The sequence below is a fragment of the Nonomuraea sp. NPDC003707 genome, from assembly GCF_053587055.1.
Window position 1 is genome coordinate 1 of the sequence record NZ_JBSFNK010000036.1, and the last position, 110477, is coordinate 110477.

The following is a 110477-nucleotide window of genomic DNA, read 5'->3' on the forward strand; positions in this document are numbered from 1 at the left end:
CACTTGCCGGCGGCCGCGCCGCGCACCGGCCCGGCGTAGTACTCGAAGCTGCCGGTGTCGGTGGCCCGGGCCTTGCCCGCGACCTCCAGATAGGCGGCGGTGGCGGTGGCCTTGCCGAGCGAGGCCTTCTTGATCGTGGCGACGCAGTTGTTGCCGTTGGCGGAGTTGAAGGTCAGGTAGACCGTGCCGCTGGAGCCGAGGGCCGCCGAATCGATCACCTTGTAGCCGGCGCCGCAGACGGACTCGGCGGTGTGCGGGTTGCCGGGGCTGCCGCCGCCGCACTTGTTCTTGGAGGTCACGCTGGCGTTCGGGTAGCCGAAGGTGGCGCCGTTGAAGACGGCCTTGCGGATGTTGCTCGGGTAGCTGGTGCCCTGGCGGACCTCGAAGTGGAGGTGCGGGCTGATGTTGTTGCCGGGCTTGCTGGTGTTGCCGACCGTGCCGATCTTCTGGCCCTGGGTGACCTGGGCGCCGGCGGAGACCGAACGGACGGTCAGGTGCGCGTAGTACGTGGTCCAGCCGCCACCGTGGTCGATCTTGACCAGGTTGCCGTAACCGTTGGTGGAGCCCTGGTGGGCCGAGATGACCACGGTGCCGGCCGCGGCGGCGACCACGGTGTCGCCACGGTCGGCGTCGGCGGTGCTGCCCCGGTTGAAGTCGATCTCGTACGACTTGTGCGCGCTGCTCCCGCTGGAGTTGCCCGTCCACGTCTGACCACAGGGGAACGGCAGCTGCATGGCCGGCGCCGCCAGCGTGGACACCGGCGGGACGTCCACCTGGTTGTCCGGGTTGCCCATCTCCCCCTCGTCCTCCTTCGACGAGGACGTCGGAGTCGGCGTCGGCGTCGGAGCGGCCCAGGCCGTCGCGATCGGGCCGGTCGTGAGGCTGAAGAGCAGGGCGAGCCCGGCCGTAAGCACCCCTCTGGTTCTCATGCGGATACCTTTCTGCGCGCACCGGAGGGCCGATGCCCCGGACGGTGCGCGAAATCTTGACTGTTGACTTTGCGTAGCGCCCTTGCCGGTGATCAAGATTGGGAGCCCTACGTACAAAGAACATCCAAAAGAGCTACAAAGGCCCTCCCACCTTGGACGCTTCGCTCAACGGGGGGCCCGCACGAGGTCCGGCTCAGGGAAACGCGCGGTCATGGTGGTTGAACGGTCCGTAATCAAGGCCTCGGGCCGTCACCTGTCCGGGGCGGCCACGAACGGCTCACGACGGAGTAACCCTCACTGCCACCAGCAGGACTGAACCTCGCCACTGCCGGAGTGGCGTCCCAGCGGAACCACGGCGAGTTCGGTCTCGTGGTCCAGCCGCTCGGTCGCGGCCGCGCGTTCGACGTCGTCGCCGGAGGAAGGGGAGCGGCGCGAGGGTCGCGTTGGTGTCCTGACGGCCCTGCGGATTCCGGGGGAGAGGGAATGAGTCTGGCTGCGGATTAAAAGCCGACAGTAATTATCCCGGGCCTGCCACAGGGTATTTAAAGCCGTGACCGAGCCGCTTCGTTGCGTAATATTCCGGCCCCTGGCCACGGACTCCGCACGAATCATCGACCTGAACATACGCCGCCGGGACCGGCTCGGTTAAGGGCGTTCCGGTCAACGTGGTGTCCCTATATCCAGCATTATTGGGTGGGGGCGGAGGTCCGGTCTCCTTCGACGTGTTCGACCAGGATGCGGGCCTGTAAGGCCTGGTCAGCGGCCACTTCAAGCCGCAGCGGGATGAGCCGTACGGCCTTTTGCGCGCTCATCTCGCCCGGCTTCGCACCGATTCCGGTTCGAGTTGAGTGACGACCGTGAGTGCTGTTACCTTCACACGGTGGACGACAGGCGTGCACGGGCGGAGATAATCGAGGACTTTGCGGCGACGCTGCGGGAGTTACGCAACGCGGTCGGCAACCCACCATTCCGTGAGATGTCCGGCCGGTCAGGGGCGATTTCTCACACGACGTTGCATGAAGCCACGAAGGGTAACCGGCTCCCGAGTTGGGAGACCACCGTCGAATTCGTCAAGGTGTGTAACGCGGACCCGGCCGCGTACCGCGAACTCTGGGAGAGAGCGAACCAGGCGGTCAGATCGACGAGCGCTGGGGATCCCGCGATCCGCGTGGACACCTCGGTGGACGGTCTGTCCGGTGGACTCGCAGTGTCCGCCACAGAGCTTCGTACGATGCAGGCGCCCCGGTTGGTCGGCGAGACCTCGGCATCCGTGCCTACGCCGCGGCCGCCGTCCGACGAGCTCGCGGGCAACATCCAGCCGCTGCTCCCCGCGCCGAGGAGCAGAGGACGATTACGGCTGACCAGCGCGGCCGCGTTCGCAGCAGCGGCTGTCATCGTGGGGGCGGCGGTCCTCGTCGTGGTCGTCGTCAATCGCGGCTCCGAGCCCGAGGGAAACAGCCCGAACCCGACCGGCAGCCCATCGATCGCCGCGCTGTCCCCAGCCGATTGCCCGGTGCGTTCGACCAACCCGCCTTGGTCCCCGCCGTTGTACAAGGGCGATGCGGCCGCGTTCATCGAGGACGTCACGCTGGCCGACTGCACGCGCGTCGGTCCCGGCAAGACCATGACCAAGGTATGGCGGCTCAAGAACGCCGGGACCGTGCCGTGGAAGGGATATTCGCTGCGGCGCCTCGACCCCACGCAGCAGGCTGACCATTGCCAGACCATCTCCGACGTGCCGATCAAGGACACGCAACCTGGCGAGACGGTCGACATCCGGACCGACATCACCACGCCCAAGAAGCCAGGCTTGTGCTACGTGCGATTCAAGATGGTGGACGCTTCGGGAGCGGTCGTGTTCCCCGGAAGCCGGCCGATCAACTTCCAGATCATCGTCGACGGACTCTGATTCCCCGACGTGCGTGGCACGCCGGGGAACCGGAGTCGGACGGTCTCAGGGGAGTCAGGAGCCGAGAACGATCCCTGTGTAGTAGTTCTGGAGGATCCTGGAGTAGCTCCAGCCCGCTCTGGCCTTATCGCGAGAGCCGTACTGCGACATCCAGTCGCCGTCGACCCAATTGCCGCACGCCGTCGTCGTGGAGCAGTACTGGGCCCGGAAGATCTTCCCGCTGCGGGTCAGCCGGGTGCCCCAGGTCGCGTCCACCGCGGCGCTCGTCACCGCCTTCGCGGAGCCGGGCTTGTACACCTGACTCGACGTGTGGTCGTAGACGTCGAAGCAGCGGCCGTCTGACGTCTTGCGGTTGGAGTGCAGCGCCCAGTACCAGCCGAAGTTCTTCACGGCCATCGCCCCGGCCTTGAGGGACTCGCTCGGCCAGCTCGTCACCCACTCGTTGGGCAGGACGTTCTTGACGTAGGTCTTGAACTCCACCCGCTCCACGCGATCGAGGGACTTCCGGTACACGAGGATCGTCGTGGGCAGCTTGGTGTCCGTGCCGTCGGTCTTGCACCCGGTCGGCGTCGGCGTTGTGGAGCTCAGGAACTGGTGCGAGGCGTTCTGGTTCTTGAGGGTGGCGTTCAGGTTGCCCTTGGCGCCTGCGGCGAAGTCCTGGTAGGTGCCGGTGTGGCCGCTGTTGAAGTAGACGCGGACGGTTTTGCTGCTGCGGTTCCAGACGGAGGCGGCGGCGTTCTTGATGCATTTGCCCTTGCCCTCGCCGGGGCCCTTGAAGTCGTAGCAGGTGGGCTGGGTGGTGGCGTAGTCGTCGATCGATCCGGTGAAGTCGGAGAGCGATCCCTGGTTGTTGCTGTTGAAGTAGTAGCAGAATTCGCCGGTGTCACAGACGCCGTCGCGGCTTGCGGCCGAGGCGGGCGATGCGGTGGCGAGGACCGTCCCGCCGAGCGCCATCACGGCGGTCGCCGCGGCCGCGAGCCGCGAGATCAGCCGGACAGTTCGTAAAGGCACAGTTGTCTTCCTCATCTTGTCGGTGGCCGCGGAGCGTTATCGGACGGTGTAGCCCTGGGAGTTCCAGAACGAGGTCGGGTTCGGGTTCTCCAGGTGCGGGTCGCCGACGCTCTTGGCCGCACGCGTCTGCTGTCCGAGACGCATCTCGACGTGGGTGTGCGCGGACGAACGGCTCGACACCCCGTGCCACGACTCGGTGGCGATGACCTGGCCACGGCTGACCTGCTGGCCCACGCGCAGGGAGGACGACGGAGCGGAGTGCAGGTAGATCACCGTCTTGTTCGCTGCGGCGTTGTAGACGGCGATCGTGGAAAGTCCGGCCCTGCCGGTGGAGCCGCGTACGACGTTGATGACCTTGCCGGCCACCAGGTTGTAAACATTCGAGCCGATGCCGCGGGCGATGTCGATGCCTTCGTGCCGGCCGGAGGTGGAGGTGTAACCGTCGAAGCCGCAGGTGATCGTGGCTGCGGCCTTGTACAGCGAGGTCGACATGTTGCTGCGCGACGGTGACGACGACGGGCTGAACTGGTGCGAGGCGTTCTGGTTCTTGAGGGTGGCGTTCAGGTTGCCCTTGGCGCCTGCGGCGAAGTCCTGGTAGGTGCCGGTGTGGCCGCTGTTGAAGTAGACGCGGACGGTTTTGCTGCTGCGGTTCCAGACGGAGGCGGCGGCGTTCTTGATGCATTTGCCCTTGCCCTCGCCGGGGCCCTTGAAGTCGTAGCAGGTGGGCTGGGTGGTGGCGTAGTCGTCGATCGATCCGGTGAAGTCGGAGAGCGATCCCTGGTTGTTGCTGTTGAAGTAGTAGCAGAATTCGCCGGTGTCACAGACGCCGTCGCGGCTTGCGGCCGAGGCGGGCGATGCGGTGGCGAGGACCGTCCCGCTGAGTGCCATCGCTGCGGTCGTCGCGGTGAGGATCCTGGCGAGCGTTCTCATGTGCTGTTCCTTTTCTATGTGCGGAGTCTGGGTTTCGGATTTGGAGGAGTCAGCGGCGCTGGTACTCCTCCCAGGTACGGATGGTCACCTTCGGGCCGTCGTCCGGGCCGCGGCCGGCGAGCCCGTTCAGGCCGAGGTAGTAGTCACCGATCTGGTGCTGGGCCTGGCCGGAGAGGCTGGTGTCGTTGATGGCGGTGGCGTGGATGTGCCACGGCCAGTCGTCCTGCTGGGGGTTACGCAGCCATGCGGCGAAGCCGACGAGGCGCAACGCGCGGACGGCCGCGGTGCGGGTGGCGGAATTCATCCCCTTGACCGAGATGTCGACGACGCCCCCGCCGTCGTGGGTGCCCGCGGATGTGGGGTCGCCGCCGGGGTTGTACGAGCCCTGATCCAGCTTGAGGTCGCGACCGAGCAGCCGCTTGGCCTCCGCCAGCATGTTTCGTGTGCGAGCGTTGATGACGAAACCGCCGGTGGACACCCGGGCGCCCGGGTCGATGACGCCGGTGACCTTGAAGCGGCCGGCACCGAGCTTGGTGAGCGACGTCTTGCCCGGCAGGCCGTTGGCGTCGAGACCACTGAGGCCGAGCGACTTCTGGTACTTCGCGTAGGCGGTGACCGTCGTGGAGCCGAAGTAGCCGTCCACCCACTTCGCGTCGAGAAAGCGTCCGTCACGCAGCGCCTCCTCGACGAGGAGCACGCTGGCCTTGGCGCCCGGAGTCAGCGTATTGTCGGGCCGCCGCGGGTCGATCTGGGCCGCCTTGACGGTGGCTTCCATGTTCACGCTCGGAAGGGCCTCAGCGTCAGCCGTCTGTGTCGCCGCCGACGCCTCGTACACTCCCGTCAGCGAAGTGAACAGGACGGCCGCCATGAGGGCGGCGGCGCGTGAGGGCAGCTTCATCGTTACTCCTGGTTCAGGGGCTGGGGCGAATCCGGTCTGGCGGGATCCAACGTTCCGGTTCGCTCGCGTGTCCGGAAGAAGATCGGTGTTGTCAGCCTGTTCGACGGGCATTTCCGTACGGGCGTACGCGCCGTTTGACAGGTGATCCGATGGCGAGAAAGGCCAGCTCAGGCCGGGTTGTAAGGCGGTACATGGGCTCACGTACGGCGAAGATTGTCTGAGGCGGCCACTTACGCGGGCGGCTCGGTTCCCGAACGCTCCGCGGGTCCCCGTTGCCGCCCGCCCAAAGCCTTCGGCCGCTCGGAGAAGTCCCCGACCTGCCCGCTACCGCCGGTATTTGTTGGGCATAGGGTGGGCGCCATGGGGCTGCAGTTCGTTCAGGTGAATTTCAAGGCTCGGGATGACTCGGCGCTCGGCCGGTTCTGGGCGGAGGCGCTCGGCTGGGGTGTTTCCAGCGAGGGACCCGGTGTGACCAACGTCGAGCCCATGGGTTTCGTCTGGCCGGACCCCACCGCCGTCTGCGTCGATGTCGTCACCGTCCCGGACCCCGAATCGGTGAAGTACCGCGTGCACATCGATCTCGCCACCACCTCTGCTGCCCATCAGGCGGAGTTGGTCGCGCGCCTGAAGGAGCTCGGTGCGACGCCCGCCGATGTGGGCCAGGGTGACGTCCCGTGGACGGTGCTGGCCGACCCGGAGGGCAACGTGTTCTGCGTGCTGGAGCCTCGGGAGATCTACCGGGACACCGGGCCGATCGCCACGGTGGTGGTCGACTGCGCGGACCCGCGGGCCATGGCCCGGTTCTGGGGCGAGGCGATGGACTGGACCGTGCACGAGGTGACCGACGATCACGCGCGGTTGCGCTCCGCCAAGGGTGTCGGGCCGTATCTTGAGTTCCTCCGCACAGCGCCCGGTGCGAAGACCGTGTGGAACCGCGTCCACCTCGACCTGCTGCCGTACCGCGGTGAGGATCAGGCGGCGGAGGTGGCCCGGCTGCAGACCCTCGGCGCGACGCTCGCCGACGTCGGCCAGGGCGACGTCCCGTGGATGGTCCTCGCCGACCCGGAGGGTAACGAGTTCTGCGTCCTCCGTCCGGCGGCAGCCTGACGCGAAGCCTGCGTGCCGGAGAGCGGCAAGTCGCTCGAACGTAATCGCGTCGGAGACCGGCCGGCTCTCAGGACGACACTCCGTAGCGGGTGGCGAGCGCGGTGGCGCGGTTACGCAGGGAGTCGCGCAACCACTGCGGGGACAGGGCTTCCGCGTTCGTGCTGAGCTGCCACAGCGCCCACTCGGCGTGTCTCGAATCTTGGAAGGCCACCTCCATCCGCAGCCAGCCGTCTGAGTCGGGTTCCTCGGCACGAACGGCCAGTGCGGTGCCCAGCAGGTCCTCCCGTCGCGCCGGGTTCACCCGTAGCAGCACGGTGACCTGGTCGCCGCCGGCCCGAAACCGCGTGCTGCGTTCCTGCCAGGCCCGGTCCAGATCGACCCGGTCCGGTCGCTGCGCGGGTTCGGCGAGTTCCTGGGCGGCCAGGACCCGGGACAGCCGGTAGGTGCGGTCCTCGCCAGACCTCGTGGCCAACAGGTAGCCCTGGTCGCGTACGGTGACCAGGCCGATCGGGTCCACCGTGCGCCACTTCGGGCTCTGGTCCACAGCCGCGTAGTGGATGCGCAGCTTGTGTCCGGCGAGCACCGCGCGCCGGACCTCGGCCACCACGGTGTCAGGCACCTCCTCGGCGACCAGCCGACGCGAGAGGAGGTCGGTCTCCGGATCGATGAGCAACCGCTCGGCCGCGCCGGCCGCGGTGTCCCGATAGCTTTCGGGCAGCGCGTCAACCACCTTGAGCATCGCCGAAGCGAGCGCCGAGCCGAGGCCGAACGCCTGCGCGCCGCGCCGCGATCCGGCGATCAGCAGGGCAAGGGCCTCGTCGTGGTTCAGCCCGGTGAGCTCGGTACGGAAACCGGGCAACAACGCGAAACCGCCGTGCCGGCCGCGTTCGGCGTAGACCGGGACACCGGCCGAGGACAGCGCCTCGATGTCGCGCAGCACGGTGCGGGTGGATACCTCCAGCTCGCGGGCCAGCGCGACCGCGGACAGCCGACCGTGCTGCCGCAGCAGCAGCACCAGCGAGACCAACCGGTCGGCACGCACACGGAAACATTACAAGCAATACACGACACAGGATGTCGTGATTTGTTGGGAGGCTCATCAGCGCGACCAGGAAGATGACGGCTACCGAGCCGATCTACGTGCATAAATCGAATGGAGCTGATGTGGCAATGGAGCGAACGGCGGTCAACCCGTGGGCGTGGTCGGTGGAGATGGGCTACAACCAGGGTGAGATCGTCTCCGGGCACACCCGGACCCTGTACTGCTCCGGGCAGACCGCGATGAGCGGCGAAGGCAGGCCCCAGCATGCCGAGGACATGGCGGCGCAGCTGGCGCTGAGCCTCGACAACCTGGAGGCCGTGCTCGGCGAGGCCGGCATGTCCCTCGCGAACCTCGTCCGGCTCAACGTCTACACCACCGACGTCGATCGGCTCTTCGAGCACTACGGCGTGCTGGCGTCGCGGTTGGGCGCCGCCGGGGTGGCGCCGTCCACCACGATGCTCGGGGTGACGCGGCTGGCGATCCCCGACCTGATGGTCGAGCTTGAGGGGACCGCCGTCGCGTGATGCGACCTCGCCGCCTCCGGCAGGGCCGCACTGCCGGAGGCGGCACGAGCTATTAGCAAGGTGGGTGATTTCCGGTGCTCAGAATGGTGACAATCGGCGTGTACGGCTTCGACGGCGCGTCCTTCCTGCACCGACTGCGGCACGCGGACGTCCGCCTGCTGCTCGATGTACGCCAGCGCCGCGGTGTCCGCGGACCCGAGTACGCCTGGGCGAACTCGCTCCGGCTGCAGGCGGCCCTCGCGCATGCCGGGATCACCTACGAGCACCACCTTGAGCTCGCCCCGACCACCGAGTTACGCCGGCTCCAGTACGCCGAGGACGACCGCCAAGGGGTCGGCAAGCGCTCGCGCCGCGAGCTCGCCGCCGAGTACACCCGCCGCTACATCACCGAGATCCTCGACCGCGCCGACCTCACGCCGATCGTGTCGGCGCTGCCGAGCAGCGGGACCGCGGCGCTGCTCTGTGTCGAGCGCGACGCCGAGGCCTGCCACCGCTCGTTGATCGCCCAGCGGCTGACCGAGCAGCACCGCGTCACGATCGAGCACCTGCGCCCGTTGTGACGCGTGCAGCGCGGGAGCGCCCGTACGATCATGACGCCGCGGAGTGGCTCACCTGCGCGGCGACGTCTCCGTCCGCGATCCACGCGCAGCCGCTGGCCGGGCTTCCGGCGAAGGCGATGACCGTGTCCAGCTGGTCACGGGTACGGGTCAACGCGGCGATCTGGGCATCGATACGATCACGCTCGGCGGCCAGCCGGGCACGCGATTCGGGGGTGCTGACCTTGGCATCGACGCAGGGCAGCAGCTCGGCGATGGTCCGGCTGGACAGGCCGGCGGAGTAGAGCATCTGGATCAGCTGAACGCGGTCGGCCGCCGCCTCATGATAGTGACGCTGTCCGGAGCCGCTCCGGCCCGCCTCCAGCAGCCCCTGCTCCTCGTAGTAACGCAAGGCCCGCACGCTGACGCCCGACCGCGCCGCCAACTCGCCGATACGCATCGTGACCTCCATCACAACACTTGCCTCTGACGTCAACGTCAGGTTTTAACCTATCCGATATGCAGATCAACGGAGCACATGTGCTGGTCACCGGCGCCAACCGGGGCCTGGGCCGGCAATTCGTCCTTTCCCTCCTCGACCGCGGCGCCGGCAAGGTGTACGCCACCGCCCGCCGTCCCGACCTCATCGACGTACCAGGAGTCATCCCGCTGCCCCTGGACATCACCGACCCGGCGTCGGTCGCCGCCGCGGCCGCCGCGGCATCCGACGTCAAGATCGTCATCAACAACGCGGGCATCTCCACCGGCGCGAACCTCGTCACCGGCGACCTCGACACGATCCGCCGCGAGATGGACACCCACTTCTACGGCACCCTCAACGTGATCCGCGCCTTCGCGCCCCAACTGGCCGACGGCGCGATCCTCAACGTCCTGTCGGCGATCTCGTGGCTCGCCTTCAACGGCGCGGGCGCCTACCACGCGGCCAAGGCCGCCGAGTGGGCGCTCACCAACAGCGTCCGCCTGGAGCTGGCCGACCAGCGCACTCTGGTGACGGGCCTGCACCTCGGCGCCGCGGACACCGACATGATGGCCTGGTACGACGGCGACAAGACCGCCCCCGAGACGATCGTCGCGGCAGCCCTCGACGGCATCGAGGCGCACCGGGCAGAGGTGCTCGCCGACGCCTGGAGCCACCAGGTGAAGGCGTGGCTGTCCGAGGACCCGAGCGTCATCTACCGGGAAGCCGCGGCCGCCCTCACGGCGTGACCTGTGGTGAGCTGATTCGCTCCAGCTCATGTCGGTAGGCGTCGAGGACGAGGCCGTGAAAATGGTGGACCGCGTGCTCGGACAACCCGGACTCCTGGGGGTTGTAGACGATCTTCCCCTGGGTGAAGGCAGGAGTGCGCATCCCGCGCTGGACGCTCTCCACCAAGGCGATGTCCTCCACCTGGAGAACCTCGTCGATGTAGCGGATGCTGTCCAGCTCGGCCTCGTTCGGCTCCGCGGTCTCCAGGTAGAAGTCCCAGATCTCGCGAGTGCGTTCCGGGCCGTCAGGGACGATCTGCAGCACCATGAAGTTTCCGCGGCCGGGATAGCGCAGCAGGCAGGTGTTGGGCCACAGCCACCAGACCGCGTGCTCGGTGACGGTCGCCCCCGACACGTCGTAGGCGGTGTTCTCCGCTTTCCCCGCCTGGGCCATATGACTGGAGTAGATCCCGTACGTGGTGACCTTGTAGGTGCTCATGTCGACCAGGGACACAAAGTCCTTGTGGGCCACGTGGCAGTGGTAGCACTCCAGGAAGTTGTCGACGACGTTCTTCCAGTTGGAGGCGATGTCGTAAGTGAGCCGGCGGGCGAGGGTCAGCTTGGCCACGTCCGGCGCCCGCGCTTCGATCTCCGCCCCCAGGCCTCCGGCCTGCTCCGGCAGCGGGGTCGCCCCGGGGTCGAGGTTGACGTAGACCATGCCGCCGAACTCGGCAACCTGGATCTGATCCAGGCACACCGCAGAGGGGTCGAAGCCCGGCATGGCACCAGTGTTGCGTGCTCGCCTCAGCCTGCCGGTCAGCTCGAAGTTCCAGGCGTGGTACGGGCACACGATGCTGCGCCGGACGCCGGAACCGGACAGTAGCTCGTGCGCCCGGTGCTTGCACACGTTGTAGAACGCCCGCAGCGTGCCGGCCTCGTCCCGGACGGCGACGATCGGCATGCCGGCCACCGTGCCCGTCACGTAGCCGCCTGCCTCCCGCAGCTTCTCCACATGGCACAGCCACTGCCACGTACGCGCGAAGATCGCCCGCTGGTCGACGTCGAACCACTTCACATCGGTGTAGGCGTCGGCATGCAAGGACATCGACAGCGCGGGATCCGGGTCGTATCCGGCCGAAATATGGTCGATTTCGGAGGCTGAGTCCGGGGTCACCGTACCTCCAATGCAGGCACCAAATGAGAGCCTAATGATCCTTCCGATGAGGATTCAAGGCTCCCAGCCCCGCAACGCCGACATCGTCGCGCGCCGGCCCTCGCACGCGTCGCAGACCACCCACACATCCGGCAGAAAGTGCATGTCAACCAGCTTGCGGCCATAACCGGTGCAGATCTCGCAGCGGCCACCACCCGCGGTGTTGAAGCTGAACCAGGAGGCATCGACCCCGCGCCCGCGCGCCGCACCGGTTTCGGCGAACAGCCTGCGGACGATGTCGAACGCCTTGCTGTAGGTAGCCGGGTTGGACCGCGGCGTCCGCCCGAGCGGTTCCTGATCGACGACGGCGACCCAGCCGAACCCCGCGAGGCCGGTCACCTCCCGCACCATGTCGGTCGCCGTCCCGTTCAGGGCGGCCTCCACGCTCGTCCCGAGCGCGCCGAGCAGGCTGCTCTTGCCGCTGCCGCTCACTCCGGTGAAGGCGACAAGCTGCCCTTTGGGGATGCTCACCGACACGTTGTTGGTACGAGCCCTCACCACCTCGATGGTCTCGACATCCCGTACGAATGCGGTCAACCTTCGTCCCCCTCGTGCGACGCCGCAGTGAGCTTGGCGATGTCGGGGGCGTAGGCGGTCATCCAGTGCGGGTGCAGCCGGTAGTAGACCACGTCGTTGTCCCAGTCGAAGGCGTCGTCGCCGTAGAAGTCCTTGAAGTACGCGAGCAGGTCCGGCCAGTCCGCGGCCGGCTCGCCGTTCTGGGAGTTGAGGATCTCCACCGTGCCGTGCGTGAACACGCCCAGGTCCTCCCCGCGCATGTGCGCGACGCTGACGGCGGGGCGGGCGGCCAGGTGGCGGGCCTTGGCGGCGCCGGGCGCCGTGCCGAAGTGCCACTTGCCGTGCAGGAAATGCCCGTCCGCGCCACTGATTCGCGGCTCGCCCTTGGCCGTCACGGTGGACAGGGCAAGGGTGCACATGCCGGTGAGGATCCCGGTGAGCTGCTCTGCGGTCAGTGTCCTCTCGGTGCTGATGATCGAACGGAGGTGCGAGGTGGAGCGGGAGAGGGAGGTGTCCAGGAGGGCCTGGAGCCTTTCGAGATCTTCTGGCGTTTCGCGCATCGAGGTCCTGTCTATCCGTGGGTCCGGTCCACATCTGCCGACCGGTGACACGATCCTCGACCAAAAACCCGACACCTTCTGTCGCATTTTCCGGCGTTCTGCGGACGCCATGTCATCCAGGTGCGCGGAGCAGCCGGACGGCGTCGGCGATGACCACGCCGTTCGCGTTGTTGCTCAGCTCGACCCTGCCCACCCCCTCGCTGATGCGGTACGTGCCGAGCGAGACCCAGGAACCGCCGCGCGGCTCCGTCGCTCCGCTCCTGCGCTGATCGACGCGTACGAGCGTTGTCCCACTGGCATGACGGACCGTGAAGGGAGCGTTGCTCGCGCGGTTCTCGTGCGCGGTGTACGAGACCTGTACCTCGTAGTCGCCGGTGAGCGGGACCACGGGCCGCCACCGGACGACGTGCCCGCCCGTACCGGCGGGGGCGTAGTGGTAGTTGCCGCCCCGGTAGCCGGGCACGCTCGAGCTGGCAGACCAGGTGCCGCTGATGATTTCGTAGCCGAGTTCGTCGTTGTCGACCACCGCCTCTTCCCGTACGTCGGGTTGGGAGAGCGCGTCGATCAGGCTCAGCGTGTCCAGCGAGACCAGCCTGCCGCCGCCGCGGCCCACCCCGGAAGCGGTGAACCGGATCTTGTGCGAGCCGGCCGTCAGATCGAGGCTGCCGAGTTGCGCGACGTCGTGGCCGTCAGCCCGGTCGGCGGTGGTGTCCACCAGCGCGGCCCGGGGTTTGACGCCGTCGACCGAGACGGTGACCAGGCCTCCGTCAGCGGTACGGAAGTAGCGCAGCAGCAGCTCATAGGTTCCCGGTGCCGGGACGTTCACGGTGTATTCGAAGTACGTGCCGGTCTGGGAAGTGGTGAACACCACCCGTTTCCCGCCGCGGGCCAAGGGGTCCTGGACGGCGGACATGGTGCCGCCGGACGTGGCGGCGCCGGTGGTGAGGTCGATGAGACGTTCGGAGTAGCCGGGGCCGTCGGACAGGCTGTCGCGGCCGCCGCTCAGCCATTCGAGCGAGAACCGGCTCATGACCACGCGGCGGGGGAAGCTCGGGTCGTCGCCGTCACGGCCGTAGAGGAGCAGGATCCTGCCGTCGGTGAGCCGGCCGAGTTCGGAGTAGTACGACCGGCCCTCGTTGATCACCCGGCTGTAGCGGAAGGAGTGCGCGTCGTCGTAGCTGATCGACACGGTCAGGTTGGTACGAACGGGGGAGTCGGGGCGGCTGAACAACACCCGGCTCACTTCGGACGTGCCCGGCCCGCCCGTGTAGCGCAGCAGGCTGGCGTCCACGGCGTTGAACGTACCGGTGGCCCCGTCGAGCTGCGGCGGCGACCAGCTGAGCCCACGATCGGCGCTGACCGACACGATCCGCTGCCGGTTGCCGCCCGCGGCGGCCCGGCCGTTGATCAGCACCGTGCCGTCGGACCTCTGGATCAGCCTGGCCTCGTTGATGGGATAGGCGGCGGAGACCGGCACCTCCCCGGTGGCGTGCCAGGTCCGGCCGTGGTCGTCGCTGTAGATCGACGCCACGCCGTAGCGGCGTTCGGCGACGGTGTTGCCGGTGACCTCGCGGCGGTGGGCGCAGTTGAGCAGCAGCCGGCCGTTGTCCAGCTGGATGCCGTGTCCGGGGCCGGGGCCGTGCAGCGTCCATTCGTAGGGGAACTGGCTGAACAGGCCTGACATATCGCGCGGCGCGCTCCAGGTGAGACCGCCGTCTGCGCTGGAGATCATGAAGAGGTCGCCCTTGTCGCCGGAGCAGCCGGTGTTCTCCGGCAGCCGGGTGGAGAGCATGTAGAACAGGAAGATGCCGCCGGTGAGCCGGTCGACCACGAAGGTCGGGTTCCCCCACGACTGGCCTCCGACCGAGGCGACCAGCGTTCGGGTCGGCTGCCAGGTGTCGCCGCCGTCGGGGCTACGGCGGACGAGCAGGTCTCGGGGGCCCGCGTCGCACACCTCGTGGCGGCCTTCCGTGATGACCAGGATGGTGTCGTCCGGCAGCACGGCCAGCCCGTGGACGTGGTAGCTCTCCAGCGGATCCACGGTGTTGTCCCACAGCGTCGTCTCGTCGAAGGCCGTGCTGTCGGACAGTGTCGCCTGCCGCCGGGACGTCGTCGCGTCCGCGGACAAGGCGGGACCGAGTGCGACGGTCAACGAGGCCGCGGCGACTCCGAGGCCGAAGGCTCTGCGCCCGATGAGGGGGTGATGGGGATCTGGCTGTGGCATGTGCTGCCTCCGGAGTGGGGGGTGGGGGCCGGCGATCCGTCACGAGCAGGTACGGGGGCGGGAGCCTGAGGTTCGCCGCGCGTCCGCGGAGATCATCTCACCGGAGGGACGAGATGACGATCACAACGGCGCTGCCGACGAGCATGGTGTCGGCTGTCGCTGATCAGGCGACGGGGGCCGCGTCCCAGACAGGACGCAGCACCACGGCGACCTGCGGGGCCTGCCGGACTCCGGCGTGGTAGACAGGCGTCCATGCCTCCCGGTTTCCGAGGTCGGGGCCGAACGCCGCCAACGCCTCGGCATCCGGGCCGATGCGCACGTCCCGAGGGTCGCTCGCCGGGAAACGGTCGGCCATCGGCTCGATGAAAACGCGGGTCACGGCGGTGGCGGCGAGGTCGGCGTTCACGCCGTTGCGCAGAGCGCCGTCCATGTAGCGGCGGCCGTTGACGGTGATCGGAGCGACCGTTCCGGGAAACGCGGAGCTCGACGCCGCGGCCTCGACCAGGGTCGCCTCGCCGTCGCGGTCCCATACCTTCGGTTCGCCGGTCTCGGCATCCACCGCGGTGATCAGCAAGGGGCGGTCGGGCCACTTCTCGGTCTCGACCAGGGAGGAAATCCCGGTCAGGTGTCCGTCTTCGGACGGGGCCTCGGCAGCGAGCGCGATGCGCCCGGCTCGACGGCGTTTGTCATCCGGTTCCAGGGTCGGGTCGACCAGCGTGGCGAACGCCTGTGACATCGCGGCCAGGTCCGGTGGCCCGGAACGTCCGGCGCCCGTGGACGGCAGCGTCTCCACATCGGCCAGGGCCCGGCCGGTGGTGAGCATGGCCGCGACGATCGCGCCGGCAGAGGTGCCCACGATGAGGTCGGCCTCGGCGAGGTCGATGCCCTCGCGGCGCAGCCCTGCGGCGAGGCCCGACAGCCACGCCGTGCCGACAAGTCCGCCGGCACCGAGGACCAGCGCTTTTCCGTACTGAAGAGAGGTCATGCCGTCATCGTGTCCCCTCAACCTTGCTTGAGGTCAACGCGCCAGGCGGCTCCGGTGGCGCCGACCCTGTACCGCGTTCAAACGGCCGGCAGACTCCCCTCGATCACCCTTCTGCGCGCTCAGGCGTGAGATCGCGGTCGGCCAGCAGGCTGACGGCGACGGTGTTGCCCAGATGGGCGTGGGCGCGGAGCACGGTGACGGCCTCCTCCTCCCGCCCCAGCATCGTCAGGAGACGGCTGAGCAACGGCAGGACGGCATACGCTTCGACGGATTGAACCGCTGGGACAGCGTGGTGCAGGAGCAGGGTGACCGCATCCTCCAACCGCCCCTGTCGGGCAAGCAGTCGGGCGAGGCTGTGGGCCGCGTGCGGGTCGCCTGCCGTGGCGCGGGCCCGCAGTTCTTCCACGCGCCCCTGTTCGGCCAGCAGTCGGGCCAGCCGGTCGCCGGCGGCCCAGTCGCCCTGGTCGGCGTGGGGGCGCAGCAGGGTGATGGCGTCCTCCACGCAGCTCTGCAGGGCGAGCCGGAAGGCGGCGTCGGGGTCGCCTGCTGTGGCGCGGGCCTGCAGTTCTTCTTCGCGGCCCTGTTCGGCGAGCAGTTTGGCCAGTTGGTTGCCGGCGGCCCGGTCGCCTTGGTCGGCACGGACGCGCAGCTCTTCGGTCCGGCCCTGCTGAGCCAGCAGCTCGGCCATCATGAGAGTCCAGTTGTCGTCCTGGTCGGGGTGGGCGTTGAGCAGGTCGATGGCCTCCTGAGCACCATCGTGGCGGGCGAGGAGCCGAGCCAGCTGCGGGGCGGCGCCTCGGTCCGTGTGGGGACGGAGTACGGTGATGGCCTCCTCGATCCGGCCCTGTCGTTCCAGCCGGTAGGCCAGTATCGCGACGGCATGCCCGTCGCCCGCGTCGGCACGGGTGCGCAGTTCCTCGACGCGGTCGTGCTCGGCCAGCAAGGCGGCCAGTTTCAGGCTGGCCGACGCGGCGGTGCCGGAGGTGTCGTGGTCGGCCCAGGCGCCGAGCATGGTGATGGCCTCATCAAGCCGGTCCTCTTCGACCAGCCGGTCGGCGATGCGTCCAAGCGCGCCCGCGTCACCTTGGCGGGCGCAGGCATACAGGTGCTGGGTGTACGGGGTGGCGGCGAGGTGGTGTTGAAGCAAGGCGTGGCGAAATTGCCAGGCAGTTCCAGATTGGCGCAATGTTTGGCGTTGGTGCTGGTCTTCGAGGAATGTCCACAGTCTCCAGGGGAGTCGGCCCTTGGCGGCAAGACGAAGATGGGTGATCTTGTAATCGATCCAGGTCCACAGGCCCGCACCGCAGGCTGCGACCCATCCGTAGACGGCGGCCGCGGTGACGGCGGGGATCCAGAGGGTTGATGCTGGGGCGAGCACTGCGACAGAGGCGGTGAACACCAATGCGCCAGTGATGCCGTGCTGGGCGGCGGCGATGGCGGTGGCGTGGTGATTGGCGTTCAGCGTGGCGCGTGGAGTGGTGCCCCGAGGCCGGGTCCTGGAGGGCAGGGTGGGCATGACCACCGCGAGTAGCCCGGTGACCAGGGCACCGGCCGCTCCGATCAGCGGATTGCCGAGAATGACCCCGGTCAGCAGCCCCGGCGCGACACCGAATCCGGCCCGCAGCGCCAGGACCCGGCGACGACGTTCGCGAGCCAGCGAGTAGGAGGTGGGGGTGTACGCCGGGTAGGCGTGGGGCCACAGCGGCCGCAGCAGGCCCGCCGCCGCGGCCAAGGCCGCGGCGGACACGGTGAGCGCTGCTGCGCCCCCCGACACGGGCCCGGCCGCGGCACTGACACCGGCACCCACGCCGACTGCGACAGCCAGCACCGTGCGGGTCCTGATCACCTCCGCCTTGAAGGTGAAGAGGTCGGGGGACAACTGCCACCACACCAGTTCCGTCCTGCCCACCAGCTGCAGGTGCAGGGCCAGGCAGCCGAGCCAGCGCTGGGCGGCGGCGGGACTGTAGCGGCGCACCGGCCGGCCTTCGGGCGGCGTCGGCCGGTCGGGGTCATGAACGCTGGTCACGAACGTGTCCAGAAGCGTCGCGGCGATGGCGTCCTGGCTGTCGAGGCGCGTCAAGGCGATGGGGTCGGTGTTCGAGGGCCTGTAGGCGGTACGGGCCAGTGAGACCATCAACGGCGTGGACAACACCCGCGCCAGCGGGCCCTCGCTGTCGTGGCGGAGGTGGGTGAAAACCGGTTCCCAGCGGTGCCGGAACGGTTCGGGGTGGGACAGGAACGCGATCGCCTGTTCCACATCGACCGGCATGATCTCCACGACCGCGGCCCGGGAGATGATCGAACGACTGGCGTCCACGGCTCGCTGGTATTCGCGGGCCCGGCAGGTCACCACCAGCGGCCGTCCTGTCGCGGCGAACTCATCCAGCCTCCGCAGCGCCCGCTCCTGCGACTCGGCCGGGAGCTCGTCCAGTCCATCCAGCACCAGCAGTATCCGGCCTTCGCTCATCAGCAGCTCCGCCACGCAGCGGCCCTCCGACAAATCGGCCGGCATCGGATAATCCTCAGCTATCCGCCGAGCCGCGAACCGGCGTACCGACTCGTCCTGCGGGTTCCAGGAAGTGATCGACAGGAGCACCGGCACCGGGTCGTCCCCCACTGACCGCTCGATCAGCCCGAGGGTGAGCAGCATCGCCAGGACGCTCTTGCCCGCGCCCGCCTCTCCGAGCACCACCAACTGCCGATGGGGCAGCTCGCAGAACTTCTCGACGACCTGCGTGACGTCGCCTTCCAACGGCCTGTCCTGCCACGTGGATTCCGGCTCGTCCAGCACCACCTGACGCGTCTCCGCGACCTGCCGGTCGGTCGAGGACCACCGCACCCGCAACGGCACCGGCTGCCGAACGCCCCGCAGCACCGTCTCGTGCTCCCACTGCTCCCGGACCATCCGCCGCAAACCCGCCGCAGCGCTGCGCATCGCCGCCTCCCGGCTCTGCGGCACAGCGCGCGACTGCACGATCTGCGACGCGGTGGCGACCACGACCAGCACGCCGGTCAACACCCACGTGGCCGGCGTCCACCACCAAGCCTTCACCTCAACGGTGCCGGTCGCCAGATTCCCCACCAGCCCGATCCCGACCGGCACCACCGCGAGCGCGACCGGCGACACCACCCAGCGGCCCCGACCTCCACTGCCCATGCTGCCAGCATCGCTACCAGGCGTCACCAAGGCAACACTCAGCGGAAAACCACGGTCCGAAGGGTCAGGAGATCTCCGCGATCAGATCCCCTTCATCCAGGACGTCGCCTTCGCTGACGGGCAGCGCGGTGACGACGCCGGACGTCTCGGCCTCGACAGGGATCTCCATCTTCATGGATTCGAGGATCACCAGCGTGTCGCCGGCGGCGACGCTGTCGCCCGTGGAGACGAGCACCTTCCAGACGTTGGCCGCCAGGTCGGACGTGATCTGCCGGCCCATCTCAGCTTCCTTTCCTTGGGGTGGCCCGCATCCGCGCGACCAGCGCGGTGCTGTACGAGCCGTCGGCGAACTCGGGCTCGTCGAGGAGCTCGGTGAAGAAGGGCAGGTTCTGCTTCGGACCCGCGATCGTGAAGGCGGCCAGCGCCTCCCGTGCCCTGGCGATCGCGTCCTCCCGAGTGCTCGCGTGCACGACCAGCTTGGCCATGAGGGAGTCGTACGCGGGGGTGACCCGATTGCCCTGCCGGTAGGCGGCGTCGACGCGGATGCCGTCGCCGGACGGCTCGTTCCAGGCGTTGATCGTCCCCGGGCCGGGCAGGAACCGCACCGGATCCTCGGCGTTCACGCGGAACTCGATGGCGTGCCCGCGCGGGCGCAGCGCGGTGAGGTCCGCCGACGGCGGCTCGCCCGCCGCGACGCGAAGCTGTTCCTCGACCAGGTCGAGGCCCCACACCGCCTCGGTGACCGGGTGCTCGACCTGCAGTCGCGTGTTCATCTCCAGGAAGACGAACCCCTGGGCGCCCGGTTCGCCGTACACCAGGCACTCGACGGTGCCCGCGTTGCGGTAACCGACGGCCTTGCCCACCTGCACGGCCGCGGTGAGCATCTGCTCGCGCAGGTCCGGGTCGAGGCAGGGGGACGGGCTCTCCTCGACGAGCTTCTGGTTGCGCCGTTGCACCGAGCAGTTGCGCTCGCCGAGGGCGATGACGTCACCGTCGGCGAGACCCAGGATCTGCACCTCGATGTGCCGTGCGCCGGCGTAGTAGCGCTCCAGCAGGATCGCCGGATCGCCGAACAACCGCTCGGCGAATCCGGACACGGCCGCGTACTGCCTGCGCAGGTCGTCCTCGTCGTGGGCGACGGCCATGCCCATGCCGCCGCCGCCCGCCGCGGCCTTGACCATCAGGGGGTAGCCGATGGCCGCCGCGGCGTCGAGCGCGGCGGCCTCGCCCGCCACCGGCTCCGGGGTGCCGGGCGCGACCGGGACCCCGGCGGCGGCGACCGCGTTCCGGGCGTTGATCTTGTCGCCCATCAGCTCGATGACGTCCGGCGCGGGACCGACCCAGACCAGCCCCGCCTCCTGGACGGCGCGGGCGAAGCCGGCGTTCTCCGACAGGAAGCCGTAGCCGGGATGAATGGCCTCGGCGCCGGTACGGCGGGCTGCCGCCAGCACCTTCTCGGCGTTGCGGTAGGACTCGGCGGGAGCCGCGGGGCCGAGCTCCACCGCCTCGTCGGCCTCGCGGACGAACGGCAGGTCGGCGTCGGCGTCGCTGTACACCGCGATGGTGCGCAGGCCGAGCCGCCGCGCCGTGCGGATGATCCTCCGGGCGATCTCGCCGCGGTTGGCGACCAGCAGAGACTCCATCACCGGCGGCCTCCCTCCGCTGAGCTGGCGAGCAGCACGGCCAGCGGGGCCAGCTCGATCCCGTGGCCGGTCAGCGCCCTGTGCACCGCCTCGGCGATCTCCGGGCCGTTCGGCGCGTCACCGTGCAGGCACAGGGACACCGCGTCCACGTCGAGTTCGGTGCCGTCGTCGGCGGCGACCTTGCGCTCCAGCACCATGCGGACCGCGCGGCCGGCGACCAGCTCGGGGTCCCACGCCTTCTTGACCGGCTCGATGACGAGCTTCCCCGTACGGTCGTAGTGCAGGTCGGGGAACGCCTCCACGACCAGCCGCACCCCTTCGGCGGCCACGGCGTCCGCCGTGGCGGAGGTGAGCAGCATCAGCGGCAGCGACGCGTCCACCTTGGCCACCGCCCGGGCGATCGCGGTCGCGACGGCGGCGTCCTCCGAGGCCATCACGTACAGCGCGCCGTGCGGTTTGACGTGCGCCAGCCGGCCGCCGGCGGCCCGCACGAACGCCTGCAGAGCGCCGAGCTGGTAGAGGCAGTAGTCCTCCAGGTCCTCGGCCGGGATCACCATGCGGCGGCGGCCGAAGCCCATCAGGTCGGGGAAGGCCAGGTGCGCGCCGATGGCCAGCCCCTGCCGCACCGCGGCGGCCACTGTGCGCCGGATCGTCGGCGGGTCACCCGCGTGGTAGCCGGTGGCGATGTTGACCGAGGTCAGGTACGGCATCATGCCGAGGTCGTCGCCGAGGCTCCAGCGACCGAAGCTCTCGCCCATGTCGCAGTTGAGGTCCACGCGCGGCATCACAGCTCCTCGTAGTGGTGGGGGTCGGTCGTGTAGTCGACGCGGGCGGCGAGCGCCAGCGCCTCGTCCAGCGACACCTCCCGGAAGCGGATCAGGTCGCGGCCGGGACGGAGCTGGCCGACCTTCCACAGCCCGGCCTGGACGACGGTGGCGATCACGGTGAAGCCGCCCGCGGTCGGGCCGTCGGGCCCGAGGATGACAGGCACGTCCCCGTTGGTGTTGATGCCGCCGATCGGGTAGCTCCCGTCCAGCACGTTGGACGGGTGCCCGCCCGCGACCCCGCCGGACGGCCTGGCCCACTGGAAGCGATGCGACTCCAGCCGGGTGCCGACGCGGTTGGAGTTGAGGTCGACCTTCCACTCCCGGCCGACCAGATCCTTCCAGTCCTGCTCGGTGAGGAAGTCGGGGTCCGCGTGCGGGCCGCGCATCACCTCCACCTCCCAGACGTTGGCCAGCGCGGGCCGCAGCGACGCCGGCACACGTAGCCGCGGTGGCGGCGCGGTCACCGCCCGCGCCCGCAGGACGTCGCCCTTCACCAGAGCCCGGCCCTCGACGCCGCCGATGCCGCCCATGGTGTACGTCGCCCGCGACCCCATCACCATCGGGACGTCGATGCCGCCCGCCACCGCCAGGTACAGCCGGAACCCCGGCCCCTTGACGATCGAGCAGGTGATCTCGTCCCCGGGCACCACCCGGACGGTCTCGCCCAGCGGCATGGGCGCGGAGTTCAGCCGGAGGCCCGAGCCCTCGGCTCCGGTGACGGCGACCCAGGTCTCAGCGAGTGCGCGCAACGCGAGCCGGCCCATCGGGATTTCCAGCGCGGGCGCCCCCGGTTCGTTGCCGACCAGCGCGTTGGCGATGCGGAAGGACACGTGGTCCATCGGCCCGGAGGGGAAGAAGCCCTTGGACTGCAGGCCGCGGCGGCCGGGGTAGTCCTGGATCAGGGTCTGCAGCCCCGGCATGACGATGTCGAAGACCGCGTGCGTGTCGGTCATCACGGCACCTCCGTCCTGGCTGCGGCGGCCTCGCGGGCGGACCGCAGCGTGTCGGCCTCGGCGCGCACCTCGGCGGCGCGGGCGAGGTAGTCGGTGACCGAGAACTGGTCGTTCTCGATCACGTACTCGTAGCGGTTCTCCAGGACGTCCCTGCGGGCCGCCAGGAGCTGGTCCTCGCTCACGGGCTCGAAGCGCACCCGGTCGCCCGGCCGAATCAGGATCGGATCGTCGCGGAACACCTCGTGCCTGGCCAGGACGTCGTAGACGGGTACGGTCCGGCCGAACAGCTGGTAGCCGCCCGGCGCCTCCACCGGGTAGATCGCCACGCAGGGGCCCCCGATGCCGACCGCCCCCTCCGCCGTCCAGGTGCGGGTCGGGTTGTACTTCGGCACGGTGATGGCGTTGCGCGGATCGAGCGGGAACATGAACGGCAGGCCGGGGAAGAAGCCGGTGTACGCGTTCCACCACTCCGTGCCGGTGACCGTCGCGTACAGGGCTTCCCTGCCGGGCAGGCCGTTGTACTCGACGATGTAGTCGATGTTGGAGTTGTCGCGGATGTTGGGCGCCTCCTGCCGGATGGTCGTCGCGTAGCGGCGGACCGCTTCGCGGCTCTCGGAGTCGTCGAACGCGATCGGCAGCGTGATCAACCGGCTGGGCAGGACGAGCGAGCGTACCGACCGCTGCGCCCGGTGCGCCTCGTCGACCGCGTCGATGAGCGCCTTACGATCGATGATCGCGGGCTCGTGGTGCAGCAGCAGCGAGCGGAAGCCCGGTGCGGCCTCCACCAGCCCCGGCACCGGATGCTCGGCGAGATGGGCCGTGACGGCGGTCACGAAGAAGTTCAGCTCCAGGTCGAGCGCCATCTCGCCGTACTCGACGAGGACGTGGCGGTCACCGGCGGCCCGGTAGACGATGGCCGGCCGGTCTCCTTCGGCCGGACGGCGGTTGATGATGGCGGTCATGGTTCCTCTCTCAGCGGCCGGCCGGCGCGGTGGCACCGGCCGGAGCGGTCGAGTCGGCGGCGCAGGCGGAGCAGACGGCGGCTCCCCCCGAGTTCGGGTCGCGGTCCATCTCCACGGCCACGTAGGACCGGTCGCAGGAGTGGCACCTGATGCGGGCCTCCCAGATGTCCTCGACCTCGTCTCGCGGGTCCTCCCCGGCAGGCCGTACGGCGCCGGGGGCGGTGACCAGGGCGGCGTAGTAGAGGCCCGCGGCGACGGCGACGGTGATCAGCGGCGCGAGCTGGGCGAGCACGGGGCTGGCCGACTGCTCGGTGAGCACGATCCCCACGGCGGAGGCCGCGAGCCAGGCCCCGGCGCCCGCGGTCACCGGCTTGAGCCGCCGTGGCCTGAACTCGGGCAGGCCGTCACGGTCCGCGCCCCGCACCGCGATGTGCACCATCGCGATCGCGACCCACGCGGTCACGAAGACGCCCTGCCAGGCGAGCGCGCGCAGCAGGTAGCTCAGCACGTCGGTCAGCATGAACAGGTAGGCGAGCACGCCTGCCACGACGGTCCAGACGGCCCGGGGCAGCCTCAGCCGGAGCACCCGCGTGGCGAACGCGTCCAGGTTGGTGGAGGCGAGGTAGTAGTTGGCGGTGTTGATCCGCGTCTGGGAGACGAAGATCACCAGTACGCCGGCGAAGCCCAGCGACCTGATGAACGCGGTGACCACACCCGTCTCGGTGCCCGCGATGTCCCAGGCGCGCAGCAGATAGATGCCGATCAGGCCGTTGACGGCGAAGGTGAAGGCGTAGAAGACCCAGCCGAAGGTGACCGTGCCGTGGAATCTCTGGTCCTCCGCCCGGCCGAAGCGGGCGTAGTCCACGGTGTACATCATCATGATGTAGACACCCATGTAGATCAGGTACGCGGTGAGCCAGCCGGGCAGCGGGCCGCTCGGCGCCGCCGACTGGAGCCAGTCCTGCGGGTAGCCCCGCTGGACCGTCGCCGCGATCACCACGGCGACCAGGCCGACCACGTACAGCGGCAGCAGCACGCCGTTGAGCTTGTCCAGCCAGGTCCGCACGCCGCCGATGACCAGCGGCAGCGCGTACACCACGACCACGAGGTACCAGATCTCGATGGCGCCGCCGAAGTACTGCTGGAAGGCCACGGCGACGATCGAGCCTTCGAACACCGCGTAGTACAGCGCGGTCGCGGCGAAGATGAGCGGTGCGAGGGCCGAGCCCAGCATGCCGAACAGCCGCCGCGACAGCAGCGCGACGGTCAGGCCGGTGCGGGCGGCGTACCTGGACAGGACCAGGTTCACGACGCCGAAGGTGGCCACCGTCAGCACCATGCCGACGATGGTCGCCGGGGTGCCGACGGCGTCCGCCGCGGCCACGGCGACGTAGAGCCAGAACATGGCCGAGAAGAGCGCCCACCAGGCCATGGCGAGCGACCACCGGCCAGATCGCCAGGACCTGGGCACGACATGGTTCGAGTAGTCCTCGGTGGCGGCCTCCTTGACGACCTTCGGGTCGTCGGTGAAGGAGACCTCCAGCGCCGGGGGGCGCGCGGAGGTGAGGGACATGCGGGTCTCCTGCGAGCGTTGGGGGTGACGTCGGCTCAGGTCAGGATGTGTCACGACGGCACGCCCGCCCCATCCGCGATTCGGGCAACCGCGCGAGCTGTTTGCGCCATTCGCGTAATCCGCTGTTCATTCACCTGTCTCGTACGGTGAACGCCATCCACAGTTCCGCGCGCAGCCCCGGGTCGGAGAAGCGCCTCCCCAGCAGCTTCTCGGCGCGTCCGAGCCGGTAGGTGAGCGTCCGGCGGTGGACACCGAGCGCAGTCGAGGCGGCCTCCGTGTTGCCGTTGTGCGTCAGGAAGGTGCGCACGGTGCCGAGCAGGTCGATCCTGCGGGCCTCCTCGCTCTCCAGCGGGGCCAGCATCGCGATCGCCCATCCGTCCGCCTCGGCCGGGCCGACGTGCGCCAGCAGCCCGACGTCGGCGACGTCCCTGGTGGTCAGCAACGTGTACGGCGCGGAGGCCGGCACCGTGTCGGCGAGCGCGGCCACCCGCGGCCAGACCCGAGCCAGGTCGGTCCACTCGACGGCCGCGCCGATCACGCCCCGGCCGCCGTTGACGGAGCTGAGCACCGACTGCAGCACCCCCACGTGCCCCTCCACGGCGGGCAGCACCACCACCATGCGGCCCCGCGGATCGGCCGCGACCAGCGCCGACACGATCTGCAGGCTGCGCTCGTTCTCCAGCGCCACCAGCAGGTCGCCGGGGTGCCCCGGGTCGGCGGTGACGACGGCGATGCGCACGAGCCCCTCGGGCAGCGGGATGCCCAGCGATTCGGCCGCCTGCTGGGCGGCGGCGTACCGGCCGGCCAGGACCAGGGCGAGCACCGTCGCCCGCTCTCTGCGTTCGCTGGCGAGCAGCTCCGCCGCCCGCGCGACCTCCAGCGAGAGCAGATCGACGGCGATGTCGACCACGCCGCGATCGTGCCCGGTCAGCGGAGCCGGCCTGCCGACCGCGAGCACGCCCGCGGGCCGGGCCGCCTCGCTCACCGGCAGCAGGGTGACCCGGGTGTCACCGAGGTCGAACATCGCCGAATGCCAGGAGCCGGTGCGCGAGACCTCCAGCCGTACGCGTTCGGCGTTGCGCCGGGCGTGGTCGGGAGCGCCCGCGAGCACGTGACCCTCGCGCGAGAGCAGCAGCACCCACGCGTCGAGGTGCGCCGCCAGGCTGGTGACGATCGATCGGTGCGCGGGAGCCGTCAGGGCCGCCTTCACCAGGGTCCGGTAGCGCTCCATCGCCGAGGTCTGCGCGGCCCGCTCGGCGGCGGCGATCCCGTCGGTCACGGCGCGCACCACGGAGCTGAACCGCGTCGGCTCCGACACCTCCACCACGCTCACCCCGAGCCGGTCGGCCGCCTCGACCAGCGTCGGCGGGACGATCGCGTGCCGCAGCCCCACCCCGAACCCCAACGCGGGCACTCCCACGCGCACCAGCCGCTCGACGTACTCGGGCCACTGGCTGCTGGTGCGCCCCAGGCTCAGCCCGGTCGTCAGCAGCAGGGTGCCCTCATCAAGGTATGGGGTGGGGTCGAGAAGCTCGCTGATGTGCGCCCAGCGCACGATGACGTCGCCGCGCCCGGCGCGCAGGGTCAGGCCGAGATCGCGCCTGGCGACCAGACTGGCGAGCGTCTCCGGCATCTGCCCAGGTTAACGGCTCGACGACCTGGCCAGACAGGGCGTCGGCCCCGCCCGGTGCTGTCACGGCAGCCGCGGCGCGCGATTCTCACTCAGGAGGCGGAACGAGGCTTTGATCATGACGCTGAAGACGATCAGCCAGACAGCGGCGGCCGGCCAGACCTCGCCGTCGCCCGGCGCGGTCATCCACCCCATTCCGGTGGAGCGTCCGAGTTCCCGGGTCGCGACGCCGTACATGCCGACCGGAAACACCATGCTCCACAGGCCCCACTCCCAACGCAGTGGTACGCGACACCGCACATGCCGCCACAGCCCCAGGGCGACCAGCAAGGGGATCAGCCAACTGCAGAACGCCCACAGCACGAGCGACACCCCGACGGTGAACTCGCGCGGCACCACGACGGCCCCCGACGGGAGGTTCAGCAGCTGTGCCCCGGTCAGGACGCTGATCGCGGCAGCGCCCATGAAGATCCAGTAATGCGGCCGGAGCTCCTCTGCCGTCAGCGGGCGCACCAGCAGCCGGGCCAGCACGTTCGATGCCGCCGCGATGGTCAGGACGGCGAAGCCGCCTTCCCCGACGAGATCATCCGCCGGCCACGTTCGCCGGCGCAGCAGGCTCCACCCGTACGCCAGGGACAACGTCACGAAACCGGCCCCCGCCACCACCAGCAGCGCCGCGGAAGCCACCCGCGTGCCGCCCCTGTCCAGCGCCTCGGACACGATCCCGGTGGCCATGACGAACGGCGAACGCCTCTGTACGGAAGCGCCGCACCAACAACCCCAAGACCGCCCGTCGCCGTCCACCGGTCGCTGAGTTCACCGTGTCACCTCGGTCCCCGCCGCCCGGACGGTCGGGGGTCGCCGGGAAGATATGCACGATACACAAAGCCTCACGCATCCGCTCGGCGCACGGGGCGCCATGCCATGGGATGGGTGTTTCATGCGTATGTGCTGACGTTTGCCACCTTTTGGTGGTCGCTCTTCCGTAAAGCGGCAAGGAACAAAGGGAGTATCGCGGTGTCTCTGATCAGGAGGGGTGATCAGAGTGAGCTGGTGGCATCGTTATTCGATCAGGTGCCGCCTGGCCGTGGTGGCCGGCGTCGTCACGGCACTGCTGTGCATTGCTATGGCGGTGTTCATCGTGGTGATGAGCCGGCATGCGGCTGTCGACTACCGGACCGATCAGCTCTTCACCGGCGCCGCGAACCTTGGCGCTCAAATGCGCCGGCACGTCCCCGATCTGACCGAGAGCGGCCCAGGACAGGCGATCCAGGTGTTCGACCCGGCCGGCACCATGGTCACGGCCACCCATGACATGGTGGGCAAGCCGCCGATGACGAACCTGCGCCCGGATCCCGACGCCTACGCCACCACCACATCCTGTGACACAAGGGTCTTCCCCGACCGTTGCATGATCGTGCTCGCCTACCCCTTCCACCGCGAGGACGGCGTCTGGCAGCTGGACATGGCCGTTCCCGACGTCCCCTGGTACGTCCGCTCGGAGCTGATCATCCCCCTCGCCACCGGCTGTCTGCTGCTGGTCGCGGCGGCTGCGGCCGGCAGCTACCGGATCGTGGGCAAGACACTGCAGCCCGTGGACGCCATCAGCGGCAACCTGGCCCAGATCACCGCATCTGGCGATCTGCGTCACCGGGTGCCCGTGCCGAAATACCGCGACGAGCTGCGGGTCCTGGCCGAGACCGCGAACCGGACGTTGGAACGCGCTCAGACGGCGGTGGAGCAGCAGCTCCGTTTCGCCTCCGATGCCTCTCACGACCTACGCAGCCCCTTGACCGCCATGCGTACCCGCATCGAGGAGGCACTGATCGACCCGCACCAGGCCGACTGGCGACGCACCGCCTACGCGCTCCTGGACAGCGTGGAACGCATGCAGGCCCTCATTTGCGACCTGCTCCAGGAAGCGCGGCTGGACGCCGGCGTCACCGGCCGCCACGAGCCGATCGATCTCACCGAACTGGTCGCCGGTGAGCTGGAGCGCCGCCTCGCCAAGACCGACCTGCGCCACCGCCTCACGCCCGGCGTCATGGTGGACGGCTCACGGATCGAGCTGTCCCGGCTGCTGAACAACCTGCTGGACAACGCCGAACGGCACGCCACCTCCGCCGTCACCGTCACCCTGACGCTGGATGCCGGCGTCGTGTCGCTGGAGGTGAGCGATGACGGTGAAGGGATCGCCCCCGAGCAGCGGGAGGTCATCTTCCAGCGCTTCATCCGCCTTGAAGCCTCCCGCGTCCGCGACCCCGGCGGCACCGGGCTCGGGCTGCCGATCGCCCGGCACATCGCCCAGGCCCACGGCGGGACCCTGACCGCCCAGGACAGTCCCCGCGGAGCCCGGTTCGTGCTGCGTCTGCCCGAGCGCGGCACGCCTCGGCCACCATCGGGGTGAGCAGATCGTGGTTCCCACATGGCTGAGTCGCGCTAGGACTCCCCCCTGGTTCGCGCGGTTGGATCGGTCAGGAGCGAGACCTGGCTCGTGTTCGCCAACCCGCCGCCGTGTGCGCGCTCATCGCGGCGCGCCGCCCTGCTCCGGCGGACGTGTTCGCTGCGGCGTGCCGCTTCGGCGCGAAGGGCCGACTGGCCGCGACGGGCCGCCGTGACGACCAGAACCGCCAGCAGCGCGGTGATGGCGGCTGCCACCGCGCCGTGAGCACGAACACCTGGATGGAGTGCAGGCCGATGAAGTGCGGGACGCGTAGGTCGCCGCCGGTGGTGCTCCAGTTCGTGATCGGCATGCCGTCGCCGTCCGGTGCCCCGACGCCGTGTCCGCCCACCAGCGGGACCGGGCGGCCGTAGGCGTCCTCGACCGTGCGAGGCCCGGCCGATGACGTCCACCCGGTGATGAAGGACGCCAGTGCCATGCCGGCGACGGCCAGGCCGAGCCCGGCACGCAGGGACCAGGTGAGCACCGCGTCGCCGACGCGCTGGAAGAGCAGCATGACGGCGACGATCACGCTCGTGCCGAACAACCCGAACACGCCGCCGGAGAAGATCTGCTGCCCGATCTGGTCGAACGGGTCGGTGCCGGCGTTGAAGTGGCTGTAGGTGCCGCGCGCGGCCTGCACCGCGATGAACCCGACGTCGATCACCCCGGCGATGGCGAAGATCGTCCCGAGGGTCCACATCGTGCGTCGTGCCCGGCTCAGTTGCCTTACGGCAGCATGCCCACCAGCGCGGCCAGCTCGGGGTCGCTCTCGTACCGTCGCCGGTGCAGGTCGGCGATCTTCTCTCCCATCTGCGGGTCGTCATCGTCGGTGATGTCGTACGACTCATACTTCTCGACCAGCGGCATGCCGATCCGGTCGGTGCGCGCGTGCGCCGAATGCGTCAGGTACTCCCAGTAGCCGTCGAGGTCCTCGATGACGAACACGCCACCCCAGTCGAAATCGCCTCCGAAGTCGCGGCCGACGACGAACGACTTCACCGCAGAAATGACCCGGCCCTGGTTGCGCATGCTCTCCAGTGCCTCCTCGACCTGCTCCTGCGTCACGCCCGCCTTGGCCTTCATACGGATGCTGTGGTAGATCATCGTGCTCCTTTTCGCAGGTGCCGAACGTAGAGGTCCAGCGGCCTGGCCTTGACGACGGCGCGCCCACCGCGCGTACGGTGCTGAGCACCCGACTATGAACTGGCCTGGTTTCTCGTCGCATCGGCACGGGTTGCCTATTCGACGGCAACGGCGCGTAGGCACACGCCCGTCGGCGAAGGTCCCCCCGGCCGACCGCAATTCAAGCTCGCTGTTCCGCAATCTCCCGCATCGACCTCATGGTCCACCTGCGCCTACGGTTGCCGCTTGATCGGCATCGCTTGTGGCGAGGCGAAGGCCCGCTGCCGCCGACTTCGCGCATTGCGCCCCTTCCTTCTCGTTCCCGCGCAGGTATTGGAGTTCGCGTGTCCACTGCGACCATGTCACGGGCCGTTCGCCGCCGCTGGTGGTGGACCCTGTGGAGTCTTCTCACCGTGCTGGCGATCGGCATCACGGCCTACTTCGTTCCGCCGTATTTGGTTGGAAGTACGAACATCCCGAATCTCGACATGAGCATCCCGGGGTACTACACGAGTCTCGTGATCCATGGGGTGCCTGCCGGCCTGGCACTTCTCATCGGGCCGTGGCAGTTCGTGCCGCGGTTGCGGGCCCGTTTCCCCCGGGCGCATCGGATAGCGGGGCGGGTGTACCTGATCTCGGTCTTGGCCGCCGCGCTGGCGGCGCTCTACTCCGCCGCGGTGACGCCGAGCGGCTTCACGCTGCAGGTCGCGTTCTTCGGGCTGGTCGTGGTGTGGTTGTACACGGCCGCCAAGGCGTACCGGGCGATCCGGCGCCGTGAGGTGCAGTTGCACCGGATCTGGATGGTCCGCAACTACGCGTTCACGTTCGCCGCCGTGACCCTGCGGCTCTACCAGCTGGCACTGCTGCCGCTGATGAACGTCATGCCGTCACTGGAATACAGCTCTGTCTACGAGTCGGCCGCGTGGCTGTCCCTGCTGGGCAATGTGCTGGTCGCGGAGTACTTCATCGTTCAGCGCACGCTGGCACCGCTGGCGCGGCGGCAGCCATCGGAACAACCGGCCGAGGAGGTTCTACTGCCGCAGTGAATCGACTTCGTCTGCGTACAGCAGCGCGACGTCGATGCCCATGCCGGTGAAGTGGCCGGCGAGTTCGAGGGACAGCACGCCGTGCAGCCGGGTCCAGAACGTCATGGCCTGGCGCAGGACGGCCGCCGGCGCCGTGGGATCAGGCGACCAGTGCCGGTGGCTGTCGAGGTGAGCGCCAAAAGGGGTTTCCGGCGACGGGATGTCCGCCTCGCGGTAGGCGGCGATCAGCACGGACATGATCTCCTGCGACATCGCGACGGTGTCGGCGGGCGCCTGGTACCCGGGCACGGGGGTGCCGTAGATCAGCAGGTACCGGTGGGGATCGCTCAGGGCCCACGCGCGTACGACCTGAGCCAGCGCGGCGATGTCGGCGCCGGAGTCGTACGCCTCGCGGACGGCGTCGGCGAGGCTGCGGTAGGCGTCCCTGATGAGCGCCGTGATCAGATCGTCGCGACTGGCGAAGTACCGGTAGAGGGCCGGACCGCTCATGCCCAGATGCTTGGCGATCGCCTTGAGGGACAACGCCGACACGCCCGTGGTGGCGATCTGCTGCCAGGCGTGTTGCTTGATCTCGGCTTGCACCTGCGCCCGGTAGCGCTCGCGCGGGCTCACCACATCGCTGTCCATGGGTCAGCCTCTCCGATCCCCGTGCGACTAACTGGAGTTAGAGGCTATCACCATCGCGATTGACGAAAACGGAGAGCTAGTTATATGGTGTAACAGAAGTGAGTCAGCGTAACGCGATGGTTGTGCGTGCGCCGCTGCTCGTCACCCGCACCGAAGAAGTGGTCTCGCTTATGCAGAGGGAATCGCGCTTCGACATGGGCGGCTACGCCGGCCTGGACCTGGACCGGTTCGTCCGCCGATCGTTGTGCAGCTGGGAACGGCCCGGATGGCGCTCGCTGCTCGTCCAGAAGTTCGAGCACCTCGAGGCCGCCGGTGAGATGGTCATGCCGGCCTCGGCCGACACGCACCTGTGGCTGATCACCGGCGGCGCCGGCAAGCTGCACATCGACACCGGCGAAGGCTGGCGGACCACACCCATCACGCCGGGCGAGATCGGCATGGCCACACCGGGCGTACCGACTCGCCTGCGGTACGAGACGACGGCGCCGATGCACTCCATCCACGTCCATCTCCCCGCTGAGGTGGTCGGCCGGACGGCTGCCGAGCTCGGTGGCCCGGCGCCCCCGGCGCGGGATCCGGCCTCGGGCAGCGGCGAACTGATCGGCGCGGTGCTCAAGTCGCTGGCCGCCGCCACCGCGGCGGGTGCGGACGAGCTCTATGCCGATGCGGCCGCGCGATTTCTGGTGGTGCACCTGGCGATCCGCGACGGCCGGCGAGGCTCGGCGGACCGTACGAGGCGTGAGGACGTTCGCGTGCGCAAGGCCATCGCGTACATGCGCGACCGGTTGAGCGAGCCGGTGCGTCTGGCGGAGCTGGCCGAGGAAGTGCGGTTGAGCCCCTATCACTTCCTGCGGGTGTTCAAGCAGGCGACGGGAGAGACCCCGGGCCGGTACCTCACCCGGCTGCGTATCACGCACGCGACGCACCTTCTGGAGAAGGGAATGACGGTGAGCCAGGTGGCTCGGCGTTGTGGTTTCAGCAGTCCCGGGCACCTGTCGTCGGCGTTCCTGCGGGAGACCGGTGTACGGCCCTCAGCGGTGCTGGCCAAGTAGCACGTGACAACAATCCAACCGAGGAGCTTTCGATGACCGGCACAGCCCTTGAGATCGTCATGCCCGGCAAGGTCGACCCGGACGGGTTGCAGATCCGCACCCGGCCGCTGCCGACACCGGCCGCCGGCAACATCCTGCTGCGGATGGAGGCGACCGGCATCTCGTTCGCCGAGCAGCAGATGCGCCGTGGCAGGTATTACGACCAGCCGAGCTTCCCCTTCGTGCCCGGCTACGACGTGGTCGGCACGGCGGTCGCGGCGGGCCCCGGCGTGGACGCCACGATGATCGGCAAGCGGTACGCCGCCGTGACCAAGATCGGCGGCTGGGCCAGCCACGTTCAGGTGGACGCCGCCGACCTGGTGCCCGTGCCGGACGGCCTGGACGCGGCCGAGGTGGAGACCGTCGTCGTCAACGGGATCACTGCCTGGCAGATGCTGCACCGGATGGCCAGGGTTCGCCGCGGCGGGACGATCGTGGTCCTCGGTGCCAACGGCGGCGTCGGCACGACGCTGGTGCAACTGGCCCGCCACGCCGGGATCACGGTGATCGGCACCGCGTCGGCACGTCACCATGAGACGGTGCGGAAGCTGGGTGCGACCCCGGTCGACTACCGCGACCCGGGCATGTACCACCGGATCCGGCAGCTCGCCCCGAACGGCGTGGACGCGGTGTTCGACCACGTCGGCGGCACCGGGCTGCGGCAGTCGTGGCAGTTGCTGCGCCGCGGCGGAACCCTGGTGTCGTACGGGACCGCGGCCACCAAGGACGGCGAGGGCAATGCCCGGCTTCCGGTCCTCAAGTCGTATTTCCGGCTGATGCTCTGGAACTACCTCCCCAACGGCCGCAACGCCTGCTTCTACGACTTCTGGGCCGGCCGCCGGCACGCGGACGCCTTCCGTACCCGCCTGCGCGACGACCTCACCGAGGTGCTGCGACTGCTGGCCGACGGCACTCTCGCCCCGCAGATCGCCGCGAGGCTCCCGCTCTCCGACGCCGCGGCGGCGATGACCCTCGCCGAGTCACGAACCGTGACCGGCAAGGTCGTCCTCGTGCCCGACGCCGGATAGCGGTTCCCTTCCGGGGAGCAGTCTCACCGGCCGTCGGGTCTGTCCTGGACGGCGAGGTCGGGGTGATCCTTGAGCTGCCTGCGTGAGTTGATGCCGAGCTTGCGGAAGATGTTGCGCAGGTGGGCGTCCACGGTGCGTTTGCTGATGTAGAGCTGGACGGCGACCTCGTTCGAGGTGGCGCCCGAGGCCACGAGGCGGGCGACGGCGACCTCCTGCATGGACAGCTTCCCGTACGTTCGCTCGGACCGGGCCGGGACCTTCTCGCCGGTGGCGCGCAGCTCGTCGGCGGCCCGCCGGGCGAATGCCTCCGCTCCGGCTCCGGACAGTAGCTCGTGGGCGGTGCGCAGGTGCTCGCGGCAGTCACGCCGTCGCCCTTCGCGCCGCAGCCATTCCCCGTACAGGAGGTGCGCCCGGGCCAGGTAGGGGAGCAGCGGGCCCTCAGCGAGCAGGTCGACGGCTTCCCGGTAGTGATCCTCGATGCCGGTCACCAGCCCTCGTGAGTAGGCCGCGACTCCCCGGCCAGTGATGGTTCCGCCGGCCTGTGTGCGCTCGGTGAGGGAGTCCAGTGCCTGCGCTGCGGTGAGGTGGTCGTCACAACGGACCGCGGCTTCGATCAGCTCCGGCAGGGCCGCTCCGGTGAGGAACAGGTCGCCGTGCTCGGTGGCCTTACGGGCCGCGGCCAGCGCGGCCGGGTAGTCGGCCAGCCCGTTGTGAAGCATGGCTGTTGTCCAGTGCAGGTTCGTGACCTGCCCGGGCCATCCGGTGGTCGGTGCCGCGGTGGCCGCCTCGCACAGCTCGAGAGCCTCGTCGCGGCGGCCGCGCAGCGCGGCGAGATGCAGCCGGTGATGGAGCAGCGGGGGAGCGCCGGTCGCGTCGGCGATCGCCGCCTCCTCCGCGGTGGTGGCGATCGCCTGCCCGATGTCGCCGATCAGGATGGCCTCGACCGCCTTCTGCGCGAGACCGAGCCTGAGCAGCAGCGGTGAGCCCGACGCCCGGCCCGCCTTCACCAGCCATGCGGCGATGGCGGCCTGGGTGTCCGGGTCCCACAGCTCGACGGCGATCATCGTGGCGAGTGCGGGACGGCGCGTCCAGAACCGCTCGCCTCTGTCGTAAAGGGCGTGGCGAAGCAGCGGAACCGCGGCCTCGTACCCGTCGGTGGCCAGCACGATCAAGGCGTCAAGGGCGTCCGGCGAGCTCGGCGCCGGCGCCGTGGACCGGGCCGCGGTGAGGACCCGATCGATGACGACACCGCCGCGGCCGACGGACAGGCTCATCTCGACGGCATCGAGGAAACAGTCACGTGCCCGGTCCGGATCCAGACCCGCCAGCCGTTGGGCGGCACGCACCATCAGCATCGGTCCGGAGCCGTCGCCGTGCCGGGTGAAGGCGATCCGGCCCTGCAGCAGGTCGACGTCAGCGTGCTGGAACTCGTCCAGCGGGGTGGTCTCGAGGATCGCGAGCAGGCTCGCCGCCTTGCCGGACGCCCCCGCGTCGAAGCTGGCCTGGGCGGCGTGCAGAGTTCGTACGATCCGGCGTTCTGGATCCAGCGACAGCGCCACCGAGCGCTCGAGGAAGGCCGCCGCGGCTGCCACGCCCCCGCGTCCCTGAGCACGCGCCGCGCACCGCTCCAGCTCGTCGGCGATGTCGTCGTCGGGGCCGGGGCCGGCCTGGGCGCGGTGCCAGGCCCGGCGGTCCGGCGCCGTGATCGGGTCGGTGACCGCCGCCAGCGCCTCGTGCGCCGCGCGGCGTTCGCCCGCGTCGGCGGCGCGGTAGACCGCCGAACGTGCCAACGGGTGGCAGAAGCGGATACGGGCACCGAACTCGACCAGTCCCGTCGCGTCCGCCTCCGCGCTGGCCGGTGTCACATCGAGGTTCAGCTGACCGGCGGCCGGCCAGAGCAGGTTAGGGTCGCCGGTCGGGTCGGCGCTCGCCACGATCAGCAGCAGCCTGGCCTCGGCGGACAGACCGGCCAGCCTGGCTCGGAAGCCGTACTCGATCCGGGTCGGCACCGAGGACCCGTCAGGCGGGACGAAGCCACCGGCGCGGGGCAGCTCCAGCAGTGCCAACGGGTTCCCGTGGGCCTCGGCGACGAGCCGGTCCCGGACCTGATCGTCGAGGGGGAACGGGCTCCGCGTCGTCAGCAGAACCTTGGCGTCCTCGTCGCTCAGACCGTGGACGGCCAGCTGCGGCAGCTCGCCGAATCCATGCGCCGCGTACGTCGGCCGCACCGCGAAGATCATCGCTGCGGGGTCGGCGGCGACCCGGCGGGCGAGGAAGACCATCGCCCTCGCCGAGGCGGTATCGACCCACTGCGCGTCATCGATCAAGCACAACAGGGGCCGCTCCCGGGCCGCCGCTGTCACCAGCCCCAGAGCCGCCAGACCGATCCGGAACGGGTCGGGCGTGCCCTCGGCCAGCCCGAAGGCCACCCGCAAAGCGTCGCGATGCCGGTCCGGTAGCTCGACGAGGTGCTTCAGCATCGGCACACACAGCTGGTGCAGCGCGGAGTACGGCAGTTCCTGTTCGAACTCCGACCCGGACGTCCGGACCACCCGGAACCCGGGCGCCGCATTTCGGGCGTATTCCAGCAGGGCACTCTTGCCGATGCCCGCCTCGCCCTCCAGCACCAGCGCGCCGCCCTGTCCCGTACGAGCAGCGCCGGTCAGTTCGTCGACGCGTTGCTGTAACTCGTGCCTGCCAACGAGCACGTCGGTTGTGAGCGCAGGAGTCCGCATAACGGGAACCGTAGGTGATCGCCGCTTACTGGGCATGGGCTTCCCTCAGGAGTGCGGCCAACGTCTCGCCGCGTGCCGTTCCGTTCGTGCGGCATCCCGCCGATGCCGGTGCATCGATGCCGTCGGCACCGCAGGCTGTGGCGTGTCAAAGGAGCCAGTTGTCCGGCTGCTGTAGCGGCACCGCGGCCGGCAAGGGGGTGGCTGCGTCGGGAGCCAGGGCGTCGAGGATGAGCGAGAGGTAGCGCCGCCAGCCGTCGCTGTGGGGGTCCATGGTCCACATCAGCCCCACGAGCATGACCATGATGCGGGGCATGTCGTCGGGCACGAGGTCGGCGCGGATGAGGCCGGCCTCCTGTGCCCGGCGGGCCAGCAGGGTGAGTGACTCGAAGGAGCGGGTCCCGGCTTCGCGGGTGATGGCGCCGGAGTCCCTCGCGGCGGCCACGGTGTTGTGTTCGCGGGCCGCGACGGACAGCGTCGCCTCGAGCACGGTGACCAGGCCACGCTTGGGGTCGTCGTCGCTCATGGCCTGCTCGATGGCGGGAGCGATGTCCTCGGTGAAGCTCTGGTCGAGAGCGTTCCGGGCGAGCACCGCCTTGTCCGGGAATCGGCGGTAAAGGGTGGCGATGCCTACCCCCGCGCGGCGGGCGATCTCTTCGAGGGGTGCGTCAGGCCCTTGTTCGGCCCAGACCTGCCGGGCGGCTCGCAGCAGCTTCTCGCTGTTGCGTATGGCGTCGGCACGCAGCGGCCGTGAGCTGTCGGTGGTCACCAGGCAAGGATAGCAACCGATAGTTGGCTATCGATTGTTGTTGACTTCCTTTGGCGCAATAAGTAATAGTTGGCTATCGATTACCGGCCGCTGTCTGCCGTTGCCTGCTGCGAGGAGCGCGCCGCCGGAGCTCAACCAAGGAGAGTCAGATGAAGGTGGCAGTCGAGGCCGACAAATGTGTGGCCGCCGGGCAGTGCGTGCTGATCGCGCCCGAGGTGTTCGACCAGCGTGACGAGGACGGCATCGTGGTGCTGCTGGACGAGACGCCCGCACCCGAGGTGCACGGCGCGGTCCGCGAGTCGGCCGCGGTCTGTCCCGCGGCCGCCATCCATCTGGCCGAGTCGTGAATCGGATAGTGATCGTCGGTGGGTCCGCGGGCGGGCTGGCCACCGCGGAGGCGCTACGCAGGGCCGGGTACGGGGAAGCGATCACGTTCATCGGCCAGGAGCCGCAGCTGCCGTACGACCGCCCGCCCCTGTCGAAACAGGTCTTGACCGGGGAGTGGGAGCCGGACCGGCTCGCCCTGCGCGGCACGGCGGAGCTGGACGCGCTGGGCCTGGAACTGCGCCTGGGCGTGCCCGCCATCGGGCTGGACCTGAGCGGCGGGAGTGTGGCGCTGGCCGATGGCGCCGTAGTGCCCTACGACGCTCTGGTCATCGCGACCGGCGTGCGTCCCCGGCAGTTGCCGGGCAGCGAGGTCGTGGCGGGTGTGCACACGCTGCGCACCCTGGACGACGCCGTGGCCCTGAAGGCGCGGCTGCTTCCGGGGCGGCGACTGGTGATCGTCGGCGCCGGGTTCGTGGGCGCCGAAGTCGCCGCCGTCGCCGGCGGGCTGGGTGTGAAGGTGACGCTGTTGGAGGCGGGCCCGCTTCCGCTGGCGCAGGCCCTCGGCGAGCAGGCCGGCCACGTGCTGGCCCAGACCCACCGCGACCATGGCGTCGAGCTGCGCACGCACGCCGCCGTCGCCGAGATCGTCAGCGCGGGCGGGGCGGTCACGGGGGTACGGCTGGCCGATGAGACGGTCCTGCCGGCGGACGACGTGCTGGTGGCCATCGGCTCGGTGCCGAACACCGCATGGCTGCACGGCAGCGGGCTGACCCTGGGTGACGGGCTGGTGTGTGACGAGTTCAGCGCCGCCGCCCCCGGCGTGTACGGGGTCGGGGACGTGGCCCGCTGGCACAACCCGCTGTTCGGCACGGCGATGCGCATCGAGCACCGCACCAATGCGGCCGAGCAGGGCCTGGCCGTCGCCCATAACCTGCTCCACCCGCAGGCGCGGCGGCCGTTCGCGCCGGTGCCGTACTTCTGGTCCGACCAGTACGGCATGAAAATCCAGGCCTACGGTCACCTGCGTGACCACGACGAAGCACTCGTCCTGGACGGCGACGTCTCCCAACGCCGTCTCCTGATCGTCTACCGCACCGGCGACCGGCTGGCCGGAGTGCTCGCCGCCGGCCTGTCACCCAGGATCCTGCGCGCCTGGCGCGCCCTCATCGCGGCCCGGACCCCATGGGCCACCGCCATCGCCGGCGCGACAGCCGCGTAGCTCGAACCGTGGCGTCGCCCACGCCGGCGCGACAGCCACGTGACTCGCACCGTGGCGTCGCCGACCCCGCACACGACACCCTTCTGGAGTTCTGCATGAGTATCACGACCGACACCCACGACAACTCCGGCCTGCCGGTCTTCCCCGGCATACGCTCCCAGCGCTGCCCCCTGGACCCGCCCGCCGAATACGCCGGCTGGCGCCAGGCCGACGGCCTGCAGCACGTCCGGATGTGGAACGGCCACACCGCCTGGGTGGTGACCCGGTACGAGGACGTCCGCGCGGTCTTGAGCGACCCGCGACTCAGCGCCGACGCCCAGCGCTACCCGTCCGTGCTCCCGCACACGCAGGTCCCGGCGTTCCCGCGGATGGACGATCCCGATCATGCCCGGCTGCGCCGCATGCTCACCGCCGACTTCACGGTCAAGCGCGTGGAGGCGATGCGTGCGCAGATCCACGAGATGGCCGAACGATTCCTCGACGAGATGATCGGCAAGGGGCAGCCGGCGGACCTGGTTCGCGAGTACGCGCTGCCTCTCCCGTCTTTGGTGATCTCGCTCCTGCTCGGAGTGCCGTACGACGACCACGAGTTCTTCCAGCGGCACAGCGCCACCATGAACCACGCCGACGCCTCGCCGCAGGACAAGGCGCAGGCCAGCGGGGCGCTGTTCGGCTACCTGCTCGGCCTGGTGGAGCAGAAGGAACGCGAGCCGGGAGACGACCTCATCAGCCGCCTGATCACCGAGCGGGTCGCCACGGGCGAGCTCAGCCGCGAAGAAGCCGCGATGAACGGCATGATCCTGCTGTTCGCCGGGCACGAGACCACGGCCAACATGATCGGCCTGGGCACGCTGGCGCTGCTGCAGCATCCGGATCAGGCCGCCCGGATCCGCGACACCGACGACCCCGCCGTGGTGGCGAACGCCGTCGAGGAACTGCTGCGTTATCTGTCCATCGCCCAGGACATGATCGTACGGGTGGCCACCGAGGACCTCACCATCGGCGGGCAACTCGTCCGGGCCGGCGAGGCGGTGACCGTCAACCTGCCCGCCGCCAACCGGGACACGGCGTTCCTCGACCAGCCCGACACCGTGGACCTCGGCCGCAACACCCGCGGGCATCTGGCCTTCGGCTACGGCATCCACCAGTGCCTGGGGCAGAACCTGGCGCGCGTGGAACTGCAGGTCGCGCTGCCCGCACTGCTGCGCAGGCTGCCGGGGCTGCGCCTGGCCGTGCCGTTGGAGGACGTGAAGTTCCGGCATGACATGTCCGCCTACGGCGTCCACGAACTGCCGGTCGCCTGGTGACAACCCCGCTACCGGCAGGAAGTCAGGACCGATGGATGCACTGAACGGCAAGGCCGTCGTCGTGACGGACGCGGGCACCGCCCTGGGACGAGCCATCGCCATCCGGGCTGCGGAAGCAGGAGGCGGATTGGGACGCCGTCGTCAACGGCCACCTTCGCGCGCTCTTCACCTGTAGCAGAGCGGCGACCGCGCTCATGTGCGAGAAGAGGGCCGGCCTGGTGCGGCACGGTCCGGACGGTACTTACTGACGCGACGCGCCTGCGCGTTCCAACAGCTCGGTGGTCGCCTCCCACAGGCGCCGCTCCCGGTCGCGGTCGTGGGCGACCGGCTGCACCTCGGTCAGCTTGGTCTTCACCACGAACGCGCCCTCGCGCAGGTGCGCCCACTTGTCGTCGAGGGCCATCGCAGCCAGCAGTGGCCCCGAGCGTTGCGGCGTCGACACGCCGGGTACCCGGCCCAAGGCGCGGCTCATCGCCTGAACCGCCTCGGGGGCGCCACGGCCCAGCGCGGTGCCGGGCATCCAGCCCGGTTCGAACACCGACACATTGATCCCGGCGCCGGCGCGACGCTGCAGCTCATGGGCGTAGTACAGAATCGCCAACTTGGCGTTGGAGTAGGCGACGCCGGACGCGGCCATACCCGGGGCCTGCTCACCGGTGGCCGGGCGGGCGAGCTCGACGGGATCGGCCCACTTGGCCTCGGCCACACCCAGCAGCTTGCGCCAGAAATTGGCGTGATAGGTGTTCGAGCCGAGCAGTACGACCCGCGCCGGGGCGGTGAACGAACCAAGCAGGTCGCCGATTAGCTGGGCGTGGGCGAGATAGTTGACGGCGAACGTCATCTCGTAGCCATCGGGCGAGGCCCGCCGGGTGTCGGCCGACATGGTGCCGGCGTTGGCGACCAGCGCGCGCAGCGGCCGTACGGCGCCGGCGGCGAGCAGGGCGCGCACGGTGGCAGCGGCGGCACGGACGTCGGACAGGCGCGACAGGTCGCAGCCGATCTCGTGGACGCCGGCGCCGCGACTGCGGGCCTCGTCGGCGACCGCCGTCAGGTCCCGCCCGGCGCGGCCGACCAGCAGCAGGTCGGGTCGCCGCCCGTCCGGGCGGTCGGCCATGGCCAGCACGGCGTGACGGCCCAGGTTGCGGGTCGGGCCGGTGATCAGAACGGTTCCGGGTTCGGTCATGGCCCCAGCCTGCTGGACCGGTCGGGCCGCAGCCATTCGTCCGGTTTTCGTAGGAATGCCAGGGCCAGGACAACCCATGCAGAGATGCGCAGAATGGAGAGCGTGGAAGCGTGGGAGTTCGGCCGGACGGTGCGCCGCTGGCGCGACCGGGTGGCACCCGAGGCCGTTGGTGTGCAGGTGGGCCGCCGACGCCGGGCCAGCGGGTTGCGCCGCGAGGAGCTGGCCGCGCTCGCCGGCATCTCGGCCGACTACCTGACTCGCCTCGAGCAGGGGCGCGCGACCGCGCCGTCGGCGCAGGTCGTGGAGTCGCTGGCCCGAGCGCTGCGCTTGTCCGACACCGAACGCGACCTGCTCTACCGGCTGGCCGGGCACGCTGCGCCCGGCCCGGACATCGTGCCGTCGCGGGTCACCCCGAGCGTGCAACGTCTGCTCGACCGGCTGTCGCACACCCCGGTCGTCGTGTACGACGCCAGCTGGACACTCGTGCTGGCCAACGAGCCCTACGACGCGCTCATGGGCGAGACGGCCATCTGGCGCGGCCTGGAACGCAACGCCGTCTGGCGCAACGTCGCCCGCCTGCCCTCGCGGGTCGTCCACACCCCGCAGGAGCAGGCCGAGCACGAAGCCCGGCTCGTGGCCGACCTGCGCCTAACGGCCTCGCGCTACCCCGCCGACCACGCCCTGCGACGCTTGATCACCGACCTGGCCTCCGGCAGCCCGCGCTTCGCCGAACTCTGGGACGCCGAGGCACCACCGCCCCTGACCGACGCGTCCAGACAAAAGACCATTAACCACCCGGCGGTCGGCCCGATCACCCTCGACTGCGACACGCTGTTCGTCGCCCTGGACGACCTGCGCATCACCGTCTACACCGCCGAGCCCGGCACCGAGGACGCCGACCGCCTGGCCCTCGCCATCGTCCTGGGCACTCAGTCGCTACAGCTCTGACCACGAATGTTTGGGGTGTTGGGTGAGACGCCATCGGGCGTGTCGGCTTGCTTGGTGCAGTGAAGTCACCGGGTGCTCGACCTGGAGGCGGGCGTTCGTCTCCATGAAGAACTCGAAGATGCCGACGTTGCGCAGCCCGATGGCGCGGGCTCCGGTGACGGCGGCCTCCCACGAGGCGTGCCGGACGTCATCGGGCAGGCCGGGGGCTGGCGACTCCTCGATGATCTTCCGCTGGTGCGCGGTCGAACGGGCGGCGCCGAACGCCACCCCCGGCCGGCGCCTTGAGCACGACCGGTTAGCCGATCTTCGCCGCCTGGGCCGCCGCGTCCGCGAGAGGCTCGGGCGAACCGGCCAGTACGGGCACAGGCTGCGGAAGCGGACGATTCAGCTCCGGCGTCGCCCTGCGAACCGGCAGCACCGCTGAGTGCTTTGCCGGAAAGTACCCGTGGTGTTGGTTTGCCCCAGACGTGACCCACCCTTGATTCTTTGATCCGAAGGTGGGAGTGGTAGGGCGCCCGGGGCTCGAACCCGGAACCTACGGATTAAAAGTCCGCAGCTCTGCCAATTGAGCTAACGCCCCTCGCAACAGCAAGGGTACAGAGATTACCGCCCAACCCGCGACGCCTACATCACCGGTAAGCGGCCAGACCCGTCAGCGCCTCCCCCAGCACCAGCGTGTGAATCTCTTGGGTGCCCTCGTACGTCAGCACAGACTCCAGGTTGTTCATGTGCCTGATCACAGGGTACTCCAGGGTGATTCCGTTCCCGCCCAGGATTGAGCGGGCCTGGCGGGCGATGTCCAGGGCGGCGCGTACGTTGGCCAGCTTGCCGAAGCTGATCTGCCGGGGCTCCAGTTGGCCGGCGTCCTTCAGCATGCCCAGATGGAGGGCGGTGAGCTGGGCCTGGGCGGTGCCGACGTACATCCAGGCGAGTTTCTCCTGCGTCAGCTGGAACGCCCCGATCGGTTTGTCGAACTGGACCCTGGTCTTCGCGTAGACCACCGCGGCCTCCAGGCAGGCGCGGGCGGCGCCCACGACGCCCCAGACGATGCCGAAGCGGGCCTCTGAGAGGCAGGAGAGGGGGCCGCGGAGGCCGGTGACGCCCGGGAGGGCGGCGGAGGCGGGCAGGCGTACGTCGTCGAAATAGAGGGACGAGGTGACCGAGGCCCTAAGGGACAGTTTCTTGTGGATCTCAGGGGCGGAGAAGCCGGGGGTGGAGGTCGGTACGACGAAGCCGCGGATGCCTTCGTCGGTCTGCGCCCAGACCACGGCGACGTCGGCGATGGAGCCGTTGGTGATCCACATCTTGGAGCCGTTGAGGATCCAGTCGGATCCGTCTTTCTTGGCATAAGTCCGCATATTGGCGGGGTCGGAGCCATAGTCCGGCTCCGTCAGGCCGAAGCAGCCGATGGCCGAACCGGCCGCCATCCGCGGCAGCCACTCCTCTTTCTGCTCGTCGGAGCCGTACCGCCAGATGGGGAACATGGCCAGCGAGCCCTGCACCGACACGAAGGAGCGCAGCCCCGAGTCCCCGGCCTCGAGCTCGCGGCACGCCACCCCGTACGACACCGCGTCCGTCCCGGCGCAGCCGTACCCCTGCAGATGCATCCCCAGCAGCCCGAGGGCGCCGAGCTCGGGCGCGAGCTCGCGCGCCGGGAAGACCGCCTCCTCGAACCAGTCGCCCACGTGCGGCAGGACGCGGTCGGAGACGAACGACTTGACCGTGTCGCGGATCAGCCGCTGGTCGGCGTCGAGCCGGTCGTCCAGGCGGAGCAGGTCGTCCATCGCGGGTCCCTTCATCACATAGGGGGCTACCAGGGTTCTACCAGGGGGAATCCTGATGTGCTAACACCGGGCCCACGGGCAGTCTTGAGACATGAGCGAATACAACGTCAAGAAGCTGCGTCGGACCCACAAGGGCAGGATCATCGCGGGCGTCTGCTCCGGCATCGGCGAGTTCGTCGGGATCGACGCCAACCTGGTGCGCATCGCGCTTGCGATCGCCACGCTGTTCGGCGGGCTGGGCGTCGGCGTGTACGCGATCGGCTGGCTCCTCATGCCCGACGAGGACAGCGACACCTCCATCGTGCAGGACCTCATCAGCAAGCAGCAGGACCGCAGCAGGACGGACTGGAGCGGCGAGCAGAAGCCCCAGTCGTGATCAGGCCGCGGCGGGCACGCGTTCGCGAGGCTCGGTCCAGAACAGGGCCAGCACGGCCGCGCAGATCAGGCCGGTGAATCCGGCCAGCGCGACCACCGGCTCAGGACCGAGTCTCTCCGCCGCGAACCCGCCCACCAAGATCCCGATCCCCTGTACGGACATCAGCCCCGACTGCACGAGGCCGAACGCCTGGCCGCGACGTTCGGCCGGCACCTGCTGGACGAAGGCGGCATTGGCCGCGAGCTGGTACGCCCCGCCGACCCCCGACAGCACCCATGCGGCGAGCACCACCTCCAGCGGCGGATACAGCGCTGTCACGATCAGGGGCGCGCAGCTCAGCATGGCCAGCCACCCCATGAGCCGCAGCCGCCGCGGCGGCGGCACGAACCTGCTGAAAAGGAACGCCCCCAGCACCGTCCCGGTCGGCATCGCCGCCATCAGCAGCCCGGTGATCACCGGAACCGGCAGTGTCCACGTGGCGAACAGGGTCCCCGTGGACAGCTTGGCCGCGTACGGCACGGCGATGCCCTCAGGCAGGATGTAGAAGCCGCACAACCACGCGAACAGGACGAGCGTCCGCAGCTTCCGCGACCCGAACACGAGCCGAGCTCCCGCCGCGGTCATCGTCCACATGGACGGTTTCGAGCCGTCGTGGGTAGCGGAGGGCCGGCGCCGTACCCCTGACACGAGGATCAGCGCGGAGCCGAGGAACGTCGCCGCGTCCAGAGCGAGCGCCCGGTAGGGGCCCATGGTCGCGATCACCGCTCCGCCCGCCGCGAAACCGAGCATCTGTACGGCCTGATTCGTCATGTTCTGAATCGCCGAGCCGATGACGTACCGGTCGCCTTCGAGCACCTCGGGCAGCAGCGCCGCCCGCGCGGCCGAGAACGGCGCGCTGAGCAGCACCACCAGGAACACCAGCGCGCACAGCGCCCAGAACGGCATGCCCGGCACCGCCATCGCGGCCACCAGCGCGGCCCGGATCAGGTCGCAGGTCAGCATCACGGCCCTGCGCGCGAACCGGTCCGCCAGCCCGGCCAGCAACGGCCCGCCCACGATGGACGGGAGGTACGTCAGCGCGTAGACGGCCGCCGTGGCCAGCGGTGACTGCGTGCGGTCATAGACGAGTACGGCGAGTGCCACCTGGGCGAGCTGGTCGCCAAGGAGGGAAAGGCCCTGTCCGTACCAGAGTGCTCTGAACTCCCTGAGTGCGATGACTTCCCGATATGTGGCGTGCCCTTCAGCACGGCGATGCCGTCCCGGCGGACGACCTGCCCGCATGGCCCCCATTGGACTCCGCTGTGCCTGACTTACAGTGTTCGCTACGTCACCTAAGGTGCCCGATCATTATGGCAAGCCGCAACCCAAAGAAGTCAACCAAAAGCAAAGGGTTACCAGCCCAGCTCGTGAAGTCTAGCGTCGTCGATGCCGAAGTGATGGCCGACCTCGTGGATGACCGTGATGCGCACCTCGGCGACGACGTCTTCCTCCGTATCGCAAATCTGGCATATCGGATTGCGGTAGATCTCGATGCGGTCGGGCAGGACCCCTGAGTACCAGTCGCCGCGTTCCGTGAGGGGGACACCGGTGTACAGGCCGAGCAGGTGGGGCTCCGGCGGGTCATCGACGACCGTGACGACGACATTGCTCATGGCGCGCGTGAGGTCCGGGGGGATCGTGTCCAATGCCTCGGCCACGAGTTCCTCGAACTTCTCCCGCGTAACCTCGATCACACTTGCCATTCTGCCCCGTCCTTCGGGTAGGCAAGAAAGCGTATGAAGTTCGTTCGCAGGTCAAAGGCAGTCATTCAGTCCAGGGTGGCGAGGGGCGCGGCGGTGCTCCTCGTGGCCGCGGTGGGTGCTTGGCTGGGCATCTTCCTCAGCGGCACCGTACGAGCTCAGATCGGGCCCGTGGAGACCGGCATGTCGCTCCGGCCGGCCTGGAGCGGCGAGACGATCGTGGACGCCAGCCCGCTCGGCACGCTCACGTTCCGCACGCACGACGCGCCGCTGCGGTTGCGCATCACGCTCGAGAACATCGACCAGGAACGCGCCAAAGCCCTCATAGAGGACCCGCGCCTGGCCGACCGCCTGCCGGGGCTCATCGAGGACGACCTCCTCGACGGCGTACGCGCGCTGGTGATCCGCTCGCTGCTCTGTGCGGGCGCCGGAGCGCTGATCGCGGTCCTGATGGTCTTCAGGCGCCCCAGAGTGGCCCTGCTGGGCCTTCTGGCCGCCTCCGTGGCGCTGGCGGGCACGGGGGTCCTCGCGGCCCTGACGTTCCGCCCCAGCTCTCTCGTCGAGCCCCGCTACTCGGGCCTCGTCGCCGCCGCGCCGTCGCTCGTGGGCAGCGCCGAGTCGATCGTCTCCCGTTTCGAGTCGTACCGGTCGCAACTCACCAAACTCGTCACGAACGTCTCCAAGCTGTACGACACGGTCTCCACCCTGCCGCTGTACGACGCCAACCCCAAGACCATCCGGGTCCTGCACGTCTCCGACATCCACATCAACCCCATCGCCTGGAACGTCATCCGCTCCCTCAAGGACCAGTTCAGCGTGGACATGGTCATCGACACGGGCGACATTTCCGACCATGGCACCAAGGCCGAGAACAAGTTCGTGGACGAGATCGGCCGCCTCGGGGTCCCGTACGTGTACGTACGCGGCAACCACGACTCGATGACCACCCAGAAAGCGGTCGAGAAGCAGAAGAACTCCATCGTCCTGGACGACACCACCGAGACCGTGGCAGGCCTGAAGATCTACGGCCTGGGCGACCCCCGCTTCACCCCGGACAAATCCGTGGCCGCCGACTCGGACCCGACCGTGCTCGGCGACTACGCCCGCTCCCACCTCGCCAAGGTGAACAAGCCGGACGTGATCGCCGTACACGACCCGGACGTCGGCAAGGGCTTCTCCGGCGCGACCCCCATGATCCTCGCCGGCCACACCCACGCCCGCAAGACGTCCATGCTCCCCTCGGGCACCCGCCTCCTCGTCCAGGGATCGACCGGCGGCGCCGGCCTGCGCGCCCTCGAACACGCCCAGCCCACGCCGGTCCAGGCCTCTGTCCTGTACTTCGACAGGGAGACGAAGCGCATGCAGGCATGGGACGACATCACGCTGGGCGGGCTGGGGGAGCAGTCGGTGTACATCCAGCGTCACGTGGAGCCCGACCCACAACGTATGATTTCCCCGGAGCCAACGAACGCCCCGTCGCCAACGGGACCGATCTCTGGCACACAATCGCCGTCCGCCGGTAAGCCACTTTGGCATCAGGGGCAATCGTCCCCTATGCTTCAGAGGTCTCCGACGGAAGGCGACAGGGAATCCTGAGCCCCCATCGTCTAGCGGCCTAGGACACCGCCCTTTCAAGGCGGCGGCACGGGTTCGAATCCCGTTGGGGGCACTGCGAGCGGTTAGCGCACCGGAAAACGGCTGGTCGAAGACCACCGAAAAGCTGGTAAGCTAAACGAGCGCAAACGGAAAGAACAGCAAGAAACGCAAGGTCCTGTAGAGCAGTTTGGAGTGCTCGCCACCCTGTCAAGGTGGAGGTCGCGGGTTCAAGTCCCGTCAGGACCGCTCTGGGTCAGGTAGCTCAGTTGGTACGAGCGTCCGCCTGAAAAGCGGAAGGTCGGCAGTTCGACCCTGCCCCTGACCACCATTATTTACCAGCACGAATGCCCCGCCCATGATCACATGGACGGGGCTTATTTATGTCTGCGTGTCAAACTGTGTGACTACGGTTCCGGAGCGAGCGGGAAGATCTCGTCCATCACCGTCGCGCCTTCCTGCATGACGGGCCGGATCTGCTTGCGGTAGACCATCTCGGTCACGAGGGTGTTCGTGTGGCCGACCAGCCGTGAGATGTGCTCGATCGGGACGTCATGAGCTGAGAGCAGCGAGACGAAGCTGTGTCGCAGTTCCCGGGGCGTCCATTCCGCCGGGGGTCGTCGCGTTTGCCCTCGGGCGGAGGGCCTTGGTCTCGGGTGAGCAGGGCCTGCTCGGCGTGGGGCCAGCAGCCCGTCCGGGTCACCCAGTCGCGTTCGATGTCGTCTTCGGGACAGTCGAAGTCGCCGACGTACATCAGCACCGCGAGGCGCGGTGCTCCCTCGTGGAGACGAATTGCCCCACCCGTGATAGGCCCTTCTGGCCTGCGGCAACACATCTACTTTGCGGCTCATCGCACTGACCCGAGTGGAGGGCCTTGATCACGCGTTCGAGCTACTGGACGATGACAAATACGTGATCGCCTGGCATGGCCGGGCTGCAACTGGGGGACTGTGTATGGGTGATTGGCAGCGCTATGTGGACGACAATCTGATCGGCTCCGGTAAGGTCAACCGGGCGGCAATCGTCGGGCTGGACGGCGGAATCTTGGCTGCGTCCGAGGGATATACGCTCAGTGCCGCCGAGCAGAGTCAGCTCAGCAAGGAGTGCAGGGCCGTGTTCAGCGGCGGAGAGGACCAGGTCGGCGGTCTCGTGCTGGCCGGCAACAAGTTCCTCACCTCCGGGGGCGACGAGCGCTCCCTATTCCTCAAGACCACTCACTCCATCAACTACGATCCCAGACACGCCGGTGCGATCGTGGTGCAGACGAAACAGTGCATCATCGTCGCGGAGTATGACGCCCCACTCCAAATGGCGGAATCGATTCCCGTCGTCGAGTCTCTTGCCGACGAACTGATCAACGCCGGGTACTGATCACCAGAGTGGGCCCCTGTGGCTAGATCTGCCGCCTGCTCCGTTCAGGCGGGGTGGGGGGAGGTGGCCCCCTTTGGCTCTCCACTGGGGCCCGTGTCATGAGCCCAGCGACCTCCTCGGCGCTGCGTTGTGGGTGAGCTTGATCGGTTTGTTGCCCATCCTTGTTGGTCGTCCCAGGGAAAGTGGGAGAGGATATGCGGTTTCTGGAGCGGGAACGCGCCACTGTGGCGAAGCTGCTGCCGGGGCTGGACGAGAGCCTGCGGGCGGTATCCCTCATGGAGCTGGAGGGCCCGGATAGTCCCGGCATCCAGCTGTTCCGTGACAGCGGCGGCCCCGGGCTGCTGGTGCCGATCGCCCAGCGGGGGCAGGGAGCCACCGCCTTGGACGCTCTGCGGGTGCAGCGTGCGCTGGGCAGCAGGACACCGTCGCTGGCCGTGGCCACCATCTTGCACCACTTCTCGATGGCCACCCTGGTCGGTCTGGCCACCCCCGACGATGGCCAGGGGTCGATGCTTGTCGAGGGGGTGGCTGCGACCAACCAGCTCGTGGCGTTCGGCTTCGCCGAGGAGCGCCCCGGCGCCGGAATCCTGTCCCCCTTGACGACCGCCACGGTGTCGCCCGACGGGGACGGGTGGCGGATCAGCGGGAGGACGCGCCCGTGCAGTCTGGCCCGGTCGATGGACGTGCTCGCCGTCAGTGCCATGGTCCCCAGCTGGGACGGCGGCGAGGAGGTACCGGCGGTGGCGCTGGTGTCCGCAGAAAGCGAGGGTGTGAGCGTCGGCGGGGCGGGGGCGGACAGCGAGCAGGTCACTCTCGACGACGTCCTGGTGCCGCCGGAGCTGCTGGTGCAGGCCTCGGCCCCCGACGGGCGGCCGGAGGTCATGCTGACCGCGGGCTTCGCCTGGTTCCAGCTGCTGATGACGGGCAGCTACCTCGGGGCCGCCAGCGCACTGGTCGAGCGGGTGCTGCTCAACAACCGGGTGCCCGAGTCCGAGCGGGTCCAGCTGCTGGTGGAGGCCGAGGGCGCGATGTCGGCCGCGGAGGGCGTCGCCCGCCGGATCGACGACGGAGACCCGGACGAGTCGACGCTCGCCGACTCGCTGTACGTCCGGTACTGCGTGCAGGACACCCTCTCCCGGGTGGTTCCGCGCGCGGTCGAACTGCTCGGCGACCTCGACTCCATGGCCTCCGATGAGGTCGGCCACCTCGCCACCTACGCCAACGGGTTGGAGCTGCATCCGCCGACACGGGACCGGATGACCGGTCCGCTGGCGGCGTACCTGGCCGACGGACCTCTCACCATCTCCTGATCCCAGGCGTCCTCGTCCCAGACCACGACCCCACGAACTGACCGGTTGCGGAGCCTGGGCCGGTCAGTTCGTGGGGTCGTGGATGATGCGATGGATGGTGGAGCGGCCGATGCTGTAGTCGGTGGCGAGGTCTGTGAGGGAGACCTCGCCCTCGGCGTAGTGGCGGCGGATGGAGCACCGGGCGGGTTCGGGCAGTTTGGGTTGCTTGCCTTTGAGCTTGCCGACGCGGGGGAGAAGGCTCGGTTGCAGGCGGTGCGTCGGGCGCGGCGGGAGCGCGAACCGCAGTGCGGCGCGGCAGGCCCCGCCGCAGGACCGCTCGAATACGGCTGAAAGGGGCCGCGTTCACCGGAAACTGCAAGTCAGGCAACGGGGCCGGACGCCGAAGTTTCTATTCTGGATGACCGTGCCCGGCATGGGGTCGGACTGCCTTCCACGGCTGGCCTACGGCGCCGACCTGGGAGTACGTTATTCCGGGAACGGGACAGCGTCAAAGTTCTGTCCGGTCAACCATCCGAACATTAGCGTCTTATCCGCAGGTCACGGCATGGGGCGACGTCCGGTAGGCGGGCAGGAGGGGTCCGCCGACGTTTGCCAGTTGCCTCGCGTACTACCCTTTGAGGAGCTGGAGATACGCCACGCGCGTCAAATAGCCCTTGCCGTCGTTGTCAGCCTGCTCGAACTGTGTCACAGCCTCTCCCTCGGACATGCCCGCCATTGTTTGCCAAAGCATCCATTCGTTCGGCGACAGTCGGCCGTCGCCGTCGTTGTCAAACTGCTCGAACTACTCAAACAGCTTCTCGGCGCGCTCTTCTGTCAGCGTCACGATTGTCACCCGTCCTTTTCTTCTGAGGGGTCGCTGTAGTACTCAAAATAAAATATCGCGCGGCTACTGCAGCCGGCACCCCTCTGACGACCTCGCCGGACTCGCACGATCGCCGCCCGTGACCGCGCTGATGCGAGCGCTCGCTTGCGTCTACGCGTGGCCAGAATCGCGCGCGAGCGCTTCCAATCGCGCGCCGGGGATGGGGGCGCAAAGCTCCTCGGAGCGTTTAGAAGTGCTCTCAGATGCCCGTTTCTCAACGTGAAGGGGTCGTGGAACCGGCCGGTTCCGAGCGCCTATGCCAAGCGCACGCCCACGAGTAGGGGTGCCAGTAAGAATCAAGGCGCACGGCCCAAAGCGACAGTGCGTGACCGGGAGCTCCGGGACGGCTTGACATAAAGCACTTAGCGGGCAACGCGACGTGGGAAACGCGCCCCGCAGCGTTGTCACGGCCGCGACCGCCGGACCCATCCCCCGACTGTCCTGACCGAAACTCGTGTCTGCGCAGGCCCCCAGGTCATCTGCTGTGACCTGGGGGCCTGCAAGACTGCTGTCAGGCCACCCGGTCGTGATCACAACTGGTGAGCACGGCCGGGTGGCGTCGGGGAGTCACAGGCCTCCTCCGCGGGCCTGTGCACGACGTGAATGCTTACATCGGATTCACTCGGTCGGGAAAGGCGGATCATGCCGTTCGCTCATGCCGGTTGACACCCGTCCGACCATCAAGTAAGACTCCCATTATGCAAATAACTCAAGTTTGGGAAGAACAGTGGACGACAGGCTGGACAACGCTCACTCCGTCTGAGCCGTACGGCGAGTATTATCTCCTGTCGTACAAGAACGGGTCGGGAAACGCGGACCTCAGCAAGTTCCACAAGGACGGCTCATACAGCGGGGTATGGCAGCAGGGGTGGAGCACGGGGTGGACGACACTCACTCCGTTCGAGCTATACGGCGAGCCGTACCTCCTGTCGTACAAGAACGGGTCGGGAAACGCGGATCTCAGTAAATTCCACAAGGACGGCTCATACGGCGGGGTATGGCAGCAGGGGTGGACGACGGGGTGGACGACAATCGTCCCCTTCAAGGCGTACGGCGAGTATTACCTCCTGTCGTACAAGAACGGGTCGGGCGAAGCGAGTCTTGACAAGTTCGGCGGGGGCGGCTCATACAGCGGGGTATGGCAGCAGGGGTGGAGCACGGGGTGGACGACACTCACTCCGTTCGAGCTATACGGCGAGCCGTACCTCCTGTCGTACAAGAACGGGTCGGGAAACGCGGACCTCAGTAAATTCCACAAGGACGGCTCATACGGCGGGGTATGGCAGCAGGGGTGGACGACGGGGTGGACGACAATCGTCCCCTTCAAGGCGTACGGCGAGTATTACCTCCTGTCGTACAAGAACGGGTCGGGCGAAGCGAGTCTTGACAAGTTCGACCAGGACGGCTCGTACAGCAATGTGTGGCAGCAGAACTGGGCGACGGGGTGGACGACGCTCGCTCCGTTCGAGCTGTACGGTAAGTGTTATCTGCTGTCTTACCAGGCGGAGACGGGAACTGCGGAGCTGAGCAGGTTTGATTTCGCCGCTGAGGCGGCGTCCGGTCGGCCGGTGCCGTCTATGACGGCGAAGGGGATTTACGAAACGCTGAAATAGAGGCGAGGGTGTCGCGGTGACACGGCAAGATGGTCACCATGAGTAAGCATTCACGGCCTGTGCGTTTCGGGTTCTGTTGATCGCGCTGTGTGATCGTTCAGAAGTGTGCAACGGTACGACCGGCTCCGGAACGTCAGGCGGTGAATGCTCACCCTCCTTTGGTGGAGTGACTGAGTGACAACCGCGGCGGACGATCAGGGACGTTGACGGACGCTTGCGGATGGTCGGGGCCTGGTCAGCGGCGTCATGAGCCCGGCGGGAACGGGTGCTCGGCTTGCCTGAAAGCGGAAGGTCAGCAGTTCGACCCTGCCCCTGACCACCAGCAGTGAACAGCCAAGATGCCCCGAAGCGAGAAACGCTCCGGGGCGTTTTCGTGTTTGCGGCGGCGACGTCGCCACCTCCGCTGGCAGGCTGATATTCGTGTGGTTACTTCCCTGGCCTGTGGCGAAAGATCCTGATCACGGTACGGTGTTGCCCAGGGTGCTTCGGGTCGTTCACGCGTCGCCGGGATCAAGATCTGCGAGTGCCACAGGACGCGCATCACCACACGAGACGAGCCCTACGAGGAGAGCCATCCGGGATCGAGCCGCGCCTCAATGGCTACCGTGTTGACGCTTGGTCTTCTGCCACGTCCAGCCAACGCCGATACCAATGAGCGAACCCGAGTGGTTTTCCGGCGTCGTCGTAGAGCGGTTCGTATCCAGCGTCGCCAGCGATGTTGTCAGCCCACATCTGGCCCCGCGCAGGGCCCGTGATCACCAGGGCCTCCCGGTACGCGCAGCCGAGATGGCATAGGTACAACAGCCCGATCGAATGCCGGGAGTCGAAGACAACCGTTTCGTGCTGCTGCCAGTACGCATCCTCAGCCGCGTCGAATTCCTCGGTGGAATCGAAGTCTGCTTCGTCAGGCGGTCCAGGCAGACCGTCGGCCGGGTTGAACGCTTCGATATGAGGAAACGGCTGGTCCAGCGTGTTCAGGTCGGTGAGCTCGGCGCCGTCGCCCTCCCACTGCCACCGTCCGTTCACACGACGCACGGGAAAAAGACCATAGGCAGGACCTGCCCCGCCGCACCCCGCCTGGAGCAGGAAGGACCGGTACTCGCCAGGTAGCTCTATGCGGAGCTGGGCCTCTACCTCGGCCAGCTCTTCGGCTTCCAGCGGCGGCTCAAGCTTCCAGCCGTGGCCCGTGGAACCGAACACCGTACCGGAGGAGGGTGCGGCGGCCAGCCGCGAAAGCCGTTCTCGTAGGTCTAACCAGTCGGCATGCGTCACGTCCGGCACGATACAAGCACGAGCGGGCGACGTCCCCGCGGGTCATGGAGGAGTGCTGTACAACTACCGCCTTACCCGACCTCATGCAGTCTCTTCACAATCACCACTTGAGCAGGACGGTCGCGGGTTTACTGAGCGTCTGCTCTTCCCTACGGATCAGATGGTCGCGTGGTGGCTGAGACCGTGACGATCGCCCACTTGGGCTGTGTGACTACCGTGTCCGTGGTCACGCATCTCTCACCTGTGGTGGTCGGTGTCCTGAAGCGACGACGAGGCAGACCAGGGGCTGAGGCCGCCGAAAGGACGTACGTGGGCGCCGTGGGTACCCGGTCGGTAGTCATGGGGGGGGTGGCAAGGACTCTGGGCGGGGCAACATGGCCGCCGTCGTCAGGTACTGCGCCGGCGGACGGCCACAGCATGCACATCAATCGGTGGCGCAAGGGCGAGCCCAAGACGTTCTTCTGGATCGACTACCGGGACCTGATCGTGGTTACCCACCGGCGTCTGTGATCAGACGCACGGGACGGCGACGGCCCCAAGTACTGGGACTGCGGAGCTGACCTACCGCCCGAAGCCGATAACCATCAAAGCTGAAATGGCTGAGGCGCCACTCTCCACAGGTGGCGCCTCAGCTCGTTTCCAAGGTTCCTTGCTCAGGCCATGACGGCACCCCCACGCCATCGCCGGGCTTCGCCGTTACAGGCACCCCGTCATCGCGAGGATCGCCCCGCGTCCGCAGAATCGAGGGCCATCGTGGCGAGGTGGCGGCCGATGCCGTAGGTGTCGGTGTCCTGCACGTTGCTGAGCACGACTACCTCGATGTCGTCATCGGGCAGGTACATGTTCATCGCCGCGTAGCCCTGGAGAAGTCCGTGGTGGTATCGGAGCCGGTGCCCGTGGAGCCGGTCGACGGCCCAGCCGAAGGCGTACGCGGTCGACGGCAGGGTGAGACAGCCGTTCGGGGGACACGGGAACTGTGGCGTGAACGCCTGCTTGACGGTGGCGGGCGGCGCGACCAGATCCGCGCCGAACGACCGGTCCCAGCGGGCGATGTCGTCCACGGTGGAGTAGATGCCGGTCGCGGAGAACGCCTGGGAGCCGTTGGTGGGCGGGGCCGGTGATCCGACCGTGAAGTAGCCCTTCGCGTACCCGGCGGGCGGATTGCCCCGGCTGTAGCCGGTGTGCCGGAGGTGGAGCGGGCCGGTGATCTCTTCATGCAGGACGGTGCCGTACGGCTGGTGCGTCACCGCCTGGATGATCGCCCCGGCCAGGACGTAGCCGCCGTTGCTGTACTTCCAGTTGGTCCCGGGCTTGAAGTCCAGCGGCCTGTGTACGAACCGCTGGATGAGTTCCCGGGTCGTGGTCGGTTGTGAGAGCTCGGCATAGAAGCCCGGCAGATCCTGGATGTTGACGATGCCGGACGTGTGCGTGAGGATCTGGCGGATCGTGACGGGCCGCCACGCCTGCGGGCAGGTCTCGATGTATGCCGGGATGAGATGCGGGCAGATCGGGTCGTCCAGGCCGAGCAACCCGCGGTCGCGCAGCTTCAGCATGAGCATCGAGGTGAACTGCTTGGTGACCGAGGCGATCCGGTAGACGGTGTCCGGCCGGTTGGGGATGTGCCTCTCCTCGTCGGCCGCGCCGGCAGCGGTACGCAGCAGCACCTGCCCATGCCGTACCACCAGCACCGAGCCGGTGAACTGCTCCTTCCGGGCCAGGTCCCGGACGTACTCCCGCATCGCCGCGGCGGTCCGATCGCCCCGCGGCGCCGGCACGGTGGCCAGCGGATCCGGATTCTGGTTCTGAGGTGCTCGGCTCGTGACAGCGGATGCGGCGATGGCAGGAGCGCCCGCGGGCATGACCCCACCAGTCAGCGCGGCACCGACCGCAAGAACCCAGGCGATATTAGGAAATTTGGGCATATTATCCCCCCGGAACGTATCAAAGTCCCGAAATATGGGCGTTTCTCCGAAGCGGGTGATTGTCGGTAGAGAGCGCCAGGTGGACTATTTTCGGGGGGTTGGTTTCCGTGCGCTGGAGCCGCAAACGGCGGTCGAAGTCTTTTTCCTTATGCATGTCCCTTCGCTCAGGCGGCGATGGTGCTGTGGCGTTCGAGCGGTGCCACGTCCCGCCATATGTCGTGATGACAGCCGATACGTTTTCGAATGCAGGATGGCTGTTCGAGGCTTTTTGGTCCTACTGGCAGCAATCGTCATATATGTGTGGGTAAGGTCGAAGCCCATGGATTCCGTCAGCCGAAGTTCCTCTTGATCGGCGGGGGCGGTCAGGTGCTCGGGGGCTGCGTTGATGCCGAGGGCGTCTTCGTGAGTCGAGCCGACGGAGAGCGGCAAGCCTGTGACGGTTGAGATCCTGGGGGCGTTCCTGCTCAGCGATTACGCGCCTACCTCGCTTTCGTCCTGATCACCTTCTGGACTGTGGCGGCACTGTCCTAAGTTGGCTCGCGTGGACGGTGGGGGGCGGATCTATCGGTATGTGGGACCGGCCGACGTGAAGGCTGCGGTCCGGCCTGGTAGCGAAGGCTGTTCCATCCGTTCGGGGGCTGACTTCGACAGGTGGGTCGCGGAGAGGTCGGCGGCGGAACTGGCCGAGCCGTTCACCTTCGTGGTCGACACGGACGGCACATTGCGGCTGGCGCCACGCCGCAGCGAGCATGTCGCGTGTGCCGCCGGCAGCCCGGTACTGAGCGCCGGAGAGATCGGGTTCAGCCGTGAGGACGGACGCTGGGTGGTCGGCGAGGTCAGTAACCAGTCGACCGGGTACTGCCCGGACACGAGCTCATGGCCGGCGGTCGCTCAGGCTCTGGATCGGGCCGGTCTGAGATGTCCGTCCGGTTTCACGAACGAGGTGGTGTTCCGGCGCTGCCTCGCCTGTCGGGAGCGCAACATCGTGCGAGAGGACGACTTCGTCTGCGTCTTCTGCGGGAGCGACCTGCCTGCGCTGTGGAACGTGGACCCGTTCGACAGTGCCCGGGAATAATCGACCGTTAGGCGCTTCGCCAGGCCTCGGTGATGCAGGACTCCTCGAAGTGCCACCAGCCGTCTGCTCGGCCTCGCGTCAGCAGCGCCTTGATCTGTCCAAGGTCTGCGTCAGCGGGCACAGTGAAGGCGACCAAGGGGAGCTCCGAGCTGAAGGATTCCCCGCTCAGGCCCAACGGGGCCAGCTGCTCGTGCACAGCCTGTGCGCTGCGTCCCAGCGGTCCATCGGGTACCGGCAGGACTCGGATCGTGCAGTTGCCCGACGCTTCCACCCGCTCGCAGGCCCAGTGAAGCCCTTCGTCGTCGGTGACGAAGCGCACTACGTCGCCCTCGGCGACCCCGTCCTGCAGGAAGGGGGCGTTGTCCACACGGGCGGTGTCCCCGCTCAGACGCGTGGCCCAGAGCCCTTCGGCGTCGTAGGGAAGCCAGCCTTGCCGGGGCACGAACTGGAACCACACCTTGATCAGGTCTGGTGCGGTGGGGAGACGTTCGGAAGGGGCGGTAGAGATCATGTCCACTCGTCCTTTAGGGCCAGGCTCGTCGCGAATCCCGGTCCGCAATGAAGTGTTCGAATGTGCTGGGGAAGGTCGGCAGATGTCTCATGCTTGCTGGTCGGGCTGGACGATGAGCGTGTAGTCGACGCCTGTGCGGAAGCTGCCGGAGGAGCCGCGGATAGTCAGGTTGTGACGGCCGGGCTTCAGCGATGGGAGGCGCACCCAGACGCCACATGCGTAGAAGGTGGCGGTTCCCTCCTCGCCGCTCATGGGATTGCCATCTACACGTGTCACGGTGACGTTGTCGTCTTCCATCCGTTCTGGCGTGACCGCCTTGCCGTCAAGAGTCGCCTTGCCTGTCGCCGTGGCCATGAACCTTTTGCATTGCTGCTCGGTGCAAATCTGATTCACCAGCGGGAAGACCACTGGCCGTCCCGCGGGAACTCTGCACGTCCGATTGACGGTGCCGCCGAAGGTCCCAGCGAGAAACCACACGTCATCGGGCTGGTTTCGGTCGCAAAACTCCCCGGTTGTGTCCGTCACAGGGTTCGTGCTCTCCTCTTCGGAAGCCGCCCATGTCCACCAACGTCCCTGGATGTTCTCCGACGCCGCGACCTTCGGTTTCGAGGACTCGATGCCGTCCGTGCCGCTGCCCTGGGCCACCCCGCAGCCGGCGACGAGACCGAGGACCAGCAGAAGCGGAATGGCGGATCTGAGTGACATGCGAAGATCATAGACTCGGCCGGCAAAGAGCGATCACCTCATGCTGTGACGATTTTGTCTTAAATGGCCTGCACTGCAAAGCGGGCGGATGTCCAAGGGGGAGCTGTTCTGGATTCGTGGCTGTTCCGTCGAGCTGGCTGAGGTGGCGATCAAATGGCAAGAGTCGGTGAAAGTCCTTTCGACTGGTCGAGGGGTCCGAATGGGCGCTGGGGAAGGCCATGATGGTCCGTCTATGTGCTTAGCGCCCGGCGTGGTCCGCGAGTTCTCTCCAGGTCGTGCCCTGGCCCCGGAGGATGTGGCCGGCCGGGAGGTTGTCGACGGTGGTGGTCCGGCGCTTGCCGGTACGGGTGAGGTGGTCGTCGGCTTGAGGTTCGAGTGGATCGAGGTCTTCGGGAAACCGACGCGTACGCGGTGAGCAGAAGGTGCCAAGTGGCCGAGGATGAGGGAGGCGCATCAACCGTTCGGTGGATTTTCGGGTCAGCAGCATTCACCGGGGAGCATGGCCGGCAGATCGATTCGGTCCGGGGGCGGGAAAACGATGCTTGAGCCATGGCAGTCATCGAAGTCACAGACCTCCGCAAGAAGTACGCGGACCTGACGGTTCTGGATGGGGTGTCGTTCTCCGTGGAGGAGGGCGAGATCTTCGGCATCCTCGGTCCGAACGGCACCGGGAAGACCACCACCGTGGAGTGTGTGGAGGGGCTGAGGCGGGCCGACAGCGGGTCGATCAAGGTGCTCGGGCTCGACCCGGTAAAGGACGGGCCCGGGGTGCGTGAGCAGATCGGGGTGCAGCTCCAGGACACGCAGCTCCCCGAGAACATCAAGGTGTGGGAGGCGCTCGACCTGTACGCCTCCTTCTACGCCGAACCGCGCGACTGGCGGGAGTTGCTGGAGGAGTGGGGGCTGGCGGACAAGCGCAACGGCCGGTTCGGGAAGTTGTCGGGTGGGCAGAAGCAGCGGTTGTTCATCGCGCTGGCGCTGGTGGGCAATCCGCGGGTGGCGTTCCTCGACGAGCTGACCACGGGGCTCGACCCGCAGGCTCGCCGTACCACCTGGGAGCTGATCAAGCGGGTCCGGGCGAGTGGCGTGACGGTGGTGCTGGTCAGCCACTTCATGGACGAGGTGGAGGAGCTCTGCGACCGTGTGGCCGTCTTCGACCGCGGGCGGGTGGTCGCGCTCGACACCCCGGCCGGGCTGGTCGACGGGATCGACGCCGAGCACCAGATGCGGTTCACGCTGATGGCGGGGGACATGGTCGAGCTGGGTGGGCTGCCCGGGGTGACCGGCGTGAACAGGACGGGGGATCGGGTGGTCGTCACGGGCAGGGGCGACTTCGCCACGGCGGTCACCGCGCAGCTCGCCCGTCACCACGTCCTGGTCAGCGATCTGCGCATCGACAAGCGCACCCTTGACGATGCGTTCGTCGCGCTGACCGGCCGTTCGTTCGACGGGCCCTGACGTCCGTCTCCCGAATGTCCGCCCCCTCACCACGCCTATGTCCAAAGTCCGCCGACGTCGGGGCCGCTGAAGGTCCTGGCTTATGGACGCGTGACCCGCCGACGACCGAACGTCTCATCCACTGACGGAGGAAGATCATGACCAAGCTCGCCATAGTCGAACTGAAGCTGCTGACCCGCGAACCAGGAGCGATGTTCTCGCTGCTCATCCCGCTGTTCATCATGGTCGTCTTCGGAAGCTCGATCGACCCGGGCGACACCGTGCTCCTGCCGATGGCGCTGGCGATCGCCGTGGGGCTCGTGGGCCTGTACATGCTGCCCACCACCATGGCCACCTACCGCGAGCGCGGCATCCTGCGCAGGCTCTCCATCACACCGGTACGCCCGGTGAACATGCTGGTGGTCCAGTTGCTCCTGCAACTCGTCCTCGCGCTGACCGCATGCGCCCTGCTGGTGACGGTCGCCGGCACCGTGCTGAAAGCCCACCTGCCCACCCAGGTGCTGCCCGGCGTGCTGGTCTTCCTGCTCGGTACGGCGGCCATGTTCGCCATCGGCCTGCTCATCGCGGCCCTGGCCAAGAACGGCCGAAGCGCCAACGGGATCGGGGTCCTGCTGTACTTCCCGATGGCCTACCTCGCCGGACTCATGCAGCCCGCGGAGCAGATGCCCGCTTTCGTGGCCCGCATCGGGGAGTTCACCCCTCTGGGCGCGTTCCGGCAGAGCCTGCGGGACGTCTGGGAAGGCGGCGCTCCCAGCCCGCTGCTGCTCGCCGTGATGGCCGCGTACGCTGTGGTCATCAGCATGGCCGCGGCCAAGTTCTTCCGCTGGGAGTAGTGAGGTATGACCGGGCGGCTCGACCGATGGGAGCGGCTGCTGGAGCGCCAGATGGCGGCCGCTCCGTACGTCCTGCTCGGGACCTCCACAGTGCTCTCCCTGCTGACCGGCGAGACGGGCGGCAGGCCGTGGGTCATGCTCGCCCTGGCCGCGCTCGCGGCCGTCTGGATCTGGCTGGTGCCCCGGGGCGTGGCGTACGTGGCCGGGCTGGTGGTGCTGATCGGAGCGCTCTGTACGCAGGGGGTGTGGTTCGCGAGCTTCTTTGGTTTCGCCGGATATCTCCACTCGTGGCAGTACCTGAAGGGGAAATGGCGGTTCGCCGGGGTGACCGCCACGGCGGCGATCAGCGTCGCGACCTACAACGGCGGCCTGCCCGACCCCACCCCGACCGGGATCCTCGCCTTCCTGTTCTTCACCACCGCCATCGTGGCCCTGGTCGGCCTGTTCAGCTTCGTCGGCGAGATCACCGCCGAGCGGAGCGCCGAGCGCAAGCGGATGGTGGCGCAGCTCGAAGCGACCATGAAGGAGAACGCCGGACTGCACGCTCAGCTGCTGGTCCAAGCCCGCGAGGCAGGCGTTTTCGACGAACGGCAGCGCATGGCGGCGGAGATCCACGACACGCTCGCCCAGGGCCTCACCGGCATCATCACCCAACTCCAGGCGGCGCACCGGACCGAGGAGTGGCGGCGACACGTGGACAACGCGATCCGGCTGGCGCGGGAGAGCCTGGCCGAGGCCCGGCGCTCCGTGCACGCGGTGGGGCCGGGGCAGCTGGAGGCGGCGCCGCTGCCCGACGCGCTGGCGGAGGTCGTCGCTCAGTGGGGGGAGCTCAATGGGGTACGTGCGGATCTGACCATCACTGGTACGGTCCGTCCCATGCATCCGGAGGTCGAGGAGACGCTGCTCCGCACCGCGCAGGAGGCCCTCGCCAACGCGGCCAAGCACGCGGGCGCGTCCCGGGTCGGGCTGACCCTGTCGTACATGGAGGATGTGGTCACCCTGGACGTGCGTGACGACGGCGCCGGGTTCGACCCCGAGCGGGTCAGCGACGGCGGCGGCTTCGGCCTGATCTCGATGCGGAAGCGGGTCACCCGGGTGGCGGGCACGCTGGAGATCGAGTCCGAGCCCGGCTTCGGCACCGCGATCTCCGCGAGCGTCCCGGCGGTGGCGCGTGCCTGAGATCTCCGATTCCCGCGTGGGTGAGGCCCCGATCCGGCTGCTGATCGCCGACGATCATCCCATCGTCCGTGACGGCATCCGCGGCATGTTCGCCGGCGACCCCGACTTCGAGGTGCTCGGCGAGGCCGGGGACGGCGCGCAGGCCGTCGAGCTCGCGCGGGCGCTGGACCCCGACGTGATCCTCATGGACCTCCGCATGCCCAGGATGGACGGCGTCTCGGCCATCAAGGAGCTCGCCAGGCTGGGCATCGCGGCCCGCGTCCTCGTACTCACCACCTACGACACCGACCGGGACGTCCTGCCCGCCATCGAGGCCGGAGCCACCGGCTACCTCCTCAAGGACACCGGCCGCGACGAGCTCGTCCGCGCGGTCCGTACGGCGGCGCGGGGCGAGGCCGTACTCTCCCCGTCGGTCGCCACCCGGCTCCTCGGCCAGGTCCGCGCGCCCGCTGACCCGCTGAGCGCCCGGGAGCTGGAGGTCCTCCAGCTCATCGCCGACGGCGCCACCAACCGCGAGGTCGCCACGCGCCTGTTCATCAGCGAGGCCACGGTGAAGAGCCACGTGCTGCACATCTACACGAAGCTCGGCGTCAACGACCGCGCGGCCGCCGTGGCCGTCGCCTTCCGCCGCGGCCTGCTCACCCTCGAGAGCGGCTGACCAAAGTCCACTCACGAGAGAGCGCTCTCTTGACAATGGGCGTGATGTTGCCGGATTGTTTCCGTAAAGCGACAGCCGTGGATCGGATGAGGTAATCAGTATGGTCCGCACCCCCCATTTCAGAGTGTTATTCACCGTCGGCGCCGTTCTCGTCGCGCTGCTCGCCCCGCTGGTGGGCACCGCCGGCGCCGCCCCCGCCCCCGGGCCGCTGGTCTGGTCCGACGAGTTCAACGGAGCCGCGGGCAGTGCCGTCGACCAGTCGAAGTGGCGCTTCGACATCGGCGGCAGCGGCTGGGGCAACAACGAGCAGCAGTACTACACCGACAGCACCCGCAACGCCGCCATGGACGGCGCCGGCAGCCTCGTGATCACCGCCCGCCGCGAGAACCCGGCCAACTACCAGTGCCACTACGGCACCTGCCAGTACACCTCCGCCCGCCTGCTCACCGCCGCCACCTTCACCAGGGCGTACGGGCGGTTCGAGGCGCGCATGAAACTGCCCCGCGGCCAGGGCATCTGGCCGGCCTTCTGGATGCTCGGCGACAACATCGGGCCGGTCGGCTGGCCCGGCAGCGGCGAGATCGACATCATGGAGAACATCGGCCGCGAGCCCAGCACCGTCCACGGCACCATCCACGGCCCCGGTTACTCCGGCTCCGGAGGCATCGGCGCCCCGTACTCGATCGGCGGCATCTTCGCCGACGCGTTCCACACCTTCGCCGTCGACTGGTCCCCGAACCTGATCATCTGGTACGTCGACGGCGTCGAGTACCAGCGCCGGACGCCGGCTGACCTCGGCGGCAACCGATGGGTCTTCGACCACCCGTTCTTCATGATCATGAACGTGGCGGTCGGCGGCTACTGGCCCGGCTACCCCGACGGCACAACGACCTTCCCGCAGACCATGTCCGTCGACTACGTCCGCGTCTACGCCCCGCCCACCAGCGGCTCCGGCGGCCGGATCACCGGTATCGGCGGCAAGTGCGTCGACGTGGCCGGCGCCGCCACCGCCAACGGCACCGCCGTCCAGCTGTACGACTGCAACAACACGGCCGCCCAGAGCTGGACGTGGAACGCCGACGGCTCGGTACGCGCGCTCGGCAAGTGCATGGACATCACCGACGGCGCCACGGCCAACGGCGCGAAGGTGCAGCTGTACGACTGCAACGGCACCGGCGCCCAGCGCTGGACCTACGACTCCGGCACCGGCCGGATCGTCAACCCCCAGTCCGGCAGGTGCCTCGACGCGACCGGCGCCAGCTCGGCCAACGGCACTCGGCTGCAGATCTGGGACTGCGCGGGCAGCGCCAACCAGAAGTGGACCCGCTCCTAGGGTAAAGGGCTTCTCCCGTCCAGGGAGGAGCCCTTTATAAATGCCGGAATTGATGAGAACGCGCTCTCTCAACAGGCGCGCTAGGCGAAGATGCCGGTCACTCCCTAGTCTGGTCCTCCCCGGGAGGACGGAGGGAGCCGGTGGAGCTCCGGGAGATCGAGATCTTTCTGACGCTGGCCGAGGAGCTGCATTTCGGCCGGGCCGCCGAGCGGATGTACCTGTCCCAGTCACGCGTGAGCCAGACCATCCGCGCCATGGAGACGCGCGTGGGCGGCCGGCTGTTCGAGCGCTCCTCCCGCCGCGTGCGGCTGACCCCGCTGGGCGAGCGGCTGCGCGACCGGCTGCGGCCGGGGTTCGAGCAGATCCACCTGGCCCTGGCCGAGGCCCGGGAGATCGCGTCGGGGATCACCGGCGTGCTGCGGGTCAGCCTGCTCAACTTCGCCGCGGGCGGCCCGGTGTTCTCGGAGATCGTACGGGCGTTCACCACGGCCCATCCGGGCTGCGAGGTCGTGGTGTACGAGGCGTTCCCCGGCGAGGCGCTGGGCCGGCTGCGCCGCGCCGAGCTGGACGTCGTCGCCCACTGGCTGCCGATCCGCCGCCCGGACCTGGTCGTCGGCCCCGTCCTCATGCGTGACGATCGCGCGCTGGTGGTGCGGGCCGGGCATCCGCTGGCCGAACGCGGCTACGCCACCGCCGAGGACCTCGGCGACCACCACGTGATCGACGCCGAGGGAATGGTCCCGGCCGAGACGCTGGAGGCGCTCTACCCGCCGCTGACCCCGGCGGGGCGCCCGATCGGCCGCCGCCATCGGGAGGGCCGGATGATCGAGGTGCTGTCGCTGGTGGCCCGCGGTGAGATCGTCCATCCGACGGTGGCCTCGCTGTCCGACTACTACACCCATCCCGGGGTGTCGGTGATCCCGCTGCGCGGGCTGCCGCCGTCGGAGAGCGCGCTGGTGTGGGCGGCCGAGCGGGAGACGGCGGCGGTCCGCGCGTTTGCCGAGGTGGCCGGGCGGCTCAGCGGGGCCTCCAGCGCCTGGCCGGCCACGGGCTCGCCGAGCTGAAACACCAGCCAGATCCGCGTACGGTCACGCAGCACCGCCGGCTCGGCCAGCGGGTCGCCGTCCACCACGACCAGGTCGGCGAGCTTGCCGGGTTCGACGGTGCCCAGGTGCTCGTCCAGCCCGAGGGCCCGGGCCGCCGTGGCGGTCGCCGCGACCAGCGTCTCGGCGGGGCTCATGCCGTGCCGGACCATGCGTACGACCTCGACGGCGGCGTCGGAGAACGGCTGCCAGTCGTGGCCGAGCGCGATCGGCACGCCGGCCGCGCGGGCCGCGGCGAGCGTACGGCCGGCCTCGACGAGGTTGTGCTCGGCGAGCTCCACCAACGGCGGCGTCCACGCCGCATGAGAGCCCCCCTCAGAGAGACCCTCGGAGAGGCCCGCGACGCCGTAGTAGCACGACAGCGTCGGCACGAGGATCTGCCCGGCCGCGGCCATCATGTCCAGCAGGTCAGGCCGCCGGTGGAGGTACATGCCGTGCTCGACGGTGTCCACGCCGTGCCTGATCGACAACTCCGTGCCGGGCAGGCCCTCCGCGTGCGCCGCCACCCGGTACCCGAGCCGGTGCGCCTCGTCCACCAGCGCGGCCATCTCCTCCTCGGTCACCTGCGCGGGCCGAGGGTCCTCCAGCTCGACCGAGCGCGCCCCGGTGGACATGATCTTGATGAAGTCGGCGCCCCGCCGCACCTGCTCGCGCACGGCCTTGCGCACCTCGTCCGGCCCGTCCGCCTCCCGGTACATCCCGTCGAAGAACCGGCCGCCGGGAGCGGTGGCCGACACGATCCGGCCGCAGGTCAGCAGCCGCGGCCCGCGGAAGGCCCCGTACCGCATCGCCTGCCTCGCCGTGACGACCGCGTCGTCATACGAGCCGACGTCGCGCAGCGTCGTGAACCCCATCCGCAACGTCTCCCGCAACCGCGCGGCCAGGAAGTGCGCGGTCACGTCCGGCCACAGCGGCTCGGCCCCCTCGGCGGGCGCGGGCGGCGTCGCGAACACGTGCGCGTGGGCGTCGATCAAGCCGGGCAGGACGGTACGGCCCGCCACGTCGACGATGTCCGCCCCGTCGGGCACACCGTCGCCGGCCTGCCCGACCAGCCTGACCACGCCGTCCTCGACGAGGATCCCGGCGGCCGGCCGGACGGGGCCGCCGGTCCCGTCGAACAGCCGGGCGTTGGTCAACCAGAGACGGCCGGGGCGGCAAGGGGGATCTGAGAGTCTCATGCCCTTCATCGTTCGCCGATGCCCGCGCCGGAACAACGACGGACCGCTCACCCCATCGATGAGCCAGACTCATCGCTGGCATGCGGAGATAGCCTTTGTCCGCCTCCTGCGCGGCTGCCCACAATGACCGGCATGAACAGAATCAACTACTGGGCCGTAGGGGCCGCGGCGGTGGCGACGCTCGTCGCGAGCTCCGTCTACTACATGGTTTTCGGCGGGGTGTGGGCGTCGCTGCGCGGCGTGGCCACCGCCGCGCCGCAGCCCTGGGAGCTCGCGGGGCAGCTCGGGAGGAACCTCATCGAGGTGCTGGTCATGGCCGTGCTGTTGAGCCGGTTCCAGATCCGCACGCGGCGCGAGGCCGTGGGGTTCGGGCTCCTGGTGTGGCTCGGGTTCCAGGCCATGATGATCGCCGGTTCCGTCCTGCACGAGTCGTACCCGGTGGGGCTGTACGTCCTGCATGTCGGCGATGCCCTCATGACCACCCTCCTGGTGGTGTTCATCCTCTCCACCTGGCGCCCCGCGACCTCCTGAGATCCGGGGCCGCAGAAGCGGCCCCGGATCGCGCTGTCACCGGGTCGTGCAGACGGACCCGTTGAGGGTGAAGACGGCGGGCAGGACGTTCGGGCCGGAGTAGTTGCCGACGAAGCCGACCGTGGCGGTGGCCCCCGTGGCGAGCGCGCCGTTGCCCGCCTCGTTGACGACCTTCACGTCCGGCCCGGTCTGCGTCCAGACGCCGCCCCAGCCGCTGCCCAGGCTCTGCCACGACCTGGGCCAGCCGAAGTTCAGGGTCCAGCCGCTGACCGGGGCGCCGTTGTTGGTGATGTCGATGGCGCCGACGTAGCCGCTGGCCCAGTCGGTCGTGACGGTCAGCCGTACCGAGCAGGAGCTGGTGGCGGGAGTGCCGGTCGTGAACGTCAGCGGCGGGGAGGCCCACGACAGGCCGCCGCCGCTGTCACGGGCGATCACGTTGATCGTGTAGCGGGTGCCCGGCTTGAGGTTGTTCACGGTGAACGAGGTGCCGGAGGTCTCGCCGAGCTGCTCGCTGACGGCTCCGTGCTGGCGGTGGAGCTCGTACTTGGCGATGGGGCGCGAGCCGGGGGCGGCGCCGGGCCAGGAGATCGTGGCGGTCGTGTCCGTCACCTGCGTGGCCGCCGGCTGGCCGGGGGCGCCGGGGAGGCCGGTCTGCGGGGAGGCGGGGTGCAGGACGAGGGTGGTCAGGGAGAGCGGCGGCAGCGTCTGGCCGGCCGCGGTCCCGCCGGTCGAGGTGGTGATGGCGGTGGCGCCGTTGGTGTGGGTCAGTACGGTCGGCGCGCCGGCCGCCGGGGTGTAGCCGGAGTAGTCGATCGCGACGGGGTACGACGTGTCGTTCGAGGTGTTGATCAGCATGACCGCCAGATCCCCGTTGGGCCGGCGGGCGGCGTGCGCGACGACCTTGGCCTGGTCGGTCGCGGCGCGGACGAACTGGTCGCCCGGCCGGGCGAACTTGCTCACCATCTGGAGCGCGTAATAGGGGGCGAAGGGCGTGTTGAGCGCCGGCTCGCAGACGCTGTTGTCGGAGGTGCACGTGCCGCTCGACAGCAGGCCGAAGTCGCCGTAGTCGGTGTGCCCCTCGACCTGGGTGACGGTGCCGATCCCGTTGTGGACGTTCCACCAGTCGACCGTGAACACCCCGTTCGCCAGCAGCGTCGCGTACGCGTCGGCGGCGGCCAGCGCGCCGGGCTGGGTGTTGGTGCCGTTGCTGCTGGACCCGGTGTTGAACTCGGTCATCGCGATGCCGATCCGCTCCGAGCCGGGCCCCACGTACTTGGCGAGCTGCTGGCGGGTGAGCTGGATCATGTCGGTCACGTGGCCGGCCCTGTCGAGGGCGCCGGGGTACCAGTGCAGGATCACGAAGTCGATCTTCGATCCGGCGTTCGCGAGGACGACCTTGTTCCAGGTGCCGCTGTCGCCGTCGGCGGTGATGGCGTCGGGCCAGTTGGCGGCCGTGGTCAGCACCGCGCCGATCTTGATGGTCGGGTCGACCGCCTTCATCGCGTCCGCGTAGGCCACGACGTTGCGGGCGTACTCGGCCGGGCTCTTGTCGGCGTGGTCGTCGGCCTCCCAGGCGGAGCCGTAGTGGCCGTTGCCGTAGTTCTCGTTGCCGATCTCCCAGTACTTGATGCCGTAGCCCTTGGTGACGTTGGCCTGGCGGACCCAGGCCGCGGCCTCCTCGGCGGTGCCGGTGCCGTAGTTGGCGGTCACCATGGCCTGCGCCCCGGTACGGCGGACGCCGCGCATGAACGTGTCGAAGTCGGTGTTGGGCGCCACGTAGCCGCCGGGGGCGGTGTGGGTGGCCCAGTGGTAGATGTCGGAGTACGACCCGCCGGGATAGCGCAGCATCTTCACGCCGGCGTCCTTGAGCCGGTCGGCGGTCTCGTCGGTCCCGAGATTGGTGTCCCAGATCGCATGGTTGGAGCCGATGCCGGTTCCGGGGACGGTGGCGAGAGCGGCACGCGCGTTGACGGTCACCGCCACCGGGGTGACGTCGTCGGCGTAGGCCGCGGGGGCGTTGAGGGCGGTCAGCGTCAGCAGGAGGGCGGACGCGGCTCGTAACAGCGGTGTGGGCATCGGCGTTCCTCGCCATGGATAGCGGAATTCACTCGACGCCTCCTCCTGACCAGGAGGCATCATGATCATGAGGTGCGCCTCCTCGCCCGTCAAACACCGTTGAAACTTTCATGGGGGCCGATCGTGGATCTCTTGCTCGTACGGCTGCGGGAGGCCGGGTTCGACGCCGTGTCCGCGGAGGCGGCCGGCGGGGGAGTGGTGGCGCTGGCCGGCCTGGCGACCCTGCGCGACGGCTCGCGCGTGTTCGCGAAGACCCTGCGCACCCCCGTGCCCGGCCTGTTCGAGGTGGAGGCCGAGGGGCTGCGGGCACTGCGCGAGCTGGGCGGCGTCACCACGCCCGAGGTGCTGGCGGCCACCCCCGGCCTGCTCGTGCTCGAACCCCTGCCACCGCGCCGCGACGGCGACGAGCGCTTCTGGGAGGACCTGGCCCGCACCCTCGCCACCCTCCACACCACCACCGCGGCCGACAGGTTCGGCTGGCACCGGGACGGCTGGCTGGGGCGGCTGCGCCAGGACAACACCTGGGACGCCGACGGCCACGCGTTCTTCGCCGAGCGCAGGATCCTGCGCTGGCTGCCGGAGCCGCTGGTGGCGGCGGCGTTCGGCCGGCAGGAGCGGCGGGCGCTGGAACGCCTGTGCGCCGCCCTGCCCGACCTGCTCCCGCCACGGCCGCCGGTGCTGACGCACGGCGACCTGTGGCGCGAGAACATCCTGTCCGGCCGCGCGGGCGGCCCGGCGCTGATCGACCCGGCCGTCTCCTACAGCTGGGCCGAGGCCGACCTCAGCATGCTCTGGTGCTCGCCCCGCCCGCCCGCCTCGGACCGCTTCTTCGAGGTGTACGCGGACGCGGCGCACCTGGCCGACGGCTGGCGGGACCGCATGCGGGTGTTCCACCTGCGCGAGCTGCTGAGCAGCCTCGCCCACGACGACAACCCGAGGGAGTCCGCCGAGGCCGTACGGGAGATCATCAGGCCCTTCGCCTAGTTGTACTTGTACAGCCTGGTGGCGACCCGCCGGTTGTGGTCGAAGAGCGAGGCGCGGTACATGCTGACGGCGAGGTCCCCGTGCTCGGCCTTGCCGCAGGTGTTCACCCCGGCCAGCTGGTGGATCTCGAACCGAGCGGTCGGGTCCCCGGCGATGAAGTACTCGGCGCGGGCCTGGTACTGGTCGGCGCTCGTGTCACAGGCGAAGACGACCGTGTTCCGCTCGTTGAAGCACAGGGTGGAGGCGCCCTTCGTGGAGGTGCACACCTTGGACCGGGACCGCGCGGCGGCCGTCGTGACCCGCGTCTCCCGCTTGATCGGATATTTCGTGATATTGCGGACGGTCTTCCACCGCCCGAACCGCACCCGGTGGTTGCCCTCGTAAACCGCCGCCCGGAACGTCACGATCTTCCCGATCTCTCGGTTACCCCGGACCTCGCCCTTACGCCCCAGGTTGTGGATGACGTACTTGGTGCCCAGGTAACCGTTGAGGTAATACTCCACGGTGGCGTGGAGCTCGTCGTTCGCCGTGTCCTCGATCGTGATGCCCGGACGGTCGCTCCCGTCCGGCCCCACGCAGGCCTCCGCGCCCTTGATCCGGACGCACTCGGGCTCCGCCGCGACGGCGGCGGCGGGCGTGGACACGGGCCTGGACACGGCCACCGCCGGAACGGGCGGCCGGGGCTCCGCCTGGGGCGCGGGCTCCGTCTTCGCCGCCGCCCCGTCAGCACTGAACACGGTGGCCGCCACCGCGACCGCCGCTATGAATGTACGACCTAACGCCACTCGAACCTCACCAGCCTCACGAGTCACACGCGCTTTGTCTGGGTGTGACGCGAAAGGTGGGGGAAAGGTTCCGATGCGGGAACGTTCAGCCGCCGTTCACGGACGATCGGTCTTGGACGTCAGCGTGGCCAGCGAGAGCAGCAGCGCGCTCTGGGCGAGCATGCCGGGGGCGAGCGGCGGCGCCTGGCCGACCGACTTGGTGAGCGCGTACCACCATTGGGTGAGCGGGGAGAGGGTGTCCCACGTGGGATCGGCCGCGCCCGCGCCGTGGTTGACGGACACGTGCATGAAGACGCCGTACGCGGACGCGAGCAGCACGACCAGCGCGACCACCCGTACGACGGTGACCGCCCGGGGAGTGTCGCGCAGGGCGAGCAGCACGAGCGCGAACCCCAGCAGCGCCAGTGCCACCCACGGGATCAGCTGCACCGGGCTCTGCCAGTGGCGTTCGAAGGCGAGCTCGAGGGCGGCGCCCATGATGCCGATCGCGACCAGCCCCAGAAGGCCGAGACGCACCACCGCGCGGCCCGTCGAGCGGGCAGCGGGCTTCACCGAGGTCGAGGTCGAGGCCATGCGGGACCACCGTCCGATACGAGCGAGGGGGGAATCTCCGGTCCCCTCAACGCTCTCCGGGATCCCTCAGAGCTTCCTGTGCGGATTCTGAAGATCTCGTGAGAATGACCGCCTCGAACATCCGCGCCAGCTCCGCCGCGTCCTCCTCGGCGTGATGCGTGTGCGGCAGCCCTTCGAGGCCCAGCCGCCGCTTCATGGTCCTCTTGCCCGTCTCCGACCACTGGCAGCCGGTCTGCCCCATCCAGTAGCTGCGCAGGTCGATACCCGAGCCGGTCACCCCGAACGGGCTCCTGCCGGTGAACCGTACGAAATACCAGTGCACGAACATCCCGTCCCACACCGCGGGCGCGGCCAGGAACACGGGGCGGCCGACCTTCCGCAGACCGTCGACCCAGCGGGCGGCCGCCGCCATGGCCACCTCGGGCGCGGGGGCCTCGCGCAGCAGCCGGTCGCGGTCAAGACCCGAGACGGCCAGCGCCTCGGGCACGAAGTCGTCGGAGATCGGCCGCAGCTCCGTGTAGAAGGTCAGGCCGGGCCGCCCGGCCACGGCCATCCCCAGGGAGATCATGCTGTACGGGCCCGGGATCGGCCCGTCGGCCTCCACGTCCACGGCGACATAAAGCTCAGGAAGTCGTGACACGGGGGAAAGCGTAGCTGCACGACATCTGCACCACATCCGCACACGGGGCTGGTGGATCCGGCGGGGCCGCACGCGGTGTGCTCGAGGAGCAGCCTAGTGGGGGAGGCGTCGCGTATGGACGAACCGATCGTGGATCCCGCCGCCTCCCGGCGGGAACGGCGGCGGATCCGCGGTGTCCGGACACTGTTGCTCGGCCGCCGGGAGCCCGCGCCGCCGCCGTGGATGAGGCGCCTACTCGCCGTCGCCGCGGGGGTCACGGGGCTGAGCGGCGCGCTGTTCGGCGCCGCGGCCCTCAGGACCGACCACGAGTCGGCGGGGATGGCGGGGCTGATGGTCTTCCTCGTCACCACGCTCTATGTCGGCCTCTCCATGCCGGAGCCGGAGCGGAGGGGCGGCGAGCGTCACGTCCACCCCGCCGAGCTGGACTCCGAGGCTCTCACCCTGCTGGCCCGGGCCAGGCAGGCGATCCTGGAGGTGACCGACTCCCGGGTGAACCGCCTGGGGCTCCTCGACACCGTCGCCAACGACGTCGTGCTCCCCGAGCGGCTGTGGCACGTCGCCCGCCTCCTGCGTACGCAGACGGAGCTGCGGGCCGAGCAGGCCGAGGCGCGGGTGGAGCTGATGACGCCCGAGCTGGCCGCCGTGCTCGAACCCCAGCAGGAGGCCCTGCGCCGCTCCGTGGCGGCGGTCACCGAGCGGGTGTGGGAGCTGGAGGTGTACGCCGGCCGCGTCAAGGCGGCCGACTCGGCCCTGCGCGCCCAGGAGCTGCAGCGCAGCAACGACAGATATCGGGACCTGCTGGCGCAGACCGGCGACGCCGAGGGCCTGCGCGACCTGACCGAGCAGGCGGACACGCTGGCCAGGAGCCTGCGCGAGGCGGTCGAGGCGGGCCAGACGCTGGCCTCAGAAATCACGCCACTCGTCGAACCATGAGCCGGCCTCGCCCGAGGGCACGCCCGCCTGCGCCGCCAGCGCCATGAAGGCGTCGCCCGCCTCCTCCCGCCGCAACGTGTCGATCATCCCGTGCCGTCCGTCGAGGTCGTTGAGCCTCTCCACGAACTCCCGCAGCGTCTGCCTGGCGTCGGCCACTCCGCCCGGATCGTCGGCGCTCAGCCGCCCGATGGCCTCGGAGGCCGTCGTGTAGGCCCGGCACGCCGCCGCTCCCGCCCGCCGGTCGTCGTCCACCCAGTTGCGCAGCGGATTGTCGATGTTGGCGGCCAGCCACTTGTCCGACTTGGCGCCGCGCAACCGGACCTGCACCTCCGATCCCCGGTAGCGCTGCTTGATCGGCCCGCTCTGGCTGCTCCTGAGCGAGGCGACGCTGACGTGCCGCAGGGCGCCGCCGGGCGGGGGCAGCATCGACGCGTCGACCCCGTACGCGTCGATCAGCTCCAGCGTGTGCAGCTTGGGGAACGCGGTCGCGCCGACGAGCCCGCCGTACGAGCGGAGCCACTGGATCCGCAGCGACTCCAGCTCGGCGAGCCCGTCCAGCGCCGCGAGCCGCAGGTCGCCCGCCACCTCCATCGCCACCTCGCGCACGCCGCTCAGCCCGGCGGGGACGCCGGAGCGGGTCGTCACGCGGATCCACCGCCCGCCGGCGGCCGCAGTGACGAGCTCGGGCGGCGCCGCGTCCAGGCGCAGGCGGGTCAGGGTGGGCGGCAGGACGAGCCGGCGCGGCGAGGCTCCGGCGAACGTCAGATCGTTGAGATGCGTCCCGCCCAGATCGACCTCGCCGCGCGGATCGGCCCAGTGCAGGCTGGTGATGATCGGCCGGGACGAGAGGGCGGCGGCGAGGCCCCGATCGGGCCCGGCCCAGGTCAGCGAGGTCACCCGGGGCAGCGCGTCCAGCCCGGCCCAGCGCACCTCGCCGTGGAGCTCCCGCAGGTCGAGCCCCGACACCATGGCGGGCCTGCGGATCCGCCGGCCGCCGAAGTCGGCCTCGATCTGCCCGGGAGCCGCGCTCTTGTAGGCGGCCTTGATCTCGTCGGGCACCCGCAGGTCCCAGTGCCGCTGCAGGACGACCTGCACGCCCAGGGCGGGCCATCCGCCGTACGCGCTGGTCGAGCGCGGCAGGCCGGCGCTCACCGGCAGCGACCCGAGCCGGACGAAACCGGCGGGCAGCGGAGCGGCCGCGTCGACGGACAGGATCTGGGGGACGCCCTCCCAGCTGTGGTGGTCGATGATCAGCGGGCGGGCCCCGCGCAGGTCGTCGAGCGCGGGCGCCGCGTCGGAGTGCCAGTCGAACACGCACACCGTCAGCTCGCCGTCCGCCGCCGTCACCTGGCACGCGCCGAAACCGCCGAGCGGCAGGGGCACGGCCACGACGTCACCGATCTCCAGCATGCCCGGCAGGCTAGCAACCGCGGGCGACAACCCCGTGGAAAAGATTCCGCCCGCGCGGGATCATTGCCGCATGGACGTACTCGCGGCCGTCGCGGTGATCCTCGCGCTCGTGCTCAACGGCCTCATGGCAGGGGTCTACTTCGCGTTCTCGACGTCGGTGATGCCGGGCCTCGACGCCGTCGACAAGGAGCAGGCGGCAGCCGTCATGCGGAGCATCAACCAGAAGATCCTCAATCCGGCGTTCCTGTCCACGTTCACGCTGGCGCCAATCCTCGCGCTGGTCGCCGGGATCCTGCTGTTCGTGGCCGGACCCGGCAGCCTGCCGGGCATCCTGGCCGTCGCGGGCGCCGTCGTCGCCTTCGCCGGCTCGATCATGGTGACGGGAGCGGTCAACGTCCCGCTGAACAACGCGATCGACGCGGGCGAGGTCGACTGGGCCGACTACCTGCCCCGCTGGACCCGCTTCAACACCGTGCGCGGCTGGGCCTGCGCGCTCACCGTCGTCCTCCTGGGCGCCGCGCTCTACGTCTGGGAGTGATCCGGCTTGTGCCGCTGGTAGTAGCGGGCGACGCGGATCCGGTTGCCGCAGAGCGTCGGTGAGCACCAGCGGCGGCGGGGGTGGGCCGGGAGGAAGAGCATCCGGCAGTCGGGTGCCTCGCAGGAGCGGACCTTGCCCACGTCGGGGTCCGTCAGCAGCTCCACGGCCGCCTCGGCGAGCTGCGTGAGCAGGCGGCTCACGTCCGTGCCGTCCCGCCGCGCGACGCTCGTGAAGACGACTCCCCGGGCCTCCAGCCGAGGGTACGGCGGGGAGAGCCGCAGGGCCTCGTTGATCGCCGCGATCGAGTCGGGCGGCGCGGGGACGGCCTGGCGGGCGGCGTCCAGGGCCGCTTCCACATGACCGCGCAGCCGGCGGACGGCGGCCAGGTCGGCGGCCGGGAAGGGCCCGCCGGGCAGGGTGAGGCGGTCCGACTGCCTGGCCAGCCAGTCGCCGAAGTCGGCGGACCGGTCCAGGGCGTCGTGGTCGCGGGACCGTGTGTTGACCAGGTCGAGGGCCAGGGGCTCACCCGTCAGCAACTCCATGCCGCTAATGCTACATCCACGAGTTGACCCATTAGCGCCCGTCGGTCTATAACTAATGCGTCTTCGCAAGAAAGAGGCATGTGAGATGCGGATTCCACACATCAGGCACGGGTTCGTGGACGTCGAGGGGGTCGAGGTCTTCTACCGGGAGGCGGGGCCGGAAGGCGGGGTCCCGCTGCTGTTGCTGCACGGGTTCCCGTCCGCGTCGCACCAGTACCGGCGGCTCATGGACGCCCTGGGCGGCCGCTATCGGGTGATCGCACCCGACTATCCCGGATTCGGGCACACGCGGGTCCCCGACGGTTTCGCGTACTCCTTCGACCGGCTGGCCGACGTCGTCGAAGGGTTCGTGCGGGTGATCGGGCTCGGGCCGTTCGTGCTGTACGCGTTCGACTTCGGCGGGCCCGTCGGGTTCCGGGTGGCCGAGCGGCATCCCGAGTGGATCGCCGGGCTCATCGTGCAGAACGCCAACGCGTACGACGAAGGGCTGTCCGAGGTGGCACGCCAGGCCGTCAAGGCGCCGTCCGGGGAGCTGTTCACGCTGCCGTTCACCCGCGGCCAGTACGAGGACGGCACGGCGGACCCGGCGCTCGTGGCGCCCGACGGGTGGACGCTCGACCAGCACTTCCTGGACCTGCCGGGACGCAAGGAAGCGCAGCTGGCCCTCGCCCGCGACTACGCCGGGAACCTCGCGCGCTACCCGGCCTGGCAGGCATGGCTACGCCTGCACCGCCCGCCCACGCTGGTGCTCTGGGGGCGGGGAGACGCGATCTTCCTGGAGCCGGGCGCCCACGCGTACCGGCGGGACGTGCCCGAGGCGGAGGTGCACGTCTTCGACACCGGGCACTTCGCGCTGGAGGAGAAGCTCCCGGAGATCGCACCGGTCATCGCGGACTTCCTGGAAAAGACGACCACGTGACGAAAGCCCCACGGTTACCCGTGGGGCCCGACGGGCGTGAACGAGAATCCGGCGCGGGCGCCGGTCCTCGTCACGTCAACCAGGAACGGCTATCGACGGCCGGGAGGACGGTCGTCTTCGTCGTCTCCGGCGCCATAGTCATCGGCGTAATCGGCATAGCGATCCGCCAGCTCATCGTTGAGGTCGTCGGCGTCGTCATTGCTGCTGGAGTCTCCGACCCCGAGTTCATCGCGAAGACGATCAAGATCCGTGCCACCGCTGTTGTACTTCAGCTGGCGAGCAACCTTGACCTGCTTGGCCTTTGCTCGGCCGCGCCCCATTGGCTCGACCCCCTCGTGTGGGGTCGTCCCCGACCCCCTCGTCGCTAACGCACCACACACTGACGCCGCGTCTCTTTGGGCGTCAGCCTATCGTTCGCCTATTACCGTACCTGTTTTGTGCCCAGCTCGGTACGTCGTATGGACGTGGGCCGTCAGCGGCCCAGCCAAATGCCCCTAATACGCCCGACTTCCGACATTCTGCGCTCGGCTAGCCTATCCGCTGCGACAGCGGGCGGAACGCCCTCATCGGCAGCGATTTGGAAGATCTTCAGGGTCGTGTCGTAGATCTGGGTGGCCTTCGATCTGGCTCGTTCCATGTCGAAGCCCTCGATCTCGTCCGCGACCTGGATCACGCCTCCCGAATTGACGACATAGTCGGGCGCGTAGAGGATGCCGCGCTCGGCGAGTTGCTTCTCGACCCCGGGGTGGGCGAGTTGGTTGTTGGCCCCGCCGCAGACGATCTTCGCCCGGAGCCTGGCGACCGTCGCGTCGTCGAGGGCGCCGCCCAGCGCGCACGGCGCGAACACGTCGATGTCGGATCCGCTCAGCTCGGCCGCGTCGGCCACCACGTCGACCTCCGGATGGCGCAGGCGCACCCGCTCGACGGCCTTGGGGGCGACGTCGCAGATCACGACCTCGGCGCCGTCCTCGCGCAGGAGCTCGACCAGGCGGTGGCCCACCTTGCCGACCCCTTCGACGCCGACGCGCCTGCCGTGCAGCGACGGAGTGCCGTACACGCGCTCGGCCGAGGCCCGCATGCCCTGGAACACGCCGTACGCGGTCAGGATGGACGAATCCCCCGCCCCGCCGTAGGCCGGCGAGCGGCCGGTCACGAAGCGTGACTCGCGGGCGATGAGGTCCATGTCCTCGCTGTAGGTGCCCACGTCGCAGGCCGTGATGTAGCGCCCGCCGAGCGACTGCACGAACCTCCCGTACGCGCGCAGCAGCGCCTCGTTCTTGTCGTGGGCCGGGTCGCCGATGATGACGGCCTTGCCGCCGCCCAGGTCGAGCCCGGCCAGCGCGTTCTTGTAGGACATGCCCTTGGCGAGGTTGAGCACGTCGGCCAGGGCCGCGCTCTCACTCTCGTACGGATAGAAACGGGTGCCTCCCAGCCCCGGGCCCAGGGCCGTGTTGTGGATGGCGATGATGGCACGCAGGCCGCTCTGCTCGTCGGCGCAGAACACGACCTGCTCGTGGACGTCCTTTTGGGACGAACCGAAGACGTCGGTCACGGTAGTGACTCCCTGTCCGGTCCGCCGCACCTTTGCGACGGAGATCACCTCACAGCGTAGTAAGCCACAACGGTGCACGCAGGTTCGCTTCATGACACGATGCCTCCGTGCTGCCCTATGCCGCCTACCTCCGCGTCTATGAGCCACTGACCGCGTTCGCCGAACCCGAGCGCAAGGTGTGGGCCGACTACGCCGACTCACGGGACCGCCCGCGCCGCGCGAACGCGCTCAATGCGGAGCACGACGAGTCGGTCATGCGCCTTCTCGGTATGCCCCCTCAACCCGTTCCCGCCCAGGAGAGCCCCAACGCCTATCTGCGGCGTGTTGAGGACCGTCTCTATGTCTGTCCCTGGCAAAGCCGTTTGCGCTCGTGGCTGGCGTTCTCAAGGCTGCGTGGCACCACTCCTGTGAAGCTGATGGACCATCTGGTGCCCAAGGCGATCGCGGACCAGGTGGCGGACGACTTCGACCGGTACAAGCGGCAGGCCGGTTCGTCCGCGTTGCGTACGCACATTCGCACCACGGCGTGGCATGTGCCGCCATCGTGGTTCGTGCCGTTTGATGGGAACGAGCGCTGGCTGGTGCTCGGCTCCGCCAACCCGGGACAGGACGTGACGACCGCTACCGGACGCAACCTCATCTACGTCACCTCCATGGCGCAGGCCAGGAGGCGGGCGGCCAGGGCGCTCAACGTGCTGCGCAGGCACCTGGGCGACGTGGCGGCCAACTTCGACGTGGAGGACGTCGCCAGGTGGCTGGAGGAGTTCCACCCGCACTCGCTGGTGGAGCTCGACTACGGCGGCCTCGTCCACCTCATGGACGACGACGCGTTGCAGGCGGACCAGTCGGTGGCCGAGCTGGCGGGCGCCCTGACGGGCCTGGACACGGGTCAAGAAGAACTTGCCTACGCCATGTACCAGAGGGTGATCCTCCGGTGGAAGTCAATGCAACAGCTGGAATCTGCCAACTGAGGCTCAATACGACCGTCTGACCTGCATGAGTAGGTCACGTCTCCCGGCTGCTCTCTTCTGCGAACTGAGTAGTTTGCCGTTTTCACTGCGATACCACGAACCGTGTCGCTAGAATCACCGAGCGTGACATCGCCGCGGGGGCGGGCAGTTGGGTCAAAGAAGGGCTCGCCAATCGCTCTGCGTGGCGGTATGGTCACATCGGGTGATGCCGCATATGGCTCAGAAAAGCCGCACGCTCTGTGCCATAGGGGGACATCCGTGACACGCGCAAAGGCAGTCACAGGATCGCTAAGCCGGTCCACACGGAGGAGAGGCCGCACAAATGTCAGCTCGTACACCCGAGGCCGAGCCACTGCTCACGCCCGCTGAGGTCGCGACCATGTTCAGGGTCGACCCCAAGACCGTTACGCGGTGGGCCAAGGCGGGTAAGTTGACGTCGATTCGAACCCTCGGCGGTCATCGGCGTTACCGGGAGACCGAGGTCCGGGCACTGCTCGCGGGGATTCCGCAGCAGCGCTCGGAGTAAGTGAGGGTCGTCACGGATCCTCAGGGGGGTTGAGGGTGAGCCAGGCCGACGGCCTGGTCCACCGTCGTGGCGACACAACGTCGCATGGGAGAGTTGGCGCCGCCCGCCCGGCGCCATCCTTCTCTCCGCAACGGATCTGAGCGACCGAGCCGCCTCACGCAGTGAGGCAGATTACGCGAGTCGTTCCAACAGCGTGGCCACGGCGCCGTCGTAGGCGGCGGCCACGCCGAGCAGCGCGACCATGTGATCGACGAGCATCTTTTCCAGCGTCGGTCGCTCTATGTCACGGTGCTCGAGCCAGTCGAGGCCGGCCGTCTCCACGGAGGCGATCCACGAGCGCAGGGTCGTGCGCAGCACCGGGCTGGCCTCATCGACCCGCATCTGCTTCAGGATGAGGCGGAAGAGACGCTGGCGTACGCCGTCGACGATCTCGCCGATCTCGCCCGCCCGGTTGGCGGGCCCCCCGCGCAGCAACGCGGCGAACCCGGCCGCGTGCTCCTCGACGAAGTCGAAGTAGCGCCTGAGCCCGGAGGCCAGCTCTTCCAGCGGCCGGCCGCCCTCATGGGGGCGAAGCCGGGACTCCAGCTGCTCCGCCGCGCTCCTCAGCGCGGCCACGTAGAGCTCCTGCTTGCCACCGAAGTAGTGGTAGACCAGGGCCCGCGAAGCGCCCGCCGCCGAGGCCACGTCGTCGATCGAGACGTCTTCCGCGTCACGGGTGCTGAACAGCTCGAGCGCGGCCGCCATCAGCTCCTCGCGACGCCGGTCGACACTGAGCCTGCGCCGCGCCGGCCGTGCCGTCTCGGCTGACTTCCCGGGTGTCACACCTGCACAGTAGCCGACGCCGTGCCGGCCGTTCCCCGGGTCAACCCGCGACGATTCCCTGAGTCAAACAGTGAGAAGGCCGTACCCTGCCGCGAACTCGATCGTTTGGTCAGACAGGTGCCCATATCCGCATCGCGGGGGAGACACATGTCAGGACCGCCCGTCAACACTTCAACCATTACCGAGCTCAGAGAGGTAGACACACTGCCTCGGCCCAGACCGACCATCCGCAACGTCGCCGAACGAGCCGGCGTCTCGAAATCGCTGGTCTCTCTCGTGCTGCGCGGATCCCCGCACGTGAGCGAGCACCGGCGCCAGGCCGTGCTGCAGGCCGCCCGCGAACTCGGCTACCGGCCGAACGCGGTCGCGCGAAGCCTGGTGGAAGGCCGTACGCATCTGGTGGGCGCGCTCGTCGCCGACCTGCACAATCCGTTCTACGCGGAGTTCCTCGACGGTCTGCAGGAGAGCCTGCACGGCGACGGCCTGCGCATGCTCATAGGGAACAGCCAGTGGGACCCGGCGTTCGAGGACGAGGCCGTCGAGGCCTTCCTCGAGCTCAGGGTGGACGGGCTGGTCCTCCTGGGCATCGCGCCGACCAGCGAGACGCTGATCGAGGCCACCGCCTACACCCCGACCGTCGTCGTAGGGGAACGTGACATCGAGCTCGACGGAGTCGACATCGTGGTCGACGACGACCAGCTCGGCGCTCGCCTGGCCATCGATCACCTGGTCGAACTCGGCCACAAGCGCATCGCGCACATCGAGGGCCGGCGCTCGTCGCGCTGCGAGGGCTACCTCGTGGCCATGCGCAGGCACTCGCTGGCGCCGTACATCATGGTCGAGGCCGCGGACTCGACCGAGGAGGGTGGCAGGGAGGCGGCAACGGCGCTGCTCACCCGCGACCCCAGGCCCACGGCGATCTTCGCCGCCAATGACGTGGTCGCGCTCGGCGTGCTCTCGGCCGCCAGCGACCTGGGCCTGCGAGTCCCGCAAGACCTCTCGGTGATCGGCTACGACAACACGCACCTGTCGGCCTCCCACCACATCTCGCTCACCTCGGTCGACCAGCCCCGCCGCACCATGGGAAGGTCGGCGGCGGCGCTGCTGAGCGACCGGATCGGGGACCCCGCGAAGGTCTCGCGCCTGCGCGAGATCCGCCCCGAGCTGATCGTGCGACGCAGCACGGGTCCCGCCTAAGACGAACAAGAAATCTGCAAAGCCGACTGCCGCTGTGGCGAGGATCGCGCGCACGACGGTAGAGCGGCAGTCTGCTGGAGCAGGTTTCTTGTTCGCAAAGGCCCAAGGCTGGGTCAAGCCGCGCGGAGACGTGGCCGCGCGGCTGTTTACTCGTCAGGGTCATGCTATTTGTGGCCGGATTCGATCCGGCCACGATCTGATCCGGGGGAACAGTCATGCGTGATCCGGAACTAGTGTCTTGCGCCCAGCGCGCGGCGGCCGAGCTCGAGCGCGCCTGGGGCCACTGGCGGGCGGGGAGGGGGCGGGGCGTCGACGGCGCCGCCGAGTCGGTCGCCAGTTACGTCGCCCACTCCCTCGACCACCCGTGGGGCCGGCCCCGCGTCGTCCTCGGGCTCGACGCCGAGGACGCGCGGGAGCTGGCCGCCCTGCTGGAGCGCCAGGAGATCGGCGAGCGTGTGTGGTGAGGGGCTAGGGCCCCGGCCAGGATGTAGCATTCCCCGCCACTCGCCGTAGTTGGCATAAGAAGGGCTTGAGCTCCGGGCTTGCCGTAAGTTGGATGCCATGCGTGCTCTGCCAGCCTCAGCTCTCGTCGTTTGCGGCCTGATCGCCTCCGCGTGTGGCGGCACCGGCACCGGTGGCGCCGCGGCAGGTCAGGCCGCTCCCGCGACCAGCGCGGAGCAGACCGCCGCCGAGCAGACTCCCTCCGAGCAGACTCCCTCCGAGCAGACTCCCGCCAAGCAGTCCCCGCCCGACGCCAAGCCCCTGGAGGGCAAGGTCGTCGTGATCGACCCGGGCCACAACGGCGGCAACTACCGCGACCCCGCGGCCGTCAACCGCAAGGTCAACGTGCTGACCAAGTGGAAGCCCTGCGACACGACGGGCACCCAGACCAACAGCGGCTACACCGAGGCCGCCTTCTCCTTCGACGTCTCCAAGCGGCTCGTCAAGATCCTCGAATCCCGTGGGGCCACGGTCAAGCTGACCAGGACGAGCAACGACGGTGTGGGCCCGTGCATCACCCAGCGGGCCGCCATCGGCAACAAGGCCCGCGCCGACGCGGCGATCTCCATCCACGGCGACGGCGCGGCCCCCGCCAACCACGGCTTCCACGTCATCATGCCGAAGAAGATCAACGGCCCCGTGGACAAGGTCGTGGGCGCCTCCAGCAGGCTCGGCATCGACGTGCGCAACGCGTTCGCCAAGGGCACGGGCCTGCCGTACTCCACCTACATCGGCCGCAACGCGCTCGACTACCGCAACGACCTCGGCGGCCTCAACCTGTCGACCGTGCCGAAGATCTTCATCGAGTGCGGCAACATGCGCAACGCCGCCGAGGCGGCCAGGTTCCAGGATCCCGGCTTCCGGCAGAAGATCGCGCTGGCGCTGGCGAACGGATTGCAGCACTATCTCGAAACATGATTCCTCGCCCAGAGCTGCTCAGCGATCTTTCCGGTTCCTTCGAGCTGACCTCGGGCGCGACCGTGTCCGGCGACCTGGTGGACGCCGTACGCCTCGCGCTTCCGCGGCTCGACCTGCGGCCCGGCGACGCCGGTGAGATCGACGTCCGGCGGGATCCGGCGCTCGGCGAGGAGGCGTACCGGCTGACGGCGGGTTCGCGGGGCGTGGAGATCGTGGCCGGCGGACGGGCCGGGGCCTTCTACGCGGCGCAGTCGCTGCACCAGTTGCTGCCCGCCGCCTCCTACCGGTTCTCCACCGGGGCCTCGTGGCTCGTTCCAGGGGTGCGGATCGAGGACGCGCCGCGCTTCGCCTGGCGCGGGCTGCACCTGGACGTGGCGCGGCACTTCTTCCCCAAGCGGGAGATCTTCCGCCTGCTCGACCTGATGGCGACGCACAAGCTCAACCGCCTCCACCTGCACCTGGTGGACGACCAGGGGTGGCGGGTGGAGAGCAGGGCGTACCCGCTGCTGCACGAGGTCTCCTCGCACCGGCCGCGTACGGCGTCCAACTACTGGCGGGAGCCGGACACGTACGACGACCTGCCGCACGGGGGCTACTACACGCTCGACGACCTGGCCGAGATCGGCGCCTACGCCCGCGCCCGGTGCGTCACGGTCGTCCCCGAGATCGACGTGCCCGGGCACGCGTCGGCGATCCTGGCGGCGTACCCGTCGCTCGGGGCCACCGGGGAGCGGTACGACGTGCTCGACCGGTGGGGCATCTCCTCGGCGATCCTGTCGCCGCTGCCGCCGACCGTCGAGTTCCTGACCACGATCTTCGACGAGCTGATCGGGGCGCTGGGCGAGACTCCCTACGTGCACATCGGCGGTGACGAGGTCGTGCTGGACCATTGGGGCGAGTCCGCCGAGATCACCGCGTACCGCGACTCGCTCGGGCTGGCCACCTCCAACGACCTGCAGGCGTGGTTCCTGCGGCGGCTCGCGGACGCGCTGGCCGAGCGGGGTGCGCGGGCCGTGGTGTGGGACGAGGCGTTCGTCAGCGGCGGGCTGCGGGAGGACACCGTGGTCATGCCGTGGCGGGGCATGGGGGTGGGCCGCCGGGCCGCCGCGGCCGGGCACGACGTGGTGGCGACCCCGGTGTTCCCGCTGTACTTCGACTACGCGGAGGCTTCTTCGGCGGACGAGCCCATGGCCATCGGCGACGCCACCACAGTCTCGGACGTGGCCGCCTTCGACCCCGCGCCGGCCTCGTGGACGGAGGAGGAGCGCGCCCGGGTCCTGGGGGCCCAGGCGCAGCTCTGGACCGAGCGCGTGCCCGACGCCCGCACGGTCGACTACCGCCTGTGGCCGCGGGCGTGCGCGCTGGCGGAGATCGCGTGGGCCGGTCCCGCCGACGGCTTCGAGGGACGGCTGGAGGAGCACCTGGGGCGGCTGGACGCGCTCGGGGTGGAGTATCGCCCGCCGGCGGGGCCGCACCCGTGGCAGCGGCGGCGCCCGCACCGGCCGGGCGTGTTGCGCGTCCAGGAGGCGATGGCCCACATCGAAGGCATGACGCACGACGCGGAGTCGACCCGCCCCAGCGTGTGACCTACAGGGCCGGGCGGTCGTTGAGGATGCGCTGGAAGAGGCGGCAGGTCTGCCACCTGCCGTCGATCTCGAGGTAGCGCTCGGCGGTGCCGTACGGCTCGAACCCGGTCTTGACCAGCACGTTCTGCGAGGCCGCGTTGTCGAGCAGGACGCTGGCCGCGATCCGGTGCAGCCGCAGCTCCTCGTCGGCCATCCGGCACACCTCCCGCACGGCGCCGGTGGCCAGGCCGCGCCCGACGTAGCCGCCGTCCACCCAGTAGCCGAGGTCGGCGCTCAGCCAGGGGCCGCGGACGATGCCGCTGAGCGTCGCGCGGCCCACGATCTCCTCGCCGTCCGCGAGCACCCAGGCCATCGCCCGGCCCTGCGCCTGATCTTCGAGCAGGCCCTTGAGCCGCTTGGCCTGTCCGTCCGCGGTGAAGAACTCGTCGGGCCTGCGGGGCTCCCACCGCTTGAGGTGGTCGCGGTTGCGGTCGTAGGCGCGTACCAGGGCCTCGACGTCCTGTTCGGCGGCCGGGCGCAGGGTGATGCCGTCCGCTAGTGGTACCTCTTCGATCATTCGCCCCACGATAAGGGATTCAGGCGGTACGGCCGATGGCGTCCGTGATGGATTTGAGGCCGTGGCGGCGTACCCGCCTGGAGAGCTGACGGTGGATGCGCGAGGCCCAGAACGGGCCGCCGTAGATCCAGCCCGTGTAGCCCTGGACCAGGGTGGCCCCGGCGAGCAGGCGCTCCCAGACGTCGTCCACGTCCTCCACCCCGCCGACCGACACCAGCGCGAGCCGGTCGCCGACCCTGGCGCGCAGGCGCCTGAGAACCTCCAGCGAGCGGCCCTTGAGCGGGCGGCCCGACAGCCCGCCGGTCTCGCCGTCGTGCCTGATCGTGGTGTTGGTGGCGATGATGCCGTCCAGGCCGAGCTCCAGCGCCAGATCGGCCACCGCGTCCACGTCCTCGTCCGCGAGGTCGGGCGCGATCTTCACCAGCAGCGGAGTGGGACGGGGCGTGCCGTCCGCCACCTCCTTGACCGCCGTGAGCAACGGCCGCAGCAGCGAGACCGCCTGGAGGTTGCGCAGCCCCGGGGTGTTGGGCGAGCTGACGTTGACCACCAGGTAGTCGGCCAGCGGCGCGAGCTCCTTGGCACTGGCCACGTAGTCGGCCACGGCCTCCGACTCGGGCACCACCTTGGTCTTGCCGATGTTCACCCCGACCACGACGGGGACGCCGCGGGCGCGGCGCAGCCTGCGGGCGGCGGCAGCCGCCCCGGCGTTGTTGAAGCCCATCCGGTTGATCACCGCGCGCTCTCCCACCAGCCTGAACAGGCGCGGGCGCGGGTTGCCCGGCTGGGCGTGCGCGGTGATCGTGCCGACCTCGACGTGGCCGAAGCCGAGCGCGGCGATGCCCTCGGCGCACGCGGCGTCCTTGTCGAACCCGGCGGCCAGGCCCAGCGGACCCGGGAAGTGCACGCCGAACGCGGTCACCCGCAGGGCCGGGTCGCGGGGCGCGAGCGTGCGGAAGAGCAGCCGCTTGACCACGGGCAGCTTTGCGAGGAGCGCGAGGGCGCTCACGGTCTGATGGTGCACGGCCTCGGCGTCGAAACGCCGCAAGACCTGCGTGAACACGAGGCGATACATCACGGGTCAGGCTACCAATCCGGCCTCGTGGGCGATGATTGCGGCCTGCACGCGGTTGCGCACGCCGAGTCTGGTGAGGATGGCGCTCACGTACGCCTTCACCGTGCCCTCGACGATGTGCAGCTCGCGGGCGATCTCGGCGTTGGACATGCCCGCGCCGACCAGGGCGAGCACTTCGCGCTCCCGGTCGGTGAGCGGGCCGACGCGGTCGCGGGCCTGCGCCCCCTTGGTCAGCTTTCCGCCCGCGAAGTGTGCGATCACCCGCTGGGCGACCCTGGGCGACAGGTACGCGGCCCCGTCGGCCACCGCGTGGATCCCGGCGATCAGCTCGCGCGGATCGCCCGACTTGAGCAGGAACCCGCTCGCCCCGATGTCGAGCGCCTTGGCGATGTAGTCGTCCTCCCCGAATGTGGTCAGCATCACCACGGCCGTGCCCGGCGCGACCCGGCGCATCTCGCTCGCCGCCCCCAGGCCGTCGAGCCTGGGCATGCGGATGTCGAGCAGCGCCACGTCGGGGCGGTGGCTGATGGCCAGGTCGACGGCCTGCCTGCCGTCCCCGGCCTCGGCCACCACCTCCAGCGACGGGTCGGAGGCGAGGATGGCCTTGACCCCGGCCCGGATCATGGCCTCGTCGTCGGCCAGGAGTACACGGATCACGCCCTCTATATTGCCGACATGGCACAGGTGAAGGTGTACGGGCGCAGGGACGTGTGGGCCGGACGGCAGCGGGAGATCTCGGATCTGGTGCAGTCGTGCCTGGTGAGCGCGTGGGGCGTGCCGCCGGAGAAGCGGTTCCACCGGTTCCTGCTGCTGGAGGAGGACGACTTCGTCTGCCCTGGGCGCAGTGACAATTACCTCATCATCGAGGTGATCTGCTTCACCGGGCGCAGCGACGACGCCAAGCGGGCGCTGATCAGGGAGATCTACGACAAATCCGGCTACGAGCCCGAGGACGTGGAGATCACGATCATCGAGATGCCTAAGGTGAACTGGGGGATCCGCGGGGTGCCCGCCGACGAGCTCACCCTCTCGTACAAGGTCGAGGTCTAGCTGACGGTATGGTCCGACTCATGAGCACTCACTATGACGTCGTCGTTCTCGGCGCGGGTCCCGGAGGGTATACGGCCGCCGTCCGCGCCGCCCAGCTCGGACTGCGCGCTGCGGTCGTCGAGGAGAAGTACTGGGGTGGCGTCTGCCTGAACGTGGGCTGCATCCCGTCCAAGGCGCTGCTGCGCAACGCCGAACTGGCCCACATCTTCAACAACGAGGCCAAGACGTTCGGCATCAGCGGCTCGGTCACCTTCGACTACGGGGCGGCCTTCCAGCGCAGCCGCAAGGTGGCCGACGGTCGGGTCAAGGGCGTTCACTACCTGATGAAGAAGAACGCCATCACGGAGTACGACGGCCGCGGCACGTTCCTGGACGCGAACACGATCCAGGTGAACGGCGAGACGATCACGTTCTCCCACTGCATCATCGCGGCGGGCGCGACCACCCGGCTGATCCCGGGCACGCGGCTTTCCGAGCGTGTGGTGACGTACGAGGAGCAGATCCTCACCGAGGAGTTGCCGGAGAGCATCATCATCGCGGGCGCCGGCGCCATCGGGGTGGAGTTCGCGTACGTGCTGCACAACTACGGCGTCAAGGTGACGATCGTGGAGTTCCTCGACCGGGTGGTGCCGCTGGAGGACGAGGAGGTGTCGGCCGAGCTGGCCAAGCGCTACAAGCGGCTCGGCATCGAGGTGCTGACCTCGACCCGCGTGGACGCCATCGAGGACACCGGCGCCTCCGTCAAGGTCACCGTCACCCGCGGCGGCGAGACCCGGGTGCTCGAGGCCGACAAGGTGCTGCAGGCCATCGGGTTCCAGCCGCGCGTCGAGGGCTACGGCCTGGAGAAGACGGGCGTGGCGCTGACCGACCGGGGCGCCATCGCGGTCGACGGGCGCTGCCGTACGAACGTGCCGCACATCTTCGCCATCGGCGACGTCACCGCCAAGCTGATGCTGGCGCACGCCGCGGAGTCCATGGGCATCATCGCCGCCGAGACGATCGCGGACGCGGAGACCATGGAGCTCGACTACGTGATGATCCCGCGGGCCACGTACTGCCAGCCGCAGGTGGCCAGCTTCGGCTACACCGAGGCGCAGGCGCGCGACCTGGGCTACGACGTGAAGGTGGCGAAGTTCCCCTTCACGGCCAACGGCAAGGCGCACGGCCTGGGCGACTCGGCCGGCTTCGTCAAGATCATCAGCGACAACACGCACGGCGAGCTGCTCGGCGCCCACCTGATCGGGCCCGAGGTCACCGAACTGCTGCCGGAGCTGACCCTGGCCCAGCAGTGGGACCTGACCGTGCACGAGGTCGCCCGCAACGTCCACGCGCACCCGACGCTCGGCGAAGCGGTCAAGGAAGCCATCCACGGCCTCGCCGGCCACATGATCAACATGTGATCGGGTCCCAGGGGGCAAGCACGGTCCTCACCCAGGAGGCGCTACGCGCCATGCGATGGTTCGGGCCCTGCCTCCCAAGGGGGCGAGCCCCCTTTCGATCCCCCAAAGGCGCGGTCCTCGCTGACGCTCGGGCGTGCTGATGGGGGATCAGGGCTTCGCCCCGATCCCCGGCAGGCCACCTCGTGCTCCCCCGGCTGTGGGCCGCGTCCTCCACGGGTGGTCGTCCGCTGTGAGCAGCGCCCCAGGAGACTAGCTGGCGAGGAAGTCGAAGTGGAACGCCGCCACGAGCAGGATCAGGCTCGCGGTTCTTACGAACTGGATGAACACGGTGTGCTCGGTTATCTTGACGAGCCCGGCGACCGCCGCAACCGGGCGTCCTTTTCCCTTGATGAAGCTTTCGAGTATGTAGGCGCCGATTCCCCATCCTATCGGCAGTAGTATGAGGGCCCCCAACGCAATGGGGCCGGGTAGCGTCGAAGCGACAAACCAGAGAAAGGCGAAGGGCAGGGCAAGGCACAGGATGCCGACCGCTGCCATGACCGTGGTTTCGACCGGCTTCTTCAGCGGGGACAGCCATTCCCGTAAGCGCGCGGGCCCGACAATGTCGATGAGGATGGCCAAACCTGCCAGGAGCGCCGCGACCTTGGCCAGACGTGCCCATTTGTAGATCTCCAGCCCCCATAGGATGCGGGACTTGATGTCCACGCCCGCTGACCAGAGTGACCATGCCTCTAGGTAACTGATTTCCTGCAATGCCATGGCGGGATGGTACGCCACCGGCGTGTCGACGGTGACAGGTGGCGTCGTTCCGGGATCAAACTGTTTTGCCGCCGAGCAGGCCGAAAATCACGCCCAGGCCCGCCCACGCCGCTCTTTGCAGCCATTCCGTCGTCGACATCTGCGACGGAGTGGGATTGGCGATGAAGAAACCCGAATAAATAGCGCCGCCCACGAAGAGGACCGTGAAGCCGAGCACCACGAAGAACACGAGTCTGAAATTCCGGTCCACGGTCGTCGCGCCGCCGCCCGGGCTCATTCCGGCCCTCCCGCGTACCGGCGGGAGCGCGTCGCCGGGCTCGGCGCGGGTGGGCCGCTCCGGTCCGCATCGACCTTGATGATCAGCCCATCAATGGGAATGACCTCTTCCTCCGTGGCCGGGCGTGCCCCCTGCGGGGACTCGAGCGTGGTCCCGGCTTTCACGATCAGGGTCAGCTCGCCGAGCGGGCGCCTGAATATGGCGCGGAGGGCCGCACGCATGCCGGAGTTGCCGACCATCGTCAGGACCATGGCCGCGAGTCCCGCCGTGGCGAATCCCCAATAGAATCCGTTCATGGCCCCCTCTGGGATCGCAGTGCCCGCTATCGGCGCGATTCCCTTTTCCCGGGCGCGGATCCCGCTTCCGGGTGAATTTTGACTCAGCCTTTCCGGGGCAGGCGCGCCGCTTCGGGGTCTGACTGGGGCTCGGGTTGGTGGTTCGGCTGGGGGACCGCTTCGGGGTCTGGTTGGTGGTTCGGCTGGGGTGCCGCTTTGAGGTCCGGCTGGGGGGTCGGTTCGGGATCCGGCCGGGGTGGGGTTTCGGTGCGGAGCGGGATCTCGCGGATGAGCCAGGCGATCGCGAAGGAGATCGCCGCGAGGGCCGCGGCGCCGATGAGGAGGGCGTGCAGGCCGCTGGTGACGGCCTCGCGAACGGCGTCGGCCACGGGGGAGGGCAGGCGGGGCAGCGAGCCAGGTGTCAGCTCGCCGCTCCGCTCCAGTTGTCCGGCCTGGCCAGGGCCGAGGTGGGCGGTCAGGTGGGTGCGCATCCGGGCCGCGTACAGGGTGCCGAGCACGGCGATGCCCAGCGATCCGCCGACGGTGCGCAGCAGGGTGACGGTGCCGCTGGCGGCGCCCATGTCGCGCGGGTCGGCGCCGTTGATCGTGATGAGCGTGGTGCTCTGCATCACCAGGCCGATCCCCGTCCCGATGACGAGGGTGAGCGCCGAGGCGGCCGGTGCGGGGGTGGAGGCGTCGAGCAGGAGCAGGGCCAGGGACCCGGCGGTCATGAGCGCGCCGCCGAGGATCGGATAGCGGCGGTAGCGGCCGTCGCGGCTGATGAGCCGGCCGGTGACCAGTTGCGCGGCGAGCATGCCGAACATCAGCGGCAGCAGCAGCATGCCGGCCGCCGCGGGCGAGGCGCCCTGGACGAACTGCATGTACTGGGGCAGGTAGTTGGTCACGCTGACCATGGCGGCGCCGACGAGGAAGCTGAGGACCTGGGCCAGGGTGAAGCCGCGGTCGGCGAACAGCCGGGGCGGGATGACCGGTTCGGCGGCCCGGCGCTCGACGGCGACGAATCCGGCCAGGGCGAGCACGGAGAGCGTGCCCAGGGCGAGGACCTGGGGTGAGGTCCAGGCGTACGCGGTGCCCGCCCAGCCGGCCAGCAGGGTCAGGGCCACGATGGCGGTGGTGAGCAGGGCCGCGCCGCCGTAGTCGATGCGGGGCTTGACGCGTTCGGTGGGCGGGAGGTGGATCCGGGTGGAGATGATCAGCAGCGCCACGGCGCCGACGGGCAGGTTGACGTAGAAGGTCCAGCGCCAGCTCAGGTAGTCGGTGAGCAGGCCGCCGAGGAGCGGCCCGCCGACGTACGCGATCGGCATGATGACACCGATCATCGACTGCAGCCGGCCGCTCTCGCGGGGCGGTACGAGAACTCCGATGATGGCCAGCGCCCCGACCATGAGCCCGCCCGCGCCGAGCCCCTGCACGGCGCGGAAGGCGATGAGCTGGCCCATGTCCTGCGACAGTCCGGCCAGTCCCGACCCGGCCAGGAAGAGCGCGATCGCGCTGATGAAGGTCGCCTTGCGGCCGAACAGGTCGCCGACCTTGCCCCAGATCGGGGTGGTGGCCGCGGCGGCGAGCATGTAGGCGGTCACGACCCAGGGCAGGCGGTCCAGGCCGCCGAGGTCGCCCGCGATCGTGGGCAGCGCGGTGCCCACGATCAGGCCGTCCAGCATGGCCAGGAACATGCCGAGCAGCAGGCCGAACACGCCGACGTAAAGGGATCGGGTCATGGCGCGTCACGCCGCGTACGGCCGGACGGCCTTGGCCTCGCGCAGGGCCTGCGCCCACCAGGCGAGCCGGTCCAGCATCACCTTGGCGGCGGGCTCGACGGCCGGGTCGACCGTCCTGCCCTCGCCGTCGAACTGCTCCCAGACGCGCTGGAAGCCGACCCCGTCGCGGATGGTGACCGCGTGCAGCTCGGCCAGGACCAGGCGCAGCTGTTCGACCGCGCGCAAACCGGCGGAGAAGGCGCCGTAGGAGACGAAGGCGACCGGCTTGGCGTGCCACTCGGGGCCGTGCCAGTCGATGGCGTTCTTCAGCGCGGCCGGGAAGCTGTGGTTGTACTCCGGCGTGACGATCACGAAGGCGTCGGCCGCCGCCATCCGCGGTGAAACCGCGCCCAGCAGGTCTCTGGCCTCCTGGGAGGCCGGGGGCTCGCCGAGGACCGGGAAGACGGTCGGCAGCGGCGTCTCGACCAGGTCGATGAGGTCGGCTTCCATGTCGCCGCGCTGGTCGAGCAGGCCGACGATCCAGTTGCTCACGACCGTGCCGAGGCGGCCGTCGCGGGTGCTGCCGAGGATGACCGCGACCTTGAGCGGGCTGTCGTTCATGGGGGCTCCGTTTGTGTACGTCGTATCTAGCGAGATACAACGTACACACGAGAATGTACGTTGTCCACTTCGGATACGCTGTATCGGACACGGAAGGGGAGCCACATGGCTGTCGAGAAAGACAAACCGCGCGAACCGCTCTGGGCGCGCCTGGAACGTCCGGCCCCCGCCCCGCGGCAGACCCTCTCGCCGCAGCGCATCGCCACGGCCGCGGTGGGGATCGCCGACGCCGAGGGCCTGGACGCGGTCACCATGCGCCGCCTGGCCACCGAGCTGGGCGTCGCGCCCATGGCGCCCTACCGGTACGTGTCAGGCAAGGACGAGCTGCTGGAGCTGATGGTCGACCACGCCTACGAGGAGCTGCGGCTGCCCGAGGGACTCGGCTGGCGGGAGACGATGCGCGCCCTGGGGCACGGCACGCGCGAGATGACGCTGCGGCACCCGTGGCTGGCTCAGCTGTCCCCGCAGGCCATGCTCGCGCTCACCCCGCGCCGCATGGCCGTCACCGAGCGCTCCCTGTCGGCCCTGGCCGGATCGGGCCTCGACCCCGACACGACGATGAGCGTGTTCCGCGCCGTGGACGCCTACGCCAACGGCGCCATGGCGTACGAGATCGCCGTGCAGAGCTTCATGGACCAGCAGGGCTGGGCCGACGGGGGCGAGCTGCGAAGTGAGCTCGCCCCGCAGATGACCTGGCACATCCAGACCGGGCGTTACCCCACCTTCGAGGGCTATCTGATGACGGCCACCCGCAAGGACGACGTGCTCTGGCGGTTCGAGACCGGCCTCGAGTACGTCCTCGACGGCATCGCCGCCAAGCTGGGGATCTGAGGAACGGCTACCGGTAGCGGGCGCGGCCCTCGCCCGGCACCACTTCACCGAGCACCCAGGCGTCCAGCCCGCGTGCCCCCAGCACCCTGACGGCCTCGTCCGCTGAGTCGGCGGCTACGATGGCCGCCATCCCGACCCCGAGGTTGAACGTGCGGTCCATGTCCTTCTGGGCGATCTGCCCGTGCCCGGCGAGCACCCCGAAAACGGCGGGCGGCGTCCAGGAGGCCCGGTCCAGCACGGCGTCGAGATGGCCCGGCAGCGACCGCGACAGGTTGCCCTCGATGCCACCGCCGGTGATGTGCGCGTAGGCGTGCACGTCGACGGTCCGGGCCAGCTCCAGGCAGTCGAGGGAGTAGATCCGGGTCGGCTCCAGCAGCTCCTCGCCCAGCGGGCGCCCCAGCTCGGGCAGGACGGCGTCGAGCGACAGGGAGGCCTCGCGGAGCACGTGGCGTACCAGGGAGTAGCCGTTGGAGTGGATCCCGGAGGACGCCAGCCCCAGCACCACGTCACCCGCCACGACCCGGGAGGACCCCAGCATGGCGGAGGCCTCGACGACGCCCGTCCCGGCACCCGCCAGGTCGTACTCGTCCGGCCCCATGGCCCCGGGGTGCTCGGCCGTCTCGCCGCCCACCAGCGCGGCTCCGGCCAGGCGGCAGCCCTCGGCCACGCCGCCGACGATCTCGGCGACGCGCTCGGGCACCACCTTCCCGCAGGCGATGTAGTCGGTCATGAACAGCGGCTCGGCCCCGCACACCACCAGGTCGTCGAGGACCATGCCGACCAGGTCGATGCCGATGGTGTCGTGCTTGCCGTACCGCTGGGCGATCATGACCTTGGTGCCCACGCCGTCGGTGGAGGTGGCGAGCAGCGGCCGCTCGTAACGCAGAAGGGCCGAGGCGTCGAACAGCCCGGCGAACCCGCTGGCGTCGTCGACCACCTCGGGCCGCCGCGAGCGCGCCACCTTGCTCTTCATCAGGTCGACGGCACGCTCGCCCGCCGCGATGTCGACGCCCGCGGCCTCATAACTGCTCACGCTTTGCTCTCCAACACGAACTTGCCCACGTTGTCCTGGTCGATGGGGATCGGGTAGGAGCCGTCGAAGCAGGCCCTGCACAGGCGGTCGGCGGGGATGGTGGTGGCCTTGGTCAGGCCCTCCAGGGAGATGTAGCCGAGCGAGTCGGCCCCGAGCGAGGCGCGGATCTCCTCGACCGACAGCGATCCCGCGATCAGCTCGGCCCTGGTGGCGAAGTCGATGCCGTAGAAGCACGGCCAGGCCACGGGCGGCGAGGAGATGCGTACGTGCACCTCCTTGGCCCCGGCCTCGCGCAGCATCTTGACGATGGCCCGCTGGGTGTTGCCGCGCACGATCGAGTCGTCCACGACCACCAGTCGCTTGCCCGCGACCACCTCGCGCAGCGGGTTGAGCTTCAGTCGGATGCCGAGCTGGCGGATGGTCTGCGAGGGCTGGATGAACGTGCGGCCCACGTAGGAGTTCTTGACCAGGCCCTGCCCGTAGGGGATCCCGCTCTCCTCGGCGTAGCCGACGGCCGCCGGGGTGCCGGACTCGGGCGTGGGGATGACCAGGTCGGCCTCCACGGGGTGCTCGCGGGCCAGCACGCGGCCCACCTCGACCCTGGTGACCTGGACGCCGCGCCCGGCGATGGTGGTGTCGGGGCGGGCGAGATAGACGTACTCGAAGAGGCAGCCCTTGGGCTCGGCCAGCGCGAAGCGGCGTGACCTGACGCCGCGCTCGTCGATGGTCAGCAGCTCGCCCGGCTCGATCTCGCGGACGAACGTGGCGCCCACGATGTCGAGCGCGGCCGTCTCGGAGGCCACCACCCAGCCGCGCTCCAGCCGACCCAGGACCAGCGGGCGGATGCCCTGCGGGTCGCGGGCCGCGTAGAGCGTCTTCTCGTCCATGAACACCAGCGAGTAGGCGCCCTTGACCTGCGGGAGCAGCTCCGCCGCCGAGTCCTCGATGGAACGGGTGCGGTCCTGCGCGAGCAGCGTGGTCAGGACCTCGGTGTCGGTCGTCGCGCGGGTGGAGCCCGGAGCCAGGCGCTGGGCCAGCTCCGGGGTGTTGATCAGGTTGCCGTTGTGGGCGAGCGCGAGGCCGCCGACGTCGGTGGAGCTCAGCGTGGGCTGCGCGTTCTCCCACACGCTCGATCCGGTGGTGGAGTAGCGGCAGTGGCCGATGGCCAGGTGGCCGCGCAGGGTGCTGAGCACCGACTCGTCGAAGACCTGGGCGACCAGGCCCATGTCCTTGTAGACGAGAATGCGGCTGCCCTCGCTGACCGCGATGCCCGCGGACTCCTGCCCGCGGTGCTGCAACGCGTACAGCCCGTAGTAGGTGAGTTTGGAAACTTCCTCGCCTGGAGCCCAGACGCCGAAGACGCCACAGGCGTCTTTAGGCGCGCGGTCATCGAGGTCCAGGTCATGGCCGAGCCGGCCGTCGCCCTTCAGCACATGCCTCAGTTTAGGTCGGCCGCTTCGGTGCTCGCACACTCGGGGGCGATATCAGGCGACGTGGCTGGATCTGCCCGCATTTGAACCGTCCCGGATGATCTCTCCGGTGAGGTTCCGGTTCGCCGCGGATCCGAGGAAGAGGATCAGCGCGGCCAGGTCGTCCGCGGTGGACAGCCTGCGGGTGGGCGTGCGGGCCGCGATGGCGTCCAGCGCCTCCTGCGACACCGGGCGCTCCCGCTCGGTCAGCGTGAGCCCGGCGACGGCCACGTTCACCAGGATGCCGTCCTTGCCGGCGTCCCAGGCCAGCGCGCGGGCCATGCCGTGCAGGGCCATCTTGGCGGTGCCGTACGCGCCCGGCCCCGGCAGCCCCTCCTCGCCCGCGCCCGACGAGACGAACACGATCCGCCCGAACTCCCTGTGCCGCATCCCCGGCAGCACGGCCTGCACGAGCAGGGCGTTGGCCACCACGTTGGCGTGCATGACCGCCGACCACTCGGCCGCGGGCACGCCCTCGAAAGGCACGCTGTTGGGCATGATGGTGCCCCAGCGGACGGCGTTGGCCACCAGGGCGTCCACCTCGCCCGCCTGGGCGACCGCGGGCGCGATGGTCGCGTGGTCCTCAAGGTCCAGGTGTACGGCCGCGGCCTGGCCGCCCTCCTCCTCGATCCGCTTGACGACCCCGGCCGCCCGGTCCGCGCCCGTGTTGTAGGTGATCGTGACGCGCGCCCCGGCCTTGGCGTACGCGAGCGCGGTGGCGGCGCCGATGCCCGACGAGCCACCCGTGATCAGTACGTGCATGGAGACGATCCCTTCTATTTAGCCGACTAATTAGCCAGCTAACTGGAGAGGCCGCCCTGGTCGCAAGGGGATTTCGCTGGGAGCGAAACGACTAATGGGTGATGGCGCGTACGAGCCGGGCCAGCAGGGTGCGCTCCTCGGCGTCGAAGCCGCGCAGGAGCTCCTCGTCCAGCCGGTTCCAGATGTCCTCCACCGGCTGCTGCAGCGCCTTGCCCGCGTCCGTGAGGTAGACGCGGGTCACCCGCGCCCGGCCGGGGTCGGGCGCGCGGCGGACGAGCCCGGCGCGCTCCAGGCGCTGGAGGGTCTTCGTGACGGTGGGCGGCTCGACGCCGAGCCTGGTGATGAGCTCGCCCTGGCAGAGGCCGTCCTGCCGCCACAGTTGGTTGAGCAGCAACTCCTGCCCGGCGTGCAGCCCGAGCGGGCCCAGCTCGGCGGCCAACTGGTTGCGGTGCGCCTTCATGACCTTGATCAGCGCGTACGTCAGGGTCTCCTCCAGCATGCACCCATCTTGCCCGCCGCCTGCGATTTTGGCGCATGGTGACCCAAGCATCGGAAGCCTTTTACCGTGTCGCGTGGTTTAGCCGACCCTCTCCGCGAAAGGGTGAAGTGTCCGGCAAATGAGCCGTCGGGGAGACGCATGACCACACCTGAGGACCCGAACGAGCCCCGCCCGGGCCAGGGCCCGCGCGAAGGCCGTCCGGAAGAGGAAGAGCCCGGCCGGCACGCGCCTGAGTGGTGGCGCGACGGCGAGCCGGAGGAGGAGCGGCGGGAGCCCGCTCAGGAGGGCGAGGAGCCGATCGCTCCCGTGCCGCCTGTGGTGCCCCCGCCCGACGTGCCGCCCACGCACGAGCCCAGGCCGGGCGGTGAGCCGACCCATCCCGACCTGCCCACCTCACCCGAGACCCCGCCGCCCACGGGAGGCGACGCCGAGGCGACCCAGGTCCTGCCGCCGACCGAGGGCGACGCCGAGGCGACCCAGGCGTACCAGATCCCCGGGGCCACCCCGACCTACCCGGGCTGGGGGGCCGCCCAGGGGGAGCCGCCGGCCAGGCCGGCGCCGTCCCGCTACGAACAGGACGACCAGCGGCCCTACCCGCCCCCGCCGCCGGACCAGGGGCCGCCCGGCGGCGGCACCCCGGGCGGGTACGCCGCCCCGCCACCGGGACAGGAGCCGACCGTCCCCGGCACGACGCCGTCCAGCCCGTACGGCGGCCCGCCCGGCTACGGTCCGCCGCCCTACGGCGTCACCTACCAGCAGGCCCAGCCCGGCAGCGGCCTGGCCACAGCGTCGCTGGTGCTGGGCGTGGCCAGCCCCTTTCTGGTCTTCGTCTGCTTCACGGGCCTGATCACCGCCATCCTGTCGATCGTCTTCGGCTGCGTGGCGCTCGCCAAGCGCGCCGGCAAGGGCCGCGCGATCGCCGGCATCGTGATCAGCGGGCTCTCGCTGGTGCTCTTCGCGATCGTGGCGATCTGGTTCTGGCACGTGGTGCAGGAGTGCGCGCACCTGCCCAGCCCGCTCGTGGACAAGTGCGTCCAGGACAAGTTTCCCTGGATGAGCGGCACCCGCGGCTAGGAAGGCTGGAGCGGCAGGTGCTCTGACAGGTCCGCCCGCGACCCGCTGGCGGACACCAGGTTCTTCGCCATCGCCTCCGCCCAGGTGAGACGGCCCAGGGCCAGGTCCATCCAGGTGCGGCCGTCCATCTCGACCACGTTCGGCGGCGTGCCCCGGGTGTGGCGGGGGCCCTCGACGGCCTGGACGGCGGCGTACGGCGGCACGCGTACCTCCACGGTCCTGCCGGGCGCGGCGGTCGCCAGCCGGTCGAGCAGGTAGCGCACCGCCTGCCTGGCCGCGGCGCGCTCGGGCTCGAGCCCCCGGTCGTAGGCGGCCAGCACGGCGGCCACGAGCGCGTCGGGCAACGACGACGCGGGACCGTCGTAGGCGGGCTCGTCGAGGGCGACGAGCTGGGCGTCGAGCGCCGCTCTCAGCTTCTCTTGATCCAGTTTGCGTGGTGGCACCTCACCATTGTCTCCCTGGCAGCGTTCATCGAGACGGAGGTCATCGTTCACCTCCGGTTTTGACAGCGGCCGTAACCTCCCCGCCGTACAACCGCGCACAAATATGGAGGATCTGTGGCGAACCGGAACGCGGGTGGGCGGCTGCTGCCGCTGATTTCCACCCCGCACAAGGGCGGTCGCTCCGCGATGACGTGTCAGTTCCGCTGCGGGAACGCGTGCGCGCATGACGTGGCGAACACCAGTGGCAACGCTTATTTCGGCGATGTGGTCAAGGAGGCGCTGTCGCGCCGCGGCGTGCTGCGCGCCGGCGCGCTCGGCGCCCTCGTGGCGGGCGCGGGAATCACGGGGGCCGTGCCGGCCATGGCCGACGACCCCGAGGCGCAGGCCGCCGAGCTCGCCCGGGGCGGGAATTCCGGCGACCTCCGGTTCACCCCGGTCGCGCCGAACAAGGACGACAAACTGACCATCCCCGATGGCTACCGCTCGTCCGTGGTCGTGCGCTGGGGCGACCCCGTGCTGCCCGACGCCCCCGCTTTCGACTTCGACAACCAGAGCGCCGACGCGCAGGCCAAGCAGTTCGGCTACAACTGCGACTACGTCACGCTCCTGCCGATGGGCCGTGACCGCGCCCTGCTGTGGGTGAACCACGAGTACACCAACGAGGCCCTGATGTTCCGCGGTTACACCGGCGGCGCCGCCGCGACCGAGGAGCAGATCAAGATCGCGCTGGCCGCGCACGGCGGCTCGGTCGTGGAGATCGAGCGGGCCGGCGCGGGCGAGTGGAAGCTGGTCACCAAGGGCCGCCGCCGCTACAACCGCCGCATCACCGCTCAGACCAAGATGAAGTTCTCCGGCCCCGCGGCCGGCAGCGACCTGCTCAAGACGGCCGCCGACCCCGCGGGCCGCACCCCCGTCGGCATGCTGAACAACTGCTCGGGCGGCACCACCCCCTGGGGCACCGTGCTGACCGCCGAGGAGAACTTCGACCAGTACTTCGTCAACGGCGACAAGGTGCCCGAGGCGCAGAAGCCGTACATCACCCGCTACACCATCACCACCGGCACTCCGTCGGGCAACCGCCGGTTCGACCGGGTGGAGGAGCGCTTCGACCTGGCCAAGCACCCGCAGGAGGCCAACCGGTTCGGCTGGATCGTGGAGATCGACCCGTTCGACCCCGACTCCACGCCGATCAAGCGGACCGCGCTTGGGCGCTTCAAGCACGAGGCCGCCAACACCACGCTGGCCCGCGACGGCCGTCTGGTCGTGTACATGGGCGACGACTCGCGCTCCGAGTACATCTACAAGTTCGTCTCCAAGAACCGCTACATCCCCGGCTTCGACCGGCACAACCGGACGCTGCTGGACGAGGGCACCCTGTACGTGGCCAAGTTCACCGGCGACAGCCCCGCCTCCGAGATCGACGGGAGCGGCAAGCTGCCCTCCGACGGCGAGTTCGACGGCTCGGGCGAGTGGATCCCGCTGGTCTCGGGCGACAAGTCGTACGTGGACGGCATGACCGCCGTCGAGGTCCTGGTCTACACCCGCCTGGCCGCCGACAAGGTGGGCGCGACCAAGATGGACCGCCCGGAGGACATGGAGCGCAACCCGGTCACCGGCGCCGTGTACGTGGCGCTCACCAACAACACCAACCGCACCGCGGCCCAGGTGGACGAGGCCAACCCGCGCCCCTCGAACAAGCACGGCCACGTCCTGGAGATCGTGGAGCGGCGCGACGACGCGGGCGAGAAGACGTTCGCGTGGTTGCTCCCGCTGGTCTGCGGCGACCCGAACGACCCCAACACCTACTTCGCCGGCTACGACAAGACCAAGGTCTCGCCGATCTCGTGCCCGGACAACGTGGCGTTCGACCGTGACGGCAACCTGTGGATCTCCACGGACGGCAACCAGCTCGGCAGCAACGACGGCATGTTCGTGATGCCCGTGCGCGGCAAGGAGCGGGGCCACCTGCGCCAGTTCCTCACCGTCCCGTTCGGCGCGGAGACCTGCGGCCCGCTGGTGACCGCCGACCAGCGCAGCGTCTTCGTCGCGGTGCAGCACCCCGGCGAGACCGACGGCGCGAACCCCGACAACCCCAGCAGCCACTGGCCCGACGGCGACCAGCCGCGTCCGTCGGTCGCGGTGGTCTGGCACGGCCAGGGCAAGAAGATCGGCGCTTGACCTCAAGTTAACTTGAGGCAATACCGTTCCATGCCATGAGCATGGAGATGACCGCCTGGCACCAGCTGTATTCGATGAACAACCAGAAGGAGCGTCGCCCTGTCTCCAGGGCGACGCTCCGGCGTATCGGCGGGTTCGCGCGCCCGCACCGGCGGAAACTGACGCTGTTCCTGGTGCTCAGCGTGGTGATGGCGGGCTTGGCGGTGGGGTCCCCGCTGCTCGCGGGCCGGGTGGTGGACGCCATCTTCAACAGTGAGCCGCTCGACGTGGTCGTGGTGGTGGCGCTCGCGATCGCGGGCCTGGCCCTCGCGGAGGCGGGGCTCGGGCTGCTCAACCGGTGGTTGTCGGCGGGCCTGGGCGAGGACCTGATCCTCGACCTGCGTACGGCCGTCTTCGACCACGTGCAGAAGATGCCCGTCGCGTTCTTCATGAGGACGCGCACCGGCGCGCTGGTCAGCCGCCTGAACAACGACGTGATCGGGGCGCAGCGGGCGTTCACCGACACCCTGTCCGGCGTGGCGGGCAACGTCGTGACGCTCGTGCTGACGCTCATCGCCATGATCGGCATCTCCTGGCAGATCACGCTGCTCGCGCTCCTGCTGCTCCCGATCTTCGTGCTGCCCGCCCGCCGGATGGGCACCCGGATCGCCAGGCTGCGGCGCGAGGCGGCCGACCACAACGCGGCCATGGGCACGCAGATGACCGAGCGCTTCTCGGCGCCCGGCGCGACGCTGGTCAAGCTGTTCGGCCGGCCCGCGCACGAATCGGCCGAGTTCGCCCACCGGGCCAGGCGGGTGCGCGACATCGGCGTGCGCTCCGCCATGACCCAGTCGGCCTTCGTCACCGCGCTGACGCTGGTCTCGGCCCTGGCCCTGGCGCTCGTGTACGGCCTCGGCGGCTTCTACGCCCTGCGCGACCAGCTCGCGCCCGGCGCGCTCGTGTCGATGGCCATGCTGCTCACCCGCCTGTACGCGCCCCTGACCGCGCTCGCCAGCGCCCGCGTGGACGTCATGAGCGCGGTCGTCAGCTTCGAGCGCGTCTTCGAGGTGCTCGACCTCGAACCGCTCATCAAGGAGAAGCCCGACGCCCGCGAGGTCCCGGAGGGCCCGGTCTCCGTCGAGTTCGACGACGTCCGCTTCGCCTACCCCTCGGCCGACAAGGTCTCGCTCGCCTCGCTGGAGGAGGTCGCCACGCTCGACTCGCGCGGCGGCGTCGAGGTGCTGCACGGCGTCTCGTTCCGGGCCGAGCCCGGCCAGATGGTGGCGCTGGTCGGCTCGTCCGGCGCGGGCAAGTCCACGATCGCCCAGCTCCTGCCCAGGCTGTACGACGTCGACTCCGGCGCCGTACGGCTCGGCGGCGTGGACGTGCGCGACCTGACCGCCGACTCGCTGCGCGACACGCTCGGCATGGTCACCCAGGACGGCCACCTCTTCCACGAAACGATCAGGGCGAACCTGCTGCTGGCCAGGCCCGAGGCGAGCGAGGACGACATCTGGGACGCCCTCACCAGGGCCAGGCTGGCCACCCTGATCGAGTCGCTGCCCGACGGGCTCGACACGGTCGTGGGGGAGCGTGGCTACCGCCTGTCGGGCGGCGAGCGCCAGCGGCTGACGATCGCCCGGCTGCTGCTGGCCAGGCCCCGGGTGGTCATCCTGGACGAGGCCACGGCGGCGCTCGACTCCACCTCCGAGGCGGCCGTGCAGGCGGCGCTCGGGGAGGCGCTCGAAGGCAGGACCGCCGTGGTGATCGCCCACCGGCTCTCCACGATCCGCGCCGCCGACCTCATCCTCGTGATCGAGGACGGGCTCGTGGTCGAGCGGGGCACGCACGCCGACCTGCTCGCCGCCGAGGGCCGCTACGAGGAGCTCTACCGCACTCAGTTCGACGAGCCGACGGTCGCCATGGCCTGAGGCTCGTCGCGCCGGGTCTCGCGGCGGTCCCGCAGCGAATAGAGGGCGACCGGGATCGCTGCCAGCACCACGACGGCCGCGATGACCAGCGTGAACTGGTACGCGTCCAGGAAGGCGAGCAGCGGCGCCCGGTCGCTGCCGCTCTGCCTGGCGCTCAGGATCGCCCCCAGCACGGTGATGCCGAGCAGCCCGAACACCTCGCGTGACACGTTCAGGACGCCCGAGGCCACGCCCGACCTGCCCTGGGGCATGCCGCCGAGGATCGCGGCCGTCAGGGGCACGAGCATGCCGCCGCCCAGCCCGTACAGCAGGAACCAGGGGGCCACGTCGGCGTAGTCGGCGTCGGCGCCCACGCCGGAGAGCAGGTAGATCGCCGTGCCCATGAGCGCCATCCCCAGCGCCACCGTGCGGCCGATGCCGATGCGCGCGCTGATCCGCTGCGACAGGATCGCGATCACGGCCATGACCAGGGCCATCGGCACGAACGACGCGCCAGCCTGGGTGGGGGAGAAGCCGAGCACGTTCTGCAGCCACAGGGCGCTGAAGAAGTAGATCCCGAACACGCCGAACGACCAGATGCCGCTGGTGAGCAGCCCGCCGCTGAACACCCTGGACCTGAAGAGCGAGATCGCGATCATCGGCTCGGAGGCCCGCGCCTCGACCAGCACGAACGCCACGGCCGCCGCCGCGAACACTCCGAACGCGGCCAGGATCTCCGGCGAGGTCCACCCCACGCTCTCACCCTCGATGAGCGCATATGTCAGGGCGAACAGGGCGAGGGCGGAGGTGGCCAGCCCGGGCAGGTCGATCCGGTGCCGCACGCGGGTGAACGCGGGCCTGACCGCCCACATCCCCAGGCCGAACGTCACCACGCCGATCGGCACGTTGATCAGGTAGATCCAGCCCCAGTGCAGGTTCTGGCTGATGAAGCCGCCCGTGATCGGCCCGAGCGCCATGGAGAGCGCCCCCGCGGCGCTCCAGATGCCCACGGCCCTGCCGCGCTCGCCGGGGTCGGGGAAGATCTGGCTGATCAGCGTGAGCGCGGTGGGCGTGAGCAGCGCCGCCCCCACCCCCTGCACGGCCCGTGCGGCGATCAGCGCCGCGCCGGACGTGGCCAGCCCGGCCGCCAGCGAGGCCAGCGTGAAGACGGCCAGCCCGCCGAGGAACACCCTGCGGGCCCCGAACACGTCCGCCAGCCGGCCGCCGACCAGCATCAGCCCGGCGAAGACCAGGATGTACGAGCTCACGATCCATTCGAGACCCGAGATCGTCAGCCCGAGCTCCCGCTGGATCGTCGGCAACGCGACATTGCCGACGTTGTTGTCCAAGTAAGTCATGAATGTGCCCAAGGTCACCGCGACCAACGCCCACCACCGCACGGACATCTCCTCCTATACGCCGTACTTGTACGTCGTATAGTTGAACTTGTACGGCGTATAGTTGTCAACCGTGATGGGAAAACTGACCGCCCAGGCGATCGCGGAGCGGGCGCTGGAGATCGGTGACGCCGAAGGGCTCGACACCGTGACGATCCGGCGCCTGGCCACGGACCTGGGCGTGACCCCGATGGCCCTCTACTGGCACTACAAGAACAAGGACCAGCTGCTCGTCGGCATGGCCGACCACCTGATCGGCGGCTTCGCGCCGAAGCAGGCCGACGAACGCCCGTGGCAGGAGCAGTTCCGCGACCTGATCGAGGGGCTGATCAGGACGCTGCGCGCGCACCCCTGCGCCAAGAGCGTGATCGAGCAGATCGACCCTGTCGAGGTGCCGAACTTCCTGGCCGTCTGGGACCAGGCGCTCGGCCTGGCCCGCAATGCCGGGTTCGGCGTCGACGAGAGCTGCCTGATCAGCAAATATCTGCTGCAGAGCGCCATCGCCATCGCCGACGCCCCCGTGCACGTCAAGACCGTCAGCCCGGACGCGGTCAGGACCAAGCTGGCCGGCCTGCGGTCGCTGCCCGAGGAGACGTACCCGCACCTGGTCGAGATGGCCTCACCGCTGGTCAAGGGGACGGAGAAGGGGCTGTACGACACGTTCGGCGTCGATCTCGTGCTCAGCGGCATAGAGGCGCTCGCGCCCAAAGGTTAGAGTCTCGATCATGCCTTTTGAGCTGATCTGCGAGATCGAACCTCCCACCAAGCCCGATCTGAAGCACGTCAGGCACCAGATCGGCACCATGAGCAAGATCGCCCACTCGTTCCTCATCCCCGACAACCACATCGGGCGCGCGACGGTGTCGAGCGTGGCGGTGGCGCACGAGGTCCAGGCCATGGGCGGGCGCGGGATCGCCTGCCTCAACTCGCGCGACCGCAACCTGCTGGGCTTCCGCCGCGACCTGCTCACGGCGGCGGCCTACGGGGTGGACCAGTTCCTGTTCGTCTACGGCGACAAGCCCACGAGCGGCAACCGGACCAGCGACCTCACCGTGCGCTCGATGATCGAGGAGGCCCGGGAGTTCTCGCCCGGCATGCGGCTGGGCGCGGCGGCCTCGATGCGCTCGCTGCCCGCGTGGAAGCGCGCGGCCGACTTCCTGTTCCTGCAGGTCGGCTTCTCGCTGGAGGCGCAGCTGCGCTGGCGCGAGACCCACCCGGTGGACGTGCCGGTCTACGCGGGCGTCATGGTCCTGGCCAGCGAGCGCCACGCCAGGATGCTGGCCGCCGCCATCCCCGACATCGACCTGCCGGAGGACCTGATCGCGAAGGTGGCCGCGGACCGCATGGCCGGCGTGGAGGCGGCCTGCGAGCAGGTGCTCGCCCTGCGCGACTCGGGCGCCTTCGACGGCGTCCACCTCATCCCGGTCTCCCGCTACCGCGACGTGGAGTCCAGGCTCGCCACCGCCCTCTGAGGACGCGCCAGGGCCGCGAGCAGCGCACCCGTGAGGGCCACGGCGAACAGCGCGGCGTACGCGCGCTGGAAGCCGTCCATGAGCTGTCCCACCGCCACCGGCGACAGCCTGGACAGCGTGCCCGCGTACACCTGGGCCCGCAGCCCGGGCCCCACGGAGGCGGTCAGGACGCTGAGCGACAGGCCGACGCTGATCACGATGCCGACGTTCATGATCATGACGCGGAACCCGTTGACCACGCCCAGGCTGCCGGTCGGCAGCGCCCGCATGACCTGGGTGGTGTTGCCGGTCAGGAACGTTCCGCTGCCGCAGCCGGCCACGAACAGGCCGATCCCGATCACCCAGTACGGCGTGGCGGGATCGGCGGTCAGCATCAGCGTCCCGAGCCCGAGAGCGCTGAGCACCGCCCCGCCGATGGACAGCGCGTACGGCGACACCCGCCGCCCCAGCAGGCCCACGATCGGCGAGGCCAGCCCGATCCCGACGGGCACCGGCAGCACGCTCAGCCCCGCCGTGAACGCGTCCACCCCCCTGGCCGCCTGGAAGTACAGCGCCACCACCAGGATCAGCGCCGAGCGGGCCAGGGCGTTGCAGAACGAGGCCAGATTCGCGTAGGCCAGCAGCCGCCCGCCGAAGAGCCGCAGGTCCAGCACCGGGTTCGAGGAGCGCCGCTCGGCCAGCGCGATCAGCGGCAGCAGCACCAGGAAGACCGCCGCGCCCGTCAGCACCACGGGGCTGGTCAGCCCGGCCGAGCCGGTCTCCGACAGCGCCAGCAGCACCGCCGTCAGCGCCGCGAACACCAGCACGTTGCCCAGCGCGTCCACGGGCTCCTTCGGCCGCCTGGGCATCCTGCGCAGGATCACCGCCCCCACGGTCAGCGCGGCCAGCCCGGCGGGCACGTTCACCCAGAAGATCCACTGCCAGCCCGCGGTCTCCGCGATCAGCCCGCCCAGCGTGGGCCCGGCCAGCTGCGCCACCGACAGCGTGCCGATGTAGACGCCCATGCCCTGGCTCAGCCGGTCCGGCGGGAACGCGTCCGTGATGATCACCGTGCCGTTCGCCAGGATCATCGCTGCCCCGATCGCCTGCAGCACGCGCATCGCGATCAGGAACCACACGCTCGGCGACAGCCCGGCCAGCAGCGAGGCCACCGTGAAGATCGCGAACCCCGTCAGGTAGACCTCCCGCCTGCCCAGCAGGTCCGCCACCCGGCCGAAGAAGACCAGGCTCGCGGTGTTCACCAGCAGGAACGCCAGGAGGATCCACCCCGACTCCAGGGCGTTGGCGTGGAAGTGCCGCACGACCGTCGGGAGCGCGACGTTGAGCGTGCTGCCGGCGATGCCGATGAGGACCAGCCCCAGGCTGGTGACCGCACAGACCTGCCAGGCGTAGCGTAAGCGGCTGGCGTCGTGAGGAATGACCGCGACCATGCCCTCCACTATGACGTACGGCGTACGTACCGGATCTGGCGGGCGGGATCTAGCGGGCCCTCCTGCGCAGGCCGTCGAGGTCGTGGATGACCACGCGCCGCCGCCCGGTCTCGATGAGCCCCCGGTCGCGCAGCGTGCGCAGCGCCTTGCTGACCGCCTCGCGGGAGGCGCCCGTCCAGCCGGCCAGCTCGTCCTGCGACAGGGGCAGCGCCACGCGTACCCCGCTGTTGGTCTTCTCGCCGTAGCGGTCGGCGAGCTCCAGCAGGCGCGTCGCGACCCGGCCCGTGGTGTCGAACGCGCCGTACTCGATGCGCTTCCTGTCCGCGTCCCGCAGCCTGCCGGTGACGAGCTGCATGAGCAGCACGGCGATGCGCCCGTGGGACTCCAGGAACGACGAGAAGTCCCGCACCACGATGCCCGCGATCGGCTCCAGCGCGGTCACCGTGGCCGAGCGGGGCGATCCGTCGATGGCCGACATCTCCCCGAGCAGCGCGCCGGGGCCGCGCACGGCCAGCACCACCTCGGTGCCGGCGCTCGTGTGCGACGAGCACTTGACCCGGCCCTCCGTCAGCACGAGGACCCAGTCGGACGTGTCACCCTCGTTGATCACGGTCGTGCCGCGATCCCAGCGTCGCGGGCGACCGGCCGCGCGCAGGGCCGCGACCTCCTCCTCGGTGAGCATGGACAGAAACTCGCCGGACTCTGGCTCCATGCGCCCGATTATGGCGGTACGGGAGTCACCCTTCTATTGCAAATCAGTCAGAACATACGCATTGACGAGCTCTTCCTTGCCCTTGAGGTTGAGCGGGCCCAGAGGGTTCACCGACGCGCCACGTCCCAGTTGCCGGAGCGTCGTCTCGCCGATGACGACCGTGCCCGGCTCGGCGATGCCCTCGAGTCTGGCGGCCACGTTCACGCAGTCGCCCATCGCGTTGAAGCCGCGCAGCTCCGGGCTGCCGATGTTGCCGACCAGCGCGGGACCGGTGTTGACGCCCACCCTGAACGTCGGCCACGGGACGTCGTCCACCCGCTTCCACGCCATCTCCTCGGCCACCTCGGCGGCGGCCCGCTGCATCTCCAGCGCGGCCTTGCAGGCGGCCCGCGCGTGGCCCGCCTGGGCTGCGGGCGCGTTGAACAGGGCCAGCAGCGCGTCGCCGACGAACTGCACGATCGTGCCGCCGTTGTTGAGGATGCAGGGGACGGCGGCCGTGTGGTAGCGGTTGAGCATCTCGACGATCTCGCCCGGCGTGACCTTCTCGGAGAACGTCGTGAAGCCCTTGAGGTCGGCGAAGAGCGCGGTCAGCTCCTTCAGCTCGCCGCCCAGCGCGGCCTGCGCCGGGTCGGCCAGCAGGGCGTTGGCCACGTCGGGCGACATGTACTGCCGGAAGAGCGTGTCGAGCTCCTGGTAGAGGCGGGCGTTCTCCAGCGAGATCGACAGCTGCCCGGCCAGCGTGGCGGCCAGCGCCTCGTCCTGCTGGGTGCGCCCGATGGGCACCTCCAGCACGCCCGCCAGGTGGCCCTTGACCGTCAGGGGGAAGGCCAGCAGGTTGTCGCGCCTGATGGGCTCGTTGTCGGCGAACTCGTACTCGCGCGAGCCGATCTCCGTCCTGCCCTCCGCGACCAGGCCGATCTTCACGTCGCCGTACGCCTGCCGCACCCGGTCCAGGGCCGTGGCCAGGAGCTGGTCCTCGGGCAGGCCCACCCGGGTCTGGGCGCTCACGGCCACCATGGCGGACAGCCGCCCGGACAGCTCGCGCTCGTTGGCCAGCGCCTCGCCCGCCCGGTCGAGCACCGCGACCTGGCTCTCGTTCAGCCGGAACTTGCCCGACAGCCGGGCCGCGGCCAGCGGCTCGCCCCGCCGTACGTGCTCGACCAGCTCCTCAAGGGCCTTGTCGTAGTCCTGCTGGATGCGCCGCACGGTCGCCGCCAGCGTCACCGAGTCGAACAGGCCCGCGCTCGACCCCTCCCGCCTGAACTGCAGGTAGGCGCTGTAGGCCACGAAGACGAAGGCCAGCGTGAGCAGCAGGTGCCACTCCCACCAGGACAGATGCCAGTTGAGCTGCGACATCCCGGCGATCATGGCCTCGGCCAGCAGCGCGTACGCCGTGATCAGGCTGATCAGCATGGCCGACGGGCGCTTGCGGTGCAGCAGGAACATCATCACGCTCGCCGCGCCGTACAGCAGGACGCCGGGAATCGACGCCCAGGCCAGCCAGTCGACCGGGGAGGCCGGCGGCGGCTCGCTGAGCCGCGTCAGCCCCGGGACCAGCGACGTGACGCCCCAGATGAGCATGAAGCCGAACAGCACCGCGCGGATGAAGTGCTGGGCGTCCAGGACCTTCCTGGCCGCCGCGTCGCCCAGCGGCAGCGCCGAGGCGAACGCGAACGCCGCCGCGACGGAGAGCCCCACCTGCTGGCCCACGTCGAAGCCCAGCGAGCCGATCGGCAGGATGATGTCCGGTGTGGCCAGGCCGTGCATGAAGAAGAAGCCGGCACTGCTCAGGAAGACCATGGACACGAGGAACAGCCGGGCATCCTGGCGGCGCCGCGACGCCTCGCTGATCATCACTCCGAGAACCACGTTGATCCCGGCCACCGTGATGATCATCCAGAAGTGGCTGAGGTTGTGGTGCCACATGACGTTGAACTGGGGCTGGGCCAGCAGCACCCAGAGCCCCAGCAGCGGCAGGACCAGGTGGATCCCCCAGACCGCGCCGCGTACGGGCTGGGTGGCCGGAGGCAGGTAGGGGGTTGACACAGACCCGATTATCCCCCGGAGATCGACGCGGCCAATGCGTCGTTTTACTCACCGCTGTCTCCAAATCCTGTCAATCTGGTCAGTAACCCTCCGTTTCGTAATGGATACGTTATGTAGTTCTTGCCATCTCTTGGAACGATTGAAACGTGAATCTCATGGACAACATGAGCATCACTTGTTCCGGAAGGACAGCCGTGGCTAACAAGATTCGCGGTGGGCGCACGCTCACCCTCGCCGCCGTGGGGGCGCTGGCCGCCTCGCTCCTCACTGTCGGTGGCGTCGCCACCGCATCGTCGGCCGCCGGCGAGGTGCACGCCTGCGTGCACAAGAAGACGCGGTACGCCCGCATCGTCAACCCCGCCACGAAGTGCCGGAAGACGGAGGAGCGGATCCTGATCGGCGGCGCCTCCCAGACGACCATCCAGCAGGGCCAGCAGGGGGCGCAGGGCGCGAAGGGCGAGACCGGCCCGGCCGGCCCCCAGGGGCCGAAGGGCGCGGACGGCAAGAACGGCCTGCCCGGCAAGGACGGCAAGGACGGCCTCCCTGGCAAGGACGGCCAGGACGGTCTGCCCGGCAAGAACGGCCAGGACGGTCTGCCTGGCAAGGACGGCAAGAACGGTCGGGACGGTCTGCCTGGCAAGGACGGCAAGAACGGTCTGCCTGGCAGGAATGGCCACGACGGCGAGGATGGCAAGGACGGCCTCCCCGGCAAGCCGGGCGAGAAGGGCCCCCAGGGTCCGGCGGGTCCGCAGGGCCCGCAGGGTCCGAAGGGTGACTCCGGCGACGGCGCGAGCTACACCACCTACACCAGGACCGCGTCCCTGAACTCGACCGGCTCCGCGACGGCCAGCTGCGAGAAGGGCGGCATGGCGACCGGCGGCGGCTTCTCGTTCAGCGCCCTCAAGAACGCCATCGTCATGAGCAGTGCGCCCAGCAGCAGCGGCAGCGGATGGACGGTGAGCGTGGCCAAGGACGACAACGGCTACAACACCTACTCCTCCGCCACCGACACCGCGGACCAGAAGACCACGACCAGCAGCGGCAACCACGGCACCAACGTCAGCGGCACCGTCTACGTCGTCTGCCTGGGCCAGAAGAAGGCCTGACACGCGAAGAAGGGCCGGTACGGGCACCCCGTACCGGCCCTCCGGAAGACCGTCAGCCGAACAGCGCGGGCAGCGCCGCCGAGTGCGTCTCCCGCAGCTCCTCGACCGGCACCTCGAACACGCCCTCGACCACCAGCGAAGCGCCTCCGGTCGTGCCGAGCCCGTAGCAGGGCACCTCGTGCCGCCCGCACAGCGACGCGAACTCCTCGTAGGCCTCCGGCCGCACCGCGACCAGCGCCCGCGCGGCGGACTCGCTGAACAGGTCGGTGAAGGCGTCCCCGCTCAGCGCCACCGAGGCCCCGACGCCCCGCGCCAGGCACGACTCCGCCAGCGCGACGGCCAGCCCGCCGTC

At 69.4% G+C, this 110477-nt stretch carries 107 protein-coding genes, 4 tRNA genes and 2 pseudogenes (1 of these 113 running past the window's edge); 48 read left to right on the forward strand and 65 right to left on the reverse strand.

The genetic code is table 11. From position 1 onward, the window contains the following. Window positions 1-929, reverse strand: a 929-nt coding sequence (locus ACWDRB_RS53280) for a M23 family metallopeptidase (RefSeq protein WP_449908126.1), incomplete at its 3' end; no start/stop codon positions are given. A gap of 686 nt (window positions 930-1615) precedes the next feature. Then, complete coding sequence (locus tag ACWDRB_RS53285) at window positions 1616-1741, reverse strand: hypothetical protein (protein ID WP_449908128.1); 126 nt, start codon at window positions 1739-1741, stop codon at window positions 1616-1618. A gap of 68 nt (window positions 1742-1809) precedes the next feature. Between ACWDRB_RS53285 and ACWDRB_RS53290 the strand changes: the two genes are divergently transcribed. Then, the gene (locus tag ACWDRB_RS53290; RefSeq protein ID WP_449908130.1) at window positions 1810-2838 is read left to right on the forward strand and encodes an NBR1-Ig-like domain-containing protein; all 1029 of its coding nucleotides are present in this window, start codon (window positions 1810-1812) and stop codon (window positions 2836-2838) included. 54 nt (window positions 2839-2892) lie between these two features. Here the strand turns inward: ACWDRB_RS53290 and ACWDRB_RS53295 are convergent, their stop codons facing one another. The 3 genes from ACWDRB_RS53295 to ACWDRB_RS53305 are packed head-to-tail and all read right to left on the reverse strand — an operon-like array spanning window position 2893 to window position 5677. Continuing rightward, on the reverse strand, window positions 2893-3849 hold the full coding sequence (locus ACWDRB_RS53295) for a SpoIID/LytB domain-containing protein (protein WP_449908132.1): 957 nt from the start codon (window positions 3847-3849) through the stop codon (window positions 2893-2895). A gap of 36 nt (window positions 3850-3885) precedes the next feature. Then, window positions 3886-4779 carry a peptidase inhibitor family I36 protein gene (locus tag ACWDRB_RS53300; RefSeq protein WP_449908134.1) on the reverse strand — a complete coding sequence of 298 codons (894 nt, stop codon included), beginning with the start codon at window positions 4777-4779 and terminating at the stop codon, window positions 3886-3888. 49 nt (window positions 4780-4828) lie between these two features. Continuing rightward, on the reverse strand, window positions 4829-5677 hold the full coding sequence (locus tag ACWDRB_RS53305) for a peptidoglycan-binding domain-containing protein (protein ID WP_449908136.1): 849 nt from the start codon (window positions 5675-5677) through the stop codon (window positions 4829-4831). Window positions 5678-6037: 360 nt separating this feature from the next. On the opposite strand from ACWDRB_RS53305, the gene ACWDRB_RS53310 reads away from it, so the two are divergent. Next, on the forward strand, window positions 6038-6784 hold the full coding sequence (locus tag ACWDRB_RS53310) for a VOC family protein (protein ID WP_449908137.1): 747 nt from the start codon (window positions 6038-6040) through the stop codon (window positions 6782-6784). 67 nt (window positions 6785-6851) lie between these two features. Here the strand turns inward: ACWDRB_RS53310 and ACWDRB_RS53315 are convergent, their stop codons facing one another. Continuing rightward, a complete protein-coding gene (locus tag ACWDRB_RS53315) occupies window positions 6852-7826 on the reverse strand; it encodes a helix-turn-helix transcriptional regulator (protein ID WP_449908139.1) in 975 nt (324 codons plus the stop codon). Between the two features lie 128 nt (window positions 7827-7954). Here ACWDRB_RS53315 and ACWDRB_RS53320 point away from each other — a divergent pair, with 128 nt between their 5' ends. Both ACWDRB_RS53320 and ACWDRB_RS53325 read left to right on the forward strand, forming a co-directional pair. Then, window positions 7955-8350, forward strand: coding sequence for a RidA family protein (locus ACWDRB_RS53320; protein WP_449908315.1), 396 nt, complete (start codon window positions 7955-7957; stop codon window positions 8348-8350). An 83-nt stretch (window positions 8351-8433) separates the two neighbouring features. Then, window positions 8434-8910 carry a DUF488 family protein, N3 subclade gene (locus ACWDRB_RS53325; protein WP_449908141.1) on the forward strand — a complete coding sequence of 159 codons (477 nt, stop codon included), beginning with the start codon at window positions 8434-8436 and terminating at the stop codon, window positions 8908-8910. A gap of 28 nt (window positions 8911-8938) precedes the next feature. Here ACWDRB_RS53325 and ACWDRB_RS53330 read toward each other — a convergent pair whose 3' ends face one another. Continuing rightward, entirely contained in the window at window positions 8939-9346 is a 408-nt protein-coding gene (locus ACWDRB_RS53330; RefSeq protein WP_449908143.1) for a MerR family transcriptional regulator, read from the reverse strand. Between the two features lie 59 nt (window positions 9347-9405). On the opposite strand from ACWDRB_RS53330, the gene ACWDRB_RS53335 reads away from it, so the two are divergent. Beyond that, complete coding sequence (locus ACWDRB_RS53335) at window positions 9406-10113, forward strand: SDR family oxidoreductase (protein WP_355207403.1); 708 nt, start codon at window positions 9406-9408, stop codon at window positions 10111-10113. On the opposite strand, the gene ACWDRB_RS53340 is transcribed toward ACWDRB_RS53335, so the two are convergent. The 14 genes from ACWDRB_RS53340 to ACWDRB_RS53405 form a co-directional block, all read right to left on the reverse strand. Continuing rightward, window positions 10103-11266 (reverse strand): aromatic ring-hydroxylating oxygenase subunit alpha, encoded by a 1164-nt coding sequence (locus ACWDRB_RS53340; RefSeq protein ID WP_449908145.1) that lies wholly within the window; start codon window positions 11264-11266, stop codon window positions 10103-10105. The two genes, ACWDRB_RS53335 and ACWDRB_RS53340, sit on opposite strands and share 11 nt — an antisense overlap. A gap of 54 nt (window positions 11267-11320) precedes the next feature. Further along, entirely contained in the window at window positions 11321-11776 is a 456-nt protein-coding gene (locus ACWDRB_RS53345; RefSeq protein ID WP_449908147.1) for a hypothetical protein, read from the reverse strand. A gap of 62 nt (window positions 11777-11838) precedes the next feature. Beyond that, complete coding sequence (locus ACWDRB_RS53350) at window positions 11839-12381, reverse strand: pyridoxamine 5'-phosphate oxidase family protein (protein WP_449908149.1); 543 nt, start codon at window positions 12379-12381, stop codon at window positions 11839-11841. A gap of 112 nt (window positions 12382-12493) precedes the next feature. Continuing rightward, on the reverse strand, window positions 12494-14605 hold the full coding sequence (locus tag ACWDRB_RS53355; RefSeq protein ID WP_449908150.1) for a golvesin C-terminal-like domain-containing protein: 2112 nt from the start codon (window positions 14603-14605) through the stop codon (window positions 12494-12496). Window positions 14606-14768: 163 nt separating this feature from the next. Beyond that, window positions 14769-15590, reverse strand: coding sequence for a patatin-like phospholipase family protein (locus tag ACWDRB_RS53360; protein ID WP_449908152.1), 822 nt, complete (start codon window positions 15588-15590; stop codon window positions 14769-14771). Window positions 15591-15693: 103 nt separating this feature from the next. Further along, entirely contained in the window at window positions 15694-18747 is a 3054-nt protein-coding gene (locus ACWDRB_RS53365; protein WP_449908154.1) for an NACHT domain-containing protein, read from the reverse strand. Between the two features lie 64 nt (window positions 18748-18811). Then, window positions 18812-19027 carry a biotin/lipoyl-binding carrier protein gene (locus ACWDRB_RS53370; RefSeq protein ID WP_350737593.1) on the reverse strand — a complete coding sequence of 72 codons (216 nt, stop codon included), beginning with the start codon at window positions 19025-19027 and terminating at the stop codon, window positions 18812-18814. 1 nt (window position 19028) lies between these two features. Further along, on the reverse strand, window positions 19029-20390 hold the full coding sequence (locus ACWDRB_RS53375; protein ID WP_449908317.1) for an acetyl-CoA carboxylase biotin carboxylase subunit: 1362 nt from the start codon (window positions 20388-20390) through the stop codon (window positions 19029-19031). Continuing rightward, window positions 20390-21175 carry a LamB/YcsF family protein gene (locus ACWDRB_RS53380; RefSeq protein WP_449908156.1) on the reverse strand — a complete coding sequence of 262 codons (786 nt, stop codon included), beginning with the start codon at window positions 21173-21175 and terminating at the stop codon, window positions 20390-20392. The genes ACWDRB_RS53375 and ACWDRB_RS53380 overlap by 1 nt, the downstream gene beginning before the upstream one ends. Further along, window positions 21175-22170, reverse strand: a complete 996-nt coding sequence (locus tag ACWDRB_RS53385) for a 5-oxoprolinase subunit C family protein (protein ID WP_364261316.1) — start codon at window positions 22168-22170, stop codon at window positions 21175-21177. The genes ACWDRB_RS53380 and ACWDRB_RS53385 overlap by 1 nt, the downstream gene beginning before the upstream one ends. Continuing rightward, complete coding sequence (locus ACWDRB_RS53390) at window positions 22170-23132, reverse strand: carboxyltransferase domain-containing protein (protein ID WP_449908158.1); 963 nt, start codon at window positions 23130-23132, stop codon at window positions 22170-22172. Before ACWDRB_RS53390 ends, ACWDRB_RS53385 begins: the two co-directional genes overlap by 1 nt. A 10-nt stretch (window positions 23133-23142) precedes the next feature. Then, window positions 23143-24705, reverse strand: coding sequence for a purine-cytosine permease family protein (locus ACWDRB_RS53395; RefSeq protein ID WP_449908160.1), 1563 nt, complete (start codon window positions 24703-24705; stop codon window positions 23143-23145). Window positions 24706-24835: 130 nt separating this feature from the next. Further along, window positions 24836-26338 (reverse strand): PucR family transcriptional regulator ligand-binding domain-containing protein, encoded by a 1503-nt coding sequence (locus ACWDRB_RS53400; RefSeq protein ID WP_449908162.1) that lies wholly within the window; start codon window positions 26336-26338, stop codon window positions 24836-24838. 60 nt (window positions 26339-26398) lie between these two features. Next, window positions 26399-27070 carry an SLAC1 family transporter gene (locus tag ACWDRB_RS53405; protein WP_449908164.1) on the reverse strand — a complete coding sequence of 224 codons (672 nt, stop codon included), beginning with the start codon at window positions 27068-27070 and terminating at the stop codon, window positions 26399-26401. 310 nt (window positions 27071-27380) lie between these two features. On the opposite strand from ACWDRB_RS53405, the gene ACWDRB_RS53410 reads away from it, so the two are divergent. Further along, on the forward strand, window positions 27381-28742 hold the full coding sequence (locus ACWDRB_RS53410; RefSeq protein ID WP_449908166.1) for a sensor histidine kinase: 1362 nt from the start codon (window positions 27381-27383) through the stop codon (window positions 28740-28742). 67 nt (window positions 28743-28809) lie between these two features. Here ACWDRB_RS53410 and ACWDRB_RS53415 read toward each other — a convergent pair whose 3' ends face one another. Further along, window positions 28810-29478 carry a hypothetical protein gene (locus tag ACWDRB_RS53415; RefSeq protein WP_449908168.1) on the reverse strand — a complete coding sequence of 223 codons (669 nt, stop codon included), beginning with the start codon at window positions 29476-29478 and terminating at the stop codon, window positions 28810-28812. Window positions 29479-29504: 26 nt separating this feature from the next. Then, entirely contained in the window at window positions 29505-29882 is a 378-nt protein-coding gene (locus tag ACWDRB_RS53420) for a Dabb family protein (protein WP_363983853.1), read from the reverse strand. 362 nt (window positions 29883-30244) lie between these two features. On the opposite strand from ACWDRB_RS53420, the gene ACWDRB_RS53425 reads away from it, so the two are divergent. After that, window positions 30245-30946: a DUF2306 domain-containing protein gene (locus ACWDRB_RS53425; RefSeq protein ID WP_449908170.1), complete on the forward strand. Its 702-nt coding sequence runs from the start codon at window positions 30245-30247 to the stop codon at window positions 30944-30946. Here the strand turns inward: ACWDRB_RS53425 and ACWDRB_RS53430 are convergent. Beyond that, window positions 30932-31573 carry a TetR/AcrR family transcriptional regulator gene (locus ACWDRB_RS53430; protein ID WP_449908172.1) on the reverse strand — a complete coding sequence of 214 codons (642 nt, stop codon included), beginning with the start codon at window positions 31571-31573 and terminating at the stop codon, window positions 30932-30934. The two genes, ACWDRB_RS53425 and ACWDRB_RS53430, sit on opposite strands and share 15 nt — an antisense overlap. A 116-nt stretch (window positions 31574-31689) precedes the next feature. On the opposite strand from ACWDRB_RS53430, the gene ACWDRB_RS53435 reads away from it, so the two are divergent. Together ACWDRB_RS53435 and ACWDRB_RS53440 are read left to right on the forward strand one after the other, a co-directional pair. Continuing rightward, the gene (locus tag ACWDRB_RS53435; protein WP_449908174.1) at window positions 31690-32625 is read left to right on the forward strand and encodes a helix-turn-helix domain-containing protein; all 936 of its coding nucleotides are present in this window, start codon (window positions 31690-31692) and stop codon (window positions 32623-32625) included. Between the two features lie 32 nt (window positions 32626-32657). Continuing rightward, on the forward strand, window positions 32658-33692 hold the full coding sequence (locus ACWDRB_RS53440; RefSeq protein WP_449908176.1) for a medium chain dehydrogenase/reductase family protein: 1035 nt from the start codon (window positions 32658-32660) through the stop codon (window positions 33690-33692). A gap of 23 nt (window positions 33693-33715) precedes the next feature. Here ACWDRB_RS53440 and ACWDRB_RS53445 read toward each other — a convergent pair whose 3' ends face one another. Together ACWDRB_RS53445 and ACWDRB_RS53450 are read right to left on the reverse strand one after the other, a co-directional pair. Then, on the reverse strand, window positions 33716-36427 hold the full coding sequence (locus tag ACWDRB_RS53445) for an ATP-binding protein (RefSeq protein ID WP_449908178.1): 2712 nt from the start codon (window positions 36425-36427) through the stop codon (window positions 33716-33718). Window positions 36428-36572: 145 nt separating this feature from the next. Beyond that, window positions 36573-37193: a TetR/AcrR family transcriptional regulator gene (locus ACWDRB_RS53450; protein ID WP_355207467.1), complete on the reverse strand. Its 621-nt coding sequence runs from the start codon at window positions 37191-37193 to the stop codon at window positions 36573-36575. Window positions 37194-37342: 149 nt separating this feature from the next. On the opposite strand from ACWDRB_RS53450, the gene ACWDRB_RS53455 reads away from it, so the two are divergent. The 3 genes from ACWDRB_RS53455 to ACWDRB_RS53465 all read left to right on the forward strand — a co-directional run bounded on the left by ACWDRB_RS53455 (window position 37343) and on the right by ACWDRB_RS53465 (window position 40046). After that, the gene (locus ACWDRB_RS53455) at window positions 37343-37540 is read left to right on the forward strand and encodes a ferredoxin (RefSeq protein ID WP_355207470.1); all 198 of its coding nucleotides are present in this window, start codon (window positions 37343-37345) and stop codon (window positions 37538-37540) included. Further along, the gene (locus ACWDRB_RS53460) at window positions 37537-38739 is read left to right on the forward strand and encodes an NAD(P)/FAD-dependent oxidoreductase (RefSeq protein ID WP_449908181.1); all 1203 of its coding nucleotides are present in this window, start codon (window positions 37537-37539) and stop codon (window positions 38737-38739) included. Before ACWDRB_RS53455 ends, ACWDRB_RS53460 begins: the two co-directional genes overlap by 4 nt. 95 nt (window positions 38740-38834) lie before the next feature. Beyond that, window positions 38835-40046 (forward strand): cytochrome P450, encoded by a 1212-nt coding sequence (locus ACWDRB_RS53465; RefSeq protein WP_449908183.1) that lies wholly within the window; start codon window positions 38835-38837, stop codon window positions 40044-40046. Window positions 40047-40287: 241 nt separating this feature from the next. Here ACWDRB_RS53465 and ACWDRB_RS53470 read toward each other — a convergent pair whose 3' ends face one another. After that, a complete protein-coding gene (locus tag ACWDRB_RS53470; protein WP_449908185.1) occupies window positions 40288-41229 on the reverse strand; it encodes an SDR family NAD(P)-dependent oxidoreductase in 942 nt (313 codons plus the stop codon). A gap of 93 nt (window positions 41230-41322) precedes the next feature. On the opposite strand from ACWDRB_RS53470, the gene ACWDRB_RS53475 reads away from it, so the two are divergent. Then, window positions 41323-42177 carry a helix-turn-helix transcriptional regulator gene (locus ACWDRB_RS53475; protein ID WP_449908187.1) on the forward strand — a complete coding sequence of 285 codons (855 nt, stop codon included), beginning with the start codon at window positions 41323-41325 and terminating at the stop codon, window positions 42175-42177. On the opposite strand, the gene ACWDRB_RS53480 is transcribed toward ACWDRB_RS53475, so the two are convergent. From ACWDRB_RS53480 to ACWDRB_RS53490, 3 genes are all read right to left on the reverse strand, one after another. Continuing rightward, window positions 42166-42444 (reverse strand): ATP-binding protein, encoded by a 279-nt coding sequence (locus ACWDRB_RS53480; RefSeq protein WP_449908189.1) that lies wholly within the window; start codon window positions 42442-42444, stop codon window positions 42166-42168. The genes ACWDRB_RS53475 and ACWDRB_RS53480 overlap by 12 nt on opposite strands. Window positions 42445-42681: 237 nt before the next feature. Beyond that, window positions 42682-42757 (reverse strand) — tRNA-Lys (locus ACWDRB_RS53485). A gap of 49 nt (window positions 42758-42806) precedes the next feature. After that, window positions 42807-43961: an acyl-CoA dehydrogenase family protein gene (locus tag ACWDRB_RS53490; protein WP_449908191.1), complete on the reverse strand. Its 1155-nt coding sequence runs from the start codon at window positions 43959-43961 to the stop codon at window positions 42807-42809. 91 nt (window positions 43962-44052) lie between these two features. Between ACWDRB_RS53490 and ACWDRB_RS53495 the strand changes: the two genes are divergently transcribed. Continuing rightward, window positions 44053-44337: a PspC domain-containing protein gene (locus ACWDRB_RS53495; RefSeq protein WP_449908193.1), complete on the forward strand. Its 285-nt coding sequence runs from the start codon at window positions 44053-44055 to the stop codon at window positions 44335-44337. Here the strand turns inward: ACWDRB_RS53495 and ACWDRB_RS53500 are convergent, their stop codons facing one another. Together ACWDRB_RS53500 and ACWDRB_RS53505 are read right to left on the reverse strand one after the other, a co-directional pair. Next, on the reverse strand, window positions 44338-45627 hold the full coding sequence (locus tag ACWDRB_RS53500; RefSeq protein ID WP_355207557.1) for an MFS transporter: 1290 nt from the start codon (window positions 45625-45627) through the stop codon (window positions 44338-44340). It lies immediately after the preceding gene. A gap of 101 nt (window positions 45628-45728) precedes the next feature. Then, the gene (locus ACWDRB_RS53505) at window positions 45729-46079 is read right to left on the reverse strand and encodes a metallopeptidase family protein (protein ID WP_449908195.1); all 351 of its coding nucleotides are present in this window, start codon (window positions 46077-46079) and stop codon (window positions 45729-45731) included. A gap of 93 nt (window positions 46080-46172) precedes the next feature. Here ACWDRB_RS53505 and ACWDRB_RS53510 point away from each other — a divergent pair, with 93 nt between their 5' ends. From ACWDRB_RS53510 to ACWDRB_RS53535, 6 genes are all read left to right on the forward strand, one after another. Next, entirely contained in the window at window positions 46173-47672 is a 1500-nt protein-coding gene (locus ACWDRB_RS53510) for a metallophosphoesterase family protein (RefSeq protein WP_449908196.1), read from the forward strand. After that, window positions 47673-47745, forward strand: a tRNA-Glu gene (locus tag ACWDRB_RS53515). It abuts the gene before it with no gap. Window positions 47746-47843: 98 nt separating this feature from the next. Next, window positions 47844-47918 (forward strand) — tRNA-Asp (locus ACWDRB_RS53520). A gap of 5 nt (window positions 47919-47923) precedes the next feature. Further along, window positions 47924-48000: transfer RNA gene (locus tag ACWDRB_RS53525), tRNA-Phe, on the forward strand. Between the two features lie 509 nt (window positions 48001-48509). Then, window positions 48510-49040 (forward strand): profilin, encoded by a 531-nt coding sequence (locus ACWDRB_RS53530; protein ID WP_449908198.1) that lies wholly within the window; start codon window positions 48510-48512, stop codon window positions 49038-49040. A 194-nt stretch (window positions 49041-49234) separates the two neighbouring features. Next, complete coding sequence (locus ACWDRB_RS53535; RefSeq protein WP_449908200.1) at window positions 49235-50350, forward strand: hypothetical protein; 1116 nt, start codon at window positions 49235-49237, stop codon at window positions 50348-50350. A 607-nt stretch (window positions 50351-50957) separates the two neighbouring features. Here the strand turns inward: ACWDRB_RS53535 and ACWDRB_RS53540 are convergent. Beyond that, window positions 50958-51131, reverse strand: a pseudogene (locus tag ACWDRB_RS53540) (hypothetical protein); the annotation flags it as partial. 779 nt (window positions 51132-51910) lie between these two features. On the opposite strand from ACWDRB_RS53540, the gene ACWDRB_RS53545 reads away from it, so the two are divergent. Further along, the gene (locus tag ACWDRB_RS53545; protein WP_449908202.1) at window positions 51911-52825 is read left to right on the forward strand and encodes a hypothetical protein; all 915 of its coding nucleotides are present in this window, start codon (window positions 51911-51913) and stop codon (window positions 52823-52825) included. Between the two features lie 600 nt (window positions 52826-53425). On the opposite strand, the gene ACWDRB_RS53550 is transcribed toward ACWDRB_RS53545, so the two are convergent. Beyond that, window positions 53426-54097: an SMI1/KNR4 family protein gene (locus ACWDRB_RS53550; RefSeq protein WP_449908204.1), complete on the reverse strand. Its 672-nt coding sequence runs from the start codon at window positions 54095-54097 to the stop codon at window positions 53426-53428. Between the two features lie 710 nt (window positions 54098-54807). After that, on the reverse strand, window positions 54808-55872 hold the full coding sequence (locus ACWDRB_RS53555; RefSeq protein ID WP_449908205.1) for a serine hydrolase domain-containing protein: 1065 nt from the start codon (window positions 55870-55872) through the stop codon (window positions 54808-54810). A 688-nt stretch (window positions 55873-56560) separates the two neighbouring features. Here ACWDRB_RS53555 and ACWDRB_RS53560 point away from each other — a divergent pair. Beyond that, a complete protein-coding gene (locus ACWDRB_RS53560) occupies window positions 56561-57094 on the forward strand; it encodes a hypothetical protein (protein ID WP_449908207.1) in 534 nt (177 codons plus the stop codon). Between the two features lie 7 nt (window positions 57095-57101). Here ACWDRB_RS53560 and ACWDRB_RS53565 read toward each other — a convergent pair whose 3' ends face one another. Together ACWDRB_RS53565 and ACWDRB_RS53570 are read right to left on the reverse strand one after the other, a co-directional pair. Next, window positions 57102-57605, reverse strand: a complete 504-nt coding sequence (locus ACWDRB_RS53565; RefSeq protein WP_449908209.1) for a DUF4265 domain-containing protein — start codon at window positions 57603-57605, stop codon at window positions 57102-57104. Between the two features lie 87 nt (window positions 57606-57692). Further along, on the reverse strand, window positions 57693-58310 hold the full coding sequence (locus tag ACWDRB_RS53570; RefSeq protein WP_449908211.1) for a signal protein: 618 nt from the start codon (window positions 58308-58310) through the stop codon (window positions 57693-57695). A 549-nt stretch (window positions 58311-58859) separates the two neighbouring features. Between ACWDRB_RS53570 and ACWDRB_RS53575 the strand changes: the two genes are divergently transcribed. The 6 genes from ACWDRB_RS53575 to ACWDRB_RS53600 all read left to right on the forward strand — a co-directional run bounded on the left by ACWDRB_RS53575 (window position 58860) and on the right by ACWDRB_RS53600 (window position 64835). Beyond that, window positions 58860-59768, forward strand: a complete 909-nt coding sequence (locus tag ACWDRB_RS53575) for an ABC transporter ATP-binding protein (protein ID WP_364261200.1) — start codon at window positions 58860-58862, stop codon at window positions 59766-59768. Between the two features lie 137 nt (window positions 59769-59905). Beyond that, entirely contained in the window at window positions 59906-60601 is a 696-nt protein-coding gene (locus ACWDRB_RS53580) for an ABC transporter permease (RefSeq protein ID WP_449908214.1), read from the forward strand. A gap of 6 nt (window positions 60602-60607) precedes the next feature. Next, window positions 60608-61780 carry a sensor histidine kinase gene (locus ACWDRB_RS53585; protein WP_449908215.1) on the forward strand — a complete coding sequence of 391 codons (1173 nt, stop codon included), beginning with the start codon at window positions 60608-60610 and terminating at the stop codon, window positions 61778-61780. 16 nt (window positions 61781-61796) lie between these two features. Continuing rightward, window positions 61797-62438 (forward strand): response regulator, encoded by a 642-nt coding sequence (locus ACWDRB_RS53590; protein ID WP_449908217.1) that lies wholly within the window; start codon window positions 61797-61799, stop codon window positions 62436-62438. Window positions 62439-62562: 124 nt separating this feature from the next. Further along, window positions 62563-63771, forward strand: coding sequence for an RICIN domain-containing protein (locus tag ACWDRB_RS53595; RefSeq protein WP_449908219.1), 1209 nt, complete (start codon window positions 62563-62565; stop codon window positions 63769-63771). Between the two features lie 140 nt (window positions 63772-63911). Next, the gene (locus tag ACWDRB_RS53600; protein WP_449908221.1) at window positions 63912-64835 is read left to right on the forward strand and encodes a LysR family transcriptional regulator; all 924 of its coding nucleotides are present in this window, start codon (window positions 63912-63914) and stop codon (window positions 64833-64835) included. A gap of 11 nt (window positions 64836-64846) precedes the next feature. Here the strand turns inward: ACWDRB_RS53600 and ACWDRB_RS53605 are convergent. Beyond that, window positions 64847-66061, reverse strand: a pseudogene (locus ACWDRB_RS53605) (amidohydrolase family protein); the annotation flags it as partial. Between the two features lie 123 nt (window positions 66062-66184). Between ACWDRB_RS53605 and ACWDRB_RS53610 the strand changes: the two are divergent. Continuing rightward, window positions 66185-66583, forward strand: coding sequence for a DUF1761 domain-containing protein (locus tag ACWDRB_RS53610; protein ID WP_449908223.1), 399 nt, complete (start codon window positions 66185-66187; stop codon window positions 66581-66583). A 36-nt stretch (window positions 66584-66619) separates the two neighbouring features. Here the strand turns inward: ACWDRB_RS53610 and ACWDRB_RS53615 are convergent, their stop codons facing one another. After that, window positions 66620-68659 carry a cellulose binding domain-containing protein gene (locus tag ACWDRB_RS53615; RefSeq protein WP_449908224.1) on the reverse strand — a complete coding sequence of 680 codons (2040 nt, stop codon included), beginning with the start codon at window positions 68657-68659 and terminating at the stop codon, window positions 66620-66622. A 123-nt stretch (window positions 68660-68782) separates the two neighbouring features. Between ACWDRB_RS53615 and ACWDRB_RS53620 the strand changes: the two genes are divergently transcribed. Continuing rightward, window positions 68783-69643 (forward strand): fructosamine kinase family protein, encoded by an 861-nt coding sequence (locus ACWDRB_RS53620; RefSeq protein WP_449908225.1) that lies wholly within the window; start codon window positions 68783-68785, stop codon window positions 69641-69643. Here ACWDRB_RS53620 and ACWDRB_RS53625 read toward each other — a convergent pair. The 3 genes from ACWDRB_RS53625 to ACWDRB_RS53635 form a co-directional block, all read right to left on the reverse strand. Beyond that, complete coding sequence (locus ACWDRB_RS53625) at window positions 69640-70392, reverse strand: hypothetical protein (RefSeq protein WP_449908227.1); 753 nt, start codon at window positions 70390-70392, stop codon at window positions 69640-69642. The two genes, ACWDRB_RS53620 and ACWDRB_RS53625, sit on opposite strands and share 4 nt — an antisense overlap. A 132-nt stretch (window positions 70393-70524) precedes the next feature. Next, window positions 70525-71001: a hypothetical protein gene (locus ACWDRB_RS53630; RefSeq protein ID WP_350737496.1), complete on the reverse strand. Its 477-nt coding sequence runs from the start codon at window positions 70999-71001 to the stop codon at window positions 70525-70527. Between the two features lie 46 nt (window positions 71002-71047). Beyond that, entirely contained in the window at window positions 71048-71641 is a 594-nt protein-coding gene (locus ACWDRB_RS53635) for an exonuclease (RefSeq protein WP_449908228.1), read from the reverse strand. 114 nt (window positions 71642-71755) lie between these two features. Here ACWDRB_RS53635 and ACWDRB_RS53640 point away from each other — a divergent pair, with 114 nt between their 5' ends. After that, the gene (locus tag ACWDRB_RS53640; protein WP_449908230.1) at window positions 71756-72574 is read left to right on the forward strand and encodes a hypothetical protein; all 819 of its coding nucleotides are present in this window, start codon (window positions 71756-71758) and stop codon (window positions 72572-72574) included. Here the strand turns inward: ACWDRB_RS53640 and ACWDRB_RS53645 are convergent. Further along, on the reverse strand, window positions 72545-73984 hold the full coding sequence (locus tag ACWDRB_RS53645; RefSeq protein ID WP_449908232.1) for a hypothetical protein: 1440 nt from the start codon (window positions 73982-73984) through the stop codon (window positions 72545-72547). The genes ACWDRB_RS53640 and ACWDRB_RS53645 overlap by 30 nt on opposite strands. 70 nt (window positions 73985-74054) lie before the next feature. On the opposite strand from ACWDRB_RS53645, the gene ACWDRB_RS53650 reads away from it, so the two are divergent. After that, window positions 74055-74522 (forward strand): anthrone oxygenase family protein, encoded by a 468-nt coding sequence (locus tag ACWDRB_RS53650; protein ID WP_449908234.1) that lies wholly within the window; start codon window positions 74055-74057, stop codon window positions 74520-74522. Here ACWDRB_RS53650 and ACWDRB_RS53655 read toward each other — a convergent pair. Then, a complete protein-coding gene (locus ACWDRB_RS53655; protein ID WP_449908235.1) occupies window positions 74507-75064 on the reverse strand; it encodes a CGNR zinc finger domain-containing protein in 558 nt (185 codons plus the stop codon). The two genes, ACWDRB_RS53650 and ACWDRB_RS53655, sit on opposite strands and share 16 nt — an antisense overlap. Before the next feature lie 85 nt (window positions 75065-75149). Here ACWDRB_RS53655 and ACWDRB_RS53660 point away from each other — a divergent pair, with 85 nt between their 5' ends. Then, window positions 75150-75983 (forward strand): alpha/beta fold hydrolase, encoded by an 834-nt coding sequence (locus ACWDRB_RS53660; protein WP_449908237.1) that lies wholly within the window; start codon window positions 75150-75152, stop codon window positions 75981-75983. Window positions 75984-76072: 89 nt separating this feature from the next. Here the strand turns inward: ACWDRB_RS53660 and ACWDRB_RS53665 are convergent, their stop codons facing one another. Next, entirely contained in the window at window positions 76073-76303 is a 231-nt protein-coding gene (locus ACWDRB_RS53665; protein WP_350737475.1) for a DUF3073 domain-containing protein, read from the reverse strand. A 152-nt stretch (window positions 76304-76455) separates the two neighbouring features. Next, window positions 76456-77535, reverse strand: a complete 1080-nt coding sequence (locus tag ACWDRB_RS53670) for a Glu/Leu/Phe/Val family dehydrogenase (RefSeq protein WP_449908239.1) — start codon at window positions 77533-77535, stop codon at window positions 76456-76458. Between the two features lie 107 nt (window positions 77536-77642). Here ACWDRB_RS53670 and ACWDRB_RS53675 point away from each other — a divergent pair, with 107 nt between their 5' ends. Both ACWDRB_RS53675 and bldC read left to right on the forward strand, forming a co-directional pair. Continuing rightward, window positions 77643-78506: a hypothetical protein gene (locus tag ACWDRB_RS53675; protein ID WP_449908241.1), complete on the forward strand. Its 864-nt coding sequence runs from the start codon at window positions 77643-77645 to the stop codon at window positions 78504-78506. A 322-nt stretch (window positions 78507-78828) separates the two neighbouring features. Beyond that, entirely contained in the window at window positions 78829-79032 is a 204-nt protein-coding gene (gene bldC / locus ACWDRB_RS53680) for a developmental transcriptional regulator BldC (protein ID WP_013133571.1), read from the forward strand. Between the two features lie 171 nt (window positions 79033-79203). Here bldC and ACWDRB_RS53685 read toward each other — a convergent pair whose 3' ends face one another. Beyond that, window positions 79204-79854, reverse strand: a complete 651-nt coding sequence (locus ACWDRB_RS53685) for a TetR/AcrR family transcriptional regulator (protein ID WP_364261151.1) — start codon at window positions 79852-79854, stop codon at window positions 79204-79206. Window positions 79855-80001: 147 nt separating this feature from the next. Here ACWDRB_RS53685 and ACWDRB_RS53690 point away from each other — a divergent pair, with 147 nt between their 5' ends. The 4 genes from ACWDRB_RS53690 to ACWDRB_RS53705 all read left to right on the forward strand — a co-directional run bounded on the left by ACWDRB_RS53690 (window position 80002) and on the right by ACWDRB_RS53705 (window position 84056). Then, window positions 80002-81051, forward strand: coding sequence for a LacI family DNA-binding transcriptional regulator (locus ACWDRB_RS53690; RefSeq protein ID WP_449908244.1), 1050 nt, complete (start codon window positions 80002-80004; stop codon window positions 81049-81051). Window positions 81052-81266: 215 nt separating this feature from the next. Next, window positions 81267-81515: a hypothetical protein gene (locus ACWDRB_RS53695; RefSeq protein WP_185069048.1), complete on the forward strand. Its 249-nt coding sequence runs from the start codon at window positions 81267-81269 to the stop codon at window positions 81513-81515. 97 nt (window positions 81516-81612) lie between these two features. Beyond that, window positions 81613-82470 carry an N-acetylmuramoyl-L-alanine amidase gene (locus ACWDRB_RS53700; RefSeq protein ID WP_449908246.1) on the forward strand — a complete coding sequence of 286 codons (858 nt, stop codon included), beginning with the start codon at window positions 81613-81615 and terminating at the stop codon, window positions 82468-82470. Further along, window positions 82467-84056, forward strand: coding sequence for a beta-N-acetylhexosaminidase (locus tag ACWDRB_RS53705; RefSeq protein WP_449908247.1), 1590 nt, complete (start codon window positions 82467-82469; stop codon window positions 84054-84056). Before ACWDRB_RS53700 ends, ACWDRB_RS53705 begins: the two co-directional genes overlap by 4 nt. Window position 84057: 1 nt before the next feature. Here ACWDRB_RS53705 and ACWDRB_RS53710 read toward each other — a convergent pair whose 3' ends face one another. Genes ACWDRB_RS53710 through ACWDRB_RS53720 form a run of 3 tightly spaced genes read right to left on the reverse strand, consistent with a single transcriptional unit; the run spans window position 84058 to window position 86341 of the window. Beyond that, on the reverse strand, window positions 84058-84612 hold the full coding sequence (locus tag ACWDRB_RS53710) for a GNAT family N-acetyltransferase (RefSeq protein WP_449908249.1): 555 nt from the start codon (window positions 84610-84612) through the stop codon (window positions 84058-84060). Window positions 84613-84631: 19 nt separating this feature from the next. Beyond that, on the reverse strand, window positions 84632-85684 hold the full coding sequence (locus ACWDRB_RS53715; RefSeq protein ID WP_449908251.1) for a quinone-dependent dihydroorotate dehydrogenase: 1053 nt from the start codon (window positions 85682-85684) through the stop codon (window positions 84632-84634). A gap of 6 nt (window positions 85685-85690) precedes the next feature. Beyond that, window positions 85691-86341 (reverse strand): response regulator, encoded by a 651-nt coding sequence (locus ACWDRB_RS53720; RefSeq protein WP_449908253.1) that lies wholly within the window; start codon window positions 86339-86341, stop codon window positions 85691-85693. 18 nt (window positions 86342-86359) lie between these two features. On the opposite strand from ACWDRB_RS53720, the gene ACWDRB_RS53725 reads away from it, so the two are divergent. Both ACWDRB_RS53725 and lpdA read left to right on the forward strand, forming a co-directional pair. Continuing rightward, complete coding sequence (locus ACWDRB_RS53725; RefSeq protein ID WP_363983950.1) at window positions 86360-86734, forward strand: tautomerase family protein; 375 nt, start codon at window positions 86360-86362, stop codon at window positions 86732-86734. Window positions 86735-86754: 20 nt separating this feature from the next. Then, a complete protein-coding gene (gene lpdA / locus ACWDRB_RS53730) occupies window positions 86755-88134 on the forward strand; it encodes a dihydrolipoyl dehydrogenase (RefSeq protein ID WP_355207656.1) in 1380 nt (459 codons plus the stop codon). A 249-nt stretch (window positions 88135-88383) separates the two neighbouring features. Here the strand turns inward: lpdA and ACWDRB_RS53735 are convergent, their stop codons facing one another. The 5 genes from ACWDRB_RS53735 to ACWDRB_RS53755 form a co-directional block, all read right to left on the reverse strand. Next, window positions 88384-88893 (reverse strand): hypothetical protein, encoded by a 510-nt coding sequence (locus tag ACWDRB_RS53735; protein WP_449908256.1) that lies wholly within the window; start codon window positions 88891-88893, stop codon window positions 88384-88386. Between the two features lie 55 nt (window positions 88894-88948). After that, window positions 88949-89170: a hypothetical protein gene (locus ACWDRB_RS53740; RefSeq protein ID WP_449908257.1), complete on the reverse strand. Its 222-nt coding sequence runs from the start codon at window positions 89168-89170 to the stop codon at window positions 88949-88951. Next, on the reverse strand, window positions 89167-89466 hold the full coding sequence (locus ACWDRB_RS53745) for a hypothetical protein (protein ID WP_449908259.1): 300 nt from the start codon (window positions 89464-89466) through the stop codon (window positions 89167-89169). The genes ACWDRB_RS53740 and ACWDRB_RS53745 overlap by 4 nt, the downstream gene beginning before the upstream one ends. A gap of 83 nt (window positions 89467-89549) precedes the next feature. After that, the gene (locus tag ACWDRB_RS53750; protein ID WP_449908260.1) at window positions 89550-91184 is read right to left on the reverse strand and encodes a DHA2 family efflux MFS transporter permease subunit; all 1635 of its coding nucleotides are present in this window, start codon (window positions 91182-91184) and stop codon (window positions 89550-89552) included. Between the two features lie 6 nt (window positions 91185-91190). Next, window positions 91191-91784 (reverse strand): NADPH-dependent FMN reductase, encoded by a 594-nt coding sequence (locus ACWDRB_RS53755; protein WP_449908262.1) that lies wholly within the window; start codon window positions 91782-91784, stop codon window positions 91191-91193. Between the two features lie 105 nt (window positions 91785-91889). Here ACWDRB_RS53755 and ACWDRB_RS53760 point away from each other — a divergent pair, with 105 nt between their 5' ends. Continuing rightward, a complete protein-coding gene (locus tag ACWDRB_RS53760; RefSeq protein WP_449908264.1) occupies window positions 91890-92615 on the forward strand; it encodes a TetR/AcrR family transcriptional regulator C-terminal domain-containing protein in 726 nt (241 codons plus the stop codon). A 7-nt stretch (window positions 92616-92622) separates the two neighbouring features. Here the strand turns inward: ACWDRB_RS53760 and purM are convergent, their stop codons facing one another. The 4 genes from purM to ACWDRB_RS53780 all read right to left on the reverse strand — a co-directional run bounded on the left by purM (window position 92623) and on the right by ACWDRB_RS53780 (window position 96378). Next, window positions 92623-93648: a phosphoribosylformylglycinamidine cyclo-ligase gene (purM, locus tag ACWDRB_RS53765; RefSeq protein WP_449908266.1), complete on the reverse strand. Its 1026-nt coding sequence runs from the start codon at window positions 93646-93648 to the stop codon at window positions 92623-92625. Beyond that, window positions 93645-95081 carry an amidophosphoribosyltransferase gene (gene purF, locus ACWDRB_RS53770; RefSeq protein ID WP_355207726.1) on the reverse strand — a complete coding sequence of 479 codons (1437 nt, stop codon included), beginning with the start codon at window positions 95079-95081 and terminating at the stop codon, window positions 93645-93647. The genes purM and purF overlap by 4 nt, the downstream gene beginning before the upstream one ends. 51 nt (window positions 95082-95132) lie before the next feature. Further along, on the reverse strand, window positions 95133-95879 hold the full coding sequence (locus ACWDRB_RS53775) for an SDR family NAD(P)-dependent oxidoreductase (RefSeq protein WP_449908268.1): 747 nt from the start codon (window positions 95877-95879) through the stop codon (window positions 95133-95135). Window positions 95880-95970: 91 nt separating this feature from the next. Next, window positions 95971-96378, reverse strand: coding sequence for a MarR family winged helix-turn-helix transcriptional regulator (locus ACWDRB_RS53780; RefSeq protein ID WP_397372522.1), 408 nt, complete (start codon window positions 96376-96378; stop codon window positions 95971-95973). A gap of 138 nt (window positions 96379-96516) precedes the next feature. Here ACWDRB_RS53780 and ACWDRB_RS53785 point away from each other — a divergent pair, with 138 nt between their 5' ends. After that, window positions 96517-97452, forward strand: a complete 936-nt coding sequence (locus ACWDRB_RS53785) for a DUF4190 domain-containing protein (protein ID WP_449908270.1) — start codon at window positions 96517-96519, stop codon at window positions 97450-97452. Here ACWDRB_RS53785 and ACWDRB_RS53790 read toward each other — a convergent pair. Then, complete coding sequence (locus ACWDRB_RS53790) at window positions 97449-97895, reverse strand: sterol carrier family protein (RefSeq protein WP_449908272.1); 447 nt, start codon at window positions 97893-97895, stop codon at window positions 97449-97451. The genes ACWDRB_RS53785 and ACWDRB_RS53790 overlap by 4 nt on opposite strands. A 114-nt stretch (window positions 97896-98009) precedes the next feature. Here ACWDRB_RS53790 and ACWDRB_RS53795 point away from each other — a divergent pair, with 114 nt between their 5' ends. Both ACWDRB_RS53795 and ACWDRB_RS53800 read left to right on the forward strand, forming a co-directional pair. Further along, complete coding sequence (locus ACWDRB_RS53795; RefSeq protein WP_449908274.1) at window positions 98010-100073, forward strand: PhoX family protein; 2064 nt, start codon at window positions 98010-98012, stop codon at window positions 100071-100073. Window positions 100074-100108: 35 nt separating this feature from the next. Further along, window positions 100109-101983 carry an ABC transporter ATP-binding protein gene (locus ACWDRB_RS53800; RefSeq protein WP_449908276.1) on the forward strand — a complete coding sequence of 625 codons (1875 nt, stop codon included), beginning with the start codon at window positions 100109-100111 and terminating at the stop codon, window positions 101981-101983. Here ACWDRB_RS53800 and ACWDRB_RS53805 read toward each other — a convergent pair. Further along, window positions 101950-103368 (reverse strand): DHA2 family efflux MFS transporter permease subunit, encoded by a 1419-nt coding sequence (locus ACWDRB_RS53805; protein WP_449908278.1) that lies wholly within the window; start codon window positions 103366-103368, stop codon window positions 101950-101952. The genes ACWDRB_RS53800 and ACWDRB_RS53805 overlap by 34 nt on opposite strands. 67 nt (window positions 103369-103435) lie before the next feature. Here ACWDRB_RS53805 and ACWDRB_RS53810 point away from each other — a divergent pair, with 67 nt between their 5' ends. Together ACWDRB_RS53810 and ACWDRB_RS53815 are read left to right on the forward strand one after the other, a co-directional pair. After that, window positions 103436-104074, forward strand: a complete 639-nt coding sequence (locus tag ACWDRB_RS53810; protein WP_449908319.1) for a TetR/AcrR family transcriptional regulator — start codon at window positions 103436-103438, stop codon at window positions 104072-104074. Between the two features lie 10 nt (window positions 104075-104084). Continuing rightward, window positions 104085-104831: a methylenetetrahydrofolate reductase gene (locus ACWDRB_RS53815; protein ID WP_449908280.1), complete on the forward strand. Its 747-nt coding sequence runs from the start codon at window positions 104085-104087 to the stop codon at window positions 104829-104831. Here the strand turns inward: ACWDRB_RS53815 and ACWDRB_RS53820 are convergent. The 3 genes from ACWDRB_RS53820 to ACWDRB_RS53830 are packed head-to-tail and all read right to left on the reverse strand — an operon-like array spanning window position 104792 to window position 109019. Beyond that, the gene (locus tag ACWDRB_RS53820; protein WP_355207748.1) at window positions 104792-106261 is read right to left on the reverse strand and encodes an MFS transporter; all 1470 of its coding nucleotides are present in this window, start codon (window positions 106259-106261) and stop codon (window positions 104792-104794) included. The genes ACWDRB_RS53815 and ACWDRB_RS53820 overlap by 40 nt on opposite strands. A 49-nt stretch (window positions 106262-106310) precedes the next feature. Then, window positions 106311-106973, reverse strand: coding sequence for a Crp/Fnr family transcriptional regulator (locus ACWDRB_RS53825; protein WP_449908282.1), 663 nt, complete (start codon window positions 106971-106973; stop codon window positions 106311-106313). A gap of 33 nt (window positions 106974-107006) precedes the next feature. Continuing rightward, complete coding sequence (locus ACWDRB_RS53830; RefSeq protein WP_449908284.1) at window positions 107007-109019, reverse strand: adenylate/guanylate cyclase domain-containing protein; 2013 nt, start codon at window positions 109017-109019, stop codon at window positions 107007-107009. 194 nt (window positions 109020-109213) lie between these two features. Here ACWDRB_RS53830 and ACWDRB_RS53835 point away from each other — a divergent pair, with 194 nt between their 5' ends. After that, complete coding sequence (locus ACWDRB_RS53835; protein ID WP_449908286.1) at window positions 109214-110125, forward strand: hypothetical protein; 912 nt, start codon at window positions 109214-109216, stop codon at window positions 110123-110125. A 52-nt stretch (window positions 110126-110177) separates the two neighbouring features. Here ACWDRB_RS53835 and purL read toward each other — a convergent pair whose 3' ends face one another. Continuing rightward, window positions 110178-110477, reverse strand: partial view of a phosphoribosylformylglycinamidine synthase subunit PurL gene (gene purL, locus ACWDRB_RS53840; protein ID WP_449908288.1) — the end only. Its footprint extends 1950 nt past the window's final position; 300 of the gene's 2250 nt are visible here — the last part of the coding sequence; its start codon lies beyond the right edge, outside the window; it ends in the stop codon at window positions 110178-110180.

Excerpts from the sequence above, each read along its gene's own strand:
- ACWDRB_RS53545 (WP_449908202.1), top strand. The coding sequence starts at position 51,911 with ATGCAAATAACTCAAGTTTGGGAAGAACAGTGGACGACAGGCTGGACA.
- ACWDRB_RS53775 (WP_449908268.1), bottom strand. The coding sequence starts at position 95,879 with ATGCACGTACTGATCACGGGTGGCTCGTCGGGCATCGGCGCCGCCACC.
- ACWDRB_RS53360 (WP_449908152.1), bottom strand. The coding sequence starts at position 15,590 with ATGACCTCTCTTCAGTACGGAAAAGCGCTGGTCCTCGGTGCCGGCGGA.
- ACWDRB_RS53470 (WP_449908185.1), bottom strand. The coding sequence starts at position 41,229 with ATGACCGAACCCGGAACCGTTCTGATCACCGGCCCGACCCGCAACCTG.
- ACWDRB_RS53305 (WP_449908136.1), bottom strand. The coding sequence starts at position 5,677 with ATGAAGCTGCCCTCACGCGCCGCCGCCCTCATGGCGGCCGTCCTGTTC.
- ACWDRB_RS53715 (WP_449908251.1), bottom strand. The coding sequence starts at position 85,684 with ATGTATCGCCTCGTGTTCACGCAGGTCTTGCGGCGTTTCGACGCCGAG.
- ACWDRB_RS53310 (WP_449908137.1), top strand. The coding sequence starts at position 6,038 with ATGGGGCTGCAGTTCGTTCAGGTGAATTTCAAGGCTCGGGATGACTCG.
- ACWDRB_RS53500 (WP_355207557.1), bottom strand. The coding sequence starts at position 45,627 with ATGGGGGCCATGCGGGCAGGTCGTCCGCCGGGACGGCATCGCCGTGCT.
- ACWDRB_RS53395 (WP_449908160.1), bottom strand. The coding sequence starts at position 24,705 with ATGTCCCTCACCTCCGCGCGCCCCCCGGCGCTGGAGGTCTCCTTCACC.
- ACWDRB_RS53825 (WP_449908282.1), bottom strand. The coding sequence starts at position 106,973 with ATGGAGCCAGAGTCCGGCGAGTTTCTGTCCATGCTCACCGAGGAGGAG.
- ACWDRB_RS53365 (WP_449908154.1), bottom strand. The coding sequence starts at position 18,747 with ATGGGCAGTGGAGGTCGGGGCCGCTGGGTGGTGTCGCCGGTCGCGCTC.
- ACWDRB_RS53565 (WP_449908209.1), bottom strand. The coding sequence starts at position 57,605 with ATGATCTCTACCGCCCCTTCCGAACGTCTCCCCACCGCACCAGACCTG.
- ACWDRB_RS53455 (WP_355207470.1), top strand. The coding sequence starts at position 37,343 with ATGAAGGTGGCAGTCGAGGCCGACAAATGTGTGGCCGCCGGGCAGTGC.
- ACWDRB_RS53285 (WP_449908128.1), bottom strand. The coding sequence starts at position 1,741 with ATGAGCGCGCAAAAGGCCGTACGGCTCATCCCGCTGCGGCTTGAAGTG.
- ACWDRB_RS53615 (WP_449908224.1), bottom strand. The coding sequence starts at position 68,659 with ATGCCCACACCGCTGTTACGAGCCGCGTCCGCCCTCCTGCTGACGCTG.
- ACWDRB_RS53415 (WP_449908168.1), bottom strand. The coding sequence starts at position 29,478 with ATGTGGACCCTCGGGACGATCTTCGCCATCGCCGGGGTGATCGACGTC.
- ACWDRB_RS53755 (WP_449908262.1), bottom strand. The coding sequence starts at position 91,784 with ATGAACGACAGCCCGCTCAAGGTCGCGGTCATCCTCGGCAGCACCCGC.
- ACWDRB_RS53370 (WP_350737593.1), bottom strand. The coding sequence starts at position 19,027 with ATGGGCCGGCAGATCACGTCCGACCTGGCGGCCAACGTCTGGAAGGTG.
- ACWDRB_RS53330 (WP_449908143.1), bottom strand. The coding sequence starts at position 9,346 with ATGCGTATCGGCGAGTTGGCGGCGCGGTCGGGCGTCAGCGTGCGGGCC.
- ACWDRB_RS53350 (WP_449908149.1), bottom strand. The coding sequence starts at position 12,381 with ATGCGCGAAACGCCAGAAGATCTCGAAAGGCTCCAGGCCCTCCTGGAC.
- ACWDRB_RS53585 (WP_449908215.1), top strand. The coding sequence starts at position 60,608 with ATGACCGGGCGGCTCGACCGATGGGAGCGGCTGCTGGAGCGCCAGATG.
- ACWDRB_RS53805 (WP_449908278.1), bottom strand. The coding sequence starts at position 103,368 with ATGTCCGTGCGGTGGTGGGCGTTGGTCGCGGTGACCTTGGGCACATTC.
- ACWDRB_RS53405 (WP_449908164.1), bottom strand. The coding sequence starts at position 27,070 with ATGGCCACCGGGATCGTGTCCGAGGCGCTGGACAGGGGCGGCACGCGG.
- bldC (WP_013133571.1), top strand. The coding sequence starts at position 78,829 with ATGTCAGCTCGTACACCCGAGGCCGAGCCACTGCTCACGCCCGCTGAG.
- ACWDRB_RS53700 (WP_449908246.1), top strand. The coding sequence starts at position 81,613 with ATGCGTGCTCTGCCAGCCTCAGCTCTCGTCGTTTGCGGCCTGATCGCC.
- ACWDRB_RS53760 (WP_449908264.1), top strand. The coding sequence starts at position 91,890 with ATGGCTGTCGAGAAAGACAAACCGCGCGAACCGCTCTGGGCGCGCCTG.
- ACWDRB_RS53435 (WP_449908174.1), top strand. The coding sequence starts at position 31,690 with ATGGTTGTGCGTGCGCCGCTGCTCGTCACCCGCACCGAAGAAGTGGTC.
- ACWDRB_RS53740 (WP_449908257.1), bottom strand. The coding sequence starts at position 89,170 with ATGAGCCCGGGCGGCGGCGCGACGACCGTGGACCGGAATTTCAGACTC.
- ACWDRB_RS53785 (WP_449908270.1), top strand. The coding sequence starts at position 96,517 with ATGACCACACCTGAGGACCCGAACGAGCCCCGCCCGGGCCAGGGCCCG.
- ACWDRB_RS53445 (WP_449908178.1), bottom strand. The coding sequence starts at position 36,427 with ATGCGGACTCCTGCGCTCACAACCGACGTGCTCGTTGGCAGGCACGAG.
- ACWDRB_RS53820 (WP_355207748.1), bottom strand. The coding sequence starts at position 106,261 with ATGGTCGCGGTCATTCCTCACGACGCCAGCCGCTTACGCTACGCCTGG.
- ACWDRB_RS53420 (WP_363983853.1), bottom strand. The coding sequence starts at position 29,882 with ATGATCTACCACAGCATCCGTATGAAGGCCAAGGCGGGCGTGACGCAG.
- ACWDRB_RS53710 (WP_449908249.1), bottom strand. The coding sequence starts at position 84,612 with ATGATCGAAGAGGTACCACTAGCGGACGGCATCACCCTGCGCCCGGCC.
- ACWDRB_RS53610 (WP_449908223.1), top strand. The coding sequence starts at position 66,185 with ATGAACAGAATCAACTACTGGGCCGTAGGGGCCGCGGCGGTGGCGACG.
- ACWDRB_RS53355 (WP_449908150.1), bottom strand. The coding sequence starts at position 14,605 with ATGCCACAGCCAGATCCCCATCACCCCCTCATCGGGCGCAGAGCCTTC.
- ACWDRB_RS53780 (WP_397372522.1), bottom strand. The coding sequence starts at position 96,378 with ATGCTGGAGGAGACCCTGACGTACGCGCTGATCAAGGTCATGAAGGCG.
- ACWDRB_RS53745 (WP_449908259.1), bottom strand. The coding sequence starts at position 89,466 with ATGAACGGATTCTATTGGGGATTCGCCACGGCGGGACTCGCGGCCATG.
- ACWDRB_RS53505 (WP_449908195.1), bottom strand. The coding sequence starts at position 46,079 with ATGGCAAGTGTGATCGAGGTTACGCGGGAGAAGTTCGAGGAACTCGTG.
- ACWDRB_RS53490 (WP_449908191.1), bottom strand. The coding sequence starts at position 43,961 with ATGGACGACCTGCTCCGCCTGGACGACCGGCTCGACGCCGACCAGCGG.
- ACWDRB_RS53690 (WP_449908244.1), top strand. The coding sequence starts at position 80,002 with ATGTCAGGACCGCCCGTCAACACTTCAACCATTACCGAGCTCAGAGAG.
- ACWDRB_RS53570 (WP_449908211.1), bottom strand. The coding sequence starts at position 58,310 with ATGTCACTCAGATCCGCCATTCCGCTTCTGCTGGTCCTCGGTCTCGTC.
- ACWDRB_RS53535 (WP_449908200.1), top strand. The coding sequence starts at position 49,235 with ATGCGGTTTCTGGAGCGGGAACGCGCCACTGTGGCGAAGCTGCTGCCG.
- ACWDRB_RS53400 (WP_449908162.1), bottom strand. The coding sequence starts at position 26,338 with ATGCCGGAGACGCTCGCCAGTCTGGTCGCCAGGCGCGATCTCGGCCTG.
- ACWDRB_RS53465 (WP_449908183.1), top strand. The coding sequence starts at position 38,835 with ATGAGTATCACGACCGACACCCACGACAACTCCGGCCTGCCGGTCTTC.
- ACWDRB_RS53440 (WP_449908176.1), top strand. The coding sequence starts at position 32,658 with ATGACCGGCACAGCCCTTGAGATCGTCATGCCCGGCAAGGTCGACCCG.
- ACWDRB_RS53640 (WP_449908230.1), top strand. The coding sequence starts at position 71,756 with ATGGACGAACCGATCGTGGATCCCGCCGCCTCCCGGCGGGAACGGCGG.
- ACWDRB_RS53580 (WP_449908214.1), top strand. The coding sequence starts at position 59,906 with ATGACCAAGCTCGCCATAGTCGAACTGAAGCTGCTGACCCGCGAACCA.
- ACWDRB_RS53390 (WP_449908158.1), bottom strand. The coding sequence starts at position 23,132 with ATGACCGCCATCATCAACCGCCGTCCGGCCGAAGGAGACCGGCCGGCC.
- ACWDRB_RS53575 (WP_364261200.1), top strand. The coding sequence starts at position 58,860 with ATGGCAGTCATCGAAGTCACAGACCTCCGCAAGAAGTACGCGGACCTG.
- ACWDRB_RS53430 (WP_449908172.1), bottom strand. The coding sequence starts at position 31,573 with ATGGACAGCGATGTGGTGAGCCCGCGCGAGCGCTACCGGGCGCAGGTG.
- ACWDRB_RS53750 (WP_449908260.1), bottom strand. The coding sequence starts at position 91,184 with ATGACCCGATCCCTTTACGTCGGCGTGTTCGGCCTGCTGCTCGGCATG.
- ACWDRB_RS53735 (WP_449908256.1), bottom strand. The coding sequence starts at position 88,893 with ATGGCATTGCAGGAAATCAGTTACCTAGAGGCATGGTCACTCTGGTCA.
- lpdA (WP_355207656.1), top strand. The coding sequence starts at position 86,755 with ATGAGCACTCACTATGACGTCGTCGTTCTCGGCGCGGGTCCCGGAGGG.
- ACWDRB_RS53630 (WP_350737496.1), bottom strand. The coding sequence starts at position 71,001 with ATGGCCTCGACCTCGACCTCGGTGAAGCCCGCTGCCCGCTCGACGGGC.
- ACWDRB_RS53655 (WP_449908235.1), bottom strand. The coding sequence starts at position 75,064 with ATGGAGTTGCTGACGGGTGAGCCCCTGGCCCTCGACCTGGTCAACACA.
- ACWDRB_RS53800 (WP_449908276.1), top strand. The coding sequence starts at position 100,109 with ATGAGCATGGAGATGACCGCCTGGCACCAGCTGTATTCGATGAACAAC.
- ACWDRB_RS53385 (WP_364261316.1), bottom strand. The coding sequence starts at position 22,170 with ATGACCGACACGCACGCGGTCTTCGACATCGTCATGCCGGGGCTGCAG.
- ACWDRB_RS53660 (WP_449908237.1), top strand. The coding sequence starts at position 75,150 with ATGCGGATTCCACACATCAGGCACGGGTTCGTGGACGTCGAGGGGGTC.
- ACWDRB_RS53320 (WP_449908315.1), top strand. The coding sequence starts at position 7,955 with ATGGAGCGAACGGCGGTCAACCCGTGGGCGTGGTCGGTGGAGATGGGC.
- ACWDRB_RS53725 (WP_363983950.1), top strand. The coding sequence starts at position 86,360 with ATGGCACAGGTGAAGGTGTACGGGCGCAGGGACGTGTGGGCCGGACGG.
- ACWDRB_RS53375 (WP_449908317.1), bottom strand. The coding sequence starts at position 20,390 with ATGGAGTCTCTGCTGGTCGCCAACCGCGGCGAGATCGCCCGGAGGATC.
- ACWDRB_RS53335 (WP_355207403.1), top strand. The coding sequence starts at position 9,406 with ATGCAGATCAACGGAGCACATGTGCTGGTCACCGGCGCCAACCGGGGC.
- ACWDRB_RS53475 (WP_449908187.1), top strand. The coding sequence starts at position 41,323 with ATGGAGAGCGTGGAAGCGTGGGAGTTCGGCCGGACGGTGCGCCGCTGG.
- ACWDRB_RS53495 (WP_449908193.1), top strand. The coding sequence starts at position 44,053 with ATGAGCGAATACAACGTCAAGAAGCTGCGTCGGACCCACAAGGGCAGG.
- ACWDRB_RS53705 (WP_449908247.1), top strand. The coding sequence starts at position 82,467 with ATGATTCCTCGCCCAGAGCTGCTCAGCGATCTTTCCGGTTCCTTCGAG.
- ACWDRB_RS53665 (WP_350737475.1), bottom strand. The coding sequence starts at position 76,303 with ATGGGGCGCGGCCGAGCAAAGGCCAAGCAGGTCAAGGTTGCTCGCCAG.
- ACWDRB_RS53810 (WP_449908319.1), top strand. The coding sequence starts at position 103,436 with ATGGGAAAACTGACCGCCCAGGCGATCGCGGAGCGGGCGCTGGAGATC.
- ACWDRB_RS53380 (WP_449908156.1), bottom strand. The coding sequence starts at position 21,175 with ATGCCGCGCGTGGACCTCAACTGCGACATGGGCGAGAGCTTCGGTCGC.
- ACWDRB_RS53300 (WP_449908134.1), bottom strand. The coding sequence starts at position 4,779 with ATGAGAACGCTCGCCAGGATCCTCACCGCGACGACCGCAGCGATGGCA.
- ACWDRB_RS53815 (WP_449908280.1), top strand. The coding sequence starts at position 104,085 with ATGCCTTTTGAGCTGATCTGCGAGATCGAACCTCCCACCAAGCCCGAT.
- ACWDRB_RS53325 (WP_449908141.1), top strand. The coding sequence starts at position 8,434 with ATGGTGACAATCGGCGTGTACGGCTTCGACGGCGCGTCCTTCCTGCAC.
- ACWDRB_RS53695 (WP_185069048.1), top strand. The coding sequence starts at position 81,267 with ATGCGTGATCCGGAACTAGTGTCTTGCGCCCAGCGCGCGGCGGCCGAG.
- ACWDRB_RS53645 (WP_449908232.1), bottom strand. The coding sequence starts at position 73,984 with ATGCTGGAGATCGGTGACGTCGTGGCCGTGCCCCTGCCGCTCGGCGGT.
- ACWDRB_RS53650 (WP_449908234.1), top strand. The coding sequence starts at position 74,055 with ATGGACGTACTCGCGGCCGTCGCGGTGATCCTCGCGCTCGTGCTCAAC.